The sequence below is a fragment of the uncultured Ferrimonas sp. genome, assembly GCF_947489035.1.
GTDB lineage: Bacteria > Pseudomonadota > Gammaproteobacteria > Enterobacterales > Shewanellaceae > Ferrimonas.
Genome location: NZ_CANLCI010000006.1, coordinates 1 through 113,831 on the forward strand (window position 1 = coordinate 1; position 113,831 = coordinate 113,831).

Below are 113,831 nucleotides of genomic sequence, written 5' to 3' on the forward strand. Positions count from 1 at the left end.
ATTGAGAAATGATGATTTCTCTATTCCACGTGAGTGCCCACACAGATTGTCTGATAAATTGTTAAAGAGCGGCTCTTGCGAGCGTTGCTTCGTTGCCGAAGCGAGGTGCGTATAATACGCTTTCCTCTTTTCCCGTCAACCCTTATTTTTAAAGGCTTTCCGAGCTGTCTGTTCGTTGCTCAGTGCCTTACTCAGTAAGCCGCTGTGCCCCGTCGACAGATGCGCATTATAGGGAGCGGTTTCGTTCTGACAAGCGCTAATTTGGGTTTTATTGACTGTCTGCTTAAAGACACAGCCAATACCTGCATTTCCACAAGGTTATCCACAGAATTACCCCAAATCAGCCTAAAACGATTGCTTGAGGTGGGATCTGATCCGTCATCAATCGTTGCTGACGTCGATAAAATGGGGCGCCTATTATCGCCGGTTCCCATGCCAATAGAGATTTTGATGTCGCCGGTGCTGCCGTTGATTGTGGCGCTGAACTTTATCTGGCAGTGCATGGTAGCTCTGTGGCCTCTATAGAGCTGTAAATCTGCCTCTGTAGTTGCACCCAAAAACGGGCAGCGCCTAAACGCAAAACGGGCCACCTATATAGGTGACCCGTTTTTGGTGGCGCTGGTTTACTCAGTCATTACAGCGACTGAGTGAAGGTACGAGTAATTACGTCCTTCTGCTGTTCCAGAGTCAACGCATTGAAGCGTACTGCGTAGCCGGATACACGGATGGTCAGCTGAGCGTTATCAGAGATCACTTCCAGATCGTCGTTGCTGGCGTCGCCAGCTTCTACGCGCTCACGCGCTTCCATGATGCGAACCAAGGTCTCGCGGTTCAGTACGTTTACGTTCAGGTGTTGGCCACCTTCACGTACAGGCTCTGCCCCTTGGATGTTAACGGTACGAGATTCGTACTCGCCAAGCTCAGCCAGAGCAACCACTTGATCGGCCTCGTAACCAGAAGCAGCAGCTAAGCAGCGTGCTTGGTTGTTCGCTTCATCGATCATCCAGATGGAGTTCAGCAGGTCAGCGTTAGTGGTTTTAGTGATTTGAATACCTTGAATCATAATTGCCTCGTTTCTTAGTTAAGTTAGTCTGCAGAAGAAATCGCCTGCATGTGATCTATGTCACTAACCCTACCTTTTGCAGGGTTATATGAACAGCGACAAAAAATAATGCTTTAAGCAATGTCGCTCATCCGAACTGCCCTTCGGCCGAATCGCGTCATGCTGCACTGCTTCATGCCGCAGCGACAAGATATTGTTTCAGCCAATCTCTGAGCACACTTTGATGCCAATCAAAACAGATGAAGGTTTTACTGAGTGCAGGGTGGGAGTGCCATGAAGCCATTACATGGCAAGCGCTGAACCAACAAAGCGAAAAGTAGAAAAAGATGACGGCGTGGCGCTTCGAGGAGCAGCTTAATGAGGTGGCGAATCGGATGCACAAAAAAGCCGCCTAAACAGACGGCTTTTTGATTACTTGATCACCTTCAGGCTTGGGCGCCCGCTTGGACGAGGCGGCGGCGCAGGCTCAACCTCCTCTTCCTCGATGATGTCGTAGGCTTCCTCTGGTGCAAAGGCAGTGCCTGCACCATTTTCACGAGCATAGATGGCATCAATTGCTGCTAGGGGTACCGACAACGCGTGCGGCTTACCACCAAAACGAGCATTGAATTGCACAACGTCATTACCTAGCTGTAGGTTGCCTACGGCGTGGGGGGCCAAGTTCAATACAATTTGTCCATCTTCGACAAATTGGGTTGGCACCTGCACTCCTGGCAAGTTGGCGTTAACCACCAAGTGCGGAGTTAATTCGTTGTCCAGCATCCACTCATAAAATCCCCGCAACAGGTACGGACGAGTTGGCGTTACGTTGGCACTCATGCGCCGATTCGCAGCTCACGTTCAGCTTCGGTTAACGAGGCTTTAAATGATTCGCGTTCGAAAATGCGAGTCATGTAAGCTTTAACTTCAGCAGAACCACGGCCATTCAACTCGATGTTCAACGACGGTAAACGCCAGAACAATGGAGCCAAGTAGCAATCAACCAGGGTGAACTCTTCACTCATGAAGTAGGCGGATTCAGCAAAGATTGGACCCAATGCCAAAATGCTTTCTGCCAACTCTTTACGAGCGGCATCGGCTTTTTCACCACGTTCGATACGGCCAACCAAGGTGTACCAGTCATTTTCGATGCGATGCATCATCAAACGACTTTGACCACGGGATACCGGGTAAACAGGCATCAATGGCGGATGAGGAAAACGCTCATCCAAGTACTCCATGATGATGCGCGCGTTGTACAACACCAATTCGCGATCAACCAGCGTTGGTACGCTGTTGTACGGATTCAGTTCCGCCAGATCTTGCGGCAACTGGTTTGGATCCACTTGCAGTACTTCAACACCAACACCTTTTTCCGCAAGAACAATGCGGACTTGGTGGCTATACAGATCGCTGGCACCGGAATACAGGGCCATGACAGAGCGTTTGTTGGCAGCGACAGCCATTGATACCCTCCGAGAAGAATTTTTTATCACTGAAATAGTAAGTGGGGGCATAAGCCCCCACTTACCCAAGCGACAGATTGTAACCTGTTATTGGCTATTAGTGTACATCTCGCCAATATTCACGCTTAAGCAGGTAGGCAATAACGAAGAAAACCGCTAAAAATGCCAGTACCCAGACCCCCATTGATTCACGGGTGGTGCGGATTGGCTCTGCTGAGTAAGTTAGGAAGTTGGTTAAGTCCAACGCCATCTGCTTATACTCGGCATCGCTCATGGTGCCGCCTGTAGCCACAATAGAACCGTCGTCCTGCAGCACCGGTTTGCCTTGGAAGCGCTCCAATACGTGCGGCATACCTACCGATGGGAACACCAAGTTATTTACGCCAAATGGGCGTGAATCATCTTGGTAGAACGAGGTGAGGTATGAATACAGCCAGTCACTGCCACGCACCCGTGCCACCAAAGTAAGATCCGGTGGGGCGGTACCAAACCATTTGGCCGCCTGCTTCGGTGGCATTGAGCTAACCATTAGCTCTCCCACCTTAGCGTCGGTTTTGATCATGGCGTTCATGTCATCGATGCTGATCCCAAGATCCGTCGCCACGCGCTCATAGCGTTGGTACTGAGTGGAGTGACACCCCATGCAATTTTCCATGAACGCTTTCGCGCCACTTTGCAGTGATGCTTGGTTATGCAGGTCGACATTCGCCGGCACCACATGCGGATTGTGACCGCCTGCAGCCAGCACTAAGGTAGGCAGGCAGGCCAACAGTGTAATAATTAACTTCTTCATTAGCCTGTCACCCGTTCTGGTAGCGGTTTAGTTGCTTCGTTTTTGCTGTAAATAAACAGCGCCAGGAAGAAACCGAAGTAACCGAGAGAGAAGATCCGTGCCAGCAGAGTTTCAAGTTCACCTGCAGGCAATGCACCCAACACACCCAAGGCCACAAAACACACCACAAATTGGGCAATGTTGAGCTTGTGGATCATGCTGCGGTAGCGTACTGATTTCACTTTGCAACGATCCAACCACGGTAAGAAGAACAGCACCACAATCGCTGCGCCCATACCAATTACGCCCAACAGTTTGTCTGGAACCGCACGTAAAATGGCGTAGAACGGAGTGAAGTACCATACCGGCGCAATGTGCTCTGGGGTCTTCATTGGGTTAGCGGCTTCAAAGTTTGGCGCTTCGAGGAAGTAACCACCGCCTTCTGGCATAAAGAAGATGACGTAGCAGAAGAAGATAAGGAAACCAGCCACACCGACAATGTCTTTCACGGTGTAGTAAGGGTGGAAAGGAATGGCGTCTTTCGGCCAACCGTTCTCATCTTTGTTCTTTTTAACTTCGATGCCGTCTGGGTTGTTTGAACCCACTTCGTGCAAAGCAACAATGTGCAGGAACACCAACACAACCAGCACCAATGGCAGGGCAATCACGTGCAGGGCAAAGAAGCGGTTCAGGGTAGCGCCTGATACCACGTAATCACCACGGATCCACAAGGTCAGGTCATCACCAATCACTGGGATGGCACCGAACAAGGAGATGATCACCTGCGCGCCCCAATAGGACATTTGGCCCCATGGCAGCAAGTAGCCCATAAAGGCTTCGGCCATCAACACCAAGAAGATCAGCATACCGAACAGCCACAGCAGTTCTCGCGGCTTTTGGTAAGAGCCGTAGATCATGCCACGGAACATGTGCATGTAGATCACCACGAAGAATGCCGAGGCACCCGTGGAGTGCATGTAACGCAGTAACCAACCGTATTCCACATCACGCATGATGTACTCGATCGAGGCGAATGCGCCTTCCGAGGTTGGTACGTAGTTCATGGTCAGCCAGATCCCGGTTAGGATCTGGTTTACTAGCACTAACATCGCTAGCGAGCCGAAGAAGTACCAGAAGTTAAAGTTTTTCGGCGCTGGGTATTCACCTACGTGCTTGTTGTAGGTGGCGGTCATTGGGATCCGTGCGTCGATCCAATCAATCAGCTTATTCATATTACGCCACTCCCTCATCGACACCGATCAGGACACTGTTATCGCTGGTGTACTGGTGCGGTGGCACCACTAGGTTCAGCGGCGCAGGTACGCCTTGGAATACGCGGCCAGCCATGTCGAACTTGGAACCGTGACATGGGCAGAAAAAGCCCGATTGTACGCCTTCAACTTGCTGCTCAAAGGAATCTGGCAGGTATGTTGGTGAACAACCTAAGTGAGTACATAAGCCAACGGCAATGAAGAACTCTTCTTTGATTGAACGGGTGGGGTTGGTGGCGTAGGCCGGTTGTTGCGGCTCTTCTGACTGCGGATCGCGCAGTTTGTCATCCAACTGAGTTAACTGTTGCAGCACTTCTGGGGTGCGGCGAACGATCCATACCGGTTTGCCACGCCATTCCACGCGCAACAGTTGACCGGGTTCAACTTTACCAATGTTTACTTCTACTGGTGCACCGGCAGCTTTTGCCTTAGCGCTTGGGTTCCATGACTTAACAAAAGGAACCGCAGCAGCGACCGCGCCGACTCCACCTACCACTGCGGTAGTTAAAGTCAGGAATCTGCGACGTCCAGTATCGACAGGCGCCTTGCTCATCTACATATTCTCCCAAAAGGGTTTGCTTTTCTTATGCCTCAGAAGCTGATTCGGCTCACATGCCCAATTCCGTTTGTTTCCGAGGGCGGGGGCGGGCTCATTATATATAAAAGGCGACTCAGTTCACACCTCGAACGTCATTACAGAGCTAAATCACAAGGGTTTTTTCGGGAATGTTAGCGGTAGGTAAGGAAAATGGCAGCAACATAAAAATGCGTAGTGATTTGGTTCCACCAAGGTCGAATTACAGACATAAAAAAACCCAGCCATTGGCTGGGTTTTTCTGAAGACCAAAGTCTCTTTGCGAATTAACGCTTGGAGAACTGTGGCTTACGACGTGCTTTACGCAGGCCGACTTTCTTACGTTCAACTTCACGTGCATCACGGGTAACAAAACCAGCTTCGCGCAGAGTAGGACGAAGTGATTCGTCGTACTGCATCAGAGCGCGAGTGATACCGTGACGGATAGCACCGGATTGACCAGTGATACCACCGCCAGAAACGGTTACGTAGATGTCTAACTTGCCCATCATCTCAACCAATTCCAGAGGCTGACGAACTACCATGCGGGCAGTTTCGCGGCCAAAGAATTGCTCCAGAGTGCGCTTGTTTACTGTGATCTCGCCAGAACCCTGCTTGATGAAAACACGAGCAGTGGAGGTCTTGCGGCGGCCAGTACCGTAGTATTGAGTCATTTGCATATCCCCTTAGATGTCCAGAACCTGTGGCTGCTGTGCAGCATGCTTGTGCTCAGCACCAGCGTACACTTTCAGCTTACGGAACATGGCGCGACCCAGAGGACCTTTTGGCAGCATGCCCTTTACGGCTTTTTCGATGATCATTTCAGGCTTGCGAGCCTGCAGATCAGCGAAGTTGATTTCTTTAATACCACCTGGGTAGCCAGAGTGGCTGTAGTACATCTTGTCGTTGGCTTTGTTACCGGTAACGGTAACTTTGTCAGCGTTGATGATCACAATGTAATCACCGGTATCAACGTGCGGAGTATACTCCGGCTTGTGCTTACCGCGCAGACGACGAGCTACTTCGGTAGCCATACGACCCAAGGTTTTACCCTCGGCATCAATGATAAACCAGTCGCGTTGTACGGACTCTGGCTTAGCAGTAAAAGTTTTCATTAGATTAAAAACCCAATTTATATGTTACAAATTTCGCTCAACTCGGGGGAGTCGAACAACCTTTAGTGGTCTTCCACCCACCCCTTCGAGCGGGACAAGACGCTGGTTTTGAACGCTAGGCGTTCTACCGTAACGTGGGCAGGGCGCGAATTATAAGGGAGTACGGTGTAAAAATCACCTGCTTTTTTACCCAATATATCCCTTAAGCGCGCATTAATTACGGCAGATGCGGCTTGGCGAGGTAATCGTGACTCTGCATCTCGGTTAGGCGGCTTTGGCAACGCTTAAACTCGAACGCCAACTGGCCACCACTATATAGGTCATCCAGCGCCACTTCGGCGGACACAATCAATTTCACGTTGCGTTCGTAGAATTCATCCACCATAGCAATAAACCGTCGCCCCACATCATCGCCACTGTGAGCCTGCCCCATGCAGCGCACATCACGCACAAGCACCGTATGGTACAGCCGCGCGAGCTCAATGTAGTCGGCTTGGCCACGTGGGCCATTGCAGAGAGCATTAAAGTCGACCATCAATACCCCTTCGCCTTCGCGAATGATGTCGATGTGCCGCCCTAAGATCTCGATGCTGCTTTCCGGCTGAGCCTCATCGTGGCCGAGCTGGGTAAAGTAGCGCTGTAAGTTGGCGTTGGCGGCAGCATCCAGTGGGTAATGGTAGATCTCAGCCTGCTCTAGGGTACGCAGTCGGTAGTCAACGCCACTGTCGAGTTCGAACACATCACAATGGGTTTCAATCAATTCAATCGCCGGCATAAACCGCTGCCGTTGCAGACCATTGCGATAAAGCAATTGCGGGGGAATATTCGAGGTTGCAACCAGCACCACCCCACGAGCAAAAAGATGCTCCAGTAAGCCCGCCAGCAGCATGGCGTCGGTAATGTCCGAAACAAAGAATTCATCAAAGCAGATGATCTCCGCTTCTGCCGCTAAGCGCTCCGCCACAATCACCAATGGATCCTGTTGGCCTTTTAGATCGTTCAACTCTTGGTGGACGCGCTGCATCATCCGGTGAAAATGCACCCGTAGCTTGCGTTCGGTGGGCAGGCACTGGAAAAAAGTATCAACTAGGTAGGTTTTACCGCGCCCCACCCCGCCCCAAAAATAGAGCCCCTGTGGTGCCGTGGCTTGTTCTGGCTGCTGCCACCACTTTTGCCACCAGCGGCGTTCAGCGCTAACGCTAGGCCGCTCAACAAACTGTTGATACAGCCGCTGCAATTGTTCTACGGCGGCGGCTTGGGCCGGATCGTGTTGAAACTCTGGCCGCGCCAGATCCTGCAAATATAATTCCTTGGGGGTCGCCATCATCCAATCCATCGGCCATGCAATTGACTCTAAGGTCAATATTGAAAGTTCTGATAAAGCGCAACTTTCAAGGGTTACAGATTCCCTATAATTGCGTTAAGCGAGTGTATCATGTCGCCCATTTGCACGATATATTGGCGCTAACGCCGCCTTTTACCGCGTTGATACAGCAGTGCTGTTGCAGATGGGTTTACGCAGAATTACAAAGGAGACGTTATGAATTGGGCATTAGCGATCGTATGTTTATTGGTTGGATTAGGCTTAGGCTACTTGGTCGGCAAGCGTAATCAGCACAAAGGCAACCAAGATAAGCTTGAGCAAGAGTTAGCTCAGGCGCGCTTTGAGCTAGAGCAACAGCATCAAGGCATCGCCGATTACTTCGAACGATCCAAAAGCCAAATGGCGGCCCTACGTGGCGAAATGGATAAGGCCCAGCGCCTATGGCAAGAGTCGGCCCAAGAGTTGACCAGTGAAGCCCCCGTTGAAGCGGAGCCGGAACAAGAAGAGATCAGCAACGTTACCTCGTTACCGCCAAACGACTACGTCCAGGGCTCACACGGCATCATCAATCAAACCAGCAAAGTGGCGAACCAATAACGGCGCAACCACTGCAAACCAAGAAGCAGCGCTACCCATTCGGGGCGCTGCTTTTTTGTGTCTTGGCAAAACGGTTCACTCGCACTGCAAAACAACTGACTAATATGATTGGGGAATCAAAGGAACTTTGGCGCGACTAAGAAGTCTGCTAATTAACGAAGACAATCCAGTTGTGTAAGTAGGAGATTGAATCCGCATGAACAAATCCACCCCATTACTCTCCGCTGCTATTTTGTGTGCCAGCTTAGCCGCCCTGCCTGCCCCCACACTGGCCGCATGGCCTGCCGCCGTTGATGGTGAAGCGCTGCCAAGCCTGGCTCCGATGGTGGAGCAGATCTCACCCGCGGTGGTGTCCGTGTCCGTTGAGGGCACCCAAACCGCTCGCAGCAGTCTGCCGGAACAGTTTCGCTACTTCTTTGGCCCCAATGGCCCCCGTGGTGGCGAGCGCAGCCGCCCTTTTCGCAGCTTAGGCTCTGGGGTCATTGTGGATGCGGCTAAAGGCCACATCATCACTAACCACCATGTGATTGAGAACGCCGACAAGATCTTAATCAATCTAAGCGATGGCCGTGAATTTGAAGCGGAACTGATTGGCTCGGATCCCGCCACCGACGTGGCTGTAATTAAAATCGATGCTAAGAAGCTGACGGCCGTCACCTTAGCCGATTCTGATCAACTGAAAGTGGGCGATTTCACCGTCGCCATTGGTAACCCGTTTGGCCTAGGGCAAACCGTTACCTCTGGGATCGTCAGCGCGCTCTCTCGTGGGTTAGATAACGAAGGCTACCAAGACTTTATTCAAACCGACGCCGCCATTAACTCCGGCAACTCCGGTGGTGCCTTAATCAACTTAAACGGCGAGCTTATCGGCATTAACACCGCCATCATTGCTCCCGGCGGCGGCAACGTCGGCATCGGTTTTGCGATACCCGTGAACATGGTGCAAAACCTCACCGATCAGATCTTAGAGTTTGGCGAAGTACGCCGCGGTGTGTTGGGGATCATTGGGGGCGAACTCACCAGCGAAACCGCCAAGCTGTTTGGGCTGAACACCAAACACGGCGCCTACATCAGCCAAGTGGTGAGCGATTCCGCCGCTGACGATGCCGGATTGCAAGCCGGTGACATTATTACTGCCTTAAACGGCAAGAAGATCCGTACCTTCCAAGAACTGCGCGCCAAAATTGCCACCATGGGTGCCGGCGCAAAAGTGAAACTGAAGTTGATCCGTGACGGCGACACTCGCACCGTGAAAGTGACCTTGAATGAAGCCCCAGGTGAAAATGTGCAAGCGGCGATCATCCACCCGGCACTCGAAGGCGCGAAATTGTCTTCGGTGAATGAAGACGGTGTTCGTGGCGTGAAGATCACGGAATTAGCTGAGCGTTCTCGTGCGGCGCAACAAGGGTTGCAAGAGGGCGATGTGGTGATCAGCGTGAGTTTAATGAACCGCCAGCGGGTGGCCATTAAGGATCTTGCCCAACTGCGTGAAGTGCTGAACAACTACGATGGTGCCTTTGCGGCTACCGTGCGTCGTGACGGTAACCAACTGATGGTGATCATGCGTTAATTGCCCCCATCGAAATTAGGCGGCCTAGTGCCGCCTTTTTACTGTTGTATCCACACCAACTCAGCCGTTAGGATCGCTAACGAAATCCACTGTGAGAATAATTGATGGCTTTTTTGCGATATCTGCTGAAACCGATTATGGCCGGTTTGTTGCTCGCGCTCTTTATTGTGGCGTTAAACCCCAATTTACGCAGCTACCTGCCCAAGCTGGATAACAGCATCAGTCAAGTTGAACGCAGCAGCTTTGCCCATGCGGTGCGCCGCGCAGCGCCCGCCGTGGTTAATGTCTACTCTCATCGCCAAGCAAAAAACAACTTCAGCCAGCTGCTGCCCCAAGGGCTCGGCAGCGGCATCATCATGCGCAACGACGGCTACATCCTCACCAACTACCACGTGGTGCGCGAAGCGGATCAGATCTTTATCGCACTGCAAGATGGTCGAGTGTCTGACGCCCAATTGATTGGTTCCGATCCCTACACCGATCTGGCGGTACTGAAAGTCAGCATCGCCCCACTGCCAGTGATCCCACTGGATCTCGAACGCCAATCCCGTGTCGGGGATGTGGTGCTGGCCATCGGCAACCCCTACAACTTGGGGCAAACCATTACCCAAGGGATCATCAGCGCTACCGGCCGGACAGGCTTAAGTTCAAATTTTCAGGATTTCATCCAAACCGATGCGGCCATTAACCAAGGCAATTCCGGCGGCGCCTTAGTGGACGCTGACGGCCGTCTGGTTGGGGTAAACACCGCCAACTATCAACAGTTAGGTGAAGCCGGGGTTGGCCTCAATTTCGCCATTCCAATTGAGCTGGCCTACACCATCATGGATAAGTTGATCCGCGATGGACGGGTGATCCGCGGCCACTTAGGCTTAACGGGTACGCCGGTGACTCAAACCATTGCCCGTCAGCTGCGCTTGCCGGAGCCAATGGGCATGGCGGTAACCGAAATTGACCCACAGGGCCCCGCAGGCAAAGCTGGCCTGCGCCCTTACGATGTGCTGCTGTCTATTAACGGCGAGTCCATCGTCGGCATCGACATGCTGATGGACACCATTGCCGAAACCCCGCCCGGCACCGAGGTGAACATCATCCTGATCCGCCAAGGCAATCGTTACAATGTGCCGGTCACCATCGAAGAGCGACCACCCATGCCAGAAGAGCGCCAATAAACGTTGGCGACACATCTTAAAAGTTACCCATAAAAAAGGAGAAGCCGAGGCTTCTCCTTTTTTGATTGCTTAGCCCTAAGGCCTGCGAATTATTTCAATCGAACCACGTTGCCGCCAAGCCCAGCCAGCTTGGTTTCAATCTGTTCGTAGCCGCGATCCAAGTGATAAATGCGATCCACCACGGTGGTGCCGCTGGCCACTAAACCAGCGATAACCAAACAGGCAGAAGCACGCAGATCCGTTGCCATCACTTGCGCGCCTTGCAGGCCATCGCGCCCTTCGATGATGCAGGTATGACCCTCTTGCTCCATCTTAGCGCCCATGCGCTGCAGTTCAGGCACGTGCATAAAGCGGTTTTCAAAGATGGTTTCCGTCACCGTAGCGCTGCCACTGGCCAAGGCGTTCATGGTGCAGAACTGCGCTTGCATGTCGGTTGGGAACGCCGGGTGGGGAGCGGTCTTAATCGACACTGGCTTTGGCTGCTGACCGTGCATGTCTAGGCTTACCCAGTCATCACCACGTTCAATCACCGCGCCAGCTTCTTCCAACTTCAACAATACCGGTTCGAGGGTCTTCGGTGCCGCATTCAAACAGCGCACTTTGCCGCGGGTGGCCGCAGCCGCAACCAAGTAGGTGCCGGTTTCAATGCGATCTGGCATCACGCTGTGTTCAGCACCTTGCAGGCGCTCTACGCCTTCAATGCGGATCACATCGGTGCCCGCACCGCTGATCTTGGCGCCCATGGCGTTCAAGCATTCAGCCAGATCGATCACCTCCGGTTCGCGGGCAGCGTTCTCGATTAAGGTCACCCCGTCAGCCAGCGCAGCCGCTGCCATCAAGTTTTCAGTACCCGTAACCGAAACCACATCCATCAGGATGGTGGCGCCCTTAAGGCGGCCGTTCACACGTGCCTTAATGTAGCCTTCTTCTACTACGACCTCAGCACCCATCGCCTGCAGGCCATGGATGTGCAGGTTTACTGGGCGTGCGCCAATGGCACAGCCACCGGGCAAAGACACGTCGGCGTGACCATACTTGGCCGCCAATGGCCCCAGCAACATGATCGAGGCCCGCATGGTTTTCACCAAGTCATAAGCGGCCACATAGTTGTTGATGGTGGCTGGGTTGATGGTCAGCATGCCATCCTTTAGATCGCTCACCTCTGCACCTAACTGGCGTAGCAGCTCGATGGTGGTGTTAACGTCACGCAGCGCCGGAACGTTGCGTAAGGTCATGGTGTCTTGCGCCAACACCGCCGCCATTAAGATCGGCAATGCGGCATTTTTGGCGCCGGAGATAGTCACATCACCGGCTAATGGGCCTGCGGCCCGAACTTGCAATTTATCCACTGGGACTCCGCCAACTGTTGTGGCTAGTTAAAGAGTTTCTCGCGCTGCCATTCTGCTGGCGTAAACGCCTTGATGGTGAGGGCGTGCAGCGTGCCGTCGGTGATCTTGTCCATTAACGGCGCATAGATCGCTTGCTGGCGTTTCATTTTCGACAAGCCATCAAAGCTGTCACCAATGGCAACGATTTTGTAGTGAGTCCCTTCTGCGCTGACTTTTAATTCAGCCAACTGCAATGCCTCATTGAGGCGTTGCTCGATTTCGTTGAGCTCCATCGCTAACTCCTAAGTTTTGCTTCTAAGCGTTATTTTTGGCTTCTAAGCGTTGTTGCTTCAAGCTCAAGTCGTACAACGTCATCAGTTGCTGTAGCCGTTCGGGGCAATGGTGCCACTCAAGCGTACCGTTAGCGCGACGTTGCAACGATTCCAATTCTAATAACCACGCTAAGCCCGCGCTGTCGATCTGCGCTAACTGGCTTAAATCCAGTGTCAGCACCGGTACGGTCAGCCATGCCTGCGGCACGGGCCAGTGACGGGTAACCTCATCGGTGGTGAGATCACCCTGCAACTGCAGCTGTGGGGGTTGCCAGTTTATGGTGAGGCTCATGATTGCTCTGGCTGCATCGCGATACGGTTTTTCTCAGCCAGCAGATCGCTCACTGCGTCTAACCCTTGTTGCCGGATCAGGCCACCAAATTCGCTCTCTTTGGCCGCTAAGATGCTGGCACCTTCGGCAATCAGATCGATCGCCTGCCACTTGCCTGATTTTTTGTTCAGGCGCATCTTAAACTTCACTTCTACCGGTGGCCGATTGCCATCGATGAAGGTCATACCAACGTTCACAATGCCACGCTTACCTACCGCTTTGGCGGGTTCGTAGCTGATGCGTTGATCGGTATAAACCGTGAAGGTTTGCGCGAAGGTGCTAATCATATACTGCCGAAACTGCTCCGTGAACCTTTGTCGCTGCGCCGGCGTCGCTTTCCGCACCGCTTTGCCCATCACTTTGTAGGCGGCGTAGGTGTGGTTTACGTAAGGCATCAGTTCGGTTTCCACTAACTGACGCAAGATCGTTGGGTCTTGTTCAATGGCACTGCGCTGCGCGGTGTAATCGGTCAGCAATTCGGTCGCCACTTGCTCAACCATGGCGTAGGGCTCGGTTTGATCGATGGTGGCCAGGGCCGGAGCCAACAACACGGCGGTTAATAATAACCCCTGTACTAACTGCTTTATCATGACGTTATTCTCCTTCGCCAGCGCTGTATAAGAACTGGCCAATTAATTCTTCAAGTACCATCGCGCTGCGGGTGTCTTCCACCACATCGCCATCGGCCAGATAGGCCGCCTCATCCATGATAAAACCGGGGGTTAGCCCGATGTATTGCTCGCCCAATAGCCCTGAGGTAAGAATAGAAAGGCTACTGGTGTCGGCAAATTGATCGTATTGGGCGTTAATGTTCATGGTGACTTTGGGCACTAACTCTACCTGATCCAATTCAACCGCAGCCACGCGGCCAATCACCACTCCGCCCACTTTCACCGGCGCGCGCACTTTCAGGCCGCCAATGTTGTCGAAGAACGCAGTGAGCTGATAATGCTGACCGTTTTGGCGCGGATCGATGTCCGCCACCTTAATAACCAATACGGCAAAGGCGATAAGCCCTGCCAAAATAAAGCCGCCAACGGCCAATTCTGTCTTTCTGGAGTTCATCCTAGTTCCCAAACATCCATGCGGTAAGCAAAAAATCCAATGCCAATACCGCTAATGAGCCGTGCACCACGGTTTCGGTGGTGGCTTTACTGATCCCTTCTGCAGTGGGGATGGCGCTATACCCTTTGAATAACGCTATCCACATCACCACAAAGGCAAATACCAACGCCTTGATGGCGCAATTAACCAGATCCTGTTGCCATTCAACACTGGCGTTCAAAATGGACCAAAACGCCCCCGCATCAATGCCTTTCCATTCCACCCCAACCAGGTGTCCACCCCAAATCCCAACGGCACAGAACATAAAGGTGAGCAATGGCATGGCGATGATCCCAGCCCAGAATCGGGGGGCGACGATCCGCCGCAACGGATCCACCGCCATCATCTCTAGCGACGCCAGCTGTTCGGTGGCTTTCATTAGGCCGATCTCCGCGGCCACGGCAGAGCCGGCTCGGCCAGCAAACAGCAGCGCCGTAACCACCGGCCCTAATTCCCGCAGCAACGATAAGGCCACCATCGGCCCCAAGCTGTCTTCGGTGCCAAAATCCACCAAGATGATGTAGCCCTGCAGCGCCAACACCATGCCGATGAACAGCCCCGACACCACAATGATCAGCAGCGATAACACCCCAACCTGATACAGCTGTTTTACCAGCAGTGGGGCCATTTGCCGTGGCTGCGGCTTAGCCACCAAGGCACCAAACAGCATCAACCCAGATTGGCCGAGTCGAGCCAACCAGTTCATGCCGCCGCGGCCCAGTTGCGCAATCGCTTCCATTAACTTAACAACGCCTCCATGTAGTGATTGGCGGGAAAATGAAAGCGCACCGGACCATCCGGTGCGCCATCCAAAAATTGTTGCAGCTGCGCGCTGTCAAGTTGGCGGATCTGATCCGGCGTACCCGCCCCAATCACTTTGCCTTCGGCGATCACGTAAACCTGATCCGCAATGCTCAGCACTTCGTCCACGTCGTGGGACACCACCACCGAGGTCAGCTTCAGCGCACTGCCAAGCTCGCGGATCAGCTTAACCACCACGCCCATAGAGATCGGATCTTGGCCGGCAAAGGGTTCGTCGTACATCACCAGATCCGGCTCCAAGGCGATGGCCCGCGCCAACGCCGCTCGGCGCTGCATGCCTCCGGAGAGTTCGCTGGGCATCAACGTCGCGGCGCCACGCAATCCCACCGCTTCCAATTTCATTAGGACTAAGCGGCGAATTAAAGGTTCCGCTAACTGAGTATGTTGGCGCAGTGGAAACGCCACGTTGTCGTACACCGACATGTCGGTGAACAGGGCACCGGATTGAAACAACATGCTCATCCGCCGGCGGAGCTGATACAACTGCGGCCGCGTTAATCCATGCACATCTTGGCCATCAAACAACACCTGACCTTGGCTGGGCTGCAATTGGCCGCCAATCAGCTTTAATAAAGTGGTTTTACCAATACCACTGGGGCCCATGATGGCGGTGGTCTTGCCTCGGGGAATGAGCAAATTCAGATCGGTAAAAATCTGTCGCTCACCGCGACTGAAATGCAACCCTTTCACTTCAATCAATCCGGGCAGTGTTTGCTGCTGATTTTCTGGCATACATTTTGGTGGTTAACCCACCAATCTCCATTGATTCCATTTAACCCCGCTAGTTTACGGCTGTACCCTAGGCTTAACAATGTCTCAACTCTTTCAATTTGTTTCTGATCGGGCGACAATGCGCGCCATTAATTTTTGCCCATGATCCCGATGATTTCACACCTATTATTCCTGCTCGTTGGCTTGGCACTGCTGGTTTGGAGCGCCGACCGATTTGTATTCGGTGCCGCCGCAGTGGCGCGCAATTTGGGTCTAGCACCGATGATCATCGGCCTGACCATTGTCTCTATGGGCTCCTCTGCCCCCGAAGCGATGGTCGCCGCCAGCGCAGCGATGGAAGGCAAACTCGACACCGCCGTTGGTAACGTCATTGGCTCTAACATCGCCAACATCACCCTCATTTTGGGGATCTCAGCGCTGCTCAAGCCGCTGCTGGTGGGTTCTTCAACCTTAGTCAAAGAGATGCCAATGATGGTGCTGGCCACCGTATTGGCCGGCTACTTGCTGCACGATCTCGAACTCTCCCGCACCGACGGCATGCTGTTGGCGCTGGGCTTTATCGCGGTAATGGGCTTTTTGATCTATAACGCCTTCCAAAATCGCGACGACCAATTGGCGCAAGCCAGTGAAGACGAAGTGCCCAGCAATGTGCCGATGCCGAAAGCCATTTTATGGTTGATGGTGGGCATGGTGGTGCTGCCGTTATCGGCCGATCTGATGGTGGATAACGCCGTTGGCATCGCCAAATTCTATGGCTTATCGGATCTGGTGATTGGCCTGACCATCATCGCCGTTGGCACCAGCTTGCCAGAGCTGGCCGCCTGCGTTGCAGGCTTGGCCAAAGGCGAAGACGACTTAGTGATTGGCAATGTGGTCGGCTCGAACTTATTCAACATTTTAGCGGTGTTGGCCATCCCAACCATGATCGCACCTGGCGCCATTGATCCGGCCGCCGCCGGTCGCGACTTCTTTATTATGTTGGCTACCAGCCTCGCACCGCTGCTGATACTCTTATTAAAGCGCAACAAAACCATCGGCCGAGTTGAAGGAGCACTGCTGCTGCTCTGTTTCGTGGCATACCAAATCATCCTGTTCCAACAAACGGCATAAGGCACTGACATGTCTGTATCGATGCAGTGGCGTCAATGGGGACGCCAAGTGGTAGAGATTGAAGCAAAGGCGATTGAACACGTGAATCGTTACATTGACGATCAGTTTGAAGCCGCCTGCGAAACCATTCTCGCCTGCAAAGGCAAAGTAATTGTGATGGGCATGGGGAAATCCGGCCACATCGGCAATAAGATTGCTGCGACTCTCGCCAGCACCGGCACCCCTGCGTTCTTTGTTCACCCCGGCGAAGCCAGCCACGGCGACTTAGGCATGCTGGGCAAACAAGACGTGGTTATTGTTATCTCGAATTCCGGCGAAGCCCACGAGATCCTAACCCTGATGCCGGTACTCAAGCGTTTGGGGCTGTCGATCATCGCCATGACCGGCAAGCCACAATCCAATCTGGCCACCTTAGCCCAGCACCACCTGTGCATCGCCATTGAAGAGGAAGCCTGCCCATTAGGGCTGGCACCCACCTCTTCCACCACGGCCACTTTGGTCATGGGCGACGCCCTTGCTGTTGCCCTGCTGCAAGCTCGGGATTTCACCGCCAACGACTTCGCATTATCGCACCCAGGCGGCGCCTTGGGCCGACGGTTGTTGTTGAAAGTGGCCGACTTAATGCATCAAGATGAACGTTTACCCATGGTTAACCAGCAGGTCACCATCAGCGAAGCGCTGCTGGAGATCTCGGCGAAAGGTCTGGGCATGACCGCCGTTGTGGATAACCGCGGCGCCTTGGTCGGCCTGTTTACCGATGGCGATCTGCGCCGAGTGCTGGACGCGCGGGTAGACATTCACAGCACCAGCATCGGCACCGTAATGACCAAAGATCCGATCACCGTCGATTGCAACTTATTAGCCGCACAGGCACTCAAACTGATGGAAGATAACAACATCAACGGTTTGGTCAGTGTCGACGCGCACCACCGCCCTACCGGCGCCCTCAACATGATGGATATGCTCAAAGCAGGAGTTCTATAAATGGAACCTATCGTTACCTTGTACGGCCCAGTCGCGGCGAACGTAATTGAGCGCGCCAGCGCCATCAAACTGCTGATCTGCGACGTTGATGGCGTGTTTTCCGATGGCCGGATCTACATGGGCAACAACGGCGAAGAGCTCAAAGCATTCCACACCCGCGATGGGTTCGGCGTTAAAGCGCTGCAGCACGCCGGCATTGATGTGGCGGTGATCACCGGTCGCAGCTCGGCCATTGTGCAGCAACGCATGAGCAACCTTGGGGTGAAGCACATCGTACAAGGCTGTGAAGATAAGCTCAGCGCCTATGAACGGATCCGCAGCGAACTGGGGCTAGAAGCGGAGCAATGCGCCTACATCGGCGATGATCTGGTGGATCTGCCGGTCATGCAGCAAGTGGCTCTGGCGGTCGCCGTACACGACGCCCACCCAGCCCTGCTGCCACAAGCCCACTACCGCACCAGCTTAAATGGCGGCTTTGGGGCCGTACGTGAACTGTGCGATCTACTGCTGCAAGCCCAAGGCAAACTGATGGACGCCAAAGGCTTATCAGTATGAAGCGAGAGTTACTGGCGGGATTACTGTTGTTGGCCATGGCTGGAGGGTTGTATCTGCGCAACCTGGCCATCGAAACCCCAACCACGGTCACCACCAGCGAGCTGGTACCTGACTTCGTCGCCCGCGCCATGAAGACTCGCTCTTATGATGCCAACGGCCGCTTAAATGCCGAGATCGCCGCAGACACCATGTTGCACTACCAGCAGCAGCAACTCACCGAATTTGAACAGCCGGTTTACTTGGTGTACCCCGACGATGGCAGCACCGTTTGGAAGGTGCAAGCCAACGCTGGGCAGCTGCGTGACAACCGCTATCTTAGCCTTAGCCACAACGTGGTGGTGGAGGCGATCGAACCCAACAAACCCATAAATACCATCCATACCGAGCAGCTTGAATTGGATCTCACTACCATGGTGATGACCACAGACAAAGCACTGCAAGCGTTTGGAGACAGTTTCGAGATGAGCGCCATCGGCCTGTATGCCGATCTCCATCTCAATCAAATCACACTGAAACAAAAGGTAAGTGCCTCTTATGAAGTTCAGTAACTCGCTTTTACTGGCCCTGGCGCTGTTCATGCCCCAGGCCCACGCCGTCGAAAACGATTTCCTGCAGCCGGTTACCGTGGCCGCCGATCGCTCTGAAGGCGATCTGCAAAGCCGCAGCCTCAGCTACATCAACAACGTAGTGGTGACCCAAGGCAGCCTGCGCATCAATGCCGATAAGCTCACCTTGATGGCCAGCGACGATCAAGCCAAACAAGTGTTTATCGCCACCGGCAATCCCGCAACCTATCAGCAGATGATGGATAATGGCCTGCTGGCACAAGCGCAGGCCAAAGAGATCCGCTATCAAGTCTCAAGCCGTGAATTGATCCTGATTGGCGACGCCCAAATGAGCCAAGAAGGCAGCTTAGTGAAAGGCGATCGCATCAGCTACAACGCCGAGCGACAGCAACTCAGTGCCCAAGGCAGCGAAGAAGAGCAGATCACCACCATTTTCCTGCCGGCCCCGAAAGAGCCCGAACCACAGCCAGAAAACAGCGAGCCAACCCCATGACCCCAACCGTGCTAGAAGCGCAACAGCTGGCCAAAAGCTACAACGGCCGCCAAGTGGTCAAGAACGTTGGCTTGAAAGTGGAAACCGGCCAGATTGTTGGCTTGCTTGGCCCCAATGGCGCCGGCAAAACCACCACCTTCTACATGGTGGTGGGCTTGGTGCAGAATGATCAAGGCCGTATTTTGATCAACAACGAAGAGATCACCTTGCTGCCAATGCACAGCCGCGCCCGCAAAGGGATCGGCTACCTGCCGCAAGAATCGTCTATCTTTCGAAAGCTGACCGTCTATGAAAATCTGATGGCCGTGCTGGAGATCCGTAAGGAACTCAGCAAAGAACAACGGATTGAAAAATTGGAACAGCTGTTGGAAGAGTTCAACATCACCCACATCCGTGACAGCCTCGGTATGGCGCTGTCCGGTGGCGAACGACGCCGAGTGGAAATTGCTCGCGCTCTGGCGGCTGAACCACAATTTATTCTGCTTGATGAGCCTTTTGCCGGGGTTGACCCCATTTCGGTTATCGACATCAAGAAGATCATCCAACATCTGAAGCAGCGTGGCCTTGGTGTCTTGATCACCGACCACAATGTGCGCGAAACTCTGGATGTGTGCGAATACGCCTACATCGTCAGCCATGGCGAAATGATCGCCCAAGGGGCACCGGAGGAGGTGCTGAACGACCAGCTCGTGCGGTCGGTTTACCTGGGTGATCAGTTCAAACTTTAATGCCCCCTTTTCTCGGGCAGTACTAAGGATTAGGGCATTAAATGAAAACCTCGCTTCAGCTCAAACTCGGACAGCAGCTCACCATGACGCCGCAGTTGCAGCAGGCCATTCGGTTGCTGCAACTCTCGACCTTAGATCTGCAGCAAGAGATCCAAGAAGCGTTGGATGCCAACCCCCTGCTGGAACAAGCAGAAGAGGAGTTTGGCAACAGCGACGGCGAGGTCCGCAGCGACAGCAATGATCACAGCAGCGATGTCGATGGCAATGAACCGCAAGAACAAGCCCAGATAGAAACCAGCGACGCGCTCACCCAAACCGACATGGGCGACGACTTGCCGCTGGACAGCACCTGGGATGACGTTTACAGCGCCGCCCCTGCCGCCCCAGCCGGCCCGATTGGTGGCGGTGACGACGACAGCCTCTACCAAGGCGAAACCAGTGACGATCTGCAAAGCCACCTGCTGTGGCAGATGGAGCTCACGCCGATGTCCGACACCGATCGCGCCATCGCCACCACCTTGATTGATGCCATCGACGAATACGGTTATCTCACCATTCAAGTGGAAGACGTCTTAACCGCCCTTGGCCGCGATGACGTCGAACTGGATGAAGTGGAAGCCGTACGGAAACGCGTACAGCAGTTTGACCCCGTTGGCTGCGTCAGTACCGATCTGCCGGAATGCCTGAAAATTCAGTTACTGCAACTGGATGACGACGAGCCTTGGCGCGACAACGCCATCGCCTTGTTGGCCGAACATATGGATCTGCTCGCCACTCGCGACTTTCGCACTTTGCTGCGGCGCACTAGACTCAGTGAAGATGAGTTGAAGGCGACTATGACCCTGATCCAGACCTTAAATCCAAGACCCGGCGGCCAAATCGCCGCAGCCCCGAACGAATACGTGGTACCCGACGTATCGGTCAGTAAAAAGCAGGGGCGCTGGATCGTTGAGCTGAACCCCAGCGCAATGCCCAAGATCCGCATTAACCAGCAGTACGCGGCGCTCAGCAATGGCAGCCGCAACAGCAGCGATGGCCAATTCATTCGAGGCCACCTGCAAGAAGCCAAATGGTTTATTAAAAGCCTAGAAAGCCGCAACGACACACTGATGAAAGTGACCAATTGCATTGTTCAGTTTCAACAGGGCTTTTTAGAGTATGGCGACGAAGCGATGAAGCCGATGGTGCTCAACGACGTCGCCGAGGTGGTCGAAATGCACGAATCCACCATCTCTCGGGTTACCACCCAAAAATACCTGCACACCCCAAGAGGGATCTTCGAACTGAAGTACTTCTTCTCCAGCCACGTTAACACCGACAGCGGCGGCGAGGCATCGTCCACCGCCATCCGGGCGTTGATCAAAAAGTTAGTGGCCGCAGAAAACCCGAAGAAACCTCTTAGCGACAGTAAGATGGCCCAGATCCTTGCGGAGCAAGGCATTCAGGTGGCACGACGTACCGTAGCCAAATACCGGGAAGCTTTGTCCATTCCACCCTCAAACCAGCGCAAGATGCTGTAACGCGCACCCACGGAGGTAAGCTATGCAGATCAATCTAACCGGACACCATGTCGACATTACTGACGCGTTAAAGGAGTATGTGCACGAAAAGTTCGAACGACTCGAACGCCATTTCGACCACATCAATAACGTGCATGTTATTTTGGAAGTGCAAAAATTACAGCAGATTGCCGAAGCAAAACTCAATCTGAACGGCGGTGAAGTGTTCGCCCAACATGAACACGACAACATGTACGCCGCCATCGATGGCCTAATCGACAAGCTCGATCGCCAAGTCATTAAACATAAAGAGAAAATTTCCAGGCACTGATGGAAATCACCGAATTACTAGCGCCCGAACGTACCCGTTGCGTCGAGCCGGAGTTAAGTAAAAAGCGGGCATTGGAAATGATCAGCGATCTGGCTGCCGAACAATGCCCGGAACTGCCCCGACACGAGCTATTTGAAAGTTTAATGGCGCGAGAAAAGATGGGCAGTACCGGGATCGGCAAAGGGATCGCGCTGCCTCACGGCCGCCTAAGCCGCATTAAAAAGCCGGTGGCCGTACTCCTTAAATGCGAAAAACCGATTGAATTTGACGCCATCGATCAGCAACCGGTGGATCTGTTGTTTGCCCTGTTTGTACCAGAAGAACAGCACCAAGAATTTCTCGCGGTCTTAGCCGGTGTGGCCGGTAAACTCAGCCAAAAAGAGCTGTGCCGCGCCATGCGCAAAGCCGCCGACAACCACCACCTCTACCAATTGGTGACTCAGTGAAGTTAGTGATCTTATCCGGCCGCTCCGGCGCCGGCAAAACCGTCGCGTTACGTGTGTTAGAAGATCTCGGCTACTACTGCGTTGATAACCTGCCGATGGCACTGCTGCTGCAACTGCTGCAAAGCCTCGAAGGCCAGCATGAAGCGGTCGCGGTCAGTCTCGACATCCGTAACCTGCCGCAGGAACAACTGGATCTGGGCGAGCTGCGTAAGCGCATCCCCGCGGGCATCGACGCACAGATCTACTTCCTCGACGCCAAAGACGACAGCCTGATGCGACGCTACAGCGAAACCCGCCGCTTGCACCCGTTGTCTCGGGGTGGCCTGCCGTTGGCCAACGCCATCAAGCAAGAACGGGAACTGCTGAGCCCACTGGCGCAGGATGCGGATCACCACATCATGACCGACAACTTGTCGGTGTACGATCTGGCCGACCAAGTGCGTAGCCGTCTGTTGGGGCAAACCCAAGACGAGATGATGGTGGTGTTTGAATCCTTTGGCTTTAAACACGGCATGCCCAAGCAAGCCGATTACATGTTTGATGTGCGGTTCTTACCGAACCCCCATTGGGAGCCAGAGCTGCGCGCCTACACCGGCCTAGAAAAGCCTGTGGCCGACTTTTTCTTGCAGCACGACAGCGTTACCCGCTTTATCGATGGCACCGAACGGTTCATTCTTAACTGGCTGCCGATGCTGGAACGCAACAACCGCGCTTACCTAACCGTGGCCATTGGCTGTACCGGCGGCAAACACCGCAGCGTCTACATTGCCGAGCAGCTGAGTGCCCGCTTTAGTCAGCACCGCGATGGGGTGTCGGTGCGCCACCGCGAGCTGCAGCAACATGGATAATGGCTTATGCCGCCAAGTCGCGGTGATCAACAAGCTGGGGCTGCACGCCCGTGCAGCCACCCGCTTAGCCCAACTGGCCACCACCTTTGATGCCAGCATCACATTGCATCTGAACGAGCAAAGCGCCAGTGCCGACAGCATTTTGGGGTTGCTGATGTTGCAAGGGTGCCAAGGCCGCGACATAACCGTGTGCAGCCAAGGGCCTGATGCTCAGGCGGCGTTAGACGCGATTTGCGAGCTGTTTGCTAGTCGTTTTGATGAGGCAGAATAAGCCCCGAAGTAATGAACTGGCCAAAGGACTCACACCAGATCACCGCCGCATGATAACGGCTTAAATCGATGTTGGGATCCAGTGGCAGATAGAAACCGTCAAACCCCCTTACCATCCCAATCGCCACCATCTGTGGCTTCAACTGATTGAACTGCTGCTCGGTTTCAACAAACTGCGGCGACAGATACAACCAGTAATCGGGCCCCGGCGCCAACTCCCCCTCAAAGCCAATGCCGTTGTTGCCTATCAGCAATTTGCCCTCGCCCCAATGCAGCCAGTCGCTGTCGCGCCGATCCCGGTCAAACTGCGCCTGCGCTAAGGGCTGCTGCAACGCTTGCATCACTGTCGCCGTAGGCGCGGGGGCAGCCGTCAACAAAGGCAGCAGGTAGATCCCAAGGCCGATGCCGAGCAACAGCGTCAGTCCATGGCTTAACCACAACAGCAGTGTTTTCATTGATGGGTTCCCTCTGGGGTCATTTGGGCATCGCTGCCAATGGTTGCTCGGGTGCAAGCTGGAATTGTTGTTCAACCCGCAACCGCGCGGGGGCAGCCATCGGCTGCTCGGGGCCACGGTGCCAATAGCTTAACTGCACCGCCCCTAAGGCGCCGTTGACGCTGTCAATCAGCTGTAACCGCTCAAAGCGAATGCGATCACCAAGAAACAGAGTACCGGCGCTGCGCCACTGATTGTGCTGCCAGCGGCTGGCCGCCACATAGTAAAAGTAACCGCTGCCGCCGCCGGTTAAGGTCAACACACCGATCCGTTCTGGCACACCGTCGCCATCCAGATCCGCCTGTTGCTGCTGCAACAGCTTAATGGTGTCGCTGCCAACGCGCTGCTGTTGCCCCACCACCAAGCGCACTGCGTGCCCTTCAAGCTGGTAGTGCGCCAAACTGGCGCTGGGTTTCGGATTGGCTAACTCACAGCCCGCTAAGGTTGTTGCCATCAACAGCAACAACGGCTTACTCAGTTTGCACCTGCTCACGTCGTTCGCCCCCTTAGCCCAAGCTTCAGCTTATGTGTCCCTATGGCCATTCACCGCGCTGTCGCCCTCGCGCATACAACAGCGGCGATAACAAAGCGCAGAGGCAACTTAGTTGCCTGCCACCATCATCGATTCCAGCAAAATGGGGCCGGCCGCTAGCGAGTGGCGTGGGTCCACATCGCTGCCCATCGCCACCATGTTGCGGTACATCTCTTTCAAATTACCGGCAATGGTGATCTCATGTACTGGGAATTGGATCTCGCCATTTTCAACCCAGAAACCTGCCGCCCCACGGGAATAATCACCGGTCACACCGTTAACCCCTTGGCCCATCATCTCGGTCACGTAGAGGCCAGTACCCAACTGTTTTAGCATCGCACTGAGATCGCCGCCATTGCGGCTCAGCTCCCAGTTGTAGATCCCCCCAGCGTGGCCGGTGTTGGCCATGCCTAAACGGCGGGCGGAATACGCGGTCAGCAGGTAGGTATCAAGCACTCCGTCGGTGATGATGTTACGCGCTTGGGTGGCCACCCCTTCGCCATCGAACATCGCCGAGGCCAACGCACCACGGCGGTGCGGATCTTCATGGATGTTCAACCATTGCGGGAACAGCTGTTGGCCGATGGCGTCTTTTAAGAAGCTGGCGTTGCGATACAAGCTGGCCCCACTGATGGCACCAATCAGGTGGCCAATCAGCCCCACCGATTGCGCCGCACTGAACAGCACCGGCACCTGACAGGTATCCACTTTACGGGCACCCAAACGGGCGGCGGTTTCCAAACCGGCTTGGCGGCCCACCACTTCAGGGCTAAGCAGATCGCTAAAGTTACGCGCCACACTGTAGTCGTAATCCCGTTCCATCCCCTGGGCATCTTGGCCAATGGCGACACAAGAGAGGCTATGGCGCGAACTGCAACCGCTGCCGATAAAGCCGTGGCTGTTGCCGTAAACTTTAACGCTTTCATGGCTGTTGATGGTGGCGCCATCGGAGTTAACAATGCGCGAGTCTGCCGCCATTGCGGCTTTTTCTGCGCGCGCCGCCAGCGCGACCGCTTGTTGGGGATCAATGTCGTGGGGGTGGTAGAGATCCAGATCCGCCAGATCCGTTGCCATTTGGCTCGCTTCCGCCAAGCCGTTGTATTGATCGGCGCTGGTTTGGCCCGCAATGGTGGCTGCTGCCTTTACCGCAGCGCGAATGGCGTCGTCGGACAGATCCGAGGTTGAGGCATTGCCTTTGCAGCCATCGCGGTATACCGAGATCCCTAAGGCGCCATCTTTATTAAATTCAACGGTTTCAACTTCGCCCAAGCGGGTTGAAACGGACAACCCCTGCTGTTTTTGTACCGCCACTTCGGCGCCATCAAGCCCCAAGCCAGCGGCCACTTCCAATGCACGACCTACGGCCTGCTCCAACTCTGCGCGTTGCAGCGCTAAACGCTCACTCATCAGGGGGTTGCTCTGAATAATTATCAAAACCACAGCATAGCAAAGTGGCTGTGCAGAACCCACAGCCAGCGGGCGATTGCGGCGGACTAATTGCGATGGCGGTGATCTGGGCAGTCACAATCAGCGGCACTTTTTGCTACACTCCCCGCTTTTAGCCTCGGAGCCGCCCAAGATGGCCAATAATCACGACACTGAAGACGATTGGATCAGTAAAACCCAGCTTAAGCGGGAAGCCGAGCACATCCAAAAACTGGGTGAAGAGTTACTGGATCTGAATCCCGGTCAGTTGGCGAAGGTGCCACTGGATGAAGACTTAGCCGCCGCCTTGGCGCTGGCGCACAAGATCCGCAACAAGAACGAAGCGTACCGTCGTCAACGTCAGTACATCGGCAAGTTGATGCGCAGCCGGGATATCGAACCGATTGAAGTGGCGCTGAACATCTTCCGCAACGAAAGTGCACTGGCGAACCAACGCTTTCAAAATTTGGAAGCGCTGCGCGATAAGCTGATCGCCGGGGGCAACGATGCCCTGCAACAGGCGCTGCAGGAACACCCCGAGCTTAGCGAAGAGATGCAGCGCCTGCGCCAGCTGATCCGCCAAGCCGCCAAAGAGCAAAGCCAAAACAAGCCACCGAAATCAAGCCGTGAGCTGTTTAAACTGCTGCGCGAGCTGCTGCTCGACTCCCGCAGCAGTTAAGCTTGCTTAGCGCGGCGTAATAAAAGCCACGCCAACAAGCCCCAGGCCACTGCCTGACCCCACAGGGTCAGGTGGTGCCATACCAAAGCCGATTCCGGCGCCCCCAATTGATTCAGCAAGATCATCCCCTGCATCATCGGTTGCGATGGCACCAGCCCCCACAGCAGCAACCACGGCCACGCCAAGCCACTGCTGGGCCAAATAAAGCCTGCACTGAACATCAACGGCATCGCACTTAACAACACCATCTGCGCCAAGCTCTCACGCCGTTGAAACAAACAGCCCAGCACAATCGCCAAACTGAAGGTGGCCAACCAGAAGGGGATCAACAGCCCCCAGACGCTCGCCGTTGTCGCCAGCAGATCCACCTGATACCAACGTAACAACGGCCCTAAGTACAGCGCGCCCGCCAGCACAAACGGCGGCAGCCACAACGCAGCCAACACCGTACCCAAGCGCCCGCCCCCTTGCGCCACTAACGCGGGTTGCTGACGTAACCGCACCGTCGTCAGGCCAACGCACAGCAGCAGTAACTGATGCAGGATTAACACAAACAACCCCGGCAACATGTAATCGAGGTAACCCATTTTAAGGTTGCTCGACGGCGCAACGTTCAGCTGTACCCCGCCAACAGCACTGGCTTGACCCGCCATTCGCTGCCGAGCCAGTTGCACTTCGCCACTGAGCACACGGCTGGCTTTCGAGACGGCTTCAGCCACCACCCCATAAGCCAAAAAGTAATGGGCATCGGCCGCCACCACCACCGTGGCGCTGCCGCCTTGGCGCAGATCCCGAGCAAAGCCCGCCGGCACCAGCACCAGCCCTTGTGCCGCACCGGCTTTCACTTGCGCTAAAGCCGACGCTTCCGATCCCAACTGCGCCACCAGCTGCACACCGGGGCTGGCTTGCAACGCTCGCACCAGCTGGCGGCTGCTGCTGCTGTTATCCAGATCCACCAACACCACCGCCTGCTCGGTGGCCACTTGGTTCATGTAGGGCAAGGGGTACAACACCGCATACAGCAGCAAGCCAACCACAAAGGTTAACCGCACCGCCTGATCCGCCAGCACCTGCTGCCCCAATTGGCGCCATAATGCGCCCCAACTCATTGCAGCTTGCGCCATAACATCACCAAAATAGGAAGCGGCAACAGCAGCGGCCATAACGACCACCACTCCAGTACCGCGCTGGCACGATAGTGCTGCAGCAACGGCAGATAATGGCTGGAGGGGATCAACTGCCCCCACCACTGGGCGCCCAATGGCATATCCGCCGTTGGCATGGTCACCCCCATATAGGCGAAGGCAGGGCTGAGCAACGCCGCCGCCGTGCTGGCTTGCTGAGTTGCCTCGCGGCCACTGCGGTGCAGTAACAGCGCCAACAGCAACAGCGGCAGCAACATCGGTAAGCTCGCCAACCACAATGGCCACCACGGAGCCCCTGTAGGCAGTGCCAACAGCGGCAACATCAGCGCCATGCCTACCGCCGCCAGCAACGCCTGCCACAGCAACAATCCGGTTAACTGCTGCTTAGTGCTGCCGCGCGGGGCGGGGCGCTGCAGCAGATTCAGCATCGACAACAGCGCACACAGCTGCCATGCCGCCAGCGCTAACGGCGGCAGCAAAAATTGGGCGTAATCCAAACCGCGATTAAACAGCGGCGTAAATTGCACCTGCACCGGATTAAGCTGATCGCCGGTGGCGGCCAGGGGAAGCCCTTTAGCCGCCAACGCCAATTGCGCGGGCTGTTGCAACGTGGCCGCCAGCGCTTGCTGTAACGGCGTTAATAACCGCCGTGCCATCAGCAGGTAGGTGCCGTTGTAACGCAGCTCAATCGTGGGGCGCAGGCCATGGCGCAGATCGGCGCTGAACCCAGCGGGGATCTGCACCAAGGCGTAGCTTTCGCCCCGGCGCAACGACTGCACCGCACTGGCGCGATCCGGATAACTGTGCAGCTGCGCCGCTGGGGTAGCCGCCAACGCCCGACCAATGCTGCGGCTTAGGCTGCTGTGATCTTCATCGACCAAGGCCACGGTCAGATCCGTGGGGCTGCGCGGTGAAAACACGCTGTACAGCAGCACCACCAACAGCACCGGCGCCAGCAGCAACACAAACCCTTGCCACGGCTCGCGCCGCAACCACAAGATCATGGTGTTGGCTCAATGATCGCGGTCATGCCCGCACGTAATCCAACAATCTGCCCCTGCGGTCGCAGTTCCACTTCGAAGGTGCGCAGATCAAAATCGGCGCCGCTTTCGGTGGCGCGCCACGTGGCAAAATCACCCTGCACCGCTTTGTAAGCCACGGTAAAAGGCAGCCGTTGCTGCAGCGCCGGCAGGTACACCTGCACCGTGGCACCATCGACAAACTGCTGCAACTTATCTTCCCGCACTTGGAACAGCGCCCACGCGTCGTTCATGTCGGTTAGGGTTAACACTGGGAAGCCCCGTGGCACCAATTCCCCTTGGTGCAGCATCACCGCACTGACTTCGCCACTGCGTGGCGCGCGGATCTGCATGTCGGCCAACACCGCTTTTACCTCGGCCAGTTGCGCCACCGCGGCATCCGCTTGCCCTTGTGCCGCTTGGCGGGTTTCTAAGCGCGCGCCCTCTTGCGCCATTTCATGCAACGCCTTGGCGGCACTGGCTTGGTGCAATGCCGCTTGCCAGCGGGCATAGGCTTCATCGCGTTTCTGCTGTGCCATCACCCCTTCATCAAACAACACCGTAATCCGTTGGTAGGTTGCCTGCGCCAATTGCTGCGCCGCTTGGGCGCGCTGCCAATCATCAAACGCCGCTTGGATCTGCTGCTTGCGGGCACCGCTGTCGGCTTCTTGCTTGATCGCAGTGGCGGCATTCACGCCCGCTTGCGCCTGTTGAAAGCGCGCCTCAAGTTCGGGGCTGTCTAAACGATACAGTTCGTCACCGGCCTGTACCTGATCGCCACGACGCACATGCAGCTGCGCTAAACGACCACCGGCTTTGGAGGATATTTGGTACTGCCGCGCTTCGATCTGCCCCTGCAGTAACGTTGGCGCCGGTTGGTAGGCGTGCTGAAAAGCCAAGCCACTGAGCCCGGCCAGCAGCGCAACCGCAATGGTGCCAATCACAATTTGTTGCCGCTTCATTGATGGATATCCTTAACTGCGCTGTCGGTTAACAACGGCTGAAAATCGCCGCCGAGGCTGAGCACTTGCGCGCGCGCCACGAGGTATTGGTATTGGGCCTTAGCTTGGCCAAGCTGGGCGGCGGTGAGGCTTTGATCCGCATCCACCAGTTGCAACGAGGTGGCCAGCCCTTGCTGAAACGCCAGTTGCCGCAAACGGCGGTTTTCAGTGGCCAAGGCGATGGTGCTGTTATAGGCCTGATATTCATAGCGCGCCTGTGCCATCGCTTGATGCTGCGATTGCAACAACAACAGCAGATCTTGCTTGGCTTGTTGACGACGGTAACGCGCTTCTAATTCCGCGCTTTTGGCTGCCTGCAGGCGACCGCTGCGGCCGTCGTTGGCAAACAACGGCATGCTAAAGCGAATGCCCACAAACCATTCGGGTTCCAGCTCGGCTAATACACTGCCGTCGTCCAGCAACGAGTAACTGCCAAACAGCCCCAAACTGGGCTGATAGCGACCTCGTTCGGCGTCGATCTGGCTGCGAGCTTGGCGTTGCTTGGCATCAAACAACAATAACGCCGGGTGCTGGTTGCCCACCTGCGCTTGCAGCGACGCCAAAGATGGCAACAGCAATGGCGCTTGATAGGGTTGCGGCTGCACCTGCGGCTGCTGCAGCAAGCTGTCGAGGGCGTAACTGGCAAGGGTTAACTGATGCTGCGCCGCTTGGCCATTCACCTTGGCCTGATCCAATGCCACTTGGGCATTCAATCGTTCCACTTCGGCGATCTGCCCCTGTTTAGCCAGCAGACTGGCGTGATGCAGATGGGTTTGACGCGCGTCGATCTGCTGTTGCCGTAGCTGGGTCAGTTGCTGCGCTAACACCACCGAATAGTAACGCTGTACCAACAGATTAAACTGCTCGCGGCGGCGGATCTGCAGCTGCTGTAAACTGGCCTCGTATTCCGCCTGTTTGATCCGCTGCGCGGCCTCGATGCGGCCGCCCGCGTACAGCGGAAAACTGCCGGTCAGTGAACTGCGGTAGATCTGCCGTTCGGTCAGATCAAAGGCCGGCAGCTCGATCGCCGGAAAGCCCGGGATGCCTAGGTCAATCGGCTGATCCAGCTCCAACCGCAGTGGCTTTTCCATCTGCATGTAGCTGCCGCTCAGCGCCACACTGGGCAAGCCCAGATCGGCAGCGGCATCGCGGCCACCCAGCGCCCGCTGATTCACCTGACGCTCCGCCGCCAGCAAGGCGCTGTGCTTGTCCAGCTGTTGCCACGCTTGGGCCAACGTCCAAGTTGCGGCCGTGGTTGGTGTGGCAAAAAGTAAGCTTGGCAGCAGCGTTAATAGCGCAGTGCCAATCCGTGTAGGCCATCTCATGGCTGCCCTCGGCAAGAAAATTGTAGAGTATAAACTCTAGCCATTGTATCAGCGTGACCGTTACTCAGCGAACAGCTGTTGCCCGTAAAGCGATCTGACTGAGTACCTAATAGAAAAAAAGCGAGCATATTGCTCGCTTTTATCGAAGAAGTGTTGCGTTAGGCGGTGCCGCCAACGGTAAGCTTATCCAACTTCAAGCTCGGCTGGCCTACCCCAACGGGGACGCTTTGGCCCTCTTTGCCGCACACCCCAACGCCGTTATCCAGCGCCAGATCGTTGCCCACCATCGAGATGGTTTGCATCGCATCAACGCCGTTGCCAATTAAGGTGGCGCCTTTGATTGGCTGCTTCAATTCGCCGTGTTCAATCAGGTAGGCTTCGCTGGCTGAGAACACAAACTTGCCGCTGGTGATGTCGACTTGGCCGCCGCCAAAGTTGGGGGCGTAAATGCCCCGTTCCACCGACGCGATGATGTCGCTTGGGCTGCTTTGGCCTGCCAGCATGTAGGTGTTGGTCATCCGTGGCATCGGCAGATGGGCGTATGATTCGCGACGGCCGTTGCCGGTGGCGGCCACGCCCATCAAGCGCGCATTCAGCTTATCCTGCATGTAGCCTTTTAAGATGCCGTTTTCAATCAGCACGGTGTTCTGGCTTGGGGTTCCCTCGTCATCCACCGTTAAGCTGCCACGGCGATCCGCCAAGGTGCCATCATCAACAATGGTGCACAGTTCGGAACACACTTGCTCGCCAACGCGGCCAGAGAACAGCGACGATCCCTTACGGTTAAAGTCGCCTTCCAAACCGTGGCCTACCGCTTCATGCAGCAGCACTCCTGGCCAACCTGGGCCCAACACCACCGGCATCTCACCCGCCGGGGCGTCGATCGCTTCGAGGTTAACGCTGGCCTGTCGTACCGCTTCACGACACAGCTCGAAGGCTTCCAGTTTGCCATCGCTGCCCAGTTGCAACAGCGACTCGTAACCGTAGCGGCCCCCCATGCCGGCCGAGCCGCGCTCACGCTCTTCCCCTTCGGTCATGATCACCGAACAGTTGAGGCGGATCAGCGGGCGAATGTCGGTGGCTAAGGTGCCATCGGAGCCCGCCACTAAGATCTGTTCATAGACACCGCTCAGGCTCACCACCACTTGGGTCACGCGCGGATCCAGTTCGCGCACATAAGCGTCCATCTCGCGCAGCAGATTGAGCTTCGCTTCGGCGGCCATCGCATCGATCGGATCCGTGGCTTGGTAACGGGATTGCATCTGCTGACGGGCCAAGGCATTCACCTTGCCGTTGGCGCCGGCCGCGGCAATGCCACGGGCGGCTTCGGCGGATTGCTTCAACGCCAGCGGGCTGATCTCATCCGCGTAGGCAAAGCCGGTTTTCTCACCGCTGATGGCGCGCACACCAAGCCCTTGCTCGATGTTAAAGCTGCCCTCTTTAACGATGCCATCTTCCAGCACCCAAGTTTCATGCTTACTGGATTGCAGGTAAACATCGGCATAATCCAGCTGGTGCTGGTGCATCTGTGCCAGCGCCAGCTCTAAGCTGTCGCAGTTCAGTTCGGCAGGCGTCAACAACGACGCGGCAACGGTATTAAAACTCATGATTCCTCTTGTATTCGCTCAACCGCCACAGTGCGGCGGTGCTGCAGAACCGGCATGTTTGCGCGGAGCTGCGGGATCCGTTCCAGCGCCAATTGGGCGCTGATCCAGCCCTCCCCAGTGGGGCGCTGGGCAATAATATCGCCCCAAGGATCAATCAGCATTGATTGCCCCCAGGTTTGTCGGCCATCGCCGTGGCTGCCCCATTGGTTGGCAGCCACCACGAAGCACTGATTTTCAATGGCACGCGCTTGCAGCAATGGCTGCCAATGCGCTTGACCGGTGCGGGCGGTAAACGCACTGGGCAGCACCAATACGTCCATCTCGGCGGCGGCCAATTGGCTTAACGCCGCTGCAAAGCGCACATCGTAGCACACCGCCATGCCGATGCGCCCAATGGCCGTTTCCACCACCACCAAGCGATCGCCTGGATGGGTGTGCTTACTCTCTTGGTAGTCGCTGCCATCCCCAACCTCGGCATCAAACAGATGCACCTTATCGTAGCGAGCCAAGCCCGTGCCATCCGGCCCAAACAACCAGCTGCTGGCGTATGCGCGGCCATCCGCCGCTTGCACCGGCACCGTGCCCGCCACTAAATAACAGTGGTGGGCTTTGGCCAACTGCGCCAGCCGCTGTTGCCAATAACCGCTGCCGCTGGGCTCGGCATCTTGATGCCATGGTTGGCCTTGGCCGAAGTGCAGACAGGCTTCTGGCAGCACCAGCAGCGCATTGTGGCTGGCAGCCCCCAGTTGCTGCACAAAGGCTTCAATGCGGCTGAAGTTATGGCTGGGGCTGTGCTGGCTGGTCAGTTGTAATAGGTGGCACTGCATCCGCTGGCTCCTTGTCGGCAATGTTCGCCGCATCCTGCGGCGCTAACGGTAATGGGGCAGGTTGTGATGGGCCGCTGCCCTGCGGCTGTGCCGATTGGGCGGCGCTGGATTGCGCCTGCGGCTCGGCGGCGGGCTGCGGCTCAGCGCTGGGCTCACTGGCAGGATCGTTGCTCGGCGCGGGGCGGATCTCAACGTTGCGTTTCAGGCGCTCCACCTCTTCCAGTTTAGGATCGTCCAAGGTGCCGCTCAGGTGATAACGCAGCTGGGTGATCACCTCAATCACGGGTTCAAGCAGCTTGGTCACCGCAAAGGCACCCAGCCCAACCGCCCAGGTGCCGGTGCTTAAGTACACCACCGCCGGTAAGCTCGACGCCACCGCCGGAGAGAAACTCAATTGGTAATCCAATTGGCGGCTGTGCAGATCGGTCCAACCGGCCACTTTCAACACCCCAGCGTTGCTGTCCATCCGCGCGTTGTCGGTGGTGGCAACGCCGTTGTTCAGGTGCAGATCGGCACTGAATTTTTCAAAGTGCATGCCACTGCCAAACACATCCGAGAAATCCAGCGCCAACTTGCGTACCAACGATTCCAAGCTGAACAGCGACAGTAATCGAGTGCCCCGATCCGACACCTGCTTTAAGCGGCCTTCGGTCATGGTAAAGCTGAACTCGCCATCAATGCGGCGCGGCACCAGCTGCCACGGGGCGCCATCCCAGCTCAGCTCAAAGTCCATGTTGGCTTTGGCGTCTTCGATCGACGCTTCCAGCCCTAAGCGACGCAGCATGTCGTCGCTTTTTTCACTGTTAAAGCTGCCGTTTAAGCGGGTGCGACTGGTTTGCCCTTGGGGCAACCACAGCCCTTGGGCGCGCAAACGATGCTGCGCTGGCCCCAACTCTAACGCCGCAATGCGGTAATGATTGCCTTCTACGGCGCCGCGAAAGCTCACCGGCCCCAGCTGCATGCCATCCACCTGCAGCGTATCCATGGCGATGGTCATGGCCGGTAACTGGCCGATGTCGCTGGCCAGCGCAGCCACAAAGGGCTCGGCTGCCGTGGTCGCAGCAGAGCTTACGGTGTCTGTGTCTGTGTCTGTGTCTGTGTCTGTGTCTGCAGGCTCAGCGCCGTAGCGGAAAAAGCCGGCGTCTATCGCCACCGCAACCTGCTGCTCTGCCGCCGTAATTTGCGCGCGGGCATCGGTGCGATCGGTATCCAGCTGCAGCAGCCAGCCGTCATCATTGGGCTGGGCAGTCAGCTGCCCTGCCCCTAGAGGCAATTGATACAGCTGCAGCTGCGGGGTGCTTAACGTCACCTGCGCCAGCGGCGCAAACCAACGGCGATTATTGGCTGCGGCATCCGCATCCGTTGTGCCGTGCTGCCGTTCTCGTTCGTCACTGAAAGCGCTGATCAGCGGCAACCACGGCTGCAAGCTGATTTGGTCGCTCTGCCAGCGTACTTGGCCGCCCTCGTTCGTTGGCAACACCAGCGATTTCGGCTGCAACGCCAGCAAGTACCGATTGAACAGCGTGGGCGTTTGGTAATCCATCGCGCCGATAAAGCCCAGCTGCCGTTCCAGCTCAAGCTCAACCTGCCCTTGCTGGTTGTCTCCCAACACCCGCAGCTGCAGCGCCGTTTCCGTGGCGCTGGCTTTGCCCAGCGGCGCAGGCAGATCGATGCCAAGGCCGAGCAGATCCGAACGTAATTCGCCGGTGTAGCTGAAGCCGTCGCGATCCACCAGCAGACCAATCTCGCCATTAAGGTTGGCGCCACCGCTTAAGAACGGCGTCAACGGAGTGTCCAGTTGCGCTGGCAATCGGGCCAACTGCCACTGGCTGGTTAAACCAATGTCGATGCCGTAGCCAGCCTCTTGCGCTTGCCCGGTTAACGACACCTGCGCGGGCTGGTTAAACAGGTTCACCATCAGGTTATCGGCCCAGATCCGGTTGCGATCAAAATGCAGTTCGCCGCGCACCTGTTCCAGCCCCAGTTTTAACGGCGCCAGCCAAAAGTCGTGGTTCCACAGGGTAACGGTGCCATTGATGGTGGGGGGCAGATCCCGCACCGCGGGGCCAAGGTTAAAGCCCAGGTCCAGTTTGAGCGGCAACGGCTGTTTCGGCTGCAACAGCGCCAAGGTGCCGCCAACGGAGCGGTCGAGGAACGTGTCGGCCAACACACTTTGGGCTTGGGCGGCAGTGGGGCTAACTTGGCCATTGATCCACAACTGGCTGCCCTGCCCCAACGCTGGGATCACCACGCTTATCTGTTCCAGCGGCAGTTGCGCCAACTGCCCCTGCTGCAGTTGCAGATCCATGATCGCGTTTTCAAATCGAGCCGCAACGGTCGCTTCGGTGACCGCCGGCCAGTCCGGTAAAAATTCAAATTGCAGCTGCTCCATGGTGAACCCCACCAAGAAGCGCCCTTGCTGTTCGGCGTAGGGAAACTGATCCAGCGCGCCATGCCACACCAGTTGGCCATCGCTAAACCGACCCGCTTGGATCGCACCGCCAAGGTAATCGGCCAGCTTGCTGCCCATCACCCGCGGCAAGTAGTTATTCACCTCGCGGCCATCGGCTACCTGCAGCTGCCCCGCCAGTTGCAACTGCGGGGATTGTTGTGCTGGCAGCTGCAGCGCGGCGTGCAGATCCACATTAACGTGGTTGTTGTGCAGTTGCAGCTGCTCCAATCGCAGTACCGAGCCCTGCGCTTGCGGCAACCATTGCCCCTGCAGTTGCAGCCGTTGCAGTTGCAGCGGTTGTGGCAGCTGTTGCGGCCAATCTAATCCGAACTGATTGCTGGCCAGGCTGACGCTGGCCCAATCGCCTTGCCACCGCAGTAAGCCACTGAGGCCACGCACTCCAGGCAGCTGGCCCTGCTGTTGCCACGCCAATTCACTGAAGGGCAGCTGCAGCTGCCATTGCTGCTGGTGTTGCTGTGCAGTCAGCGGGCCAATGAGGCCACTGGCGCTGCTGCGCAACAGATCCGCTCGCAGCGATTCGGTTAAGTTCGGCAATAAGCTGAGCAGCGGCTTGATCCCATCCAGTGGCACCGCATCCAGCTGCAACGACAGTTCATCTTCGCGCTGTTGCAACTGCAATGCGGTGACAGGCCACGGCTGGTTGTCGGTACTCAGTTGCAGTTGATTGCTGCCCAGTTGCCAGCCAGTACTGTTTGGCCGCCAAACAAAGCTGCCTTGGTCAATCTGCAGCTGATGTTGCTGTTGATCCTGCCAACGGAAGCGACTGCCATCGAGTTGCCACTGCGCTTGCAACAGCCCCCGCTCAGTGAAGCTCAGCCAGCTTTCAAGATTAAGAACCCCAGCGTAGTGGCTGCCGCTAGGCTGCAGGTGGCGCAGCATCCAGTCGCCCAGATCCAACTGCGCCGCTTGCAGGTACGCTCGGCCGTGGAAGCGCTCGGCGTCGCTTTGCTGCAGCTCTAATGACAGCTGCAGCTGTTCGTTATCTTGTCGCGACTGATCCAGATAGATGGTGCCTTGGCCGAGGTGACGTTGGCCGCGGTTGCGCCATTGCCACTGCGCCAGATGAATCGGGGGGTATTGGTGTTGGTTTAGCGTCAGATCAACGCGGATGTTGGCCAGCTCGAACTGGTCAATTTGTTGCAGCAGTAAGGTGCGCAGCGGCGTCAGTCGCGCAAGGTCGAAGTTGCTGTCGCCGCCACTGTCGAGGCGAAGCCCAAGGTGAACGCCATCGATGATCAGATCATCAAACTGCGGCTCGAGCGTCAGCAGCGAATTCCAAAAATCGAGCTTCAGTTCAACCAGCTCGATATCTAACGTTACCGGCAACGCCGTTTGCGCCGGTAACGATAACCCGCGCATCAACAGATGGGGGCCGCTGCGATGCCACTGCGCCCCTAACTCGTCAATCTTAAGCTCGATGCCGTAACGCTGATGCGCTACGTCCGCCAAGTAATCCCGGGCTCCGTCCAACTGCGGCAGCAGTGAACGCACCAGGCTTACCGTCAGTGCCAGTAGCACCAACGCAAGGGCGATGGCGTTCCAGCACAGCCGGCCAGCACGCTGGCCCAGCCGAGCTAAATTCACATCATCACCACATCGAACTTGTCTTGGCTGTACAGCGGCTCAGGTTTCAAGCGCACTCGCTTACCCAAGAACACTTCCAACTCAGCCAAGCTGTGGGCTTCATCGCCAGCCAGCAATTGCTCAACTTGCGGGGCCACGTACACCACAAACTCATCCACTTCGTAGGCTTTGTTGACCCGCATGATCTCGCGGAAGATCTCGTTGCAGACGGTTTCGGCGGTTTTCAACTGGCCGGTGCCACGGCAAGATGGGCACTCGCCACACAGGACGTGCTCAAGGCTTTCGCGGGTGCGTTTGCGGGTCATCTCAACCAAGCCCAGCTGCGACAAACCGCTGATGCTGGTTTTGACCCGATCTTGCGCCAACGCCAGCTCCAAACCGTGCAAGACTCGCTGTTTATGATCCTCTGACACCATGTCGATAAAATCGATGATGATGATCCCCCCCAAGTTCCGCAGCCGCAGCTGGCGCGCGATCGCTTGGGTCGCTTCTTGGTTGGTGTTGAAGATGGTCTCTTCCAGATTCCGGTGGCCAACAAAGGCGCCGGTGTTGATGTCGATGGTGGTCATCGCTTCGGTCTGATCGATGATCAGGTAACCGCCGGATTTCAGCTCCACTTTGCGCTGCAGCGCTCGCTGAATCTCGTTCTCAACATCAAACAGATCGAAGATCGGCGCCTTGCCACGGTACAGCTCAAGCCCCGCGCTCAGCTCTGGGGTAAACTCGGCCACAAACTCTTTCAGTTCGTTGAATTCGGTTTCCGAGTCGACCTGCACCCGATCCAAGGTGCACACCGCCAGATCGCGCACAATCCGCAGCGGCAGCGACGGCTCTTCGTACAACAGCGACACGGGGTTTTTCTTGCTGGTTGCTGGGCGCTTGCTGCGCTCCTGCACCTTGCGCCAAATGCGGCGTAAAAAGGCGGCGTCGTGGGCCAGCTCGATTTCCGAGGCGCTGTCAGCAGCGGTACGAATAATAAAGCCGCCATCGCTATCCACAAACTGACCCACGATCGACTTCAATCGATCCCGCTCGCGCGAGTCTTCCACCCGCTGCGACACGCCCACGTGGGCGGAATCCGGCATAAACACCAGATAGCGAGATGGCAGGGTAATGTCGGTGGTTAACCGAGCGCCTTTGGTGCCCAGAGGATCCTTGACCACCTGCACCACAATGTCTTGGCCTTGGCGCACCAAGCTGGCGATGTCTTCGCCGCGAAACTGCTTGGCTTCGGCCACATCAACGCATTCGGTGTGCGGCACGATGTCCGAGGCGTGCAGGAAGGCCGCGCGCTCTTGGCCGATATCCACAAATGCGGCTTGCATCCCTGGTAAGACGCGGGTGACCTTGCCACGGTATATGTTACCGACGATGCCACGCCGCGAACGGCGCTCAATGTGCACCTCTTGCAGCATGCCGTGTTCCACCAGCGCCACTCGGGTTTCCGTTGGCGTGGTGTTGATCAGCAGCTCGGTGCTGATGCCATTACTGATTCTGTTGACCATTGCTTGCGTCATCTACTACTGCTCCGTGGCTGCTGATGCGTTAAGCAACTGTTTGGTTTCCACTAAAGGTAACCCGACTACTGCGGAATAGCTGCCGTTAATTGCCACCACAAAATTTCCGCCCAGCCCCTGAATGCCGTAACTGCCTGCTTTGTCAGCGGGTTCGCCGCTGTGCCAATAAGCGTCAATGTCGGCTTCGGTTAACGGGCAAAATTCCACTTCGGTGTGGATCAATTGGCGTTGGCAGCCGCTGCGTGTGGCCACGGCAATGGCGGTCATCACTTGGTGACGGCGGCCGCTTAAGCCGCGCAACATCGCCTTGGCATCGGCTTCGTCCCGCGGCTTACCGAGGATCTGCCCATCCAACACCACAATGGTGTCCGAGCCTAGCACCTGCACCGGCGCATCGCCCGCCAGCAACGCCAAGCCCGCCTGCGCCTTGCCTTGGGCCAGCCGCAGCACTAAATCCGCCGCGGCTTCACCGGGCAATGGGGTTTCATCCAGCTGCGGAGACAGCAAGTCAAACTGGTAGCCCAGCTGCGCCAACAGCTGTTGCCGCCGTGGCGAGGTCGACGCCAAGTAGAGAGAGTTCATCATTAACGGATCTTAAATCGACGGCGAATTCGGCCCAACAGCCAAAATGCCCAAGGCCATAACGCCGCAGTAAGCAGCGCCGGTTGCAGGTAGGCAAGGCTGATGCTGATGCTGGCGTTACTGAGGTACTCAACCAGGTAGATCACCAACTGAGTGAGCATGGCAAACAGCCCGACTAACAGCAGCTGCTGCACCATGGTGAAGTGGCGCAAGCGCTGGTATTGCACTGCCACCAAAAACGCCACCAGCGACAGCCCTAAGCCGCGCACCCCGAGGGTGCCGCCTAGCAGCACATCCAGCACCACCCCCACCACACAGGCAGAGAGAATATTGAAACGATGGGGCAGAGTCAGTACCCAGTACACCACCGTCAGCAGCACCCAGTCTGGGCGCCAACCTTGCAGCACTTGGGGTAATGGCATCACTTGCAGCAGCACCGCCACCAACAAGGTAAGCCACAGGATCCCGCGGCCAGAGGCGCGTTCGTTATTCACTTTGAGCCTCCTCGTTATGCCACAGCAGCAGCAGGTAGCGGATCCGCTCTAGCTGTGCCGTGGGCTCCGCTTTGATTTGCGCAAACGTCGCCCCTTCGGCCCGCACCACCGAGGTGATCCGTGCCACCGGATAGCCTTCAGGAAAGCGCCCACCCAAGCCGGATGAGGTCAGTAAGTCGCCTTGGCGCAGATCGGTGTTCATCGCCACATTGGGGATGTCCAACAGATTGGTGTGGCCATCGCCGTGGGCAATCGCCCGCACGTCATTGCGGCTGTTCCGCACCGGAATAGCGTGGGTTAAATCGCTGATCAGCAGCACCCGTGCCGTGGCTTGGCTGACTTCAATTACTTGGCCAACCACCCCAAGGCTGTCTAACACCGGCTGGCCTAGATAGACGCTGTCGCCGCTGCCTTTGTTGATCAGCACTTGGTGTTTAAAGGGGTCGTGATCAACCGCCATCACTTCAGCCACCACCCGGCGCGAGTCCACTTTGGTGGGCGAGTCGAGCAGCGCCCGCAGCCGCTGGTTTTCTTGTTCTAAGTGGCTTAACCGCTGCAACCGCTCAGAATTCAGCAACTGTTGCTGCTGCAGCTTGCGGTTGTCTGCCAAGATGCTAGCGCGGCTGGCGACCCGATCGCTCACGCCATCGAACAACGCCGATGGCATCGAAGCAAGGTATTGAATGGGACTGACTACAGTCGCGAGGGTGGAGCGCAGCGGCGCCAGTTGCTGATTAAAAAAAATCAGCCCCAGACAGAACAGCACCGCCATAGTTAGGCGGTACTGCAGTGCGATGCCTCGCAGGAAAAATGGCTTCATCGCCGCGACAATCCTTACTCGTCAGCGAACACATCGCCGCCGTGCATGTCGATCATCTCCAGCGCCTTGCCGCCACCACGGGCCACACAAGTCAGTGGGTCATCGGCCACGACCACCGGAATGCCGGTCTCTTCTTGCAGCAGGCGATCCAGTTCTTTGACAAGGGCACCACCGCCGGTCAACACCATGCCGCGCTCGGAAATGTCCGAAGCCAGTTCTGGTGGCGACTGCTCAAGGGCGGTCATCACCGCAGACACAATGCCGGATAATGGCTCTTGCAGGGCTTCTAGGATTTCGTTGGAGTTCAAGGTGAAGCTGCGTGGCACGCCTTCAGCCAAGTTACGACCGCGCACTTCAATTTCACGCACTTCATCGCCAGGGTAAGCCGATCCGATCTCGTGCTTGATCCGCTCTGCGGTTGCTTCACCAATCAGGCTGCCGTAGTTACGACGCACGTAACTGATGATCGCTTCATCGAACTTGTCGCCACCAATGCGAACCGAGGATGAGTACACCACGCCGTTCAAAGAGATGATCGCCACTTCGGTGGTACCGCCACCAATATCAACCACCATCGAACCGGTGGCTTCAGAAACTGGCAAGCCCGCGCCGATGGCTGCGGCCATGGGTTCGTCAATCAGGTACACCTCGCGGGCGCCTGCGCCCATGGCCGACTCTTTAATGGCACGGCGTTCAACTTGGGTTGAACCGCAAGGAATGCACACCAAGACCCGTGGGCTTGGGCGGAACACGCTGTTGTCGTGTACCTGCTTGATAAAATGCTGCAGCATTTTTTCAGTCACGTAGAAATCGGCGATCACGCCGTCTTTCATTGGTCGAATGGCGCTGATGTTGCCCGGTGTACGGCCCAACATCTGTTTCGCGTCATGACCTACAGCGGCAACGCTTTTAGGACCAGAAGAACGCTCTTGGCGGATGGCCACAACCGAGGGTTCATTCAGGACGATCCCCTGCTCTTTTACGTAGATCAGAGTGTTTGCTGTGCCCAAATCGATGGATAGGTCATTGGAAAACAGACCACGAATTTTCTTAAACATGTACCGTGCCCGTGAGTAAAAACTGAGGGAGAGGGGAAGATAGCTAACTTTACCAACCCCCCCAAGAGGGCACAAGGCGCATATTGTTACCATGAGCCTTGAAACCACTTAGTTGTGGCGGTTTTTTCTGTTAGCGCAGTTCGCGTCGGTAGATCACCCGATCATTACCGCGAAAGCGGCCAAAACTGAGTTGGGCTTTGGGGTTGCATTCGCTGGCCGTCGCGCCAATAAAACAGTGGCGACCCACTGCATCCTCGCTGATATCACGACGCCACCACCACTGCAGATGATCGGTGCTGCCATCCAACCGCTGCTCTGCGGTTAACACTCGCACCGTGTTGTTCGCGGGCACCGTAACCGCACCAGCCCCTTGGCTTAACAACGCGCCCGTGCTGGCAATGGTGCTGCCATCGGACAGTTCGATGTCGTTGATCACCGTGCAGCTGTCATCGAGGTTGGTTTGGTAGCGGCCACTGCTGTTAAAAAACTGCGCTTGCAGCGGCAAACGCAGTGGCTGGGTTTCGCTGCCAAACACCGAGCGCAGCTCGATGCGGCCATCGCGCCACTGGTTGCCGCTAATGGCAGCAAAGGTCACCGTTTCACAGCTGCCGGTGGCCGATGCACGCACACAAATGCCATCCGCATCGGTCACACTGGCTGCGGTTACGGTCAGATCGGTCAAGCCATCGTAGGGAACATGGGGGCTGTCGGCGCGAGAATAGCTGACCAGAGCGTTATTCAGCAGCAGCGTTTGCGCGTCGTTATCGCGCAAGTTGTTGAGCGGCGATGGCGCCGACACCAACACCCCTGCGGGGGCTCCGGCATCGGCGGCGGTAAGCGCAGAGGTTGCACCGAAGTCCCAATACTCACCCCGGTAGTTTTGGGTTTCACTGCCACCAATGGCATACCCTTTGATGGTGAGCATCGGCGCTAACCCCGGCTTAAAGCCGATCTGCTGGCCGAAGTAGCTCATGTCATTACAGAACCCCTGCAGCTGCGGGCTGTTTTGCTCGGCCTGCAAATAAGCCGGCGTAAAGCGGCCAATGGCGTCGCTGGAATAACGATCTTTGCTGATGCTGCCCCCCAGATAACCGATATCCAGTTGCGGCTGCCAACGGAACGCGCCAACTTCATCGCTTTGCGTCACGATGGTTGCCCGGCCTTGAGCCGCAGCGGCAAACACCGCATTGGTCATCACGCTGTTGTTTTGGCCCCCCGCGGGGGACAACAACTGGGTTTGCAGCGAAAAGCCACTGTGGATGAAGTTTTGCGCCACGGGGTTGTCGCTAAAATCCGTATCGCCCTCTTGCTGATAACAGGCGGCGGTGACGTTCAGATCGAAATCCTGCCCCGCCGCGGCGGCGATGGCGCAGCTGGCATCGGCACTGCTGCAGGCTTTGGCTGAGCTGATGTGAAAGCCCACCGGCAGCAGATCCAGATTGGTGTTGCCCGCCAGTTCAATGGGCTGGCCATTCGGGCTTTGTTGGTAGGACGCCGACAGTTGCAAACGGCCAACATCGCTGTATTGATAGGGAATTGTGGCGGCGCCAAATTCATCAAAGGTTAACTGCCGAACTTGGCTGCTGCCGAGCGGCAGCGCACTGCCGTTAAGCGTGAACTCGGGCGATCCCACCGGCGCCGCGGGGCTGACCGCCGCCAACGCGAAGGTCAGATCTTGCTCACCGGTAAACAGAGGATCACACTGCAGGGGATCGGTTGCACTGGCGATCACCGCTTGGATCCCTATGCTGTGCTGTTTGCAGCCCAGCGCCGGTGGTGCCGTAAGCTGCAGCGCCGCATTTTGATAAGCGATGGCGCACTCACTGCTTTCAAGCCCAGCGACAAAACAGCGGCTGCTGCCGTTGTCATTAACGTTGAGGCCAATCTGCAGTGGCGCGCTGAGATCGCTCGGATCCGGGTGCCAAACGTTAACGCTGGTTTCCCCAGTAAAGGTGAGTGTTTGCGTTCCAAGGGTGCCGTCATTGAAGGTCAAACCGACGCTGACGGCATCATCCAATAAGGTATTACAATCCCGATCTAAGCACGCTTTGATGGTGATGGTTTCCGGCAGACACGTCACCCCAGCGCCATCGTGGCTGATGTGATAGAAGTGCAACTCATCCGTCGGTGCCTCAATGGCCACAATGCCGTATTGCTCACTGACGTGACTTTGATCGCTATCGTGGGCCAAGTCCTCTTCCAAGATGACGTTAATGACGTTTTCGGTCACTTTACAGAATCGGGTCCAACCGCCATCACCACCAGAGCGGGTGCGCTTGTTACCAAAGGTCAGTGGTGGGCTTGGGAACGGTTGATTCCAAGCCACATCGTATTGGGTTTCACACTGCTGTTGCGGGCTGCGGACCTTATCAAAGGTGTGGTTGGTCACGTCGGTACGGGTCTCAAGACGACGCACTTCGCCATTCAGCATCACTTCGCCACTGCCTGCGACGGCCAGCCACGCAATCTGTTCTTCGGTATCAACCGTGGGGCTAAGCTCGTTCGAATCAAGCCCAATATCAACCCGATTGCTGTTGAGATTGACGGCACGGGCGGTCAGAAAGTCATCTCGGCCGTTGCCGTTGGCCTGCCCTTGGATCTGCACCAAAAAGCCCGGCGCTTGGGCAAAGTTGGTTTCAAAATTGACTCTGGCCCCATCGGCATTGGCACAACCATTTTGTCGATTGGTGTACTTGCCCCGTACCGCACAGGTGGCAACAACGCCAGCTTCCACTTCGGCCACCACATCACCACTGGCGCTGATTAACTGCTGCTTGCCTGGGCTAACCACGAGCACATCGATGTACTCGATCTCAACGGTACGAAAACCCCCTTTATTCTGGGTGGGTGTCCACACCACAATCGAGACTTCGTCTTTGCTCACTGCGGTTACCGCCACATCCGCGGGCAGCTGGCTACCGGCCGCATTGGCTTTGGTTGGTGACGACAAGAACACCAACGGCGGCTCTGGGTGATCGTAATCTTTGATCTCAATGGTGGCGCTGTCGTCCACCCCAAGGCCTACTCGAAAAGCGCGGAAATAATCCGGGTAATCGGGCTCACACAGATCGCGGATCTCATCAGGCACAACCGCGTCATCGCGCACCGCTTGCGCGTTATTGTTTAAGATCACGCTGGTGGCCGCCGCGGCCCCCGTCACCTTGGCCTGATTGCTCATGGTTAACTGGCCACTGGCGTACAGCAAGCCCGTGAATTGAGCCTGCTGGGTTAAGGTCACGTCGCCGTTCACAAACAACTGCCAATGGGCACTGCCATCGGTTGGGGTAAAGTGCTGACCATCTTGCAACGTTAAACCGCTATTGATGACCCACTTGGCATCGCCGTGAACAATAAAATCATCACCAAAGTAGCCAGCGCCACTGTTGCCCACACTGGCAAAGGTGTAATCGCCACCCGCCCAATGAATCGCCCCCGCGTTCGCGCCAACCGTGAAGTTGCGGTAGTAATGCGGCTGGAATTCAATTTGGCTGTTATTTTGATTCAACAGCTGCACATCGCCATAACCGGTAATGCGGATACGTTCAGAACCGCTACTCAAAATTTCTGCGGTGTTGGTTAGGCTTAATGCTTCTACCGCAACGGCCCCGCCGTCATTAATCCGCACATCCGCTTGATTACGTAACTGCACCGTTTCTGCGGTTAATTGCGATAACTCAACCTTGGCGTTGTTTTCAACACGCAGCAGTTGCAACGGCTCATCCAGCAGCTGCCCTTGAAGCTGGCTGTTATCACTTAATAGCCAATCACCAAACCCCTTTAAGGTTAAGGTGCCGCTGGAGGCAGAAATGCGGCTTTGCCCCAACATGGTTAAGTCAACAATTTCGATGGTGCGGTTGCCGCTGCTGGCGATCCCCCCGCTGTTATTCGTGGTGTTGATCGTCGCGGTTTCGATCTGCAATCTGCTGCCTTCATCGACCAGCAAACGGCCTTGGGCACTGATATTAAGCGTTTCGATGTAGTTCGTATTATTGATGCGAGCTTGGCAGTTACCGCTGATGGTAACGGTCCGATAGCGAAGCTTATTATTGATGTTTACCGAGCCGCTGCTACAGCTGAAATTGCCACCGGGGTTACGATTAAAGGCGTTTGTCCCAGCGGGGAAATCGTTAGGATCGGTCACCGTGGGCAGAACCAGTGGCACCGAACTGGTGCCACTGATCTGGCATTCTTGGTTATCGCAATGATCATTACTGCCATTGTTGGCGAACTGCTGGCTGGTGAATTCCAGCAAGCGATCCGTTTCACCAATAATGTCGCTGTTTGCCGCCAGCGTTAACTTGCCGCCACTGTGGCTTTGCAACACACTGGGAAACGCCGCATCACACTGTGGCAAGGCCATCACGCTGCCACTCACCAAGGCTAAACTCACGGCCAGCAACTTAATCATACGCCAGTACCTCTATCACTTGCTCTGCTTTGGCGGCACCGCGACCGCACGAGGCGGTGGCGGTTAATAAAAATCGATCGCTAACATCATCGCCGGGGGCGGCGGTTTGCGTAACGCAGTTAAGCGCCACTTGGCAGTGGCTAAAACCGCTGCCGCTGGTTAGGCCACTGCTGGGGGTGAGACTCGTACTGCTGACGCCGGTGCAGGCGCTCACGGCGGTTTCAGCGCCGCGATTCAGCACCCGCGCCAGCGCCCAATCGGCACCGCTTTGGGCGGCGGCCCAAGCTCGGGTTTGGTTCACATCAAGGCTTAGGTTGCTGTCTTCTTGGCGCAGATTATTGGTGAGCACCATCGCCAGCGACGACATCACCACAATCACGAAAATGGCGATCACCAAGGCGGAACCGCTTTGCTGGCTGCGGCGCGATTGCTGCCTTTGATGCTGTTGATTCCGCGTAATTCTAAGGCACATTGGCAAGTTGCACCTCCTGCGCCCAACGTTGCTGCTGGTTATCCACCGAGAACCACCACTGCAGCCGCACCAAGTTGTTGCGGCCTAAGCTCGGTGGCGCCATCACAAACGGGCACTGGCTGTCGTTGGCACCGTTGTTGATGCAATCGGTTAGGTTGTTGGTTAACCCTTCGCCCATCAATACGCCATTACGCTGGATCTGTTCCCCCACCACACACCACTGCACCGCCTCTTCGGCAAAGAAAAAACGGCCACTGCTGGCGTAAGTGGCGGGATCAATCGCTTGGCTGAACTGCAACTGCGCTTGGCTGCAACTGCCACCGCAGCTGCTTACCGTTGTGCTTTGCAGATCGTAAAAATGCGGTTGGTAACCGTTTAACAGCACAGCTGTTAAGCCGTTGCAGGGGCTGCAATCGCTGCCGCTGCAGCAGCTGGGGGTATAGGCCAAGATGGTATCGGTGGTGCCAATCTGAGGGTTAGCAAAAAAACGCTCTGCCGACGCCAGGGGGCGAAAACTGATGCAGCTGCTACCAACGCTCACGGTGCCCGGCACCGCTTGGCTGACTTCACGGCTAAAGCGCTGAGACGCTAACCGCAGTTGGCTCATCTGCTGTTGCCAATCGCTGCTGCTTTGGTAGATGCGCGCGCCGTAGTTAATGAACGAGGTAACGCCTAAGGCTAATACGCTGATCACCACCACGGTGACCACCAGCTCAATCAGGGTAAAACCACGATTTCGCATCAGTAGTTGCCTCGCAGTTGGCTAAATTGCATCACTTCACCGCTGGGGCTGGTTACTGCTACGGTCAGCAGCTTGGCACCGCCGCTCCAACCCAAGCCGGTTTCACAGCTGACGCCGATCGCCACTTGGAAATTTTGGTAGTGGCCACTGCCCAGCAGGGCTTCGGCATTGCCGCTGTAGCCATCAAAGTTATCCAGCAGTTGCCACTGGCGTGGATCGCCGCCGCTGCCGGGGCATAAGCCGCCATCGTCGCTGCAGCAAGTGATCGGGCTGACTTGGCCGCCGCCGTCTGGGGTGGCCCGATCAAACCGGCGGCCGCTTAATTCAGCCAGCACCGCTTGGCTGACTTGGGCCGATTTTGCTCGCAAGAAAGCATCAGCCGAACGCTCTGCTAATGGAAACAACAGGGTACTTAATAGGGTTAATGCGATGGCTAATACCGTCATCCCCACGACCGCTTCCAACAAGGTAAACCCCTGTTGCCGCGATCGGCGCGATACGGTGACTGAGGCAGGCATCGCATTGGGCAGCGGCTTAACAATCATGGGCGTAGCCTTCGGCTTCGATGCACAACTCGGCGCTGTCACCGGCAATAATCTCGATGCGACACCCGCTGGCGCTGCACTGGCCATTGGGGCTGCCGTCACGATCGAAACTGAATGAAAAACTGCTGAGATCCCCGCCGCTGCGGCGCAGGATCACTTGGGTATTATCCAGGGGGTAGGCCTCGGCGGCGCAATCGCCACTGAGTATAAATTGACTGCCATTGACCTGCACTTGGCACATCTGCCCGGCCATTCGCGCTTGTTGGGCAGCGCGAACTTGGGTTATCAGGGCATCACGAGTAATGCTGGCTTGGAAGGCGTTAGATCCAAAAAAGCGCGGTGCCACCGTAACCGCTAAGATAGACACCAACATCAGGGTGACCACCAATTCGATTAGGGTGAAACCGCGCTGTCTGTACTGCAACATGCGCTTAGGCTTGGGGGTTAGCAGCCATCGCCAACTACTGTGTAAGTTGGTTTAGTCGTTGCGGTTGCTTCTTGATATTCCAAGTAACACTGAGAGGTCGCTGGCACGGATGCGGTAGCCGCAACACTAGTGGTAATGCCTTCAGGGAATACTCGCGCAAAACCAGTAGCAGCAACGGCCGTCCAGTCGGAATTGTCGTCTAACAAAAATTCAACACCGGCAACGGTCTCAGGTACGTAACCAAACTCCAGAGTTACAGCAGCGGTGCCGCCTGAAGCGACAGCATTGCCATCGGCGTCAACATCATAGGTCGCTGCACTCTCTTGACCAGCAATGATCGCTTTGGAGTACACCAAATCGTTGCCAGACTTCATTGCACCTTTCACACCTTCCAAAGTCGCTTCACGTGCATCAGAAGAAATGTCGATAAATTTCGGTGCCGCTACTGCAGCCAGAATGCCCAGAATCACGATCACCACGACCAGTTCAATCAGGGTAAAACCTTTTTGTGCTTTCATTGTTACTGCTCCCAAAGAGAATTAAAGCAATCAGTCAGCAGCAGTGCATCGCCCCTGCTGACTAACTTATTGAAACGAATTAGTTGTTAAAGCTGATTACTTGGCCCGTGCCCAGATTGTAATCGAAACCGATGGCGCCCGCTGTTGCCTGAGTCACTGCGGGGTCAACCAGACGACCGGTATCGTTCAAAGCCAACGAGTCGAGCAAGAAGTACACACACTTATCAACGTTGTTGACGGTGTTTCCGTTCATGTCGATCACGCTACCGGCACCGGCATTTTCTACCGAAACAAAGTAACGGAAATCACGCAGATCAACGTTGGTTGCGCTGCTGTGAGTTGGGGTGCTTTGCAGGATGTCATCAAACACCCCTTCACAACGTGCGGCCGTCAGATTGGTGCCACTGTCGTTGCTGTCGCTGCTTGGGTAACCAAAGCGGTTCACACCCACATTGATGCCGTTGATCAGCACACCCGTAGTTGGGCGACCGTCCACTTCCCACTGGGCACGCACTAGGCCAACCGCAGCGGCAAAGCCACCGCCAACGCCTTCGGCGGCAGCAATTTCAGCTTCGTCAGTCAGGTTGATAAAGCGCGGTAGGGCAACAGCGGCCAATAAGCCAAGGATCACCACTACAATCACCAGCTCTACAAAAGTAAAACCACGTTGCATCTGTTTTTTCATCGTATTCCCTACTCTAAACCTGAGTGAATGAAATTTAAGTCAATCGTGTCAGTAGATTGACACATTTACGGTGTTTTTTCTACCGCAGCCAAGGCACTTTTACGTTTCCAAATCAATCATATAACAACACGCTGCCCGTACTAGGATAGTAGTGCAATTCGGCCAAGTCATTGAGCACAAAGCGGCAATGGCCTTGATCAAACTGCTGCACCTGCAATAACGCGTCGGCTTCCGACCCCATTAGCTGGTGCCACAATAAGCCACAATTTTGTTGCGGATCTGGCCAGCCGCGCTCTTGCAGCATCGGCAATTGATACGCTTGGCCATCCGGCGCTTGCCACGGCAACAGCTGGGGCTGATTGTTAAGCAACCATTGCCCGCGCACCGCATACAGCGATTCTAAAAAGCGCTGCTGCACCAAGTTGGCGGGCACACTGCGCTGGGCATCGCCGATCGGTAACTGCCACAACACCAGCAGCGCCAACAGCAGCGACAGCAACCACAGCAACAGCCGTTCCATGTGGCTTTCAGAGCGCTGCTGCTTATCCATTAGTGGCCCTGCACTGCGCTGAACATATCCCACATCGGCAGGTAGATCCCCAGTGCCAGCACCAACAGCATCCCAGCCACAATCACCAGCAGGATCGGTTCAAGCTTAGCGGTTAAGCCTTTGAGCTCGTGATCCACTTCGCGATCGTAAAATTCGGCGGCGTCGTCCAGCAGCTCATCCAAGCGGCCGGTTTCTTCGCCCACGGCGATCATCTGCATCACCAGCGACGTAAAGAAGCCGCTTTGGCCAGCCACTCGCTGCAAACTTTCGCCGCCTTCGATGCCACGCCGCATCGACACGATATGCTGCTGCATATAGGTGTTATCCACCGCATCAGACACCAGCTGCAGCGATTGGTTAATCGGCACCCCGCCGCGCAGCATCATCGATAAACTGCTGCAAAAACGGCTCAGGGTCGCGCGCTGAATCAAGGTGCCCAACAGCGGCTGTTTTAATTTATAGCGATCCCAGCGCAGCTTACCCGCGTCGGTTAACAGGTAACTGCGGATCCCGAAGATCCCGCCCACAATCCCCAGCAGCAGCAGCCACCAGTAATTGATAAAGAAGTTCGAGGTACCGATTAAGATCCGCGTTGGCAGCGGCAGCTCGGCACCAAACTTAGCGAACATGCCCGCAAACTGTGGGATCACAAAGATGTTCAACACCACCAAGGCCACCGCAATCACCGCGATCACCGTCATCGGGTATCGCATCGCCGCTTTTACCCGGCGCTTGGTTTCGGTTTCCTGCTCGATATGGCGATACAAGCGGGCAAAGGCTTCATCCAAGTTACCGGTGTTTTCACCCACGTGCACCATCGCCACATACATCGAGCTAAACACCCGTGGATGCTGGTTCATCGCGGCCGAAAGAGTGTGGCCTTGCACCAGTTGTTCGCGCAGATCCAGCAAGGTGGTCTGCATCAATTCGTTGTCTTGCCCTTCCGCTAACCCCGCCAACGCTTGCAGCAGCGGAATGCCGGATTTGGCCAACGACTGCATCTGTCGAGTAAACAGCAGCAAGGCGGTGGTCGGCACCTTCGCCTGAAACAGCGATTTGAACTCCAGCAACTTGCGATCGCTGTGGGGTTCAAGCTGCAGCGGAATGATGGCGCGACGCATCAGTTGCTCCATCGCCGCCGCTTCGCTGTTGGCGTCGAGTAACCCTTCCACTTTAGCGCCGCTGGCATCGCGGCCTTGGTAGCGAAATTGGCTCATATCAAGACTCGTTCATGCGCTGCGCCAAGCTTTGGTTCAGCTCGCTAACGTCTTCGGCCAAGCGCATCGCTTCGTTCAAGGTGGTTAACCCTTGCTTGGCGTATTGCAGCGCCGCCAGCGCCAGCGGTTGGAAACTTGGGTTGCTGCGCGCCGCCTTAGCAAAAGCCAGAGGATCGCTGTCGCGCAGGGCGTCAATCATCGGTTCATCCAGTTCCAGCAATTCGTACACACCAATCCGACCACGGAAGCCGGTTTGGTTACAACGCTGACAGCCATTACCGCGCTTAAAGGTTTGCGCCGCCATGTTGGGATCGGCCACGTGTTGCAGCCAGGCTTTTTCTGCCGGTTCCAGCTCGACATCGGCGGCGCAGTGGGTGCAGATCCGGCGCACCAAACGCTGGGCCAAAATCGCCCGCAGTGCCGACGACACCAAGTACGGTGCCGCCCCCATGTCAATCAAACGCAGGGTGGAACTGATGGAATCGTTGGTGTGCAAGGTGGACAACACCAAGTGGCCGGTTAATGCCGCCCGCAGGCCGATCTCAACGGTTTCTTGGTCGCGCATCTCGCCCACCATGATCACATCAGGATCCTGACGCAAAGTGGTGCGCAGCACCTGCGAGAAGCTCAGGCCGATCTTCTGGTTGATCTGCACTTGGTTGATCCGTTCCAGTCGGTATTCCACCGGATCTTCAACGGTAATGATTTTCCGCGCGGGCTGGTTCAGTTCGTTCAATAGCCCATACAAGGTGGTGGTTTTACCGGAGCCCGTAGGGCCGGTCACCAACAACATGCCGTGAGGACGGTTGATCTGAGTTCGCAGCCGCTGCTGAATGTCTGCTGGCATCCCCGTTTGGGCGATGTCTAACAAGCCCGCCGATTGATCCAGCAAACGCATCACCACCGCTTCGCCGTTTTGCACCGGCATGGTGGATACCCGCACGTCCACTTCGTGGTTGGCCACGCTGAACTGGAAACGGCCATCTTGCGGCAACCGTTTTTCCGAAATATCCAAACCCGACATCAGCTTGATCCGCAGCACCAAGGCGTTGGCGATCCGAAACTCTGACAGGGTGTTTTCCATCAACTGGCCATCAACCCGATAGCGAATACGCAGCACTTTTTCGTCTGGTTCGATGTGGATATCCGACGCCCGCACCTGCATCGCATCTTCAAAGATCGATTGCAGCAAGCGCACCACGGTGGCATCGCCGCCATCGTCGTCGCTGATCAGACCGGTAAGGGTGAAATCCTGTTCGTCGCCGTACTCTTCTTGCAGTTCGCCGGCAATCGAAGCAATTTTTTCGGTGTGGCGATACAGGTTATCAAACGCATCCAGCAGCTGCCCTTCGGTGGCTACCGCCAAGCGGATCTGCCGCGGTGACACCAAGGCTTCCAGCGTATCCAGTGCCGCCAGATCGGCGGGATCACTCATCGCCAGCAACACGCTGTCTTCGTCGGCTTCCACCACCAAGGCGCGGTAGCGGCGAGCGTGCACTTCTGGCAGCAACTGCACCAGCGCCGGTGGGATACGGCGGCGGCTGATGTCTAAGAACGGGATCGCCATCTGCTGCGACAAAATGGTCAGCAGCTGCTCTTCAGGCAGCGCGCCCATGTCGATCAGGGTACGACCCAGTTTACGGCCACTGGTTTTTTGCGCTTTGAGCGCCGCCATCAACTGCTCTTCGCTGATCGCCCCTTCGGCCACCAACAGATCGCCTAAGCGTTGTTTCAGTTTGTTTTTCATTTAGCGCCTCCCAACTGCTGCACTCGTTGCTGCGCGTATGCGCTGGCGGCGGCATCCAGCCCCGGCAACAGCAATGCTTGTTTGTAGGCATTGCTGGCGTGTTCGCCACGTTCTAAAAATTCAAGGTTATAGGCCAAGCTCAACCACCAATTGGGGTTACTGGGCTCGGCTTGCACCAGCTGCTGCCAATCTTGGGCAGCCAGTGGGTATTGCTGTAACTGTTGCGCCAACAGCGCCCGTGCGGGCAGATCGGCGGTTTCGGTATGCAGTGACTGACTGAACTGCAACCACTGGATCGCCAACTGCGGATCGCCACTGGCGTGCGCCCGTTCGGCGCTGACAATGGCGTAACCGGCGTATTGCGGAAACTGCGCTAACCCTTGCTGCAACAGCCGTTCAGCAGCGGCAGCGGGCAACAGCGGCAACAGCGCCAAACGCGCTTGATGCAGGCTGGGATCCAGCGTTAAGGCTTGCTCTAAGCTGGCACGAGGATCGGTTTGCTGCTGCGCTTGCTGCCACAGTTGCTGCGCTAACTCTTGCGGCGACAGCGCCGAGGGTTTGACCTGCAAGTTCGGTTGCGCGCGAACTGGTGTTGGGAGCGCCACCGCCGTGGCGGGAACGGCAACCGCAGCGGGTTGGGATGCCGCCGCAGGCTTTGGCTGTGCTTCACTCGCTACCGAAACACCGGCACCGGCACCGGCATCGACATCGGCATCAACCTCAGCCTGAGTCTTGAGCTTGGTATTGGTCTTGGTATTGGCCACCGTGTTAACCGCGGCTTTCAGCTCGGTTTGAGGTTCAGCGTTAACGGCGGTTTGAGACACGGGCTCAGCCGCAACTGCAATCTGTGTTGGTGTTGGTTCTGGTGCTGTCTCTGCCGCCGTGACCGTCTCGACCGTTTGTGCCGCTGGCACGGCTTGTTCTGCCGCCGCCGGAGCCACGCTGTTGGCGCGCGGTTGCAGCAGTTGTAGTTGGGCGCTGATGGTTGGCCACCACAGCCACAGCAACAGCGGCAGCAACAATAAGCCCCACCACACTTTTCGGCGCGGTGGCGACGGCGGTTGCACCACTTGATCGGCACCGAAACTGGCCGGCATGGCACCTTGGCCACCACGACGTTCTAACTGTTTTAAGGTGTCGTTAATCACACTCATAGCGCCACCTCTGGTACGAATCGCAACCATAATCCCGCCGCCAGCAGCAACGCCGCCAGCAACCACAATGGGGCGGTTTTAGGAATATTGCGCCACGGCGACAAGGGTTTGGCGGCTTCGGTATCGGCAATGGCGCGCTCTACGATCTGTCGATCCAGCTGGCCTTTACCGGCACCAAAACCCAGCATCAAACATTTATGCGCCAATACGTTTACGATCCGTGGAATGCCACCACTGGCTTGCCATAACAGCTTCGAAAGTGGTGGGGCAAATAGATTCTGCTGGCGACAACCGGCCACCTGCAGTCGATGTTGCAGATAGCCTTGGCATTCGGCCAACGACAACCCGCGTAATTGATAAGAGAAAGTGATCCGCTGCCGCAGCTGTCGCAGCTCTGGCCGCGCTAGGCGTTGATCCAGCTCAGGCTGCCCCAGTAACACCACCTGCAGCAGCTTAAAGCTTTCGGTTTCTAAGTTGGTGAACAGCCGCAGTGCTTCCAAACTGTCGTCGGGCAGCGCCTGTGCCTCATCCACTACCACCACCACCGGCCGATTGTTCATGGCACAGCGCATCAACTTATTGCCAATCGCTTGGGTCAGCAGCAGCGCGTCATGTTGGGCTGGTAGCCCCAGCTCGGCCGCTAAGGCGCGGCGTAATTCGTCGCCGCTTAAGTAGGGGTTTGGCAACCACGCAAACTGGTATTTGTCGGCCAGTTCGTTGATCAGCTTACGGCAGATCATGGTTTTGCCTGTGCCCACCTCGCCGGTCACCTTGATAAAGCCTTCCCCTGCCGCCAAGGCGGTATGCAACACCTGCAGTGCCTCTTGGTGTGGCGGCAGTTGGCAATAAAACTGCGTATTGGGCGTCAGCGTATACGGCAGTTGGGTTAGGCCATAGTGGTACAGGTACATGGGCGCGTTAGTACCAACCGGTTACGGTACTGCGGCTTTGCCGCAGTTGCTCGCTCCAGGTGCCTTTTTCCACCACGGTTGGGCGCAACAGGATCACCAGTTCGGTCTTCACGCTTTGCTGAGCGCGGTTGGTAAACAGCTCACCTAAGCCGGGAATGTCGCCCAGCAGCGGGATTTTGGATTCCATCTGCGTGTTGCTGGTTTGCATCAGGCCACCGATCACCACCACATCGCCACTGCGAGCGCGCACCAAGGTGTCGGATTCACGAATGTCGCTTTGCGCTAACGGCAGCGACAACTCGGAATCGTTGGTTTCAATCACCTTGGTTTGCTCGGTGATCTCCGTCACCGATGGGTGCACGTGCAGCAACACATCGCCTTCGGCGCTGATCTGCGGTGTGACGTCTAAGGCGATGCCAGAGAAAAACGGCGTCAGCTCCACTTCGGGGTTGGTAACCGGGGTGGTTGAGGCCACGGTGGTGGTGCTAAAGCCGGTCACGAAGTACTCGTCTTTACCCACTTTAATCACCGCTTTTTGGTTGTTGATGGCGGTAACGCGGGGGCTCGACAGGGTATCAACGTCGCCTTGGGTATCCAGCAGGCTAACGACCGCTTCGAAGTCGGCGCCACTGAAGGTTAAGCTGGTTACGCCACCCAGTGTGCCGCTGATCATGTCGCCAAACACGCCACCGCTGGTGCCACCCACAATGCCAACGTTACCGGCGTTGCCCATGCTGGCTTCAACGTTGCTCCAGTTGATCCCTTGCTGGTAGCCGTCGTTCAAACGCACTTCCAGAATGCGCGCTTCCAGCACCACTTGGCGGGTTAGGTTGCTGCCCGCCTGTTCCAGAAAATCTTTGACTTGGCGCAGCTCGCTTGGGGCGGCTTTCACCGTTACCAAACCCGCTTGCGGCAACACAATCACTTTACGGCCAGGGCCGTTGCCCACCATTTGCTGCAGCACCAGCTCAAGCTGGGTCCAGAAGTCGGTGTCGGTGCGGGTGCTGATGAAGGTGCCGTTGCTGGAATCCGAGCCGTTGTCGCTGTTGGAGTCGGCGCTGTCACTCGAGGAATCGGAATCGCTGGAGCTGGAGCCCGAATCGTCTTCGTCGCTGATCCGGCCGGAGTTCACCGAAGTTAGGCTTAAGCCGTTACGCTGCATCAGCAGGTAGTTCACCGGAATGGTTTCGCTGCGTAAACCCGCAGGGAACACTTGGATCACGTTGTCGCTGATGCGCACATCGTAGCCGTATAAGTCCTGCACGGTTTGCATTACTTGGCGCAGGCTCACTCGGCGCAGGTTCATCGAGATGGTGCCGTTCACCGCAGGGTGCACCGCCACGTTGTAGCGGCTGTTGGCGGTTAAGCTGGCGAAGAACGCCTTGGCGTCCACCCCATTCGCGGCCACGTCGATCAGCGGCTCTTTTACCGCCACTGGGGCTAAGCTGTTGCGCTGGATCTGCTGTTGCACCGACAACGGCAGTGGCGGCGGCGCCACTTTGGTTTGCTGGCTGCTGTCTACCGCTTGATCCAAAGCCGTTAGCGAGTGAGTAGGCTCAACATGATCTGCTGGCAAGTTCTGACAACCGGACAGGCCGAGGATCACCGCCGCCGACAGGCATCCCTTAATTAAACGTTCCATCAATGCTCCTGACTTAACTCACTAACTTGAGGAAACAGACGCAAGCTGCGGCCATTGCTCAACATAACTTGATCGCGGGTAATAGTGCGGATCCGGTGTTGTCCCCACACTTCCCCTTCACGAAAGACTTTGCCACCAATGATCGCCTGCTTATGGCGACCTTGGATCATGATCGATTCTAAGGCTCCGGTGGCCTGAGTTTGTTTCACCACTGGCGCGCTCCAACTGGGCGGCGCGGTGGGATCGATGCCGTTAGCGACCGCTGGTGTTGCCAGCAGTATCAGCACCATCATTTTGATGATATCCAACACGGATCGGCTCCTGTTCTGTGCCTAAGGTATCCAACTGCAGTTGCAGTCGCGCCAAGGGGTATTTGGTTACGCGGTAGCTCAGCTGACGCCAGTAGAAGCGACGTTCCATCTGTTCCATCCGCCCCAGTGCTGCTTGCAGCGCAAAAAAGCTGCCTTCCAGTTCCAGCATCACCCCGTGGCGGAACAAACCGCCCTGCTCGGTTAACGCTTCGCTGTCTTGGATCTCTAACTTAATTAAGCTAACCCCTTCCGCGCGGGCTAATAGCATCGCTAACGAGGCCGCCATCTGTTCTGGCACCACCAGATCCACCAACTGCTGTTCGAGCTGCAGCTGGCTGGCGCTGATTTCCGTGTTCAGTTGCTGCAGCTGTTGTTGCAGTTGCTGGTTGGGATCTTGCTGTAACTGCAGTTGCAGCAGCTCTAGCTGTTGCCCCAGCTGCCGTTTGTCTTGGGTTAACTGCTGCAGTTGCTTATCCACTTTCAGGTATTGATTGAGCGCCGGTTCCACCACAAAGGTGTACCCCAACAGCAGCAGACCAATCCAGATGGCGCTGCCAATCAGTACTCGCTCGCGGCGGCTTAGCTCAACAAAGCGTTTGGCGTATTGTTGCCACTTTTCGTTCATGGCGCCTCCTGTGCGTCGGCTGCGGTGGCACCGTGGCTGGCTTCAAACGTTACCGGGCCTCCGGCTTCACCATCAATTCGCAGCTGGCTTAATGCCCGCCCCTGCAGCGATTCTTGGCTGCCGAGTTTGTCGATCCAAGCCGGTACTGCGGCGGCGGTTTTGGCCGCACCCGATAACCGCAACTGGCCGCTGGCCACATCAAATTGCTGCAACCACACCTGTTGATCGGCCGCCACGGACAGATCCCGCATCAAATTAGAGAAGCCCGGTTCAATCAAGAATTTATCTTGCGCCAGCAGTTCGCCGATCTGTTCTAACCCCGTCAGCGTGGCTTGCGCTTGCGCCACCTGCGCTTGCAGCTGCGGCGATGGCTTCAGCTTGGCCAGCTCAACACTGAGGTTGCTGACCTGATCGGTTAACTGCTGTTGCTGCTGCAACGCTTGGTCCCGTTCGCTGGTTAACTTACCCAGTTGCCACTGTTGCAGCAGGGTTACCAACAGCAACAGCAACACAATGGCTACGCTGCCCCCCACCAACAGCGGCAACGTAAGCCGCGGCTTAGGCGGCAACATGGTGTCGCTATAAAGGTTAATTCGTGTCTTCATCGTGCCCCCGTGCCATGGCAGCCGCGTGGGCCATCAGTTGTTGTGGCGTTTGTTCGGCGCTGCCCAGCAGCTGCACCGGCAAGCCAAAGCTTTGCTCCAGCTTTTGCTGCAAGAGAGCGTGGTGTTGCGGTGGCACCAACAGAGCAAAGCCATCAGCAGGGGGTTGCCGCAACTGTCGTTCGAGGTAATCCATCGAGCGCTGCAGCTCTAGCTGCAAGGCATCAAACAGCCCCATTTCGATCTCTAATTCGGTGAGATTATCCAGCTGATTAAAACCACGAATGGCACGCGAAAACAGCAACTTGCCATCACAAGCAATCAGCAGTTTTAACGGTTGATCGGTTTGGTGCCACAACATGATTTGTGGCCGAGGGTTGCTGGGCAGCAGCTCTAACAGCACCAGTTCTTCAATGCTGATTAGGCCAATGCTGATGCCAACGGCGTCGGCTTTCACCGCCAGCTTGGCTAACACGTCTTTGTCGCTTACCACCACTTGCAGCGCATCGCGATCCGCCGGATTGGCGGCCAGTTGGAAATAATCCACCTGCATCCGTGGCAGCGGCACCGTAGCCAGTTCGCGCACTGCAAAGGGCAGCGCTTGTTGCAGTTCATCATCGGGTACCGACGGGCGGTCGATGGCAATGATCTGATAGTGACTGGCGGTCAACACCAGTTGCAGTCGACAGGGGCCAAGACGCTTCGCAGCATCTTGCCAACCGGCAGCATTGCCGCTGTCGAAACTGAAGCCGCCTTGCTCGTCCATTACCCACAGCGTGTTATCTGCGAGCAAGCAAGCACCAGCGACCCGATTCGAGGTTTTTTTCCGAGTCAATCCGAACACTAAGGCATCCCCAAGGGCAAAAACGGTCAGCAAATAACGCGCTCAACTGTGAGCAAACGTTATTTTTCTTACACTTACCATCGATTATGACGGCATTCGCCCCAGTTTGACCAGCGCTAGTTCATGAGCTTTTGAGCGGCCTAACTATTTTAGAAAAAAGCGCCCCTGCCCAACTTCGACCCCAAGTTGCAACAAGCAATCCCATTCGCCCTGATCTTCTACCCCTTCAGCGATGATCCGCAGCTTTTGGTGGGCGGCGGCTTGGATCAGGCTGGTGACCACCAACTGGCTTTCTGGACGCCGTTGAATGTGGCGCACTAAGCTCGGGTGCAGCTTCAGCCAATCAACGGAAAAGTCTTCGATGTAGCGCGTGTGTTCAACGGTGTAGCCCACCCCATCCACCGCCAATTGCACCCCGATTTTACGCAGCTCACGCAGCACATTGGCCATCTTTTCGCCGTGGCACACCAGTTCGCGTTCGTTAATTTCAACCACCAACTGGGTGCGCCGCACCTGATAGTTGGCCAATAACATCGCCACCGATTTCCCAAAGCGAGGGTGCATCACCGATTCGGCCGACAGGTTAACCACCAGTGGCTTGGTCCAACCGTGGCTTTGCATCTGATGCAACGCCTTGGCCAGCAGATCCCGTTCAATCCGTGGCAATAAGCCACAGCGTTGCGCCATCGGTAAGTACAACGACGCCGGTAACACCTTGTCTTGGTTGTCCAACAACTGGCTAAACTGCTCACGTTTCACCACCTTGCCGCTGCCGTCGTACAGGGTTTGGTAATGAGTTTGCAGGCGGCCATTGGCTAAGGCGGATTCAATGATGCTGCGCCAGCGCACGGTGCCTTGGGCCAGTTCGCGATCCACCACGCCTTTGTCGTACATAAACCAGTTGCTTTGCCCCTGCAGCTGCGCGGCACGCAGCGCCAGTTCGGCTTCGTCTAAGGCTTGTTCGCTGGGTTCATCGCGGCAAAAATAGGTAACGCCGATGTCGAGGAAGTTTTCCCGATCGACGCTGGCTGGCAGTTGCAGCCGCTCACCCAAGCGATGCAGCCGTTCCGCTAAGCTTTCCGCCTCTTTTAAGGGCAAACCAGGGATCACCAGCCCCAATTGCAGCCAATGTAAGCGCGCAAACACCGCTTTATTGTGCTCCACCAATAGCGGCTTCGTCAGTTCGATGAATTGCTGCAACAACGGCAACCGGGTTTCCACCGGCAGCTCTTCCAAGCCAACAAATTGCAGCAAGCAGATAACGCCGTTGGTTTGCAGTGCCCCGGCTTCCGACATCGCCAGCAGGTGGCGATCGAAATAGAGGCGGTTGCCCAGCCCCGATTCTTTGTCTAAAAAGGCGTTGGTTCGCACCTGTCGATCCAGCTCTAACTTGGCTTGGCGTTCATCCCGCCACAGTTGATGCAAGGTGCGATAGGCGCGGGCGGCAGAGAGCGGACGCATCCCTTTGCTGTGGTCGATGGCGGCGTGGTAATCGCCTTGGTTGATGCGCGCCCCTTGTTGCGCCAACAGTTCGATCCCTTGCAGCTCTTGCGCTAACCAGTGGCGGCCATAGCCCACCATCGCTAACGCAGCGCCCAGGCCAATCAGCACCGACAGCCATTCTTGCCACGAGTAATAATCAAATAGGTTGGGGGTGGGGATCACCATCACCACCTCATAGCCGCCAGCCAGCGGTCGATTGAAGGTAACGGTGGAGCCAAGGTGAACGTTATTGTTGAACCACCCCAGCAGCAGTTCGTCGTCTTTAACCAAACGGAAGCGTTGCGCTTCAACGCTGGCAAGGGTGTTTGGCAACCAAGCGGAGATGTTGTCGGCGTGGGGATCTTGTTCCAGCTGAACTTCCACCAGACTCAGCAGTGATTCCACGCCGGAATAGCGGGCATTGGCCACGCCGGCAAAGCTGGCGCTCAGCACGCTGATCATAATACTGATGGCAATGAACAACAGCGAGACTCCCCAAAATAGGATCAGTCGCTGACTCTGTTCACGGTTGCGTTTCATTGCTGGCTCCTGCCATTTGATTCCCTACCGCCACCTTGCCTTAGCCGCAAAGATTGTCAATCAATGCCGCATTGAACGTGATTCCTGTCCGTTTTATCGGCCATTGCGTTAATAAAATCGCGAACGGATCACTTTTGTCATCGAATTGAAATATATCGCCAGCGAATGCAATTCAGGTGTAATGGTGAGCGTTCAATCAACGTGCGTCTTGCTGCACAAGTGAGCGCGACCGCCCACTTGTTGCGGCAAAACCACGCTATGATGCTTGCCCCTGTTGCTTCGCCACTGAGCGCCCACCCCATGCCCTTCCATACTCGGTTCAACAAAATGATGCCGTTAGCAGCCAATGGCCGCGGGGCCTTGTTTGCTTTGGTTTCAACGGGGCTTTACGTGGCCGTAGGCATCATCGTGCGTCTGCTCAGCGGTCAGATCGATCTGTTTGAGATCCTACTCTTTCGGCAATCGGTGCTGCTGTTGGTGCTGCTGCCTGCCCTATGGTTGGGTGGCCACACCTTATTTCAACCCAAGCGCATCGATCTGCACGCACTGCGAGTGCTGGGGGCCTTTGCGGCGCTCAGCCTAAGTTACCTGACCGTCAGCAACCTGCCCTTGGCCGATGCCACCGCGCTGGGGTTTACCCAAGTGCTGTTTGTGGCGCTGATCTCGCGCATCACCTTAAAAGAGCCCGTTACGCGGCAACGTTGGCTTGTGATCGCCGTAGGGTTTATCGGGGTAGCGCTGATCGTTCAGCCGCAGTTTGATCACGGCGCCAATCTATATCTGGCCACTGGCCTGATCGCCGCCCTGTGCACCGCCGTTGCGGTGCTGTGCGTAAAGCGGCTGACTCTGGAGGCTGAATCGGGCACCAACATCTTGGCCTACCAAGCGATTTTTGTGGCAGTGCTGGCCGCACCGCTGGCCCTGCTTAACTGGCAGTGGCCCACTAACCAACAGCTGCCGCTGTTATTAGCGGTGGGTGGCTTGTCTGCCATCGCCCAATGGTTTGCCCTGCAAGCCTACAAACGCGGCGAGGCCAATGTGGTGGCGAACGTCGAATACGCGCGGATCCTCTACGCCATCGGCTTTGGCTATCTGCTGTTTGCCGAAGTGCCCAATCTGCTGGCCCAGGTTGGGGTAGCCATCTTGATAGGCAGCGCGTTATTGCCGTGGTGGTGGCAGCGGCAATAAAGTCGAAGCGGCGTTGCTCTCAGCGCGCATGGCTTGCTGCACCTGATCACGCAAAGTCGGTTCAATCGTTAATTGCTGCAAAGCCAACAAAAAGCCCCGCACTGGGCGGGGCTTTTGAGCATAACTTGCGACTAAACCACAGGGTTTAAAAGGGTAGTTTCTGGGTATTCCAACTAAGGTACACCACCAACCGACCCACAAAGCAGTGGCCGTGGAGCCTTTTACCACATCTAAAAAGCAAACGAATCGTCACTCTCTCCAAACCTTGTCAAAAAAGAGCCAGCAAGGCCCATTTTGTGGCAGCTAATTTTACACTTTTGTGGTGCGGGCTGACAGCACGACTTTGTACTATATTTCATCCATTTCACGCATAGCGCCTAGAATGAGTGGACGAATCATTGCCGGAATCCGTTTGTGGGTGTATTCCACACCACACTTCTTCATCCCTTCTGACACATAATTTTGCTGCTCGTCAGAGTACATGGCTAAATCCCCGTACAACGTATACATCAGCCAACAGAACATCAGCTCTTCTTTGCTTAATGGCCCAACATCATCTGGGGCTATTCGTGAAAGGGTACCTTGTGTTCCATCAGCAAACCTCGTTGAATATGCATCCATTGCGGTACCCATGACACTACCGTGAACCATCTGATATGTGATACTTCTCGCAACCAAATACAAAGCAACATGCTCTGGTAGCTCAACGTCGGCTCCAGAAACGACCTTAACAAGTAATGGGTAAAAGTAGCGCTCTATAGGCTCAAACTCCATTCGCAAGTGGCTTGGTGTAGCTGGTACGCAAATTGCGAACCGCAAGTTGCGTACTGAGGTTTTTCCACGATATTGTTCGGTACGCCTTACCCTAGGGGGTAAGCGTTGATGTGAGCATTAAGATATGAATCAGATTATTGAATCTCGTTTCCAGCGAGCGCTGGACCGTCTGCTTGTTGGGCAGTCTCAATTCGTGGTGACGACGGGTAGCAGGCTCACTATGGACATGGTAATCCGTGAAGCCGGAATGGGTAGCGTCATCCACAAAGCTGAGTTCGCTCGGTGTCGTGAACGCCTCCAATCCGAGATCGATGCGCACAACCTTAATGCCACCTGAGATGTTGCCTGTTACCCAACATTCGGTTTTGTCACCTGCTACTCAGGACTAATCTGAAGTTGACTGGCTTGAGCGTACGCTCAGAGATTCATCAGGCCCCATCAGTTGCGCTACACAAGTCACCATCAGTTGCGCTACGCCAGTTTCGAAAATCGGGCTGCGTAATGGGTTTCAGACTCGGTATGGTTCGGTACGGTAATGAACGTACCGAACCATACTTGGCCTTTCCAATACGGCATCTGGCAGCTCAATCAAGCCATTTAGTAAAAATGACCTTTCTACTAAAATCTTTAGTAAAACATAGTGAAGCACGGGGTAACAGCGTTTGGGGAATTCTTACCCAGCCCCAAACCTCACAACAGCGAGCCTTCTACTAGTGGGTCTGCGTCCTTCAGTGCCTTGTAAAGCGTAGAGCGGGCAACACCAAAATGTCCCGCAACGCTTGTTACAGTTACCGTCTCGTCGAGCAGCATATGTTGTGCTTGCCTGATTTGCGTCTTGGTAAGGGCTGGCTTGCGTCCGCCCACCCGACCTCGCGCACGTGCAGAAGCGAGTCCGCGTATAGTACGTTCTCGGTTCATCTTATTGTGGAACTGGGCCACTGCACCAAACATGTGAAAAGCCAGCTCCCCTGCTGGAGTTGTTGTATCGATGGCCTCAGACAGGGAAACAAACTGAACGCCGCACTCACGGAACTGCTCCATAAGCAGAATAAGGTCTTTGAGGGAGCGACCAAGACGATCTAGGGCTGTCACCACAACCACATCCCCATCCCTGATGGCATCCATCATTCTGTGGAGTTCTGGCCGTTCCTTGGCGCTATTACCAGAACGCTTCTCCTGATAAATGCGCTCGCATCCGGCAACCATTAGCTGATCAACCTGCGATGCAAGTTCTTGGTCGTCTGTGCTGACCCTGATGTATCCAATCTTCATTGTTATTTTTTCCATAAAACATTGCGAAACGCTACATAGATAAATAGACAAGTTTTCGGACACCTTTTCAACCTTCGAACGATGTTTTATTGCGATTTCTCAAGCGTGTGACAAACGGTCGTTTGATGGACGGCTTTTGGTCACAGTGAGACAAGCGTCCCTTGTGCAGAGTACATCGTGATGTACGCCCAACGGCTACTGTGTACAATACCCACAAAACAACAAGGTTTTAGCGATTATTTTGTCAGGAGAGACAACGTGCTTAATGCTAATGTAGATATTGACTCAAAGTCGATTGAAGATCTTTTTGACTGGTACAACAAAGAAATTCTAATTGTAAATCGACGCTATCAGAGAAAGTTGGTCTGGTCTCTTGAAGAGAAGCAGGCTCTGATTTCCTCGATTATTTCAAACTATCCAATCCCACTAATATTATTTGTCAGAATAAAGGACAAACGTGAGATCTTGGATGGTATGCAAAGACTTGAGGCCGTAATGAGCTTCATAAGCCAAAAATTCGAGATTGATGGGCAATATTTTGACTTGGACTCAACTGCATTAACTAAAGACCTTAAAGATAAAGGCCTAATTGAGCAAAAAACACCCATCTTGCCTCGTGATACATCAACAGCACTTGCCCGATACAAATTCGCCGTATCTGAATATTCCGCCGAAAATGCAGATATTGACGAAGTTTTTAGAAGAATTAACTCAAACGGCAAGACTTTGTCAAAGCAAGAGTTAAGGAGTGCGGGTAGTTTAAGTAATTTCTCTGAACTAGTTAGATCGATTGCTACAGTTATTCGTGGTGATACATCCCACAGTGATTTGCTAAAGCTCAACTCAATGAGCACTATCTCCATTGGTAATGACAACCTAAATTATGGAGTCTGCATAAATAATCACTTCTATGTGACAAGCGGAGTTCTGACCCGCTCATGCATCCGAGCTTCAGATGATGAGGAACTCATTGCCAATATTCTAGCCTATATATCGTTAACAGATAAACCAACTTCGGGCTCAACCTCCCTCGATTCTTTTTATGGACTTAAAGACACCGAGCATAGCAAAGAACAACAAGAAAGACTTGAAACATACATTCAGACCAATGGTTTTGATAGCATAAAGAGTAGTTTCATCTATGTTTACGAGACCATTAAAAACATATTTGAATCGAAAGAAACCACTTTCAAAAATCATATTTTAGGTGACAACAACACCTCTAATAAATCACCAAGATACTTTCAGGCAGTTTTTATTGCTATGTATGAATCAATGATAAGTGGAAAAAATGAGATTAAAGACATTGATGGTCTTTTCGAACAGTTAAGAAATGTCGGAATAACCACAATCAATGTTACCGATGGAGGTCGATGGGCAGCTAGCTCAAGAGAGAAAAGTGTTGAAGATCTAAAAGCTCTAATTGCTAGATATTTTCAACCTAGTCAGGAGCAAGTTGAAAATCATGCTTGGATAACTGAAATCGATAACATCCTCACCAGTTCAAAGACAGAACAACCAAATTATGACTTTAAGCAAGGCTTCATTGGGCTTGATGGTAATCATCGCTTTAGCGAAGCATGCTTAGATCAAGTAGTCGCTACATGCGTAGGCATCAACAATATCGGTAAAGATGCGAATGGCTTCTTACTTATAGGCGTCTCAGATACAGAAGCGTGCTCAAACCGAGTACAAGACTTATATGGGACAGACAACATTGAGAAAAACGGATTTTTCATCAATGGTATCGATCACGAAGCTGAACGTCTTTACGGTGACCTAGATACCTACTTCGGTGCAATAAAAGACAAAATTCAAGCAAAGAACTTTAACGAAGCATTGAAGCAACAAATACTAAAAGATATTAAGATGTGCCCGTACAGTGGACGCCACCTCATTAAGATAGAAGTCAAAAGTGTTGGTGAGGTTTGTAACTTTGATGGCAGCGCTTATCTCAGACAAGGGACGAGCACAGACAAAATAGATGACGTCCAGAGGATTATTGAACTAACCACAAACTACAACAATGGAATATAAGCGCCACTCTGCACAGTCTTAATTCTAGGTCTCTAAAGACTAATTCAACATGTCTATAGAGACCTAGTTAGTTTACTACAAATAAACGAGTAAAAACTTGAGTTTCAGCTTTTGTTGCCTCTCCTATCCGGTGTAGTCATAGGTTTATTAAGAACATCAACGACATCATCAAGCCTATCAACCCGTACTCCATTCAGGTAAGCATTATGCTGCCAGAGCACAAAACGCTGCTTGTATCGCTCATTTAGCTCATTGACCCTTTTAACTTCCGCCTCTAGTTCCACCACACGTTTATGAAGGTACTCTGCCGTTGAGTCGTTGAAAACAACAGCTGGCTCTTTCGGAGCCTCTCTCAGTGCTATTTTTCGCTGGCTATAAGCGTCCTGAATAGCTTGGTAGGAAGCAAGCGTTTGCCGCTCAACGTTATCAATATCAAGGACCTCTGCGACCTTGCCACATAAGGCTTTCCAAGTGAGCTTGCCATCCCATGTATCGATTAGCCTTACAACGGTTTTGACGGATTCTGGGGTAATTACAATCTTTGGCATCGTTACATCATCAGTTCGTAGAGATCATCGTCCATTTCAATGGACTCCTGTGAATGGACCTGCTTATCCATCCCTTTTTCCACCAAAACTTGCTTCATTGGTGACGGGTCATATTCGTCAGGAATGCGCACAGGGGTGCCATCTGGAACGTTCTCATCTTCCAGCATGCGGATTTTGGTGCGTAAGTGTGCCAATCGCCATCCATGGGCCGTTACCCAGCGGTCAGCGCCAAAGGTGCTCATCTTATGCTCGCTCATTGCTCGTTCAAGTTGCGCTGAAACTTCCTTTTCCCTGCGTTTAAGCAGCTCCAGAGAGTCGCTAAATCCCTTAATGCACACCAACTCCTTACAGGTTTCGCAGTCTCCATTGCGCTGACACGGCATCATGGCAAAATCATGCTCGCAGACCCCCAACTCTGTGACGATTGCGGTTCCCACTAAATCCTTTCCGATCTCTTCATAGGTCACAGGCAGTTTGAGTTTGATCTTGTCCAGAACCGATGCATCTTCCGGGATCATGACATCGGCTGTGGCTTCGGACTTTTCCTGTTCGCTTCGGTTGTCGTACTTTTTGTTGTCGGAGACCTTGGCTCTGCCTGCCCAGTTGGCCAAAGTAAGCTCATCCATTCCCCCACGCTCAGACATCGTACTCAGCCAATGGCGCGCCATGTGGGACGTCAGATGCCATTCTGCTCGCTCCTTAGAAGCTACCAAGTCATGCTTGAGCCACAGTGAGCGTGCCCAATCATCCTCTGTGTTTGCGCCGAAGCGATTGTTTAGCTCATTTACATTCAAGAGTTTGAATGAAAGTGGGTTGGGTGTGAACTTCGCATGAAACTCGTTATCACGATGAAGAAGCAAGCAGTCCGCGACCTTTACCTTGCGGTCTTTATCAGCAAACGGCCAATGCCGGAATGATTTCGTGCACTTTTTGAAGTAGTACTCTCCAAGTGCTGCATAGGTAAATGTCTGGCCATTATCCTCAAACAACTTGGTTAACCACTTCGTTGTATTGATCGTGCTAGCTGTATACTTCTTGTCGATCGCAGCGTTCAATTGCTCAATTGACAAAGCATCCTGTTCACCAAAGCCCTTGGGTGTAATGCATTTTTCATGACGGAAGAAAGTATTAGGGTTCTTCTCAGCAAACAGGGCAACCTCGCGAGCGGGCTTACTAATCGTCTGAAGACGCTTGACCGCCTCCCTAACCACAGGCTCCATAACACTTGGAACCCACTTAACTCCGGGCTTCCCGCCTTTTGCTGGTACCCACTGAATACCCAGCTGCATTACTCCCGCTTCGTCCGGTTCATGAACCAAACAGTTCGTAGACAATATGAAAGTCTCTGAGGCTCGGGACGGGGCAACCATCAGTAGCGACATTACTGCGGTGTAATACTCGGTCTCCAAACCCAGTGAGGGCGCACGATGAAACAGCTCAGCAACTGCCATCATGACCTTGTCATCAGGCAGTTTCTCAGCGTTATGCTCTTTCCCCTTCTCATCCAGCGCAATGGTTAAATCTTTCACTTTGGTATAGGGGTTAGTCCACTCTGGCAAGTTCGGGATTAGCAGCCTTTCACGACAGAACTTCAGAAGCAGTTCCATCTGATATCCGGCTTTGTTGCGACCTTCAGCGTTGTTCAGCCGACGTTGAAAGACTGAGTCGAGTGAAGAGAGAACGCTGCCATCAAGAAGCAGCACATCTGCCTTCCCTTTGACCCCCACCAATGTCTCCTCAAGAATCCTCAATGCCTCAAAATGCCGCTGCAAGTTACTGACCGGGTTGTGCGAGAAGATGTACCGGATATAGCCCTTGGCAAAATCCAAGTACGGTTGGTCAAACGGGGTAAACCGATGATTTGTAGATGGAAACCGGTTGCTGGCAAACCGGGCGTTCACTGTCCGGTCTCCCTTTGTCGTTCTCCAGTTATTATCGGGCCAAACCTGTGTACCAAACGCTGTCAGTTCGCTTCTACAGCGCTCAATGAACTCACTCAGATTCTTTTGAGCGGTCAGCTGCGCCTTAGGCGTAAAATGGAAGATCTCAGCCATTCTGGGTCTCCTCTTGGCTTGCCTTCATCTCCTTGCACTTGGCGACGACCCACTCCACGGCCAGAATCAGTCGGTCTTTGGTGCTGGCAAACTCCTTGCTCCTACTGTTACGAAGGCGTTCTTCCTTTTCTCGATACAGGTTCTCCAAGAACTTCTCATGAGGCCCGTCAAGTAACGGTCGGAACTTTTCACACAGATAGCACGCTTCATAGCCTTTGACGCAAAAGTCATTGGTGCCGCAGGCTCCCACGGTCTCATTCTCAGTATTCGGGATCTTCGCGGTGAGATCATCCCCACGCTCTCCGTCGTCCAAATTCTCAATGATCCGCCCCATGAAGGCGTTCGCGAACGGAGCCAACGCCTTACCAACAACCTTGTCGATATACTGCACCGTATTGGCGGTGTTCTCGGTGTATACCTTCACATTCTGCGTATCGGAATGATCCAACGCCTCTGCAATGATTGCCGCCCCATAGCCTTTACGACCCAAGTTTGTCCCTCGGGTACGTCGAAAACGCCGAGCGGTGATCACTATAATGTCACCTGTACGCTCAGACACGGCCCGCTGCCTACGATTGAATGTCATGACATATTGCTCACGAAGGGAAACCGAACTCATATGCAGAATGTCAGAGTCCAGCAGGTCGCCAAGAGCACCTTGGCCAATCATTTGACTGGCCATGTTTCTGTCCAAGTACATGGGGACAAGCTGCTTTTGCTCTTCGTTGAGCTTCTGGTTGTAGAGCTCTTCCAAAACAGCAACCTGCTGCTCAACAAGGTTTAGGTGCGTGACATAGAGTTCTTCGGTAATAGAGAGAGTCTTAAACTCGCTGCGAAACCCACCACCATTGCGCACTTTCGCCCGTGGAATATTGAGCTTGTAGGTCGTCGCCCCGTTCTTACGTGTGACCATGAGATCCATCGCTTTGAGCTGACGAAGGTTCACGGAACGGCGAGCGGTGGCCTGTAATAGATTGATGTAGGCGTAACAGGTCACATCAATCTCATCCTCACGCCAAAGGCGGATTAGCTCTTGGTTGATGGCAAGCACTTCATTCTGAGTAAATGCGCCGGTATACGGGCAACGGTTAGCGACAGCAACGCCTTTACTGTTGCCTTTCAGGCGAAGGCCTTCAAGATAACTAACGACCTCTTTGCCCACTCCGTGATAGCCATTATCGTACCAGTCGACCAAAAAGCCTCTTAGTGCCCCCAAGTGCCATTCTCGCTCATCGCCAAGTAGAACCCTCCAGTTCATCAAGGAATCAACTGTGATGCGTTTAGAGCCTGTATCTCGGATGAAGCGCTGGAGACGCAGATACATATTACTTGTGTGATCTGCTGATAACTCCTGTGCGCAGCGCGCCAACTGAGAGCGAAATCCCTCTAGTACCTTCGGATCGATACCCAAAACTTCGGATTGAAAAGCGATTGTTCGGTCTTTGTTCAGAACCCATCGGTCAGCTTCACGCTCAAAGCTATACCCGTCTTTAGAAACGAGTTGCTGTCTTTGCTTACGTGCTAACCCACGCTCGATAGTCGCAACTGCTGTCATTCCTGTCCCCCCTGCGGCTGGCGTCTCGCCTGTTCTAATTCTTCTTGCTCACGCAGAGAGAGCTCCTCTGCCTGTTCGACAATATGCCGCATATTGTATGGGTCCCCCGAACGCACGTTACTGTGCCCCATCTGGTGCATACGGCTCTGGGCCGCACTTTCTGGCGTAATTGGCGGCTTGGTTTCCTTTCCTTGGTTCTTGGCCTGCTCACGCTGCGCATTGATGGTATCCACTTTGTTGGAAAAGCGCGTATTCCAATCATGCCTGAACAAATGGGGATGAATGATCTTGAAGCGCTCATCGACCTTCTTCATCGCTTGAACGATATCGTTGTCGAAGGTACTTGTGCTGACTGGTTGTCCTTGAGTGCTCCCTTTTTGGTGCACGACAAACAGGTAGGGATGCTTCTTGGCGTTTGGCGTTTTAGCACGCTCAATCAAGATATAACTATCAATCAAACGAGCCGTTTCAGGCTGAATGACCAGCCGCCGCTCCAGTGTTTTAGTGACCGGTTGAACTGTGCGGCTATCATAGGGATCATCATGCTTTCGCATCACCTTGATTGCAGGCCTTCCCGACCCGCTCAGCTCCATGTAAGTGATATCAAGGGACAATAGTTCACCACGACGCATACCCGTTTCCTTCAAGATGCGAAACATCAGATAGTTACGCTTCTGCACCGCAGGGTTCTTGAAAGGATTCTTGGCATGTTCAGGGTGAGCCACCTCCAAAAACTCATTAATCAGTCCGTCCTCAACCTTGAGGGCACTGGCCAATGGGGAGGATTTTCTGCGTTTTGGCCGCCCCTTCTTCAGCCTCTTTTGCATGTTGTCGATGGCGCAAGTTGTGTCAATGCAGTTGCGATGCTGATTCGCCACTTTGGCTACAAAATGCAGATAGTCAGCCACTGCCGTCATCTGGTTGTAGTGATGGTTCGAGCTAACAGATGCTGCCGCCATCTGCATCTTGGGTTGGTCATCGATACTGAAGACCTTTTTCGTCATCAGCGCTTTGCCATCTTGCTGTTTCTTGTGTTCACGCACATCCAGTTTCATGTGCTCACGGATACTTTCCAGATCGCCATCTTTGAGGAACTGGCCTTGCTGAAACTCGGCATGAAGGTTTCTGCCATTTTGCCATTCCCACTCGAAGAACCAGCGCAGTGCCTTGAGACGATTCTTGATGGTGTTGACTGCGAGATGTGGGCGCAGCTCTGAAGTGACATGCAGCGTGGCATGGAAGTGTGGCATTCCCTCTTCATCAATCAGGATGGGATAACGCTCCCCTCCCTCAAAGACCAACATATCCAATCTGTACTTCATCTCATTCTTTCTTCTTGTTTTCATGACACTTTTGCTTTTCCATAAGCCTACAAGCTTAACTTACAGAAAGTCAAGAAAAGTGACGAAAACAAAAAACCCAGCACTAATGCTGGGTTTAGAGTGATTTTGACATCTAGATTGACAGTTTCTAGATATCCAGAATCTAGAACGGGATGTCGTCATCCCAACCTTCATCCATCTCTGGCGTGAAGCTTTTCGCTGGCTGCTGAGCCGGAGCCTGTTGTTGGGCTGACGCAGGGCGCGACTGCTGCTGTACCGGCGCTTGCTGTTGCGCTGGCGCAGGAGCTTGCTGCTGGAAGCCGCCTTGTTGCTGCTGTGGCTGCTGGCCTTGGAAGCCACCGCCCTGCTGCTGACCTTGGAAGCCGCCGCCTTGCTGCTGGCCTTGGAAGCCACCGCCTTGCTGCTGGCCTTGGAAACCGCCGCCTTGTTGTTGGCCTTGGAAACCACCGCCTTGCTGACCCTGACCACCTTGGCCACGACCATCCAGCATCTCCATGGTGCCGCGCATATCAACAATCACTTCAGTGGTGTAACGGTCGTTGCCGTTTTGATCTTGCCACTTACGGGTTTGCAGTTTGCCTTCCAAGTAAACCTTGGAACCCTTCTTCAGATATTGACCAGCTACTTCCGCCAAGCCGCCAAACATCGATACGTTGTGCCACTCGGTGCGCTCTTGGCGCTGGCCCTGCTGGTCTTTCCAAGACTCAGAGGTGGCTACGGTTAGGTTTGCTACCGCTTTGCCATTAGGCATGTAACGTACTTCAGGATCTTTGCCTAGGTTACCTACCAAGATAACTTTATTGATGCCGCCGGCCATCATTCTCTCCACGGGTCTATTTTGATCCGCTCAATTTACCACATGCTTTGGCATTACACACTCATTGGCGGGTGCTCAATTTAAACTGTTGCTTGGCTTTGGCTTCATCTTGCCAGCGGGCAATTATCTGGCTGGATGGGCAACGCAATTGATCGCTGCGCATGATCTGTGGGCTGCCATTAAATACGCTGGGATTGGCATCGTACAGCGCCCAGATCATGCCATAGCGCCCCACCGCAAACGCCGGTGCCAAACGCTCTGCCGCACGCCACAAACTTTCGCCGCGGTGCAAGCTGCATTGGATCCCCGTTGGCGTTTGCAGCGCGGGCGAAGGTTGCTTCACCGCCTTGAGCTTAGGCGCGGGCGTCACCGTGGCCAGAGCGGGCTCAGCCCCCTCGCCAAGCTGGGCGTGTTGCTCTGGTCGCGTGCTTGGCGCGGGGTGGTTTAACTTGCTGGTGGCCACCGCCACCACCGCGTTGTGATCTTGCGGGTTGGCGTTGCCCACCGACACCAACTGAAAGCGCCCCAAGGCATCATCAGTTACGTGCAACCACGTGCTGGCCAACAGCTGAGCGTTACTGGACAGCGGCGTGCTGCTGGTGATCTGCAATTGAAAATCGTTGACTTCTCGGTAGCGCAGCGGGATCCGTTGGCCGTTTTGCTCTAGGTAAAAGCGCAGCTGCTGCTTGCTGCTGGGATCGGCAACGATATTGATGAACAACTGCGTTGGCTGGTTTTTTATCACTTCCACCCGATTCACGCTTAAGTGATCCACCAGTGCATTTGCACCGCAGCTAAACAGCAACAACCAAAACCCAAACCACCGCATATTGCCTCTCCCTAAATAACAACGCCCAGCACGATGCTGGGCGTTGTAGGCTGTATCGCTACTATCAATTTAGCGCAGCTTTTAATGCTGGTAAAACGGATAGTTAACCGTTAATTGCAGAACGTGCACTGGCCACATCAAAGTCGTCGGCCACCTTCAGGAACGCCGCTTGTTGTTGTGGGATTAGGATCACCTCAACCACCCCTGGCAACGCCGATAAACGCGCCGCCAACGCCGAAGCCTGCTCCGGCTCGCACTTGGCTTCAAGGGTAAGGCTTTTCACCTCTTGTGGGTTTTCCATGTTCCACATCAGCAGCAGCCAGATCACAATCACCCCAGCGCACAGCAAGAACACGCCCATGGCGCCGAGCGTTTGGAACAGCACCCCACCCAAAATGCCGCCAGCAAAGGCGCCACCAAATTGCGCGGTAGAGTAAATGCCCATGGCCGAACCTTTATCGCCCGGAGGGCTAAGGCGCGAGATCAAGCTTGGCAGTGCCGCTTCAAGGTAGTTCAGGCCGGTGAAGAACATCACCGTGCCGATCCCCAGCGCCCACACCGATTGATAGCCACAGGCCATCACCACCGTTGCCGCCAGCTGCAAAGCGATGGCAAACAGCATCGGCCCACGGCTGGTTTTCTTCTTCACCCCGTAGATGATGATGGGCACCATCAGCACAAAGGCCGACAGCATCGCTGGCAGGTACATCTGCCAGTGCAACTCTTTGCTTAATCCCGCATCCAGCAACGCCAGCGGCAGCGCCACAAACAGCGCGGTGATCAGCATATGCAACACCATAATGCTTAAATCCAACCGCAGCAGCTGCTTGTTTTTCAGCATCAGCAGCAGTCGCTTGGGGGTAGCCACCAGATCACCAGAAGGGGCGCGTTGCACCGCGCTGGGCACCAGCAGGTGCACCAAGGCTAAGGCCGCTAACGCCAGCACCGCAGTTAAAGCAAACAGGCCGTTAACCCCAAGGCTTTCCGCCAATAACGGCCCCGCCGCCAAGGCAACGGTAAAGGCCAAACCGATAAAGGAACCGATCACCGCCATCACTTTGGGCCGTTGCTCGTCGCGGGTCAGATCCGACGCCAACGCCAGCACCGCAGAGGCCACCGCGCCCGCGCCTTGCAGCGCCCGACCCACCGCCACCATGTAGATGGAATCGGCCATCGCCGCCACCACCGAACCAAAGGCAAACATCAGCAAGCCAAGGGTGATCACCGGTTTGCGGCCCCATTTGTCTGAGGCGATCCCCGCCGGGATCTGCAGCAGTGCTTGGGTAAGGCCGTAAGCGCCAATGGCGATGCCCACCCACAGTGGCGAGAAGCCCGTTAAATCTTGGCCATAGGTGGCCAGCACCGGCATGATCAAAAACAGGCCAAACATACGCAGTCCGTATACTCCCGCAAGGGAGAACGCGGCTTTTTTCTCAATCGGATTTAGACCCTGACTCACCCAACACTCCTAACTGGTGGCATTCGTATAAACGAGCGGCAGTGTAGCAAAACCGCTTTAACAACTGCGCCAAAAATTAACGGCTTATACCTTACTTACTTGGTCAGGTATTGGTTGCGATCCAGATCAGAATTCTGAGAGTGGCGGCGATCCAAACCCACGCCAGCCCCCGTCAGCGCCGCCATTATTTGGCACCAACGCTTTAATGGGCTTGCGCTAAACAGTTGTGCGATACTGGTAAAACTTTGATCTGGATAACATGGCTCGATGGACAACATAGAAGTTCGCGGTGCACGCACCCACAACCTAAAAAACGTTAACCTCACCATTCCACGCGACAAGATGATTGTGATCACCGGCCTTTCCGGCTCCGGTAAGTCGTCGCTGGCGTTCGATACCCTCTATGCCGAGGGGCAACGTCGCTACGTGGAATCGCTGTCGGCTTACGCCCGCCAATTTTTATCGTTGATGGAAAAGCCCGATGTAGACCACATCGAAGGGTTATCACCGGCGATCTCCATCGAGCAAAAGTCCACCAGCCACAACCCCCGCTCCACCGTGGGCACCATCACCGAGATCTACGATTACCTGCGCTTGCTGTACGCCCGCGTGGGTGAGCCACGCTGCCCAACCCACGCCGAGCCGTTAGCGGCGCAAACCGTCAGCCAGATGGTGGATAAAGTGTTAAGCCTGCCCGCGGGTAGCAAACAGATGCTGCTGGCACCGGTAATTAATGACCGCAAAGGCGAGCACCAAAAGCTGCTGGAAAACTTGGCGGCGCAGGGCTACATTCGCGCCCGCATCGACGGCGAGGTGTGTGATTTATCGGATCCACCCACCCTCGAGCTGCACGTAAAGCACACCATCGAAGTGGTGGTGGATCGCTTTAAGGTGCGCGACGACTTAAGCCAACGCTTGGCGGAATCCTTCGACACCGCGCTGGAGCTGTCCGGCGGCGTTGCCACCGTGGCCAGCATGGACGACGACGGCAGCGAACCGCTGTTGTTCTCTGCCAACTTTGCCTGCCCTAAGTGTGGCTACTCGATGACCGAGCTGGAGCCACGGATCTTCTCCTTCAACAACCCCGCTGGCGCCTGTAACACCTGTGACGGTCTGGGGGTGCAGCAGTTCTTCGACGAAGAGCGGGTGGTCACCAACTCTGATTTGTCCTTGGCCGGTGGCTGCATTCGCGGCTGGGATCGACGCAACTTCTACTACTACCAGATGCTGCTGAGCTTGGCCGATCACTTCGATTTCGATCTGGAAACCCCATGGCACGCGCTGCCGAAGAAGATCAAAAAACTGGTGCTGGATGGCTCTGGCCGCGAAAGCATCAGCTTTAAGTACAACAACGATCGCGGCGATACCGTGGTGCGCAAACACCCGTTCGAAGGCATTCTCAACAACCTTAACCGCCGCTACAAAGAGACCGAATCCAACACCGTGCGCGAAGAACTGGCCAAGTACATCTCGACCAGTTCCTGCCGCAGTTGTGGCGGTTCGCGCCTGCGGGAAGAAGCCCGCAACGTGTTTGTCGGCGAAACGCCGTTGCCGCAACTGACCGAATGGTCGATTGGTGCCGCGTCTGAATGGTTTGACGCGCTGCAGTTTGATGGCCAACGCGCACAAATTGCCTCCAAGATCCTTAAAGAGATCCAAGACCGACTGGGCTTCTTGGTGAACGTGGGGCTGAACTACCTCAGCCTGTCGCGCTCGGCCGACACCCTCTCAGGGGGCGAAGCCCAGCGCATTCGCCTTGCCAGCCAAATTGGCGCGGGCTTGGTGGGGGTCATGTACGTGCTGGATGAACCGTCCATCGGCTTGCACCAGCGCGACAACGAACGGCTGCTGGGCACCTTGGAGCACCTGCGCGACTTGGGCAACACCGTGCTGGTGGTCGAGCACGACGAAGACGCCATTCGCGCCGCCGATCACATCATCGACATCGGCCCCGGCGCTGGGGTGCACGGCGGTGAAGTGGTGGCCGAAGGCAGCCTCGACGACATCCTCAACAATGAACACTCCCTAACCGGCGATTACCTCTCTGGCCGCAAGCAAATTGCCGTACCAGCGCAGCGCACCGCCAACGATCCCGAACAGCAAATTAAGCTGTTTGGTGCCAGCGGCAACAACCTTAAAAACGTTGATCTCAGCATTCCTGTGGGGCTGATGACCTGCGTCACCGGCGTGTCGGGCTCCGGCAAATCCACCCTGATCAACGACACCTTCTACAAGATCGCCCACATCGAACTGAACGGCGCCACCGTGACCGAGCCCGCGCCGTACAGCAAAATTGAAGGCATGGATCTGTGCGACAAGGTGGTGGATATCGACCAAAGCCCAATTGGCCGTACTCCGCGCTCTAACCCCGCCACCTACACCGGCATCTTCACCCCCATTCGCGAACTGTTTGCCGCCACCCACGAATCCCGCTCGCGCGGTTACAAGCCGGGGCGGTTCTCGTTCAACGTTAAGGGCGGTCGCTGTGAAGCCTGCCAAGGCGATGGCGTAATTAAAGTAGAGATGCACTTTCTGCCAGACGTGTACGTGCCGTGCGACCAATGTAAGGGCAAGCGTTACAACCGCGAAACCCTAGAGGTGTTGTACAAAGGCAAGTCGATCCACCAAGTACTAGAGATGACGGTAGAGGAAGCCAGCGAGTTCTTTCAACCGGTGCCCGCCATCGCCCGCAAGCTGAATACCTTGATGGACGTGGGCCTGTCTTACATCAGCTTGGGGCAAGCGGCCACAACCCTGTCTGGCGGGGAAGCGCAGCGGGTAAAACTGGCCAAAGAGCTGTCGAAGCGCGACACCGGCAAAACCCTGTACATCTTGGACGAACCCACCACCGGCTTGCACTTTAAAGACATTCAGATGCTGCTGGACGTACTGTACCGCTTGCGGGATCACGGCAACACCGTGGTGGTGATTGAACACAACCTTGATGTGATCAAAACCGCCGATTGGATTGTTGATCTGGGCCCAGAAGGCGGCGCAGGCGGCGGCCAGATCTTAGTAGCAGGCACCCCAGAACAGGTGGCAGAGCACAAAGAATCCCACACCGCCCGCTTCTTGAAGCCGCTGTTGAGCTAAACCACCGTTGAGCTAAACCGCTGCCGAGCTTCGCCACCGTGGGCGCAAGGTAAGATAACAACGAAGCAAAACGGCGCCGATGGGCGCCGTTTTTTGATCCTCGCACAGCCTCAAGTCAGCATCGGCCACAGCGACAACACCAGTAACAGCGCCATCGACACATTAAACAGCCGCAGCCGCTTGGGGCTGCCCAACCAGCGTTGCAGCTGCTGCCCCAAAACCGCCCACAGGCTTACCGACGGCAGATTAACCAAGCCAAACACCAGCGCCACCAACAACACCGCCCCAACGCTGCGCTCTGGCGCATAAACGCTGATGGCGGTTAGCGCCATCGTCCACGCCTTGGGGTTAACCCACTGAAACAGCACCGCTTGGATAAAGGTCATCGGTTTGCTGCCACCGCGGCTGGCCTCTGGCGCCCCAGTAGCACTGCCGATGCAATAAGCCAAATACAGCAGATACAACACCGCCACCGTTTGCAGCAGGGTGTAACTCCACGGGAAGAGATCGAACAGTTGAATGATCCCCAACCCCACCAAGGCCACCATCAACGAAAACCCCAGCGTCACCCCCAGCATGTGCGGCAAGGTACGCAGCAGGCCATAGTTCGCGCCCGACGCCAGCAACATCATGTTGTTTGGCCCCGGCGTAATCGACGACACCAGCGCAAACAGGCTTAAGGCGGTTAACAGTTCGATGCTCATGGCGACCCCAACAACACTCTCTGATGAATGAAACATCAGTTTACGGCGATTGCGACGACAGATAATTGCCTTTATTGTTCAATAAAGCCCCATAAGCGCAATAATCAATGAAGAACGACCGCTATACCGATCAAATCTTGCAGATCCTAAAAATCGACGGCCGCATCAGCAATGCCGAACTGGCGGATCGGGTGGGCTTATCCCCCTCCGCCTGCTTACGCCGAGTGCAAGAGTTAGAACGAGTTGGGGTGATTAAAGGCTATCGCGCCATCTTGGATGCCCAGCAACTCGGCCACGGCTTTACCGCCTACGTGGCCGTGGGGCTATCCGAGCACACCAAAGAAGCGCAAAAAGGCTTCGAGCTGGCGATCACCCAATCCAGCGAAGTGCTGGAATGCCACAACGTCACCGGCCCCTACGAATACCTGCTGCGAGTCGAAACCGCCGATCTTCGCAGCTACAAAGCGTTCCACACCGACGTATTAGGGATGCTGCCGCAAGTGGCCACCATCAGCACCCATGTATTGATGGAATCGTCGAAAGATGAACGGGGGTAAATGTGGCTGAATGGTATTTTTTAATTGGATCTGAAATCGCCAACATTATTGGTTTGAAGCACAGTTTTGACACTTGGCACTTTGTTTACAGGCTAAGGGATCCTATGCCGCACGGCTTTGTCTTCTAATTTGTTTCATGTCCGCGTAAAATATTGAAAAGGTTGAGTTTTGATATTGGCAGGCGCTTACAGCTCTGGGCAAAAGATACCAGCACAGAATGTAAACAAAGTGCCAGTTGGCATCATAACAAGCTGTTATATTTACAGGGAGTTTAAGCTTTGAATTGGGAAGATGTGTTTAAAATTATAACCGCTGTAATTACTTCTGTTGGTGCAGCAGGTGTTATCATCTTTGGTTTATCTAATTGGTTAGGTAAAGTTTGGGCTAGCAGGATTTTGGAGAGGGAGAAAAACGTTCTAAATAAGGAACTTGAAGCGACCAAAAGAGAACTTGATGTATACAAAGAAACCTACATGCGTAGTCATAATGATAAAATCGTTATTTATCGCGCAGTTGTAGATGTAGTATCTAAAATTTTATCTACCTTTGATTCTTTACAATCTGGCAGAACGCCTATTGAGCAAGCAGCTCAAGCTTTTGATTCATTTAATGAGCAACGAATGCAAACCTATGGTTATTTAGCTATGTTAGCTCCGCAATCAGCTATGGATGCTCATGATAATTTTATAGATCATTTAATTAAAATATCAGGCAACGAAGTCAGCTATGAATGGGCTGAAGTAAGGGGACTAGCAATCAAGTTTATTAATGAAGTTCGAATTGACATTGGTATTGATAAAACACCTATTTCATACAACGGTGATATGTAAATATAACAAGCCATTATAGTAACGGGACTGCTAACAGCTTGCTCGGTTCCGCTTCGCTACACAATTTTAGCAAGCAATTATCAGCCCCTGAATAGGGCGTTAAGCAATAGGGAGATTTATGATCGATATTGCAAAGAATATTGGGATTGTTTGCGGTGGTTTACTCGCATTTATTTCTACGGTCTATGCGCTTAGAAAATTTATTAGAGCCCTTCGCCCGATTATAATATCCCCATCAGTGAATGTGAGTTTCACAGACCAAAAATCCGATTCAATTAAGGCGCTGGTTGTAAACCGTTCTGAGGAAACTGTATATATTACACAGTGCGATGCGAAGGAGTGTAAGCCACTACTCAGAGCCTTGTTTACTCATTTGAAAAACCCTTTTATTAAGCCATCTCTTTACCCATGTGTTTGGTGGGGGGCAAAGGTATATGGTTTGTTGGGTACGCGACAATACAAGCTGGAAGCTGGTGAAACTGTCGAGCTAGAGCATAGATTGGACTTTTCGCACCCTATAGCTGGTTTTTGCGAGCATGAGTTCAAGATAGTGTTAGAGCTCTCAAGTGGAAAAAAAGTAGTCAGCAACCGAGTTGGTATTCCTGCAAGGTGGCATATTAGCTACTAATTAGCGATGCTTAACAGGCCCATGAACCATCAGCCCACTGCGTGGGCTTGGACCTATAACAAATTAACTACCAAATTAACTAGACACCCACCTTGCTGGCATGCGTTTTCTGGTTTGATTAACTACCAAATTAACTAGACACCCACCTTACTGGCATGCGTTTTCTTACCAAATTAACTAGACACCCACCTTACTGGCATGCGTTTTCTGGTTTGATCACCAACACCAAAAGAGAGTACCAGTAGATACTCTCTCGGTTTGCTCTTACCTCTCTGACTGACGCTTAAATAGACACCCATCTTAACTGGCATTGGTATCAGTGCGTCTGCCCGATGGGTTTGATCAACAACGCCCCTCATCATTACAATGGCGGTTGAACAGCCAATGAGTCAGAGCGAAGATACTGGAAAACTGGCGAAACCGTAGACAAATTTAGTTGACCACACCGTTACACTCAGTGACTACTGCGTAATGAAAAATTGGTTTGTTTAAATAGAAACAATAGGCACAACGATCTAAATTCGGAGCTTCAATGGCACTCACTCAAATGCAAATCATCCAATCCCTTGGTGAAGCAATGTCTTGGTTTGAACGAGAACTGCACTGGGGCGTGCCCCCCACAGAGCTAAGGCACTTGAGTGGCCGTATTGGTGAGCTGTACACAGCACTGATTGTGAACGGCCAAATGGCGACTGAAGTAAACCAAAAAGGTTACGATGTGGTTAGTGCAAATGGTGAACGTATCTCGGTAAAAACCACAGCCGTAATGGGAAGTTCTGGCAATGTGTCGTTTAACCCGAATACTCTGAATCAAGTCGATCGAGTCGTTATTCTTTGGATCAACACGGAAGATATGCAAATTGAAGTGTTGCTAAACGAGCCTACAGCCAAGGCCAGAGAATTGATGGGGAATACCGGCTCCAATGGTAAGGTCGCGATCTCATTATCAAAGCTAAAAACATCAACCGTTACCAAAGTTGACATACCTGCGATTAAATCTGCTAAGCATGAAGAGTTTGAAATAGAAGAACTAGAGAATGGAACCATTATCGTTAAAGCTAATGGGAACATTATCACGCCATCAAAACCAGCGTTAAGAGAGCTCTGTTTAAAGTTTAACTTGAACCTATTAAACAGTAATGGCAACCCATATAACACTCGGCAACTGGGCAGTTCATTAATCAGGATAATAAACAGTAAAACTTAGCAGGTATAATTAAAAACATACTGCTAGATACTATTTTAGCAACCCGTTTTTACCCCGTATGGTTCTCGATTCAATCCAGTGAGCGTTCCCAGATCTCGAATAAAAATAAGGCCGCCGATTGGCGACCTTGTTGTTTACCCTAACGCGTTAATCAACGCCGCCACATCGTCGCTGTCGTTATAGATGTGCGGTGACACCCGCACCCCAAGGGGGCGCAGATCCGCAAACACCCCCGCCGCTTTCAGCTTGGTTAAATCGGCATTGATGATAATGGTGCCGCTGCGTTTGCCGGGATCTTGCGGTGATAGCACCCGTTCGCCCAAGCCTTGCCATAACTGCTGCTGCAACGACAGGTTGTGGGCGCGGATGTTGTCGATGCCGAAGGCGCTAAGGCGTTCGATGCTGTGGGCGGCAAACACAAACGGTGCCACCGTGGGGGTGCCGCCCCAAAAACGCAGCGCTTGGTCGTGGTAGCGGAACTGGTGAATGTTCATCTCGAACGGATCTTGATGAGAAAACCAGCCCACGTCTTTCGGCTGGCACTGGCTTAGCATCGGTGCCGATGCCCACAGATAGCCCGCGCCAGCGCCGCCACACAGCCATTTAAGCGATGATCCAAAGGCAAAATCCGGCTGCAACGCGGCCAAATCCAGCGGTAACACCCCAGCGGATTGCGCCAAGTCGATGGCACTGAGGATCCCACGTTGCCGCGCCAAAGGCAGGATCTGCGCCAGCGGTGCCGCTGCGCCAAGGTTAGAGAAGCCGTGGGTGATCCACACCAGCGCCACGTCTGCGGTTAGGTGTTTGTCCCACACATTGGCGTCGGTCAGATCGGCACCTTTGGGGATAAACCGCAGCTGTGCCGCGCCGTTTGGCAACGCTTGTTGCAGGGCAAAGCCGATGCTGGGGAAGTCGTGCTCGCTCAGCAGCACGGTGCCGCCGGATTGCAGTTGCGGCAGTGCCATCGCCACTTTCACCAATCCCGACGACACATTGCTTTGCGGGCAAAAACCGCTGGCGTCAACATTAAACAGCGCCGCCAACGCCGCGCGAAAGCGCTCGATCTGCCCCAGCCACTCGCCCCAAGGATCGCAGCAGTCGCCGCCCCACGGCTGGAAATAATCTTGCTGAAACTGCGCCATGGTGTCGGCAAAGGGCCGACCGGCGCTGTGGCTGCCAAAGTAGTGGCCACTGGGCATTAAGAAATCGTGCTTATCCATTACCAATTACGCCCTTGGGGTTAGGTGTTAAGACTGGCGCGCAGCTGCTGCAGCGCGGTGTAGCTGGTGACGATGTCGTGCCGTTGCAGCCCAGCGCGGCGATCGCGCAGATCCGTTAGAGATTTCATCAACCCCGCCAGCTGCGGCCCCGATGCAGTTAACTGCCCCATGTGCTTTTGATCCATCGCCTGCGCTTGCTTAACGATGTACTTATCCACCAGCTGCTCGTGGTGCTGATTGGCAATGTCGCCGTGCAGTTCGCACAGGCGCAAGAAGGCGGTGAGGTGCTGTTGATACCAGCTGCTGCGATGCTGGGTGGCGGCCACATCCAAAAACTGATCCAGCAAGCTGCGCTGGCGCATGCATTCGCGCAAAATTTGCTGATCTTGCGGCATCATGTAGAGGAATTTTTCCACCAACATGCGGCCATAGGCGGGTTCGTTGGCTTGGCACAAACCCAACAGCATGTCGATCACGTTGATGCCAGCAAAATCACCGGCGTTGGCACCACGATACACTTGGCTGCCGACATGATGCGGCTTGTAGTAGGGGCGCACGCCGTAGAAGAACTGATCCGGATCCAGCTGGGCAAACAGCTGTTGATTGCTGTGGTGCACTTCCAGCAGCGCCTGTTCAGCAGCTTTAAACAGATCCAGCGCAATCGGGTGGGAGATCCCCAGCGGCAGCACCTTCATCAACGCTTCGCTGGCGCGCTTAAACGCCAAGATCCCTTTGCTGTTGTAATCAATAAAGCACTGTTCGGCGCTCAGATCGGTAAAGCGTTTGTAGTGGCCATTGATCGCGCGGTTATGGGTACACAGGTGGGCGGTAGCAAAGCGCGGCACCACGCCGATGCTGGCGGCGATGTGCAGCGCCAGTGCCGAGGCTTCCGGCTGGGGCGAGGTGCGATCGTTGTCGGGATCAGACAAGCCATGACGACGACAAGCGGCCAAATAGAGGCCAACGTTGCCGAGCAGATCGAACGCTTGGTCGAAGCCTTCGTCGGTGTTGCCTTGGGCCAGCAACTCGATGCAGTGCTCGCGCCCCACCGCTTGCAGCTGCTGCTTTAAGTCGTCGCCCACGCCAACCACATTGGCGGGATCGGCTTGGTCGAAATAGCGCTGCTCTAGCTCGCTGTTGATGGCGATAAAATCGGAACGGATCCAGCCGTCAAACGCGGCTACCTTGTTGTTCATTGCTGCTACTCCCTGTACACAGATCAAATTCCAGCATTGCAGCTTGGCGCCAAGTTAGGCAAACCTGCGGCCAAGATAGCCACAGCGCCATCGGCAACGGCAAGCAACGGCCTGTGCAATCAAGTTGCCACTGCTGCTGGTGCCGCCGCTGTTAAACGCTACCGCGGACTGGCAAACACCTGCGTCCAATATTGATGGTAGCGGCTGCTGCTGTTGCTGACGCAGGCCAGCCCCAGCTGCTGATAATTGGCCGACATGATGTTGCGGCAGTGGCCGGGGCTCGCCAACCAACCGGCCATCACCGCATCCACACTGCCATAGCCCGCAGCGATGTTCTCGCCCACGGCGCGCCATTGGTAGCCTTGGGCGTTGACCCTATCCGCCACGCTGTGGCCATCCAAATCGGTGTGATCAAAAAAGTCGTAGTTGGCCATGTTGGCCGAATGCCCCAGCGCCGCTTGTTGCAGCTGGGCATGCGCGCTTAGGGCGGGCACCGCTGGATACCAATCGCTGCCACAATGCTGGCCTGCGGCACGGGCGGCATTAACCGCCTGCAGCAGCGGCGTTAGTTCGTCGTTACAGCCCACCACGGGTGCGGGCGGTGTTGGTGTTGGTGCTGGTGTTGGCGGAGTCTCCGGCAGCGGCGCAGCCGGGCCGTCGCCACCACTGCTGCCACAGGCGCTCAATCCCACTACCATCAGGGCGATGGCCATTGGCTTCATTCACTTACTCACTTGCTTGAACTGAATTCGAGCGCCTAGGCTAACGGCCTTAGCCGCCACTGTCGTTTCGATTTTTTGCAACCGTTCGCCCCCAAGGGCTGGGTGGTTGGCGCTTAAGCCCCCCGCTGGATCGCGTTTATCTTGCGCCGCTGGCTTGCCCAGTGCCAACAGAGGCGCTAAGGTGCGCCCCCTTCTTGTTTCGTGGTGCCCATTGGCGCCACGCCGCTGCCGTTCATTAGGAGTAACTATGACCCACATCGCCGGTTTTGATTTTGGCACCTCCAACTGCGCCGTTGGCGTAATGCAGGATGGGCAACCACAGCTGGTGCAGTTACCCGATCACGGCAACTACATGGCCTCTACCCTGTACGCGCCACAGCCAGAGATGATCTGCGGTTGGCTGCACCAACAGCTAGAACACGCTGGCCTTGGCCACGATTACAAACAAGCGCGCATGGCCGCCGTTGGCCCAAGCCTGTTTGCCTTAAAAGAAGCCAAGCTGGATGGCTACGGCGATCAGCTGGAGTTTGGCCAAGCGGCGCTGCAGCACTACTTGGAAGATCCCGCCGACTGTTACTACGTGCGTTCGCCAAAGTCGTTCTTAGGCGCCAGCGGCCTGCCCGCCCGCCAGCAGATCCAGTTTGAAGACATTGCCGCGTCGATGATGTGGCACATCGCCCAGCAAGTACGGAACAGCGGCGCTGGCAGCATGGAAAAGGTGGTGATTGGCCGCCCGGTGAACTTCCAGGGGGTTAATGCCGAGCTCAGCAACCAGCAAGCGATCAGCATCTTAACCAACGCCGCCCAGTTTGTTGGTTTTAAGCAGGTGGCGTTTTTGTATGAACCAATGGCCGCGGGCTTGGCCTATCAGCAGCAGTTGCAGCAAGAGCAACAGATCCTAGTGATCGACATCGGCGGCGGCACCTCTGATGTGTCGATGCTGACCATGGGCCCCGGCTACTTGGACAGCCGCGATCACCAAAGTTTGGTGCAGGGCTTCAGTGGCGAACGCATTGGCGGCAACGACTTTGATATCGCCTTGAACTACCGTGGACTGATGCCCGCACTGGGGCTGGGTAAGCTGTTGCCGGGCAATCGCTCGATGCCGATCAAACCGTTTTTGAACGCCGCCAGCATCAACCTGTTGCCCGCGCAAACCGAGTTCTACAGCATGGACACCATGCAGCTGTTAACCCGCTGTGCCCGCGAGCCGGGGCTAGCGATGCTGAACGGTTTGATCACGCTAAGCAAAGAACGGATGACCTACCGCTTAAGTGCCGACGCCGAACGCGCCAAAATTGCCTTAAGCAGCAGCGACAGCACCCAGGTGGAACTGAATTATCTGCTGGATAATTTGGATGTGCAGCTCAGCGCCCAGCAGTTTGCTGACGCGTCTGAGCGGTTGCTGAAACGCATTGCCGAACTAACCGATGACGTGATCCGCCAAGCGGGGCATCAGCCCGATGGGATCTTCTTAACCGGCGGCAGCGCCAACTCGCCCCTACTGAAGCACTTCTTAAGCAGCCGTTACCAAGCGCCGCTGATCAGCGGCGATAACTTCGGCAGTGTTACCACCGGCTTAACCCTGTGGGCCAATAAGATCTTTAGCTAACCCTGCGGCCACAGCTGGCCGCTATAAACGGAGGTTGCCGTGCCCCTTTAACGGGGTTGTTACCCCATCGGCCAGCACTAGGCCGATGGTGTCTTCCGCCGCCAGCAGCCGCTGCAACAGGCTCAGCCGCATCGACCGCAACTGCTCGCGCCCCTGCAGCGGTTGCAGGCTCAGCTCTTGCTTAAACTCCCGCAATAACGTGGTCACCTGCGCTTCGCTCACCAGAGAAAAATCCAGATACAACATCTGCGCTTGCGGCTGCGCGGGCTGCAAACTTAATGGCTGCAGCACCGTCACTAAATAGGGGCCGGGGTTGTGGAATAAATGGGGATTATGCAGCTGCAACACCGCCATAAAGCGGCCGTTGTCGTCTACCGGCAGGGCAAAACGGTTGGTCATGTAGCGGGGCAAGCGGCGTTGATCCCCTTGCAGTTCGTCGTTCACCGCCTGCACGGCCGCCACCAGCGCCTGATACTTGCGCCACGCCAGCGGATGCTGCGGCCCAGCTTGGTACAGCAGGTAGCTGTAACTGCCGTAGTCTCTGGGTTCATTGCCGTAACGGGTGGTTTCTTGCCACAACAGCAGCGGCGTTGGCAGGGGCGGCGGCGCCGCCGTGCAGCCCAGCAACAGCCCCCACAGCAACAGTAGCAATAACGCTTTCATCGTTTCATCCTTGAAGACAACAAGCTGAAACTAGGAGAGAGACACCGCAGCGTCAACGACCGCCACGCAATTTGTGCTGCCCCAAACGGCGGCGGCAATTGGCCGCAGCCCCAAGGCTACAGCTGCGGCGCCACCTGCACATAGTGGCCACCATCCAGCAGCGGCGCGTACCACTGCCCGGCCACCACCACAAAAGCCACGCCATCAATGATCACCTGCTGCCCTTGGCCGGGCAGCTGCGTCAGGATCTTAGCCCCGCCAGCGCTGCTGGTTTTATCGGTGCTGGCAATCGTGGTGCGACTTTTGCCGTTGCTGATGTGGATCTTATTCGCCAGTGACGGCGCCGCCACTTGCTGATAGCGGCCTTGGCGCAGTTGGTAGTAAAGATCGTCCACAATGGCGTAACTGACGCCGCTGATCACCGCATGGCGCACCATGTCGGGCAGTTGATCGGGGCGATAGTGGTTGGCGCCGGCGCCGTGGGCGGTGGCGCTCAACACCAGCAGCAACGCCGCCGCGCTGGCGTAACGGCCAAGCGCGGCGAAAGGACAAGAAAAAGTACCAGAGAAGATGGGGCTGTGGCTGCGAGTCATTGCCTGTTCCTGTGCTGTTATTACGTTGCCAGTGTAACCGCTAACCGCAGCCGCCGCTTATTCGTTGCCGCGAGCAACGCCCAGCTGCCAAAACTGCTGCGACAGCTCTGCCTGCTTGATGGTCAGTCGCGCCATCGCCCCGCCTTGTTCTACGGTTTTGCTGGATTGCTGATAGCTGTCTTGCGCCAGATCGGTAATGTTGCTGATGGCGCGCGAGATGTCTTCGGTTACGGTGTGCTGCTGCGACATCGCCGCCGCAATCTCGCCGCTCATGCCGTTGATGTGGGTAACCGCTTGCTGTAACGACGCAAAGGCTTGATCGGCGGCGCGGGTTAACGCCACCGTATCTTGCGCCGACTGCTGCCCTTGGTTCATGGCGCTGCTGGCGGCGCGGCTGGAGCTTTGGAACTGACTGACGATCTGTTCAATCTGCACCGTTGATTCCGCCGTGCGCTGGGCAAGGTTGCGTACTTCATCGGCCACCACCGCAAAACCACGGCCGCTTTCGCCCGCCCGTGCCGCTTCAATGGCCGCGTTTAACGCCAGCAGGTTGGTTTGATCGGCAATGCCGCGGATCACGTTCAGCACTTCAGAGATGGCCGAGCTGTCGCGCTCAATCGCGGCCACTTCGTTGGTGATCCGCCCCACTTCACCGCTCAGGTTATCAATCGATTCGGTCACTTGGCGCAGCACTTCGCTGCCCTCGGCCGCCACCGTTAAGCTTTGATCTAAGGCGCTGGCCATGGCGCTGCTGTTATCCGCCACTTCGCTGAAACTGACGCTCATCTGTTCAACGGCGGTGGCCGCTGCGGCGGTTTGGTCGCTTTGCTGGGCGGCGCGCTGCTGGGTGTGCTGAACGGTGTCGAGCATGGTGCTGCCCATGGTTTGCAGCGATCCCGCCGAATCGGCAATGCGCCCCACCACGCCTCCCAGCTCGGTGCCTAAGAAGGCCATTGCCAGCTCGATCTGCCCCAGTTCATCCTGACGGCCGCTAAACACCGCTTGCGCCAGCGGATCGTCGATAATCTGTTTGGATTTGTTCACCAGCGGCTGCAACGGTCGCAACAACCACGCCAACAGCGCCACGGTGATGCCGCTGCCCAGCAACGCCAAATAGGGCGACACCAGCGCCAATGCCGCAGTGCCCACGCTGCCTAAGCCTGCTGCTACCAGCAGCCGCTGCTGAAACGACAGCCACGGACGGCGCATCGCTTTAGGGGTTTTGTTGGCATTAAGATCGGCGTAAATGCGCTCGGCCCGTGCCACCAGATGCGGCTTAGGACGACGCCGTACCGATTGCAGTTCGTGTATCTGGTTGCCTTCCATCACTGGGGTAACGTAAGCGTTTACCCAGTAATGATCGCCATTGGCACAGCGGTTTTTCACAATGCCAAACCACGGTTTGCCCTGCTTCATGTTGCCCCACAACGAGGCAAAGGCCGCCGCGGGCATGTCTGGATGGCGGATCATGTTGTGGTTCTGCCCTTGCAGTTGCGACAGGCTATAACCGCTTACCTCGACAAAATCTTGGTTGGCGTATTTGATCACCCCTTGGGGATCGGTGGTCGACAGCAAGATCCGATCATCGGCATAGTTTTGCTGCTGTTGCGTAACGGGCTGGTTGTTTCGCACAACAAGGTACTCGGTTCAGTAATGACGGCGCTATGATGCGCCAACATGGCTTAAAAACCGACGTTGACGCATTAAAATTACACAACTGTTTAACAAAAATTTGATGTTGGTCAGATTTATCCGCCGCAGCCACTAACCCCAGCCGACGATTTGGGCTAGGGCGACGCTAGGTTGGGGTTGCCACGGTGGGGCGCACCCCGAGCGCATGGCAGATGGCGTACGACAATTCGGCGCGATTCAAGGTGTAGAAATGAAACTCCGACACCCCCTCTTTCGCCAACACTTTGCTCATCTCAATCGCCACGTTGGCGCCCACTAATTTGCGGGTTTGTGGATCGTCGTCCAGCCCATCAAACATATGATGCAGCCAATTGGGCACCCGCACGTTGGCAAACTGCGAGAACTTCAGCAGTTGCTGGTAGTTGGTGACCGGCAGGATCCCCGGCACGATTTCCGCGTCGATCCCCGCCGCCGCGCACCGATCGCGAAAACGCAGATAGGCTTCGATATCAAAAAAGAACTGGGTGATGGCGCGGGTGGCTCCGGCGTCCACTTTGCGCTTCAGGTTGATCAGATCCGATTGGGCGCTGCTGGCATCGGGGTGCACTTCGGGGTAAGCGGCCACTGAGATCTCAAAGTCGTGTTCCTGCTTCAGCAACCGCACCAGATCCGCGGCGTAGCGATTGGGGTTGGCGTGGCCAGCCGGTACGTCACCGCGCAGCGCCACAATGTGCCGCACCCCTTGCTGCCAGTATTGTCGCGCCAATTGCCGCAGCTCGTCGTCGTTGGCATCAATCAGGGTAAGGTGTGGCGCCGCCTGCAGATCCGTGTGCTGATGGATCTTTTCAATCACGTTGTGGGTACGATCCCGCACCCCCGAATTGGCGCCATAGGTTACCGACACAAACCGTGGTTTCAGCGGCGCCAGATGCTCAATCGATTGCCACAGGGTTTGCTCCATCGCTGCGGAATTGGGAGGAAAAAACTCAAACGACACGTCGATGTCGCGCAGGCTGCTTAATCGTTCGTTTAACGCTTCTATCTGCTGGGCATGATGAAATGACATGGTTCCCTCCCGCGGGGTAAAAAATGTGGCCGCCTGCGCGGCCTAGATAAGATCCCGCTTCAGTGCAGGAGACGCCGACAAATGGCCACCAGATCCGATTGCACCGCCGCGGCGGTAACTTCCCGCCCCGCCCCTGGGCCTTGGATCACCAAGCCGTTGGGGTAGTTGCCGCTGCGCAGCAAAAATTGGTTATCCCCCGGCGGCAAGGTGGCTAAGGGGTGATCAATCGCCACCGCCGCCACGCTGATTTTGGCGCGCACTCGCCCCGCCTCTTGGCTAAAGCTGGCCACATACCGCAACGCTTTGCCTTCGGCCTGTGCCGCCTGCAGTGCCGCCGCCAATGGCGCATCTAAGCCGCTGATCTGCTGTTCAAACTGCGGCAGCGATAGTTCGGCCAGGGCCGCGGGCACCAGCGATTCCAGCTCGATGTCGGCCAGTTCCAGCGCCAACCCCAATTCCCGCGCCAAAATCAGCAGCTTGCGCTGCATATCCACCCCCGACAGATCGTCGCGGGGATCCGGCTCGGTCAGCCCCTGTTGCTGCGCCGCTAACACCAGTTGCGAGAACGGCTGGCTGCCGTCGTAGTGATGAAACAACCAGCTTAAGGTGCCGCTGAACACCCCATCAATGTGGCTGATGGCATCGCCGCTGCGGCGCAGATCGTCGATGGCGTAAAACAGCGGCAAGCCCGCGCCAACGGTGGCGTTATAACGCCAGTACAGGTGGCGCTGCGCCAAGCTGTGTTGCAGCTGTTGGTAGAACGCGAACGGGCCACTGCCCGCTTGCTTGTTGGCACTGATCAGGTGAATGCCGCTGCGTAACAGCAGTGGGTAGTTCAGGGCTAAATCGGCACTGGCGGTCAGATCGAGCAGGATCAACTCATCAAACGGCAGCGCTCGCGCCGCGTCAATCAACTGCGGCAGTTGGTAGGGTTGGCCATGTTGCTCAAACCCTTGTTGCCACTGAGCCGGATCGATCCCCTGTGGCGCTAACCAGCCCTGTTGCTGCCCCACAATCGCCACCACCGTCAGCTGTGCCTCCAGCTGTTGGTTCAGTTGCGGTTGCAGCTGGGCAAACTGCGCCAGCCACGCGGCGCCAATGTTGCCTTTGCCCGCCACCAGCACGCCGATGGTTTTCAGCGGCCCGGCACAGCGGCGGTGCACTTCGGCGGTAAGCGACTGCACCTGTTCGCAGGGCACCAACGTGAACAGCGCCAACTCATCTTGCTGCAATGGCCACGCGTGGCGGTTCAACAAGCGGGCAAACGCCCCAGCCAAGCGGCCCACTTGGTTGCCCACCAGCGCCACCAAGCCCAGCCCAAATTGCGGCGTCAGCGGTTGCAAGAAGTGACGCTCTAACGCTTCGGCCGCTTCGAGGGCGTGTTCTTGAGTCACCACCAGCGCCGATTGTTGTGGGTAACACGCCAGCACCGCCAACCCTTGCTCGGTCAGGATCTCTTGCGCTAACACGGTGGCATCCGCCGCGCCGGGGCAGTGCAGCACCACCACTTTGTCGACACTGGTTACCACCGGTTCGGCGCTGACGCTGCCGGTGCGGATCTCGGTGCAGGGGCGCTCTGGGGTAAAGCTAGAACGCACCTGCAACACCAGCGGCTGGCGCTGCAGCGGCTCCAACGTGCGGCTGTGCAATACCGGCGATCCCAACTGCGCGAGGCGGTTGGCCTGCGCCAGCGACAACTGCCGCTGCAATCGCGCCCCTTTCAGACGATTTGGATCGCCGTTAAACACCCCTTCCACGTCGGTCCAGATGGTGCAGCGCGGTGCGTTAACCATCGCCGCAATGGCGGTGGCGGAGTAATCGGAACCATTGCGCCCCAGCAGCTGAGTGTCGCCGCGCTCATTGCGCGCCACGTAACCGGTGATCACCAAGCGGCTGTCGCACTGCTGTTGGCACAGCTGCGCCAATCGGGCAGCACTGGCGGCGTAATGGGGCTGGTTTTGGCCGTTCACGCTGAAGAAGTCGCGGGCATCCACCGCCGCCGCGCTGACCCCTTGCTGTTGCAACACCGCCGCCAGCAACCGTGCCGACCATTGTTCCCCCAGCGCTTGCACGTCGGCTTCGTGCGTTTGCGGCTGTTGCAGCCACTGCGTCAACGCCTCGATGTCTTGTTGCAGCTGCGCCACTAACGGCTGTTGGTTGTGGCCCAGCAGCCGCTGCAGTAGCGCCCGTTGTTGTTGCTGCAAGGCGCTTATCCCTGCGCCAACCGCTTGCTGGGCGCGCGCCTGCTGCAACAGCGCAATCAATTGGTTGGTGGTGTCACCCGCGGCCGACACCACCACCAAATCGTCGCTCTGGCCGTGGGTAAGTAGGATGTGCGCCACGCGGCGGTAGCAGTCGGCATCGGCCAAACTGGAGCCACCAAATTTATGAACCTGTCGTGATGGCATCGGTTTACTCCGCTAAGGCTTGGCGCAGATCCGCCAGCAGATCGTCACGGTCTTCAATGCCCACCGATAAGCGGATCAGGCTGTCGCTGATCCCGGCGGTGGCGCGTGCTTCGGCGCTCATGGCGGCGTGGGTCATGGTGGCGGGATGGGCCACTAACGATTCCACCCCCCCTAAACTTTCGGCCAGCGAGAACAGCTGCAGCTTCGACAAAAACGCCCGCACCGCGGCTTCGCCGCCATGCAGTTCCAGGCTGAGCATGGCGCCAAAACCCGTTTGTTGGGTTTGCGCGAGTTGATGCTGTGGGTGGCTGCTAAGCCCGGGGTAATGCACCTTGGCTACCGCGGGGTGGTCGTTCAACCACTGGGCGACGGCTTCGGCGTTGCGTTGGTGCTGGGCGATCCGCAGTGGCAGAGTCCGCAGCCCCCGCAGGGTTAAGAAGGCGTCGAACGGCGCGCCGGTGATCCCCAAGCAGTTGCCCCACCACGCCAGTTGTTCTGCCAGCGCATTGCTGTTGGCGATCACCGCGCCGCCCACCACATCGGAATGGCCATTGATGTACTTGGTGGTGGAGTGGATCACCATGTCGGCCCCAAGGCGCAGCGGCTGCTGCAGTATCGGCGATAAGAAGGTGTTGTCTGCCACCACAAGGGCCCCCACTTCGTGGGCTGCAGCGGCGATTTTAGCCACGTCGACTAGGCGCAACAGCGGGTTGGATGGGGTTTCCAGCCACACCATGGCAGGGCGCTGCGCCAACGCCTGCGCCAAAGCGGCTTGATCATTAAAATCCACCACCAGCAAACGCAAGCGGCCTTGTTCGGCCAAGGCGTTGAACAAGCGATAGCTGCCGCCATAACAGTCGTGGGGCACCAGCAGCAGTTGTTCGGATCGCAACAACGCGGTGCACAGGGTAATGGCCGCCATTCCTGTTGCCGTAACCACCGCCCCAGCGCCCGCTTCCAATTTGGCCAACGCCTCGGCCAGCGCCGTGCGCGTTGGGTTGCCACTGCGGGCGTAATCGTATTGGCGCGGCTGGCCAAAACCCGCAAAGGTGTAGTTGCTGGATAAATAGATGGGCGCAACAACGGCACCATGTTGTGTATCGGTATCGATCCCTTCACGGGCGGCGATGGTGGCGTGATGTGGCTGGCTCATTGGCGGCATCCTCCAACTTGATGCGGCTGGTTAATAACTGAGCTTTTACATTACGGCTACAAATATAGGCCGTCAAGATGTTTAGCCGTCTAAACGTATAACTGTAGAGATGGCAATTATTTGACTCTTTTATTCACGCCGTTAGAATTTGCAACGGAATCCGAATTTATAGGTGCTTCGATGACTATCGAGTGGAACGGCGACTACATCAGCCCATACGCCGAACACGGCAAGAAAAACGAACAGGTGAAGAAGATCACCGTTTCTATCCCATTGAAGGTGTTAAAGATTTTGACCGATGAGCGCACGCGCCGTCAGGTTAACAATCTGCGCCACGCCACCAACAGTGAGCTGCTGTGCGAAGCCTTCTTGCACGCCTACACTGGCCAACCGCTGCCGGTGGATGATGATCTTCGCAAAGACAAAGGCGACAGCATCCCTGCCAGCGCCCGCGAGATGATGACCGAACTGGGCATCGACTGGGAAAACTTAGACGACTAACTGTCTGTGTAAGTTGACAAAAATCCACCTTCGGGTGGATTTTTTGGTTATGAGGGCAGAAACAACAACGCCGCCTCGATTGAGGCGGCGTTGTTTTCGCGGCTGGCGTTTGCGTCAGCCCGTCATGGGGGCCAGCCCCTTATTCGCTCAGGTAACCCGCTGGCAGGCTATCCAGCGCGGCAACGCCAGAATCGATGGCGGCTTGGGCAACGGCGCTGGCGATCCGTGGCAGCAACCGGCTGTCGGTTGGCTTTGGCAGCACGTAATCGGCACCAAACTCCAAACGCTCTAGGCCGTAGCTCTCCAATACGCTTTGGGTTACTGGCTCTTTGGCCAAACCGCGCAGGGCGTGTACCGCCGCGACTTTCATCTCGTCGTTGATGGCGCTGGCGCGCACGTCCAAGGCACCACGGAAGATGAATGGGAAACACAGCACGTTGTTCACCTGATTCGGGAAATCGCTGCGGCCAGTGCCCATGATGATGTCCGGACGCGCCGCTTTGGCGATGTCGGGGTGGATCTCCGGATCCGGGTTCGAACAGGCGAAGATCACCGGCTTGTCGGCCATCAGCTTCACGTCGTCGGCGCTGAGCAGATCCGGGCCAGATACCCCCACAAACACATCGGCATCCACTATCACGTCCTGCAGGGTGCGCTTGTCGGTGTTGTTGGCAAACAGTTGTTTGTACTCGTTCAGATCGTCACGGCGGGTGTGGATCACGCCTTTGCGATCCAACATGTAGATCTTTTCACGCATGGCGCCGCACTTAATCAGCAGTTCCATGCAGGCAATGGCCGCGGCACCTGCCCCCAAGCACACGATGGTGCTGTCGGCCAAGTTCTTGCCTTGGATCTCCAGCGCGTTAAGCATGCCCGCTGCCGTCACAATGGCGGTGCCGTGTTGATCGTCGTGGAATACCGGCACCTTACAGCGTTCAATCAACGCCTTTTCAATCTCAAAACACTCCGGCGCTTTGATGTCTTCTAGGTTGATGCCACCGAAGGTGTCGGCAATGTTGGCCACGGTGTCGATAAACTCTTGCGGCTGACGATGGGTTACTTCGATGTCGATGGAGTCGATATTCGCGAATCGCTTAAACAGCAACGCTTTGCCTTCCATCACTGGCTTCGAGGCCAGCGGCCCTAAGTTGCCCAACCCCAAAATGGCGCTGCCGTTGGTGATCACCGCCACCAAGTTGCCTTTATTGGTGTAGCGGTAAGCGTTGTCTGGCGCTGCCGCGATTTCTCGTACCGGCTCAGCCACGCCAGGACTGTATGCCAACGCCAAATCGTGTTGGGTTTCAGCCGGTTTAGTTAGGGTAATGCTGATCTTTCCTGGAATAGGTTCAGCATGGTAATCAAGTGCTTGTTGGCGTAGGTCGGACATTTGTTGTTATCTCTTCGCAGCAGGATTAGGTAGGGGGAATCGCGGCAAACATACTCCCATAAAGTCGAATTGCAAACACCAAAAAGCAGAACTATTGCTTTTGCTTATTGTAGCTCAACATTTACAGCTAAGTGCCTGTTATTTTTGGTAAAAGGTATTACCAATTGGCCTTTGCGTTGGTGATAAAAGTGACCCTAAAATAGCCTTGAGCGCGATACTAATGGCAACGATGCTTGCTCGCTTTGAGCCTAAGCTACTGAATAACAACTATTCTTTAGTTAAGAACGAACATTTAGACCCTAAAAACTTATGTACAAGGAGATGTACGATGTTTAAAACCGCTGTTGCTTCCGCCTTACTTTTGGCTGCCCCGGCGCTGGCCAACGAGGTCGCCAACCCTTGGTATGCTGGCCTTGGTTTAGGCCACGCTAACTGGCAGGGGATCTGCCCCGACAATGGCCAAGCCCCAACCGACTGTGACGACAAAGATTTCGCTGTGGATCTGTTTGGCGGCTACCGCTTTAGCGACAACATCGGGGTCGAGCTGGGTTTTACCGATTTAGGTGAAAGCAGCTGGGAAGATCTCAGCAATCGCCGCCAAGCTGAGGCCACGGGCGTGCGCTTAGCGATGGTGGCCACCCTGCCCCTAAGCGATGCGTTTGCGGTGAATGCCGAACTGGGTGGGTTCAGCTACGACGCCGAGATCAACACCAACACTGCGGACGCCAGCGACAATGGCATTCAGCCTTACGTTGGCGCCGGCGTTAACTATGTGGTGAATAAGCAGATGGAGCTGGGTCTGCGCTGGCGTCATTTCCGCGAACTGGAAACCAACGACGATCTGTTTAACCGCCACAGCGTTAACTATTGGGGCGTACAGTTAAGCTACCACTTCGGTGGCAAGACCAAAGCCGCACCGGCCCCCGCCCCTGCGCCAGCACCGGTTGTGGCCCCCGCCCCGGCACCTAAACCGATCGCCCCACCGCCACCACCGAAGCCAGAAGTGGTTGAGGTTGCGCCCTCGACCGTGCTCTATTTCGACTTTAACTCTGCCGACGTGAGCGGCGCTGAGCTGCAAAAGCTCACCGACATTGGCCGCTACATGAAAGCCTACCCGAAAGTGCGGGCAGAGCTGATCGGCCACACCGATAAGATCGGTAACCCCGATTACAATCGCGCCTTGGGCTTACGCCGGGCCACCTCGGTGCAGCAGCAGTTGTTGCAGCAGCATGGGATCAGCCCAGATCGAGTGCAGATCCTGTCGAAAGGGGAAAGCAACGCCGTCGCCAATCAAAGCCGCAGCGAACGCAAGGTAACCGTTAACCTGTTTGGCATGGACAGCGGCAACTAAAATCCTGCCGCGCAGCCATTAAAAAAGGCACCCCATGGGGTGCCTTTTTTCCGTTCGGTACTTAAGCCAATTACTTGGACTTGAGTGCGCCGAAACGGTTCTTGAACTTTTCAACGCGGCCGCCAGTATCAGCAACTTTCTGCTTACCGGTGTAGAAAGGGTGACACTCTGAACATACGTCCAAGTGCAGGTCCTTACCTACGGTAGAGCGGGTTTTGATCACGTTACCGCAAGAGCAGTTAGCAGTGATTTCAGCGTATTTTGGGTGGATACCGTCTTTCATGGGAAAAACCTCAATTAGGGCCGTGTCGCTATCCGATTCTAAGCCGGACACCACACGTAGTTTACAAATAGGTTCAGGGCGCGAGAGTTTATAGTAAAGCCCCTAACAGAGCAACGATCGCTGCACATTTTCTGCACCGACTTGCCAAGCTGAGCGCCTAAGGAAGCAGATCCCGCTGTAGAAGCCCCTCGCCTTTGGTAGGGTATAGGCCAATTTACTGTGTTGTGAGTCGCCGTGTTTATCCAAGTTGCCCTGCCCGTGCCGTTACCAAGGCTGTTCAGTTACCTGCCCATCGAGGGGGCAGCACTGCCGGTGAAAGGGGCACGGGTGCTGGTGCCCTTTGGCCAAGGCCAACAGGTGGGCGTGGTGGTGGCCACCAGCGCCGAGTGCGACGTGCCCGCGGCCAAACTGAAACCACTCTTAACGGTGCTGGATCAGCAATCGCTGTTAAGCCCAGCGCTGTGGCAACTGGCGAACACCGCCGCCCGTTACTATTTTTCGCCGCTGGGAATGGTGCTGCCGCAACTGCTGCCCGTAAAACTGCGCAAGGGCGAATCCGCCAGCCCGATGCCGCAAAAGTATTGGCAATTCAGCGACCGCGGCCAAGACTGCGATCCCAACGACTTTAAACGGGCGGTGCAGCAGGCGCGCATTGTGGCGCAGCTGCAGCGCACGCCGTTGTTGGCCGACAGCGACATCTCGCTGCTGGAATTAAGCCGTCCGGCCCTAAAAGCCCTTACCGACAAAGGGCTGATCGAAGCCATTGAGCAGCAGCCGCAACTGACGCAAAGCTGGCCGCAACAGTGGGAGAGCACCGATCACATCCCCACCCTCAATAAAGAGCAGGCGGTGGCCGTAAGCGCCATCAACAACGCCGAAGGCTTTAACTGCTTCTTGTTAGATGGGGTTACCGGATCCGGTAAAACCGAAGTGTACCTAACGGTGATGGACAAACTGCTGCGCCAAGGGCAAAGCATCTTGGTGTTGGTGCCGGAAATTGGCTTAACCCCGCAAACCATCAGCCGTTTTCGCGCTCGCTTTCCACTGGCGATGGAAGTACTGCACAGCGGCGTCAATGACAACCAGCGCCTCGCCAGCTGGCAACACGCCCGCGCCGGAGGGGCCGCCATTGTGCTGGGCACCCGCTCGGCGCTGTTTACCGACATGCCCAAGCTGGGGATGATCATCATCGATGAAGAGCACGATGCCAGCTTTAAACAGCAAGAGGGTTTTCGCTACCACGGCCGCGATTTGGCCGTGATGCGCGCCCAGCTGCAATCGATCCCCATCGTGCTGGGCAGCGCCACCCCCAGCTTAGAAACCCTCGCCAACGTTAAGCGAGGCCGTTATCGGCACCTTAAGCTCAGCCAACGGGCCGGCAAAGGCCGCCCAGTAAAGCAGCTGCTGCAAGACATTCGCACCTGCCATCTGGATGCGGGCATGTCGCCGGCGATGATTGAACGGCTGAAGCACCACCTTCACGCCGGTAATCAGGTGATGCTGTTTTTGAATCGACGCGGTTTTGCCCCGGCGCTGCTATGCCACGAATGCGGCCACCTGCACGAGTGCAACAACTGCGATGCGTTTTACACCATCCACCAAGGCGCCAACATGGTGCAGTGCCACCACTGCGGCAGCATGCGCGGCATTCCTCGCCAGTGCCCGGATTGCGGCTCAACCCAGCTGTTTACGCGTGGGGTGGGCACCGAACAGTTAGAGCAAGCCTTAGCGCGGCTGTTTCCCGACTACAAAGCGGTGCGAATTGACCGCGACAGCACCAGCCGCAAAGGCAGCTTAGATGCCAAGCTGGAGCAGATCCGCAGCGGCGAAGTGCAGATCTTAGTGGGCACCCAGATGCTGGCCAAAGGCCACCACTTCCCCGACGTAACTTTTGTCGGCTTGCTTGACGTGGATTCCGCCCTGTTCAGTGCCGATTTTCGTGCCGCCGAACGCTTAGCCCAGCTGTACATTCAGGTGGCCGGTCGCGCTGGCCGAGCCAGCAAGGCGGGAGAAGTGATGTTGCAAACTCACCAACCAGAGCACCCGCTATTGCACCAACTGATGGCCTCGGGCTACGCCGGTTTTGCCGAAGACGCCTTAACTGAGCGCGGCTTGGCGCAGTTGCCGCCGTTTTGGCAGTTGGCGCTGCTGCGCGCCGAAGCCACCTACCCCGAACAAGCTAAGGGCTTTATTCAGCAAGCGAAGGGGCTGTTGCCCGAAGGCGAGCTGCAGATGATTGGGCCGATGCCATCGCCGCTGGAGCGCAAAGCCGGTAAGTACCGCTTTCAAGCGCTGCTGTTGGCGCCCACTCGGCCTGCGCTGCAGCGCAGTATTGAGCCGTGGCTAGAGCAGATAACGAAGTTAGAAAGTGGCCGCAAGTGCCGTTGGCAGCTGGAGCGCGATCCGCAAGATTTGCTCTAACGCGGCGCCACGCGAAACCGGGGCTGGCACCAAACATTGGAGGATCAACGTCGCTGATGCTCCCCCCTCCCCCCAGTCCGTGCCCCAAACCGCCGTTCACCACAGCGGCGGCTTTCTGGCCCCAATGCTAAGTCGCTGCAATTTCAATCCGCTATCTGCGCCGATATGGATTGGTATTCTTATCCTGCGCGGTTAAAATGCAAGGTTCGAACATCGACCACGAACGGTCAATACACTCCCCCTATTTTTGGTGTCGCGATGAAAGATCATATTCAACAGTTACTTGAACAAACAATTAGCCGCTTAAAAGAGCAGGCAGTGATCCCAGCAGAGCTGGAACCACGAGTTCAGGTTGACCGTACTCGCGACAAGAGCCACGGCGATCTTGCCACTAACTTGGCAATGATGCTGGCCAAACCGGCCAAGAAGAACCCGCGCGAACTGGCGCAACTGCTGATCGACAACCTGCCAGAGTCTGAATTGGTGGCCAAAGCCGAGATCGCCGGTCCTGGTTTTATCAACTTCTTCTTAGACAGCGCCTGGTTGGGCAAGCAGATTGAAGCGATCGCCAGCTGTGAACGTGCCAACGTAGCCACCATTGCTGCCCCGCAAACCATCGTTACCGATTACTCGGCGCCCAACGTGGCCAAAGAGATGGCGGTACACCACATCCGTTCTACCGTGATCGGTGACGCGGTAACCCGCACCCTTGAATTCTTGGGTCACAAGGTGGTGCGCGCCAACCACATCGGCGACTGGGGCACCCAGTTCGGCATGCTGATCGCCTATCTGGAAAAGATGGAAAACGAAAGCGCCACCGACATGGATCTGTCCGACTTAGAAGCCTTCTACCGCGAAGCGAAGAAGTGCTACGACGAAGACGAAGCCTTTGCCCTGCAAGCCCGTAACTACGTAGTGAAACTGCAAGGTGGCGACGAATACTGCCGCACCATGTGGAAGAAGCTGGTGGACATCACCATGGCGCAGAACCAAGCGATCTATAACCGCTTGAACGTGTCGCTGACCGAAGCCAACGTAATGGGTGAATCCCTTTATAACGCCATGCTGCCAGAAGTGGTTGCCGACTTAACCGAGCAAGGCTTGGCGGTAGAAGACGACGGCGCCACCGTGGTATTCCTTGAAGAATACAAAGGCAAAGATGGCAACCCAATGGGCGTTATCATCCGTAAGCGCGACGGCGGCTTCCTGTACACCACCACCGACATCGCCGCGGCCAAGTACCGCAAAGACACCTTCGATGCCGATCGCATTTTGTACTTCATCGATTCCCGCCAAGCGCAGCACCTGCAGCAGGCGTGGTTGATCGCCCGCAAAGCCGGTTACCTCACCGACGCCACCACCACCGAGCACTGTGCCTTTGGCATGATGCTGGGCAAAGACGGCAAGCCATTTAAGACCCGTTCTGGTGGCACCGTGAAACTGGCGGATCTGCTGGAAGAAGCACATCAACGTGCGGTTAAGCTGATTGGCGAGAAAAACCCAGATCTGCAAGGCAACGAACTGGATAACATCGCCACCACCGTGGCAATGGCGGCCGTGAAGTACTCGGATCTGTCCAAGAACCGCACCACCGACTACGTCTTCGATTGGGACAACATGTTGACCTTCGAAGGCAACACCGCCCCTTACATGCTGTACGCCTACAGCCGCATTCAGTCGATCTTCCGCAAAGCCGGCGTAAGCCCACAACAGCTGAGCGGCAACATCGTACTGGAACACGATAAAGAGGAGGCGTTGGCACAGAAACTGGTGCAGTTGAACGACGCCATTCAAGGCGTAGCCAACAAAGGCATGCCGCACCTGATGTGCACCTACCTGTTTGAATTGGCCGGTGCCTTCATGAGCTTCTACGAAGCCTGCCCAATCAACAAAGAGGGCGTCAGCGCCGAAGCCAAAGCCAGCCGCCTGCGCTTGTGTTTGGCCACCGCCAACACCTTACAGGTGGGCTTGAACCTGCTGGGGATCAACACCCTAGAGCGGATGTAAGTTATGGCTCGCGATTACGCAGGTAAACGCAGCCCCGGCCGCGGGCGCAGCAATGGGCGTCGCGGCAAGGCTAAGGCGAAAAAGCCTTTTCCGTGGGTGTTGTTGTTGTCAGTCATGGCCTTAATTGGCCTCGGTGGCTTTGGTTTGCTCACCATTCGTGGTGCCAGCGATAACCCTGCCCCCAGCACGGAAGTGGTGGCGCCGAAACCACAACCCAAGCCGCAAAAGCCGCTGCCTAAAGCACCGGAAAAAAACAGCTGGGAATATGAAAAGGCCCTGCCCAACAAAACCGTGGAAGTGGACGTTGAGCAGCAACAAAGCCAAGGCCCCTACCAGCTGCAGTGTGGTTCGTTCCGCACCCAGTCCCAGGCCGACTCCATGAAGGCCACCATCGCTTTCCAAGGGCTGGAATCGCAGGTGCGCCGCACTGAAGGGAAAAACGGCGTTTGGTATCGCGTGGTGTTAGGGCCATTGGACACCAAGCGTCACGGTGAAGCCGCCCGACACAAACTGCAAAAGGCGGGCATCAACACCTGCCAAATGTGGAAATGGACCAACTGATCCAGCCACCATCAACAAGGCGCCCACGGGGCGCCTTGTTTGTTACTGCCATACACTAGGAAACCATGAGCACACGCCAACACTGTAGCCGTTGCCAGCGCCCACAAAAAGTGTGCCTGTGCAGCGCCATTACCCCCGTTCGTCACCACACACCGGTGCACGTACTGATGCACCCCTCAGAGCACGGCAACGCCAAAGGCACCGCCGTGGTGCTGTGCTTAGCCTTAGAGCGCGGCACCCTGTGGTTGGGGGAAAGCGCCGCCGACTTTGCCGAACTGCAGCAGCAGTTGGCGCAGGGGCCACAACCGGTGATGTTGCTGTACCCAGACGACAACGCGGTTATGGTTGAGCACAGCAACGCCAGCGAAGTAGGCCAGCTGCTGGTGCTGGACGGCACCTGGCGTAAAACCCACAAGATGCTGCAACTGAACCCGTGGTTGGCGCAGCTGCCGCGCTTAGGCTTTGCCCATGCGCCCCAAGGCGATTACCAGATCCGTAAAGCGCACCGCGACGACAGCCTCTCTACCCTTGAAGCCGTGGCCTATTCGCTGGAGCAATTAGAGCAGTGCGATCCCGCCCCACTGGCGCGCGCCTTTGACGCCATCAAACAAAGCCAACTGGCGTTCATGCCCGCCGAAGTGCAGGCGCGATACCAACGCCAGCGCACAAAAACCGATTGATTGCCCCGGCCAGCACTGGCGTATTATGGCCGCAGCCATTACCATTAAATGATACTTATTATCATTTGAGCCATTTAATGGAGTCCCCTTTATGTCTGCCATCAACATCAGCCTCGATCATCAACTGCTGGCCAAACTGATCGGCGATGGCCACCTGTGCGTCGCCCAGCTGAACGCGTTAGACCAACACAGCAAAGCCGCCCTGTGGCGGCTTTGCTTAGAGTGCAGCTGCGACATGCGCTTCGACAGCAACGGCGAGCCGCTGCAGTTTAAGCCATATACTGACCGCCGTTTATCGACAGATTCGAACCAGTAATGTAGCCCGCTTGCTGATCCGCTAAGAACAGCACCGTACGGGCGATCTCCTCCGGCTGACCAAAACGCCGTACCGGAATTTGCGCCTTAATTGCTTCTTGGATCTCCGGTTTGATGGCGCGGATCATGTCGGTTTCGATGTAACCCGGCGAAATGGTGTTCACGGTAATGCCCTTGCTGGCCACTTCCAGCGCCAACGACTTGCTAAAGCCATACATCCCCGCCTTCGCTGCCGCATAGTTGCACTGGCCAAACTGGCCTTTCTCGCCATTCACCGACGAGATGCTGATCACTCGGCCATAGTTGCGCGACAACATGGGCACCAGCGCCGCCCGCGTTAAATTAAACACACTGTCGAGGTTGGTACTCAGCACCTGCTGCCACTGTTCCAACGCCATCTTCTTCAGCTGACCATCCATGGTGATCCCCGCATTATTCACCAACACCTTGATCGGCCCGATGCTCTCTTCAATGTCTAACACCACCCGTTGGCACTCATGAAAATCACCAACATTAAACGGCAGCACGGTAATGTTGGGGTGTGTCTGCGCCAATTCACCGGCGTATTTTTCGGCATTGCTGCTGTTAGGTCGGCACCCAGCAACAACGTAAAAACCTTGTTCTGCCAAAGCCTTACTGATTACTAAACCAATACCACCTAAACCACCGGTTACCACTGCGACACTGCGTTCCATGTGAAAACTCCTATGCGTTTAAAATGCACAACCAAGTATGTTGATCGGGAATGACAGTTAAATGAATGGAACAGTAAGCCCAGTTTTACCAGTAGCCGATGGCTATGGCGCCATAACCAGTTGCTTGGCCTTAAAACGGTTAAATAAAAGCCTTTCATTAACAATTGTTTAGCTTATAACCACTGGGAATGTCCGGACCATAAGCAAGGTTTATTGTGGGATTCCTCAGAGCCAAAACCGCCACAATGTAACGATTTGATAAGAATGTCGGCTCAACGCCACGGCGGCCTCAAAGCCCAGCCGCTGGCAGCGAGGCTTCGATAACGCTGTCGCCATCAGCCCGCCAATCGCGGCAGCAGTAACCGCGATCAGAGGCCAGAGACGGTAAGTGATCACTTACGCTGGCCGTTGCCCGCCCCCAAGCTAAAGCGTGCCCCAGTTCACTCCTTTATCGGGTAAATCCACTGGTTTTACCTGCCAAGGGTTGAAGCGCGCCAACTTATCCCCACATCTACCACAATGAGAACACACGTCCGCACTGGACGTTGCTAGAGAAGGGTTCGAGATGACCACCATTGTGTCTGTTCGCCGCGGCGACAAAGTTGTTGTTGCCGGAGATGGCCAAGTTTCCCTTGGTAACACCGTAATGAAGGGCAATGCCCGCAAAGTGCGGCTGCTGTCTGGCGGCAAAGTGATCGCCGGTTTCGCAGGCGCCACCGCCGATGCTTTCACCCTATTTGAACTGCTTGAATCCAAGCTGAACGCACACCAGGGTCACTTAACCCGTGCTGCCGTTGAGCTCGCCAAGGCATGGCGTACCGAACGCAGCTTGCAGAAGCTGGAAGCGATGCTGATTGTGGCCGACGCGGAAACCAGCCTGGTGATCTCTGGCAACGGCGACGTGGTTGAACCAGAACACGATCTGGTTGCCATTGGCTCTGGGGGCAACTACGCCCAAGCCGCCGCGATGGCGCTGCTGAAGCACACCGAAATGGACGCCCGCGCCATCTGTGAGCAAGCGCTTACTATTGCCGGAGACATCTGTGTGTTCACCAACCACTCTCACACCATCGAAGAACTGGCCACTGCCGCCGCTGTAAAGGAATCCAACTGATGTCTGCCATGACCCCACGGGAAATCGTATCCGAGCTGGACAGCCACATCATCGGTCAATCCGGTGCTAAAAAAGCCGTTGCTATCGCTTTGCGTAACCGCTGGCGCCGGATGCAGTTGGCCCCAGAGCTGCGCCAAGAAGTCACCCCAAAGAACATCTTAATGATCGGCCCAACCGGTGTCGGTAAAACCGAGATCGCCCGTCGTTTAGCCAAGCTGGCGCAGGCGCCGTTCATCAAGGTGGAAGCCACTAAATTCACCGAAGTGGGTTACGTCGGTAAAGAGGTTGAGCAGATCATCCGCGATCTGACCGACTCGGCCATTAAGATGACCCGCGACCGCGAAGTGGAACGCAACAAGTTCCGCGCCGAAGAAGCCGCCGAAGAGCGCATCCTCGACGCTTTGCTGCCAAAACCAAAAGATCAGTGGGGCAACGACGAAGAGGCCAGTAACACCTCAACCCGTCAGGTGTTCCGCAAAAAGCTACGGGAAGGCAAGCTGGACGACAAAGAGATTGAGATCGATCTGTCGCAGGCGCAAATGGGCGTTGAGATCATGACCCCACCGGGCATGGAAGAGATGACCAACCAGCTGCAAAGCCTGTTCCAGAACATGGGCGGCCAGCAGAAAGATCGCAAAAAAATGAAGGTAAAAGACGCCTTCAAAGCGCTGATCGAAGAGGAAGCGGCGAAGCTGGTCAACCAAGAAGAACTGAAAGAGAAAGCGATTGAATCCGTTGAACAAAACGGCATCGTGTTCTTGGACGAGATCGACAAGGTGTGTAAGCGCGGCGACACCTCTGGCCCCGACGTATCCCGTGAAGGGGTACAACGCGATCTGCTGCCCTTAGTGGAAGGTTGCACCGTTAACACCAAGCACGGCATGGTCAAAACCGACCACATCCTGTTTATCGCGTCCGGCGCCTTCCAGCTGGCGAAGCCGTCGGATCTGATCCCAGAGCTGCAAGGCCGTTTGCCGATCCGCGTTGAACTGGACGCGCTGTCGGCCAACGATTTCGTGCGAATTCTGACTGAGCCCAACGCCAGCCTGACCGAGCAGCAAATTGCCCTGATGCAGACCGAAGGGGTCAGCATTGAATTCAGCCAAGACGGCATCGAACGCATCGCAGAAGCCGCTTGGCAGGTGAACGAACGCACCGAGAACATCGGCGCTCGCCGCTTGCACACCGTGATGGAACGCTTGATGGAAGAGATCTCGTTTGACGCCTCAGAAAAATCAGGCCAAACCTACACCATCGACGCCGACTACGTGAACAACCACTTAGACGTACTGGTTGAGAACGAAGATCTGTCGCGCTTTATCCTGTAAGGAATTGTCATCATGGGCCCAACCGTTACCGCGCTGAAACTGAAGCGCACCTCGCGCTTATTAGAGGTGACCTTCTCTAATAAGAACCAGTTCAGCATCAGCTGTGAACTGCTGCGGGTGTGCTCACCCTCGGCCGAAGTGCATGGCCACGGCAACCCGCAATTGGTTACCAACAAGCGCATGGTTAACATCGATAAGATTGAACCGGTAGGCAACTACGCGGTGAAGCTGCACTTCGATGATGGCCACAACACCGGTTTATTCAGCTGGGATGTGCTGCACGATTTGGGGCGCAACCAAGCCAGCCACTTTGAAGAGTATCTGACTCGGTTAAAAGCCGCCAAAGCCAGCCGCGAACCGCTGATCCCACTGAACGTGCAGTTCCACGACGCCAGTAAAGATTAAGCCGCGCCACCTTGGCTGAATCGAGTTAGCCCGCGCTGGTGCGTTCCGGTAACCCCATAAAAACCACGCCTTGGCGTGGTTTTTTGCTGCCCTGCTGGCGCGCCACTGGGCGTGCACAAAGCCAGCCTGTTAGCTTAATTTCGCCCGATGACTGAGGCCGTGGCACCTCGGCCATCACCTTACTGCTGGCGCCGTCAGGCGGGGCACTTGCCCTAAGCCAGAAGCAACCACTTACCAACGAAAAAACAGATATTTATCCAACCAAAATCCCATCGGGATCCGCTAAACTGGAACGCCCAATCGCAGCAAAACACGGCGGCCATGTTCCAATTTTCCCTGAGTGCCAATCACCATCTGCACATTGATACCGGCAGCTGCCAAGGGCTGCACTGTCAGCTGATCCTCTCCGGTTGGGCCGACGGCTTGATCTGGTGGGTGGTGGATCAACACGGCAACCGCCAACGTCAGCAAGGCCATGATTTGGGCATCGATCTGATCCCTATCTTGGAAGAAAAACCGCAGCTGCAGCCGTTTTTGGCCAGCTTTCCTCACGGCTGTTTAGAGCACGCCCGCCTGTTTGGCCACAACGCCTTTGCCATCCTGCAACTGGCCAGCCGCCATCGCAGTGTGTGCGAACTGCTGCAGCTGCGCCCCACTTTGCTGGCGATGCTGTATTTCCTTATCAGCGATCGCAGCCAGTTGGTGCAGGCCGCTAACCAAGGGCAGCGCCAAGCCTTGGCAGTGCTGGATCTGCCCGCCAGTAAACGCAGCCTAGCTCTGCTGGATAGGTACCAAACCGAACGCTACAAAATGCGCGGGATCCAACTGCTGCAACGGCTGTTGGCGGACGCGGCCTGCATGGATCGATGTCGTCATCAGCCCGTGTTGAACGATTGGGTGCTGGCGCTGGCTCAAGGGCAGGATCCACAACGGCGCCATCCGTGGCTGCTGGGTACGCCGCTATTGCAGGTGCTGTGTCAGCCGCAACACCGCTATCAGCGTGAGCGATTGCTTACGACCATCGGCGACTGTGATCGCTTGGGGCACGCCTTGGGCAACCCGCAGCGGCAGCGCCAGATCGCTGCCTTAACCAACGTAACGGCGCTGTTTGCCCTGCACGACCGCTGGACCGATCGCTTGAATGCCCAGCGACCCGTGCTGCCCCCACAGGTGGATCTGGATGAGGAGCTGATCTTCACCGATCAGGAGCCAACCAATGAGCCGGAAGGGGACTACCGCTACCCACTTGCGCCGTTCGCTGGCGACGAACGGCTGAGCCCCATCACCACCTTTACCGAGCTGTGCGATGAAGGCGCCAGCATGCGCCATTGTGTTCGCAGCTATCATCAGCAACTGGTGGGGGGCAATTACTTTATCTACCGTGTGCTGCAGCCCGAGCGAGCGACCTTAGGCTTGCAGCTGAAAAAGCGCCTTGGCCGACCGCAATTGCAGATCAGTCAACTGCAAGGGCCCAGCAATCGCGCCATTAGCCCAAGCACTCGCGATGCGGTGATCCAGTGGCTGCAACAGCAACCTTCGCAGCTCTAATGGCCAAAGCGAATACGGTTCCCTTCCCCTAGTTGGCGGCTTCGGCGTCTTGACGCTTTAACCGTTTGTGGCCGTCTTCCGACACCCCTTGCTTCCAGTAACTGCTGATGTAGATGCGTTCACGCGCCACCGCTTGGTCATTGCGAAAGTAGTGCCGCAGGGCGCGCATTTGCTCGAATTCACAGGCGCTCCAGACCGCAGCGCGACCCGCTAACCACGGCAGTGCCCGCACGGTGGTTGCAAGCGACTCGGCCCCACTGATCCAGATCAGTTGCAGGTTTTCAGGCACCGTCAGCGGCTGCTTATCTGCCAGCTCTGGCACTTGGATCACCGCGTAACCCGTTGCGTTGGCCGGTAACCGCTCAAACTGGGTAATCAATGCAGGCAGCGAGGTCAGATCCGCCACCATAAAAAACCAATCCGCTTCAAGGTTGATCGGGCTTGCCGAGCCGATCCCGGCAATGGAAATGGTGTCACCCAGCTTGGCATTCATCGCCCAACGAGCGGCAAAGCCCCAGTCGGTGGCGGTGGTCGTATGGCGCACAAAGTCCACTTCCATGCTGTGTGGCTGGGGCGGCACCCGGCGGATGGTGTAGGTGCGAAGCGTTGGCCGTTGCCCCTCGGCTAAGCCACCAAGATCGGTATCGCCACGGTCGGTAAACATCAATTTGATGTATCCCCCGGCGCACTCCTGCGGCAGCTCAGTCTGATCATCCCCTTGCAGGACGAGACGCTGAACATTGGGGCTGATTTGGCGCGAGTCAATTACGGTGAGTTGTTGCGGGGTTGGCTTTTTCTTCATGCTAATAGTTCTCATTTTCAATTAAAGAACTTTACCACAGAAGTATAGGCTTTTTCACAACCACTTTTGCGGCTACTTTTTCGGCCACTTTGGCGCCATAGGCCAATCCCGCCGCACGTGGTGGCGGTGCGGAGTCGAACGCTTATATTCACAAAACAACACTTTGCCAAGCTTATATTTCGCAAGGAATACCGGCGAATTATTTTTCCCCCGCAACAGTAACGTTTTATTTAACTGGAATTAAATGAAAACCAACCGTTTCTTTCACTCCGCAAGTAACGATGAATCCGAATGACATTAATTTAATCATTCGGAAAAAACCATAAAATCGCGTACAATAACCGATTGAATTTGAGTTGTTGTGATGTATGAATATTGAAGTTAACGAGTTGCATACCCCAGAAGTAACTTGCGCTAATTGTCAGGCCTGTTGTTGCAGCTTAGAAGTGATGATCATCTCCGATACTGGGGTGCCTGAACGCCATATTCACGTTGATCGCTATGGCAGCGAAACCATGCTGCGCCTAGACGATGGCCGGTGCTCGGCACTGGATCGAGAAACCCTCATGTGCACCATCTATGAAAATCGACCTTGGGTGTGCCGCGAATTTGAGATGGCCTCGTACGAGTGCATTAACGAACGTAATGAAAAAATGGGCAACGCTCAAACTAATTAACCACACGGCCCTCCTTTTCCTGCGGCCTATGCTTGCATTCACAGCGACATAAAATATGCTCGGCCTTATTTAAGGAGAGAATGTTATTTATATATACAACCCATTAGTTTATATAAATTAAAACGTCGCCCGCTCCGCTTATGAGCCCTGCTGTTGCCACCACAGCATTCGTGCCCAGATGTAGAAACTGCGGTGCCAGGTTGGTTCGCCATAATGGCGTAACTGGTGCTGGGTTAACGGCAGGATCCGCCGATCCCACGGCTGCAGTTCCAGCCAATCGTACCCCAACGCCAACTGTTCAAAGCGATTGCTGACGCCGCTGCCATCCACCCCAAAACTGAGCATCGCCGGCGGTTGCGCCACCTGCTGCATCAGGGTGTTGGCCATGCACTGCAACTGCGGGCTGAGATCGCCATACCCCAATTGATGCGCCATCAGCACAAAGCCCACCTCTAGGTGGCCGTGATTCAGATCTTCGATTTTTTCATGGGCTCGGCCTTTCGGGTCAAAAGCGTAGCTCCAATGGCAGTAACCGCCGGATTTCAGTTCCATATTGGCCAGCAAAAAACGCAGCAGCTGCGCCGCCTTTTGCTGCAGATCCTCGCTGTCATCATGCCAGCGGTGCGCCAACATCATTGCCGTGGCCATCGACACGCTGTGATTGAACGGCAGTGGTTTGGTAAATAAACCGCGATCGCCAATCACCCTGTTTTTGAAATTAACGTAGTGGTAAGAGCCGCTGATCTGCGGATTTTTGCTGGTGCTGTAGGAGCTGTCATGGCTGCGAATTATCGCCACGCTTTGCGCTAAATAGCGATCGGCGGCGGCCAAATAATCGTGCTTCTGCGCCGTTTTAATGTGATCCACTAAGCGCAAAATGCCACTGAGGATCACCCCATCGGTCAGCACTTCCGAGCGCCAGCCTCGAAATGGTCGCCGCCAACCGGGCACCGGCAAGGAACCATGATTTAGGTAGGGCTTGGGGGCAACATTGTAGGGCTGGGCGTGCAGGTTCAGCTCGCCACGGCTCACCCGCATCGCGTCGGTATTGGCCATGATGTGATCCGCCAGCTCAACCGCGTAATCCAGATAGCGGTCGTCGTTATAGGTTTGCGCCATGGTGACGTAAGCGCGCAGCCAATAATGGCCTTCCCACGTAAAACGCTCGCCGTCGTTGCCATCGGTTACCCCCAATAGCGGCCGCTGATTGGGGTAGTTATGGGCAAACCACCGATCCCACTGCTGTTGATTCGCGATGTGAGCCGCAGGCACCGCCACATTGCCGTTCAGCGGCAACCAGTCGCTGCTGCTGACGTGGTGCAACGTCACCCGGGCCTGTGGATCGGCGCTGCGCTGCAACACCTTGCCGTTAGCAAAAGCGATGTTGCGGCTGTTGCGGTGGTTGCGGCCATCAATCAACGCCAGCCCTTGCAGCGCCCCCGTGGATGGGGTTTGACCATTAAAATAGAGGTACTGCCACGATAGGGCGGTGGGATCGAATAAGCCCAACCCTAACTCGGCATGATTGGCCCCATCAGAAACGCGGATCTGCCCAGCACTGATGGTTATCTCAAGATAACGCCGCTGAGGTAACTGCAGCTGCCCCAAGCGAAACTCGTGCCCCAACCAGCGGCCATGCACTTGCTGATGACTGAAACCCAGGTAATCGCCATTGTCGTTGGCCAGTAAGGTGGTGATTGTCTCAGCCGAGTTTGGCAAACGCTGCAACCACGCCACCAGCTTGATGCTGCCTTCACTTTGCCACGGCGAGAGTTCGGCATAGCCACTGCCGCTGAAATGCAGCGCTTGGCCATCTGCCCCCAGCAGCGGCGAACGAGATGCCGAGAGCGGCGGCATCGATTGCAGCGGCTGTGGCGCTGGATTTAACGTTGCAGTTGATGCGCTGAGGGTTGGCCTTGATGCTGGTATTGCTTTCGGCCTTAGTGCTTGCTCGCCTGCCGCTATCGATGTTGAGGCTGAAGCCAGTGCTGACTCCGCGCCGTCGGTCGTACCAAACAACCGTTGCCAGTCAGCCGCGGCAAACACCGCCGGGGCGGGGTTGGGTAACCGCCGTTGGCTGCGCTGCCAATCGGTGGCGGCCACGCCGATAAGGCGGCCAACAGCATTGCCAACGGCGCTGTCCTCGGTGCTGTCCTCTATGTCGCCATTAATGCCGCCATTGATGCCGATCATGCCGTGGCCACGCACAAAGCCATAGGCGCGGGAATTGTCGCTGTTGTTGAGATCCAGCAGCACCAATGCCTGCAAGCCACCTTGAGAAAAATCCTGATCGCCACGGCGATAGATCCAATCGTAACTGACGCTGGCTGGGCGAATGGCGGGATCGCTTTTGCTGTGCTGCTGACGACCATCGCTGACACTCAATCGGCCTTGCGCCACCGTCAGCTCAATAAAGCCACTGCGCTGAAATTCAAATTTGCCGAAGATCCCTGGGTAGCGCCCGCCCCAGCGCCCCTGCACGCTGTGGTGGCTGAACGCCAAAAACTCGTGGCTGCTGGCGGAAGACAACAACACCGTGCGAGCATCTGCATCGGCATTGAGGTTGCGAAACCACGCCAACACTTTGAAGTTGCCGCTGGGTTGCCACGGCTCGATTTGGCCGTAGCTGTTGTGGCCATTAAAACCCACCACATCGCGGGCCAAGCCCGCCTGTGCCAAGACGGCGGGCGCCAACAGCACAATGGCCAGCAGACACCAGCAACGGCTTACAAACTTCACCATCTGATCGTTCTATTTCTCAATGTGTCGGGCCCAAACCACCAGAATGCGTGCTGCTGTGACCACCGATGCGATAACGGATCTCAAGTGTAGCCAATCTTGGCTAAAGCCTGTGGCCCCGGCCCCACTTGCCAATCGCCCCTACAAGGCGCTCACTTAGCGATTAACATTTGATTTGTAATGAGTTTTAGAAACGGCGCTGGGGATCAGTAAAGCTAACATTTATGCTGTGATTGCGCCTTGTTATCCGCCCCAGCCAGATTGTGTTCAGCAGCAGCCAAGGGTTTGATCTATAACAATATGCCCGTGGCCAAGGCAGAGGATAGTAATCAGCCAAGTGGATCAATTCGAGGTGGTTATGGAGCGGCTACAACAGCAGTTTGAACGGGCGGTAATGCAGATGCGGCAGCTGCCTTATCAGGTAGACAGTGCCACCAAATTGCGGCTGTATGGCTTGCACCAACAGGCGCG

110 protein-coding genes (1 of these 110 running past the window's edge) are annotated in these 113,831 nt (G+C 55.6%); 36 read left to right on the top strand and 74 right to left on the bottom strand.

What is annotated here, in order from left to right; all coding sequences use genetic code 11:
• Window positions 1–634: 634 nt before the first annotated feature.
• The 9 genes from Q0796_RS05305 to zapE form a co-directional block, all read right to left on the bottom strand.
• The gene (locus Q0796_RS05305; protein ID WP_298440882.1) at window positions 635–1,063 is read right to left on the bottom strand and encodes an autonomous glycyl radical cofactor GrcA; all 429 of its coding nucleotides are present in this window, start codon (window positions 1,061–1,063) and stop codon (window positions 635–637) included.
• Between the two features lie 411 nt (window positions 1,064–1,474).
• Window positions 1,475–1,882, bottom strand: a complete 408-nt coding sequence (locus Q0796_RS05310) for a ClpXP protease specificity-enhancing factor (protein ID WP_298440884.1) — start codon at window positions 1,880–1,882, stop codon at window positions 1,475–1,477.
• Window positions 1,879–2,508 (bottom strand): stringent starvation protein SspA, encoded by a 630-nt coding sequence (sspA, locus tag Q0796_RS05315; RefSeq protein WP_298440886.1) that lies wholly within the window; start codon window positions 2,506–2,508, stop codon window positions 1,879–1,881. The genes Q0796_RS05310 and sspA overlap by 4 nt, the downstream gene beginning before the upstream one ends.
• Before the next feature lie 97 nt (window positions 2,509–2,605).
• On the bottom strand, window positions 2,606–3,301 hold the full coding sequence (locus tag Q0796_RS05320; protein WP_298440888.1) for a cytochrome c1: 696 nt from the start codon (window positions 3,299–3,301) through the stop codon (window positions 2,606–2,608).
• Complete coding sequence (locus tag Q0796_RS05325) at window positions 3,301–4,512, bottom strand: cytochrome bc complex cytochrome b subunit (RefSeq protein ID WP_298440889.1); 1,212 nt, start codon at window positions 4,510–4,512, stop codon at window positions 3,301–3,303. Before Q0796_RS05325 ends, Q0796_RS05320 begins: the two co-directional genes overlap by 1 nt.
• 1 nt (window position 4,513) lies before the next feature.
• Window positions 4,514–5,104: a ubiquinol-cytochrome c reductase iron-sulfur subunit gene (gene petA, locus Q0796_RS05330; protein WP_298440891.1), complete on the bottom strand. Its 591-nt coding sequence runs from the start codon at window positions 5,102–5,104 to the stop codon at window positions 4,514–4,516.
• 308 nt (window positions 5,105–5,412) lie between these two features.
• On the bottom strand, window positions 5,413–5,805 hold the full coding sequence (rpsI, locus tag Q0796_RS05335) for a 30S ribosomal protein S9 (RefSeq protein ID WP_298440893.1): 393 nt from the start codon (window positions 5,803–5,805) through the stop codon (window positions 5,413–5,415).
• A gap of 6 nt (window positions 5,806–5,811) precedes the next feature.
• Window positions 5,812–6,240 carry a 50S ribosomal protein L13 gene (rplM, locus tag Q0796_RS05340; protein WP_298440896.1) on the bottom strand — a complete coding sequence of 143 codons (429 nt, stop codon included), beginning with the start codon at window positions 6,238–6,240 and terminating at the stop codon, window positions 5,812–5,814.
• A gap of 217 nt (window positions 6,241–6,457) precedes the next feature.
• Window positions 6,458–7,564, bottom strand: a complete 1,107-nt coding sequence (gene zapE / locus Q0796_RS05345; RefSeq protein ID WP_298440898.1) for a cell division protein ZapE — start codon at window positions 7,562–7,564, stop codon at window positions 6,458–6,460.
• Between the two features lie 216 nt (window positions 7,565–7,780).
• Here zapE and Q0796_RS05350 point away from each other — a divergent pair, with 216 nt between their 5' ends.
• The 3 genes from Q0796_RS05350 to degS all read left to right on the top strand — a co-directional run bounded on the left by Q0796_RS05350 (window position 7,781) and on the right by degS (window position 10,903).
• Complete coding sequence (locus tag Q0796_RS05350) at window positions 7,781–8,161, top strand: DUF1043 family protein (protein WP_298440900.1); 381 nt, start codon at window positions 7,781–7,783, stop codon at window positions 8,159–8,161.
• Window positions 8,162–8,357: 196 nt separating this feature from the next.
• On the top strand, window positions 8,358–9,731 hold the full coding sequence (locus Q0796_RS05355; protein ID WP_298440902.1) for a DegQ family serine endoprotease: 1,374 nt from the start codon (window positions 8,358–8,360) through the stop codon (window positions 9,729–9,731).
• A gap of 104 nt (window positions 9,732–9,835) precedes the next feature.
• Entirely contained in the window at window positions 9,836–10,903 is a 1,068-nt protein-coding gene (gene degS, locus Q0796_RS05360) for an outer membrane-stress sensor serine endopeptidase DegS (protein ID WP_298440904.1), read from the top strand.
• Window positions 10,904–10,992: 89 nt separating this feature from the next.
• On the opposite strand, the gene murA is transcribed toward degS, so the two are convergent.
• From murA to Q0796_RS05395, 7 genes are read right to left on the bottom strand one after another with little or no spacing between them, the layout of a single operon-like run.
• Window positions 10,993–12,252, bottom strand: a complete 1,260-nt coding sequence (murA, locus tag Q0796_RS05365) for a UDP-N-acetylglucosamine 1-carboxyvinyltransferase (RefSeq protein WP_298440905.1) — start codon at window positions 12,250–12,252, stop codon at window positions 10,993–10,995.
• Between the two features lie 23 nt (window positions 12,253–12,275).
• Complete coding sequence (locus Q0796_RS05370) at window positions 12,276–12,524, bottom strand: BolA family protein (protein ID WP_298440907.1); 249 nt, start codon at window positions 12,522–12,524, stop codon at window positions 12,276–12,278.
• A gap of 22 nt (window positions 12,525–12,546) precedes the next feature.
• Entirely contained in the window at window positions 12,547–12,855 is a 309-nt protein-coding gene (locus Q0796_RS05375; protein WP_298440909.1) for an STAS domain-containing protein, read from the bottom strand.
• Window positions 12,852–13,484 carry an ABC transporter substrate-binding protein gene (locus Q0796_RS05380; RefSeq protein WP_298440911.1) on the bottom strand — a complete coding sequence of 211 codons (633 nt, stop codon included), beginning with the start codon at window positions 13,482–13,484 and terminating at the stop codon, window positions 12,852–12,854. The genes Q0796_RS05375 and Q0796_RS05380 overlap by 4 nt, the downstream gene beginning before the upstream one ends.
• A gap of 4 nt (window positions 13,485–13,488) precedes the next feature.
• Window positions 13,489–13,959: an outer membrane lipid asymmetry maintenance protein MlaD gene (mlaD, locus tag Q0796_RS05385; RefSeq protein WP_298440913.1), complete on the bottom strand. Its 471-nt coding sequence runs from the start codon at window positions 13,957–13,959 to the stop codon at window positions 13,489–13,491.
• Window position 13,960: 1 nt separating this feature from the next.
• Window positions 13,961–14,737, bottom strand: a complete 777-nt coding sequence (mlaE, locus tag Q0796_RS05390; protein ID WP_298440914.1) for a lipid asymmetry maintenance ABC transporter permease subunit MlaE — start codon at window positions 14,735–14,737, stop codon at window positions 13,961–13,963.
• Window positions 14,737–15,552, bottom strand: coding sequence for an ATP-binding cassette domain-containing protein (locus Q0796_RS05395; RefSeq protein ID WP_298440916.1), 816 nt, complete (start codon window positions 15,550–15,552; stop codon window positions 14,737–14,739). Before Q0796_RS05395 ends, mlaE begins: the two co-directional genes overlap by 1 nt.
• Before the next feature lie 150 nt (window positions 15,553–15,702).
• On the opposite strand from Q0796_RS05395, the gene Q0796_RS05400 reads away from it, so the two are divergent.
• Genes Q0796_RS05400 through Q0796_RS05450 form a run of 11 tightly spaced genes read left to right on the top strand, consistent with a single transcriptional unit; the run spans window position 15,703 to window position 23,383 of the window.
• The gene (locus Q0796_RS05400) at window positions 15,703–16,662 is read left to right on the top strand and encodes a calcium/sodium antiporter (protein ID WP_298440918.1); all 960 of its coding nucleotides are present in this window, start codon (window positions 15,703–15,705) and stop codon (window positions 16,660–16,662) included.
• A 9-nt stretch (window positions 16,663–16,671) separates the two neighbouring features.
• On the top strand, window positions 16,672–17,646 hold the full coding sequence (locus Q0796_RS05405) for a KpsF/GutQ family sugar-phosphate isomerase (protein ID WP_298440920.1): 975 nt from the start codon (window positions 16,672–16,674) through the stop codon (window positions 17,644–17,646).
• Window positions 17,647–18,201 (top strand): 3-deoxy-manno-octulosonate-8-phosphatase KdsC, encoded by a 555-nt coding sequence (gene kdsC / locus Q0796_RS05410; RefSeq protein WP_298440922.1) that lies wholly within the window; start codon window positions 17,647–17,649, stop codon window positions 18,199–18,201.
• A complete protein-coding gene (gene lptC, locus Q0796_RS05415; RefSeq protein WP_298440924.1) occupies window positions 18,198–18,749 on the top strand; it encodes an LPS export ABC transporter periplasmic protein LptC in 552 nt (183 codons plus the stop codon). The genes kdsC and lptC overlap by 4 nt, the downstream gene beginning before the upstream one ends.
• Window positions 18,736–19,260 carry a lipopolysaccharide transport periplasmic protein LptA gene (lptA, locus tag Q0796_RS05420; protein WP_298440926.1) on the top strand — a complete coding sequence of 175 codons (525 nt, stop codon included), beginning with the start codon at window positions 18,736–18,738 and terminating at the stop codon, window positions 19,258–19,260. Before lptC ends, lptA begins: the two co-directional genes overlap by 14 nt.
• A complete protein-coding gene (gene lptB / locus Q0796_RS05425) occupies window positions 19,257–19,988 on the top strand; it encodes an LPS export ABC transporter ATP-binding protein (RefSeq protein WP_298440928.1) in 732 nt (243 codons plus the stop codon). Before lptA ends, lptB begins: the two co-directional genes overlap by 4 nt.
• A 41-nt stretch (window positions 19,989–20,029) precedes the next feature.
• Window positions 20,030–21,508: an RNA polymerase factor sigma-54 gene (locus Q0796_RS05430; RefSeq protein WP_298440930.1), complete on the top strand. Its 1,479-nt coding sequence runs from the start codon at window positions 20,030–20,032 to the stop codon at window positions 21,506–21,508.
• 22 nt (window positions 21,509–21,530) lie between these two features.
• Window positions 21,531–21,818 (top strand): ribosome hibernation promoting factor, encoded by a 288-nt coding sequence (gene hpf, locus Q0796_RS05435; protein WP_298440932.1) that lies wholly within the window; start codon window positions 21,531–21,533, stop codon window positions 21,816–21,818.
• Entirely contained in the window at window positions 21,818–22,264 is a 447-nt protein-coding gene (gene ptsN / locus Q0796_RS05440) for a PTS IIA-like nitrogen regulatory protein PtsN (RefSeq protein ID WP_298440934.1), read from the top strand. Before hpf ends, ptsN begins: the two co-directional genes overlap by 1 nt.
• A complete protein-coding gene (gene rapZ / locus Q0796_RS05445) occupies window positions 22,261–23,112 on the top strand; it encodes an RNase adapter RapZ (RefSeq protein ID WP_298440935.1) in 852 nt (283 codons plus the stop codon). Before ptsN ends, rapZ begins: the two co-directional genes overlap by 4 nt.
• Entirely contained in the window at window positions 23,105–23,383 is a 279-nt protein-coding gene (locus Q0796_RS05450) for an HPr family phosphocarrier protein (protein WP_298440936.1), read from the top strand. Before rapZ ends, Q0796_RS05450 begins: the two co-directional genes overlap by 8 nt.
• On the opposite strand, the gene Q0796_RS05455 is transcribed toward Q0796_RS05450, so the two are convergent.
• The 3 genes from Q0796_RS05455 to pmbA form a co-directional block, all read right to left on the bottom strand.
• On the bottom strand, window positions 23,358–23,837 hold the full coding sequence (locus Q0796_RS05455; RefSeq protein ID WP_298440938.1) for a DM13 domain-containing protein: 480 nt from the start codon (window positions 23,835–23,837) through the stop codon (window positions 23,358–23,360). The two genes, Q0796_RS05450 and Q0796_RS05455, sit on opposite strands and share 26 nt — an antisense overlap.
• Window positions 23,838–23,856: 19 nt before the next feature.
• Entirely contained in the window at window positions 23,857–24,369 is a 513-nt protein-coding gene (locus tag Q0796_RS05460) for a hypothetical protein (protein WP_298440939.1), read from the bottom strand.
• Window positions 24,370–24,477: 108 nt separating this feature from the next.
• Window positions 24,478–25,815: a metalloprotease PmbA gene (gene pmbA, locus Q0796_RS05465; protein ID WP_298440940.1), complete on the bottom strand. Its 1,338-nt coding sequence runs from the start codon at window positions 25,813–25,815 to the stop codon at window positions 24,478–24,480.
• A gap of 172 nt (window positions 25,816–25,987) precedes the next feature.
• Between pmbA and yjgA the strand changes: the two genes are divergently transcribed.
• The gene (yjgA, locus tag Q0796_RS05470; protein WP_298440941.1) at window positions 25,988–26,512 is read left to right on the top strand and encodes a ribosome biogenesis factor YjgA; all 525 of its coding nucleotides are present in this window, start codon (window positions 25,988–25,990) and stop codon (window positions 26,510–26,512) included.
• Here yjgA and Q0796_RS05475 read toward each other — a convergent pair.
• The 30 genes from Q0796_RS05475 to Q0796_RS05620 form a co-directional block, all read right to left on the bottom strand.
• Window positions 26,509–27,636, bottom strand: coding sequence for an ABC transporter permease (locus Q0796_RS05475; protein ID WP_298440943.1), 1,128 nt, complete (start codon window positions 27,634–27,636; stop codon window positions 26,509–26,511). The two genes, yjgA and Q0796_RS05475, sit on opposite strands and share 4 nt — an antisense overlap.
• Complete coding sequence (locus tag Q0796_RS05480) at window positions 27,618–28,661, bottom strand: ABC transporter permease (protein WP_298440945.1); 1,044 nt, start codon at window positions 28,659–28,661, stop codon at window positions 27,618–27,620. Before Q0796_RS05480 ends, Q0796_RS05475 begins: the two co-directional genes overlap by 19 nt.
• Entirely contained in the window at window positions 28,658–29,638 is a 981-nt protein-coding gene (locus Q0796_RS05485; RefSeq protein ID WP_298440947.1) for an efflux RND transporter periplasmic adaptor subunit, read from the bottom strand. The genes Q0796_RS05480 and Q0796_RS05485 overlap by 4 nt, the downstream gene beginning before the upstream one ends.
• Window positions 29,635–31,002, bottom strand: a complete 1,368-nt coding sequence (locus tag Q0796_RS05490) for a TolC family protein (protein WP_298440949.1) — start codon at window positions 31,000–31,002, stop codon at window positions 29,635–29,637. Before Q0796_RS05490 ends, Q0796_RS05485 begins: the two co-directional genes overlap by 4 nt.
• A 158-nt stretch (window positions 31,003–31,160) precedes the next feature.
• Window positions 31,161–32,609, bottom strand: a complete 1,449-nt coding sequence (tldD, locus tag Q0796_RS05495) for a metalloprotease TldD (RefSeq protein WP_298440951.1) — start codon at window positions 32,607–32,609, stop codon at window positions 31,161–31,163.
• A complete protein-coding gene (locus tag Q0796_RS05500) occupies window positions 32,606–33,436 on the bottom strand; it encodes a carbon-nitrogen hydrolase family protein (protein WP_298440953.1) in 831 nt (276 codons plus the stop codon). The genes tldD and Q0796_RS05500 overlap by 4 nt, the downstream gene beginning before the upstream one ends.
• Window positions 33,387–37,493, bottom strand: a complete 4,107-nt coding sequence (locus Q0796_RS05505; RefSeq protein ID WP_298440954.1) for a YhdP family protein — start codon at window positions 37,491–37,493, stop codon at window positions 33,387–33,389. Before Q0796_RS05505 ends, Q0796_RS05500 begins: the two co-directional genes overlap by 50 nt.
• The gene (gene rng, locus Q0796_RS05510) at window positions 37,490–39,010 is read right to left on the bottom strand and encodes a ribonuclease G (RefSeq protein ID WP_298440956.1); all 1,521 of its coding nucleotides are present in this window, start codon (window positions 39,008–39,010) and stop codon (window positions 37,490–37,492) included. The genes Q0796_RS05505 and rng overlap by 4 nt, the downstream gene beginning before the upstream one ends.
• Before the next feature lie 3 nt (window positions 39,011–39,013).
• Window positions 39,014–39,592, bottom strand: coding sequence for a Maf family protein (locus Q0796_RS05515; RefSeq protein ID WP_298441144.1), 579 nt, complete (start codon window positions 39,590–39,592; stop codon window positions 39,014–39,016).
• Between the two features lie 2 nt (window positions 39,593–39,594).
• Window positions 39,595–40,086 (bottom strand): rod shape-determining protein MreD, encoded by a 492-nt coding sequence (mreD, locus tag Q0796_RS05520; protein ID WP_298440958.1) that lies wholly within the window; start codon window positions 40,084–40,086, stop codon window positions 39,595–39,597.
• On the bottom strand, window positions 40,079–40,906 hold the full coding sequence (gene mreC / locus Q0796_RS05525) for a rod shape-determining protein MreC (protein WP_298440960.1): 828 nt from the start codon (window positions 40,904–40,906) through the stop codon (window positions 40,079–40,081). Before mreC ends, mreD begins: the two co-directional genes overlap by 8 nt.
• 14 nt (window positions 40,907–40,920) lie before the next feature.
• Window positions 40,921–41,964, bottom strand: coding sequence for a rod shape-determining protein (locus tag Q0796_RS05530; protein WP_298440962.1), 1,044 nt, complete (start codon window positions 41,962–41,964; stop codon window positions 40,921–40,923).
• Window positions 41,965–42,094: 130 nt separating this feature from the next.
• The gene (locus Q0796_RS05535) at window positions 42,095–46,372 is read right to left on the bottom strand and encodes a DUF6701 domain-containing protein (protein ID WP_298440963.1); all 4,278 of its coding nucleotides are present in this window, start codon (window positions 46,370–46,372) and stop codon (window positions 42,095–42,097) included.
• On the bottom strand, window positions 46,365–46,844 hold the full coding sequence (locus tag Q0796_RS05540) for an MSHA biogenesis protein MshP (protein WP_298440965.1): 480 nt from the start codon (window positions 46,842–46,844) through the stop codon (window positions 46,365–46,367). Before Q0796_RS05540 ends, Q0796_RS05535 begins: the two co-directional genes overlap by 8 nt.
• The gene (locus tag Q0796_RS05545; protein WP_298440967.1) at window positions 46,834–47,586 is read right to left on the bottom strand and encodes a prepilin-type N-terminal cleavage/methylation domain-containing protein; all 753 of its coding nucleotides are present in this window, start codon (window positions 47,584–47,586) and stop codon (window positions 46,834–46,836) included. The genes Q0796_RS05540 and Q0796_RS05545 overlap by 11 nt, the downstream gene beginning before the upstream one ends.
• Window positions 47,586–48,131: a type II secretion system protein gene (locus Q0796_RS05550; RefSeq protein ID WP_298440969.1), complete on the bottom strand. Its 546-nt coding sequence runs from the start codon at window positions 48,129–48,131 to the stop codon at window positions 47,586–47,588. The genes Q0796_RS05545 and Q0796_RS05550 overlap by 1 nt, the downstream gene beginning before the upstream one ends.
• A complete protein-coding gene (locus Q0796_RS05555) occupies window positions 48,121–48,558 on the bottom strand; it encodes a type II secretion system protein (protein ID WP_298440970.1) in 438 nt (145 codons plus the stop codon). The genes Q0796_RS05550 and Q0796_RS05555 overlap by 11 nt, the downstream gene beginning before the upstream one ends.
• Window positions 48,559–48,575: 17 nt before the next feature.
• On the bottom strand, window positions 48,576–49,076 hold the full coding sequence (locus Q0796_RS05560; RefSeq protein ID WP_298440971.1) for a type II secretion system protein: 501 nt from the start codon (window positions 49,074–49,076) through the stop codon (window positions 48,576–48,578).
• A 79-nt stretch (window positions 49,077–49,155) separates the two neighbouring features.
• Window positions 49,156–49,761, bottom strand: coding sequence for a prepilin-type N-terminal cleavage/methylation domain-containing protein (locus tag Q0796_RS05565; RefSeq protein WP_298440973.1), 606 nt, complete (start codon window positions 49,759–49,761; stop codon window positions 49,156–49,158).
• A 112-nt stretch (window positions 49,762–49,873) separates the two neighbouring features.
• Window positions 49,874–50,311 (bottom strand): hypothetical protein, encoded by a 438-nt coding sequence (locus Q0796_RS05570; RefSeq protein ID WP_298440974.1) that lies wholly within the window; start codon window positions 50,309–50,311, stop codon window positions 49,874–49,876.
• Window positions 50,311–51,528 carry a type II secretion system F family protein gene (locus Q0796_RS05575; RefSeq protein ID WP_298440975.1) on the bottom strand — a complete coding sequence of 406 codons (1,218 nt, stop codon included), beginning with the start codon at window positions 51,526–51,528 and terminating at the stop codon, window positions 50,311–50,313. The genes Q0796_RS05570 and Q0796_RS05575 overlap by 1 nt, the downstream gene beginning before the upstream one ends.
• A gap of 1 nt (window position 51,529) precedes the next feature.
• Window positions 51,530–53,275 carry a type II/IV secretion system protein gene (locus Q0796_RS05580; protein ID WP_298440977.1) on the bottom strand — a complete coding sequence of 582 codons (1,746 nt, stop codon included), beginning with the start codon at window positions 53,273–53,275 and terminating at the stop codon, window positions 51,530–51,532.
• Window positions 53,272–54,429: a hypothetical protein gene (locus tag Q0796_RS05585; RefSeq protein WP_298440978.1), complete on the bottom strand. Its 1,158-nt coding sequence runs from the start codon at window positions 54,427–54,429 to the stop codon at window positions 53,272–53,274. The genes Q0796_RS05580 and Q0796_RS05585 overlap by 4 nt, the downstream gene beginning before the upstream one ends.
• Entirely contained in the window at window positions 54,426–55,340 is a 915-nt protein-coding gene (locus Q0796_RS05590; protein ID WP_298440980.1) for an AAA family ATPase, read from the bottom strand. The genes Q0796_RS05585 and Q0796_RS05590 overlap by 4 nt, the downstream gene beginning before the upstream one ends.
• 7 nt (window positions 55,341–55,347) lie before the next feature.
• Window positions 55,348–56,982: a pilus (MSHA type) biogenesis protein MshL gene (mshL, locus tag Q0796_RS05595; RefSeq protein WP_298440982.1), complete on the bottom strand. Its 1,635-nt coding sequence runs from the start codon at window positions 56,980–56,982 to the stop codon at window positions 55,348–55,350.
• Window positions 56,982–57,275 (bottom strand): hypothetical protein, encoded by a 294-nt coding sequence (locus Q0796_RS05600; protein ID WP_298440984.1) that lies wholly within the window; start codon window positions 57,273–57,275, stop codon window positions 56,982–56,984. Before Q0796_RS05600 ends, mshL begins: the two co-directional genes overlap by 1 nt.
• On the bottom strand, window positions 57,235–57,918 hold the full coding sequence (locus Q0796_RS05605) for a hypothetical protein (protein WP_298440986.1): 684 nt from the start codon (window positions 57,916–57,918) through the stop codon (window positions 57,235–57,237). Before Q0796_RS05605 ends, Q0796_RS05600 begins: the two co-directional genes overlap by 41 nt.
• On the bottom strand, window positions 57,915–58,523 hold the full coding sequence (locus tag Q0796_RS05610; RefSeq protein WP_298440988.1) for a PilN domain-containing protein: 609 nt from the start codon (window positions 58,521–58,523) through the stop codon (window positions 57,915–57,917). Before Q0796_RS05610 ends, Q0796_RS05605 begins: the two co-directional genes overlap by 4 nt.
• Complete coding sequence (locus Q0796_RS05615; RefSeq protein WP_298440989.1) at window positions 58,507–59,286, bottom strand: hypothetical protein; 780 nt, start codon at window positions 59,284–59,286, stop codon at window positions 58,507–58,509. The genes Q0796_RS05610 and Q0796_RS05615 overlap by 17 nt, the downstream gene beginning before the upstream one ends.
• 222 nt (window positions 59,287–59,508) lie before the next feature.
• On the bottom strand, window positions 59,509–61,386 hold the full coding sequence (locus Q0796_RS05620; RefSeq protein WP_298440991.1) for an EAL domain-containing protein: 1,878 nt from the start codon (window positions 61,384–61,386) through the stop codon (window positions 59,509–59,511).
• A gap of 327 nt (window positions 61,387–61,713) precedes the next feature.
• On the opposite strand from Q0796_RS05620, the gene Q0796_RS05625 reads away from it, so the two are divergent.
• Window positions 61,714–62,574 carry a DMT family transporter gene (locus Q0796_RS05625; RefSeq protein ID WP_298440993.1) on the top strand — a complete coding sequence of 287 codons (861 nt, stop codon included), beginning with the start codon at window positions 61,714–61,716 and terminating at the stop codon, window positions 62,572–62,574.
• Between the two features lie 348 nt (window positions 62,575–62,922).
• On the opposite strand, the gene Q0796_RS05630 is transcribed toward Q0796_RS05625, so the two are convergent.
• Together Q0796_RS05630 and Q0796_RS05635 are read right to left on the bottom strand one after the other, a co-directional pair.
• Window positions 62,923–63,348, bottom strand: a complete 426-nt coding sequence (locus tag Q0796_RS05630; protein WP_298440994.1) for a hypothetical protein — start codon at window positions 63,346–63,348, stop codon at window positions 62,923–62,925.
• 690 nt (window positions 63,349–64,038) lie between these two features.
• Complete coding sequence (locus Q0796_RS05635) at window positions 64,039–64,683, bottom strand: recombinase family protein (protein WP_363322304.1); 645 nt, start codon at window positions 64,681–64,683, stop codon at window positions 64,039–64,041.
• A 195-nt stretch (window positions 64,684–64,878) separates the two neighbouring features.
• On the opposite strand from Q0796_RS05635, the gene Q0796_RS05640 reads away from it, so the two are divergent.
• Window positions 64,879–66,657, top strand: coding sequence for a DUF262 domain-containing protein (locus Q0796_RS05640; RefSeq protein WP_298440996.1), 1,779 nt, complete (start codon window positions 64,879–64,881; stop codon window positions 66,655–66,657).
• 104 nt (window positions 66,658–66,761) lie between these two features.
• Here the strand turns inward: Q0796_RS05640 and Q0796_RS05645 are convergent, their stop codons facing one another.
• The 7 genes from Q0796_RS05645 to Q0796_RS05675 form a co-directional block, all read right to left on the bottom strand.
• A complete protein-coding gene (locus Q0796_RS05645) occupies window positions 66,762–67,205 on the bottom strand; it encodes a hypothetical protein (protein ID WP_298440998.1) in 444 nt (147 codons plus the stop codon).
• A gap of 2 nt (window positions 67,206–67,207) precedes the next feature.
• Window positions 67,208–69,259: an integrase gene (locus Q0796_RS05650; RefSeq protein ID WP_298441000.1), complete on the bottom strand. Its 2,052-nt coding sequence runs from the start codon at window positions 69,257–69,259 to the stop codon at window positions 67,208–67,210.
• Window positions 69,252–70,814 (bottom strand): site-specific integrase, encoded by a 1,563-nt coding sequence (locus tag Q0796_RS05655; protein ID WP_298441001.1) that lies wholly within the window; start codon window positions 70,812–70,814, stop codon window positions 69,252–69,254. The genes Q0796_RS05650 and Q0796_RS05655 overlap by 8 nt, the downstream gene beginning before the upstream one ends.
• Complete coding sequence (locus tag Q0796_RS05660) at window positions 70,811–72,160, bottom strand: site-specific integrase (RefSeq protein ID WP_298441003.1); 1,350 nt, start codon at window positions 72,158–72,160, stop codon at window positions 70,811–70,813. The genes Q0796_RS05655 and Q0796_RS05660 overlap by 4 nt, the downstream gene beginning before the upstream one ends.
• Before the next feature lie 139 nt (window positions 72,161–72,299).
• Window positions 72,300–72,977 (bottom strand): single-stranded DNA-binding protein, encoded by a 678-nt coding sequence (gene ssb / locus Q0796_RS05665; RefSeq protein WP_298441147.1) that lies wholly within the window; start codon window positions 72,975–72,977, stop codon window positions 72,300–72,302.
• Between the two features lie 58 nt (window positions 72,978–73,035).
• On the bottom strand, window positions 73,036–73,803 hold the full coding sequence (locus Q0796_RS05670) for a hypothetical protein (RefSeq protein ID WP_298441004.1): 768 nt from the start codon (window positions 73,801–73,803) through the stop codon (window positions 73,036–73,038).
• 103 nt (window positions 73,804–73,906) lie between these two features.
• Window positions 73,907–75,262: an MFS transporter gene (locus Q0796_RS05675; protein ID WP_298441006.1), complete on the bottom strand. Its 1,356-nt coding sequence runs from the start codon at window positions 75,260–75,262 to the stop codon at window positions 73,907–73,909.
• Between the two features lie 267 nt (window positions 75,263–75,529).
• On the opposite strand from Q0796_RS05675, the gene uvrA reads away from it, so the two are divergent.
• Window positions 75,530–78,355 carry an excinuclease ABC subunit UvrA gene (uvrA, locus tag Q0796_RS05680; RefSeq protein WP_298441008.1) on the top strand — a complete coding sequence of 942 codons (2,826 nt, stop codon included), beginning with the start codon at window positions 75,530–75,532 and terminating at the stop codon, window positions 78,353–78,355.
• A gap of 110 nt (window positions 78,356–78,465) precedes the next feature.
• On the opposite strand, the gene Q0796_RS05685 is transcribed toward uvrA, so the two are convergent.
• Complete coding sequence (locus Q0796_RS05685) at window positions 78,466–79,059, bottom strand: LysE family translocator (protein WP_298441010.1); 594 nt, start codon at window positions 79,057–79,059, stop codon at window positions 78,466–78,468.
• 107 nt (window positions 79,060–79,166) lie between these two features.
• On the opposite strand from Q0796_RS05685, the gene Q0796_RS05690 reads away from it, so the two are divergent.
• From Q0796_RS05690 to Q0796_RS05705, 4 genes are all read left to right on the top strand, one after another.
• Entirely contained in the window at window positions 79,167–79,616 is a 450-nt protein-coding gene (locus Q0796_RS05690; protein ID WP_298441011.1) for an Lrp/AsnC family transcriptional regulator, read from the top strand.
• A gap of 278 nt (window positions 79,617–79,894) precedes the next feature.
• A complete protein-coding gene (locus Q0796_RS05695; protein WP_298441012.1) occupies window positions 79,895–80,446 on the top strand; it encodes a hypothetical protein in 552 nt (183 codons plus the stop codon).
• A gap of 118 nt (window positions 80,447–80,564) precedes the next feature.
• Window positions 80,565–81,074, top strand: coding sequence for a hypothetical protein (locus tag Q0796_RS05700; RefSeq protein WP_298441013.1), 510 nt, complete (start codon window positions 80,565–80,567; stop codon window positions 81,072–81,074).
• A gap of 532 nt (window positions 81,075–81,606) precedes the next feature.
• On the top strand, window positions 81,607–82,281 hold the full coding sequence (locus tag Q0796_RS05705; protein ID WP_298441015.1) for a hypothetical protein: 675 nt from the start codon (window positions 81,607–81,609) through the stop codon (window positions 82,279–82,281).
• A gap of 134 nt (window positions 82,282–82,415) precedes the next feature.
• On the opposite strand, the gene Q0796_RS05710 is transcribed toward Q0796_RS05705, so the two are convergent.
• The 4 genes from Q0796_RS05710 to Q0796_RS05725 form a co-directional block, all read right to left on the bottom strand.
• On the bottom strand, window positions 82,416–83,501 hold the full coding sequence (locus Q0796_RS05710) for an aminotransferase class V-fold PLP-dependent enzyme (protein ID WP_298441017.1): 1,086 nt from the start codon (window positions 83,499–83,501) through the stop codon (window positions 82,416–82,418).
• 20 nt (window positions 83,502–83,521) lie between these two features.
• A complete protein-coding gene (locus tag Q0796_RS05715; protein ID WP_298441018.1) occupies window positions 83,522–84,697 on the bottom strand; it encodes a monodechloroaminopyrrolnitrin synthase PrnB family protein in 1,176 nt (391 codons plus the stop codon).
• A gap of 158 nt (window positions 84,698–84,855) precedes the next feature.
• Window positions 84,856–85,419 carry a CAP domain-containing protein gene (locus Q0796_RS05720; RefSeq protein WP_298441020.1) on the bottom strand — a complete coding sequence of 188 codons (564 nt, stop codon included), beginning with the start codon at window positions 85,417–85,419 and terminating at the stop codon, window positions 84,856–84,858.
• Entirely contained in the window at window positions 85,420–85,677 is a 258-nt protein-coding gene (locus Q0796_RS05725; RefSeq protein WP_298441022.1) for a hypothetical protein, read from the bottom strand. It lies immediately after the preceding gene.
• On the opposite strand from Q0796_RS05725, the gene yegD reads away from it, so the two are divergent.
• Window positions 85,667–87,031, top strand: a complete 1,365-nt coding sequence (gene yegD, locus Q0796_RS05730; protein ID WP_298441023.1) for a molecular chaperone — start codon at window positions 85,667–85,669, stop codon at window positions 87,029–87,031. The genes Q0796_RS05725 and yegD overlap by 11 nt on opposite strands.
• Before the next feature lie 21 nt (window positions 87,032–87,052).
• Here yegD and Q0796_RS05735 read toward each other — a convergent pair whose 3' ends face one another.
• From Q0796_RS05735 to metB, 6 genes are all read right to left on the bottom strand, one after another.
• Window positions 87,053–87,694, bottom strand: coding sequence for a hypothetical protein (locus tag Q0796_RS05735; RefSeq protein ID WP_298441025.1), 642 nt, complete (start codon window positions 87,692–87,694; stop codon window positions 87,053–87,055).
• Window positions 87,695–87,810: 116 nt separating this feature from the next.
• The gene (locus Q0796_RS05740; RefSeq protein ID WP_298441027.1) at window positions 87,811–88,287 is read right to left on the bottom strand and encodes a hypothetical protein; all 477 of its coding nucleotides are present in this window, start codon (window positions 88,285–88,287) and stop codon (window positions 87,811–87,813) included.
• A gap of 57 nt (window positions 88,288–88,344) precedes the next feature.
• The gene (locus Q0796_RS05745) at window positions 88,345–89,919 is read right to left on the bottom strand and encodes a PAS domain-containing methyl-accepting chemotaxis protein (protein ID WP_298441029.1); all 1,575 of its coding nucleotides are present in this window, start codon (window positions 89,917–89,919) and stop codon (window positions 88,345–88,347) included.
• Between the two features lie 166 nt (window positions 89,920–90,085).
• Window positions 90,086–90,985 carry a methylenetetrahydrofolate reductase gene (gene metF / locus Q0796_RS05750; RefSeq protein WP_298441030.1) on the bottom strand — a complete coding sequence of 300 codons (900 nt, stop codon included), beginning with the start codon at window positions 90,983–90,985 and terminating at the stop codon, window positions 90,086–90,088.
• A 59-nt stretch (window positions 90,986–91,044) separates the two neighbouring features.
• Window positions 91,045–93,393 (bottom strand): bifunctional aspartate kinase/homoserine dehydrogenase II, encoded by a 2,349-nt coding sequence (gene metL / locus Q0796_RS05755; RefSeq protein ID WP_298441031.1) that lies wholly within the window; start codon window positions 93,391–93,393, stop codon window positions 91,045–91,047.
• A gap of 4 nt (window positions 93,394–93,397) precedes the next feature.
• Entirely contained in the window at window positions 93,398–94,546 is a 1,149-nt protein-coding gene (metB, locus tag Q0796_RS05760) for a cystathionine gamma-synthase (RefSeq protein WP_298441033.1), read from the bottom strand.
• 180 nt (window positions 94,547–94,726) lie between these two features.
• On the opposite strand from metB, the gene metJ reads away from it, so the two are divergent.
• Window positions 94,727–95,047 (top strand): met regulon transcriptional regulator MetJ, encoded by a 321-nt coding sequence (gene metJ, locus Q0796_RS05765; RefSeq protein WP_298441035.1) that lies wholly within the window; start codon window positions 94,727–94,729, stop codon window positions 95,045–95,047.
• A gap of 139 nt (window positions 95,048–95,186) precedes the next feature.
• Here the strand turns inward: metJ and Q0796_RS05770 are convergent, their stop codons facing one another.
• On the bottom strand, window positions 95,187–96,434 hold the full coding sequence (locus Q0796_RS05770; protein ID WP_298441037.1) for a malic enzyme-like NAD(P)-binding protein: 1,248 nt from the start codon (window positions 96,432–96,434) through the stop codon (window positions 95,187–95,189).
• 328 nt (window positions 96,435–96,762) lie between these two features.
• On the opposite strand from Q0796_RS05770, the gene Q0796_RS05775 reads away from it, so the two are divergent.
• On the top strand, window positions 96,763–97,785 hold the full coding sequence (locus Q0796_RS05775) for an OmpA family protein (RefSeq protein WP_298441039.1): 1,023 nt from the start codon (window positions 96,763–96,765) through the stop codon (window positions 97,783–97,785).
• A gap of 70 nt (window positions 97,786–97,855) precedes the next feature.
• On the opposite strand, the gene rpmE is transcribed toward Q0796_RS05775, so the two are convergent.
• The gene (rpmE, locus tag Q0796_RS05780) at window positions 97,856–98,068 is read right to left on the bottom strand and encodes a 50S ribosomal protein L31 (RefSeq protein WP_298441041.1); all 213 of its coding nucleotides are present in this window, start codon (window positions 98,066–98,068) and stop codon (window positions 97,856–97,858) included.
• Window positions 98,069–98,302: 234 nt separating this feature from the next.
• On the opposite strand from rpmE, the gene priA reads away from it, so the two are divergent.
• The 5 genes from priA to Q0796_RS05805 all read left to right on the top strand — a co-directional run bounded on the left by priA (window position 98,303) and on the right by Q0796_RS05805 (window position 104,053).
• Window positions 98,303–100,489 (top strand): primosomal protein N', encoded by a 2,187-nt coding sequence (priA, locus tag Q0796_RS05785; protein ID WP_298441042.1) that lies wholly within the window; start codon window positions 98,303–98,305, stop codon window positions 100,487–100,489.
• A gap of 258 nt (window positions 100,490–100,747) precedes the next feature.
• Complete coding sequence (gene argS / locus Q0796_RS05790; protein ID WP_298441043.1) at window positions 100,748–102,496, top strand: arginine--tRNA ligase; 1,749 nt, start codon at window positions 100,748–100,750, stop codon at window positions 102,494–102,496.
• A gap of 3 nt (window positions 102,497–102,499) precedes the next feature.
• On the top strand, window positions 102,500–103,057 hold the full coding sequence (locus Q0796_RS05795) for an SPOR domain-containing protein (protein ID WP_298441045.1): 558 nt from the start codon (window positions 102,500–102,502) through the stop codon (window positions 103,055–103,057).
• A gap of 65 nt (window positions 103,058–103,122) precedes the next feature.
• Window positions 103,123–103,737 carry a tRNA-uridine aminocarboxypropyltransferase gene (locus Q0796_RS05800; protein ID WP_298441047.1) on the top strand — a complete coding sequence of 205 codons (615 nt, stop codon included), beginning with the start codon at window positions 103,123–103,125 and terminating at the stop codon, window positions 103,735–103,737.
• A gap of 91 nt (window positions 103,738–103,828) precedes the next feature.
• A complete protein-coding gene (locus Q0796_RS05805) occupies window positions 103,829–104,053 on the top strand; it encodes a hypothetical protein (RefSeq protein ID WP_298441048.1) in 225 nt (74 codons plus the stop codon).
• Here the strand turns inward: Q0796_RS05805 and phbB are convergent.
• Window positions 104,007–104,747, bottom strand: a complete 741-nt coding sequence (gene phbB / locus Q0796_RS05810) for an acetoacetyl-CoA reductase (RefSeq protein WP_298441050.1) — start codon at window positions 104,745–104,747, stop codon at window positions 104,007–104,009. The genes Q0796_RS05805 and phbB overlap by 47 nt on opposite strands.
• A gap of 565 nt (window positions 104,748–105,312) precedes the next feature.
• Here phbB and hslV point away from each other — a divergent pair.
• The 4 genes from hslV (at window position 105,313) to Q0796_RS05830 (ending at window position 109,142) form a co-directional block, all read left to right on the top strand.
• Entirely contained in the window at window positions 105,313–105,861 is a 549-nt protein-coding gene (gene hslV, locus Q0796_RS05815) for an ATP-dependent protease subunit HslV (RefSeq protein WP_298441052.1), read from the top strand.
• Entirely contained in the window at window positions 105,861–107,189 is a 1,329-nt protein-coding gene (hslU, locus tag Q0796_RS05820; protein ID WP_298441054.1) for an HslU--HslV peptidase ATPase subunit, read from the top strand. Before hslV ends, hslU begins: the two co-directional genes overlap by 1 nt.
• Window positions 107,190–107,201: 12 nt before the next feature.
• The gene (locus Q0796_RS05825; RefSeq protein ID WP_298441055.1) at window positions 107,202–107,594 is read left to right on the top strand and encodes a gamma-butyrobetaine hydroxylase-like domain-containing protein; all 393 of its coding nucleotides are present in this window, start codon (window positions 107,202–107,204) and stop codon (window positions 107,592–107,594) included.
• A 321-nt stretch (window positions 107,595–107,915) separates the two neighbouring features.
• Entirely contained in the window at window positions 107,916–109,142 is a 1,227-nt protein-coding gene (locus tag Q0796_RS05830) for a PcfJ domain-containing protein (protein ID WP_298441056.1), read from the top strand.
• Between the two features lie 28 nt (window positions 109,143–109,170).
• Here the strand turns inward: Q0796_RS05830 and Q0796_RS05835 are convergent, their stop codons facing one another.
• A complete protein-coding gene (locus Q0796_RS05835; RefSeq protein WP_298441058.1) occupies window positions 109,171–109,944 on the bottom strand; it encodes a siderophore-interacting protein in 774 nt (257 codons plus the stop codon).
• A 368-nt stretch (window positions 109,945–110,312) separates the two neighbouring features.
• On the opposite strand from Q0796_RS05835, the gene Q0796_RS05840 reads away from it, so the two are divergent.
• Window positions 110,313–110,621 carry a YkgJ family cysteine cluster protein gene (locus tag Q0796_RS05840; protein WP_298441060.1) on the top strand — a complete coding sequence of 103 codons (309 nt, stop codon included), beginning with the start codon at window positions 110,313–110,315 and terminating at the stop codon, window positions 110,619–110,621.
• A 138-nt stretch (window positions 110,622–110,759) separates the two neighbouring features.
• Here Q0796_RS05840 and Q0796_RS05845 read toward each other — a convergent pair whose 3' ends face one another.
• Window positions 110,760–113,363, bottom strand: coding sequence for a hypothetical protein (locus Q0796_RS05845; RefSeq protein ID WP_298441062.1), 2,604 nt, complete (start codon window positions 113,361–113,363; stop codon window positions 110,760–110,762).
• 334 nt (window positions 113,364–113,697) lie between these two features.
• On the opposite strand from Q0796_RS05845, the gene Q0796_RS05850 reads away from it, so the two are divergent.
• Window positions 113,698–113,831, top strand: the start of a protein-coding gene (locus tag Q0796_RS05850) for an acyl-CoA-binding protein (RefSeq protein WP_298441064.1). Its footprint extends 160 nt past the window's final position; only the first 134 of its 294 coding nucleotides appear in the window; its start codon is at window positions 113,698–113,700; the stop codon falls past the right edge of the window.

What these genes read in the sequence shown, in the direction of transcription:
- Q0796_RS05305 (WP_298440882.1), bottom strand. Translation starts at nt 1,063, where the DNA reads ATGATTCAAGGTATTCAAATCACTAAAACCACTAACGCTGACCTGCTG.
- Q0796_RS05310 (WP_298440884.1), bottom strand. Translation starts at nt 1,882, where the DNA reads ATGAGTGCCAACGTAACGCCAACTCGTCCGTACCTGTTGCGGGGATTT.
- sspA (WP_298440886.1), bottom strand. Translation starts at nt 2,508, where the DNA reads ATGGCTGTCGCTGCCAACAAACGCTCTGTCATGGCCCTGTATTCCGGT.
- Q0796_RS05320 (WP_298440888.1), bottom strand. Translation starts at nt 3,301, where the DNA reads ATGAAGAAGTTAATTATTACACTGTTGGCCTGCCTGCCTACCTTAGTG.
- Q0796_RS05325 (WP_298440889.1), bottom strand. Translation starts at nt 4,512, where the DNA reads ATGAATAAGCTGATTGATTGGATCGACGCACGGATCCCAATGACCGCC.
- petA (WP_298440891.1), bottom strand. Translation starts at nt 5,104, where the DNA reads ATGAGCAAGGCGCCTGTCGATACTGGACGTCGCAGATTCCTGACTTTA.
- rpsI (WP_298440893.1), bottom strand. Translation starts at nt 5,805, where the DNA reads ATGCAAATGACTCAATACTACGGTACTGGCCGCCGCAAGACCTCCACT.
- rplM (WP_298440896.1), bottom strand. Translation starts at nt 6,240, where the DNA reads ATGAAAACTTTTACTGCTAAGCCAGAGTCCGTACAACGCGACTGGTTT.
- zapE (WP_298440898.1), bottom strand. Translation starts at nt 7,564, where the DNA reads ATGGCGACCCCCAAGGAATTATATTTGCAGGATCTGGCGCGGCCAGAG.
- Q0796_RS05350 (WP_298440900.1), top strand. Translation starts at nt 7,781, where the DNA reads ATGAATTGGGCATTAGCGATCGTATGTTTATTGGTTGGATTAGGCTTA.
- Q0796_RS05355 (WP_298440902.1), top strand. Translation starts at nt 8,358, where the DNA reads ATGAACAAATCCACCCCATTACTCTCCGCTGCTATTTTGTGTGCCAGC.
- degS (WP_298440904.1), top strand. Translation starts at nt 9,836, where the DNA reads ATGGCTTTTTTGCGATATCTGCTGAAACCGATTATGGCCGGTTTGTTG.
- Q0796_RS05370 (WP_298440907.1), bottom strand. Translation starts at nt 12,524, where the DNA reads ATGGAGCTCAACGAAATCGAGCAACGCCTCAATGAGGCATTGCAGTTG.
- Q0796_RS05375 (WP_298440909.1), bottom strand. Translation starts at nt 12,855, where the DNA reads ATGAGCCTCACCATAAACTGGCAACCCCCACAGCTGCAGTTGCAGGGT.
- Q0796_RS05380 (WP_298440911.1), bottom strand. Translation starts at nt 13,484, where the DNA reads ATGATAAAGCAGTTAGTACAGGGGTTATTATTAACCGCCGTGTTGTTG.
- mlaD (WP_298440913.1), bottom strand. Translation starts at nt 13,959, where the DNA reads ATGAACTCCAGAAAGACAGAATTGGCCGTTGGCGGCTTTATTTTGGCA.
- mlaE (WP_298440914.1), bottom strand. Translation starts at nt 14,737, where the DNA reads ATGGAAGCGATTGCGCAACTGGGCCGCGGCGGCATGAACTGGTTGGCT.
- Q0796_RS05395 (WP_298440916.1), bottom strand. Translation starts at nt 15,552, where the DNA reads ATGCCAGAAAATCAGCAGCAAACACTGCCCGGATTGATTGAAGTGAAA.
- Q0796_RS05400 (WP_298440918.1), top strand. Translation starts at nt 15,703, where the DNA reads ATGATTTCACACCTATTATTCCTGCTCGTTGGCTTGGCACTGCTGGTT.
- Q0796_RS05405 (WP_298440920.1), top strand. Translation starts at nt 16,672, where the DNA reads ATGTCTGTATCGATGCAGTGGCGTCAATGGGGACGCCAAGTGGTAGAG.
- kdsC (WP_298440922.1), top strand. Translation starts at nt 17,647, where the DNA reads ATGGAACCTATCGTTACCTTGTACGGCCCAGTCGCGGCGAACGTAATT.
- lptC (WP_298440924.1), top strand. Translation starts at nt 18,198, where the DNA reads ATGAAGCGAGAGTTACTGGCGGGATTACTGTTGTTGGCCATGGCTGGA.
- lptA (WP_298440926.1), top strand. Translation starts at nt 18,736, where the DNA reads ATGAAGTTCAGTAACTCGCTTTTACTGGCCCTGGCGCTGTTCATGCCC.
- lptB (WP_298440928.1), top strand. Translation starts at nt 19,257, where the DNA reads ATGACCCCAACCGTGCTAGAAGCGCAACAGCTGGCCAAAAGCTACAAC.
- Q0796_RS05430 (WP_298440930.1), top strand. Translation starts at nt 20,030, where the DNA reads ATGAAAACCTCGCTTCAGCTCAAACTCGGACAGCAGCTCACCATGACG.
- hpf (WP_298440932.1), top strand. Translation starts at nt 21,531, where the DNA reads ATGCAGATCAATCTAACCGGACACCATGTCGACATTACTGACGCGTTA.
- ptsN (WP_298440934.1), top strand. Translation starts at nt 21,818, where the DNA reads ATGGAAATCACCGAATTACTAGCGCCCGAACGTACCCGTTGCGTCGAG.
- Q0796_RS05450 (WP_298440936.1), top strand. Translation starts at nt 23,105, where the DNA reads ATGGATAATGGCTTATGCCGCCAAGTCGCGGTGATCAACAAGCTGGGG.
- Q0796_RS05455 (WP_298440938.1), bottom strand. Translation starts at nt 23,837, where the DNA reads ATGAAAACACTGCTGTTGTGGTTAAGCCATGGACTGACGCTGTTGCTC.
- pmbA (WP_298440940.1), bottom strand. Translation starts at nt 25,815, where the DNA reads ATGAGTGAGCGTTTAGCGCTGCAACGCGCAGAGTTGGAGCAGGCCGTA.
- yjgA (WP_298440941.1), top strand. Translation starts at nt 25,988, where the DNA reads ATGGCCAATAATCACGACACTGAAGACGATTGGATCAGTAAAACCCAG.
- Q0796_RS05475 (WP_298440943.1), bottom strand. Translation starts at nt 27,636, where the DNA reads ATGGCGCAAGCTGCAATGAGTTGGGGCGCATTATGGCGCCAATTGGGG.
- Q0796_RS05480 (WP_298440945.1), bottom strand. Translation starts at nt 28,661, where the DNA reads ATGATCTTGTGGTTGCGGCGCGAGCCGTGGCAAGGGTTTGTGTTGCTG.
- Q0796_RS05485 (WP_298440947.1), bottom strand. Translation starts at nt 29,638, where the DNA reads ATGAAGCGGCAACAAATTGTGATTGGCACCATTGCGGTTGCGCTGCTG.
- Q0796_RS05490 (WP_298440949.1), bottom strand. Translation starts at nt 31,002, where the DNA reads ATGAGATGGCCTACACGGATTGGCACTGCGCTATTAACGCTGCTGCCA.
- tldD (WP_298440951.1), bottom strand. Translation starts at nt 32,609, where the DNA reads ATGAGTTTTAATACCGTTGCCGCGTCGTTGTTGACGCCTGCCGAACTG.
- Q0796_RS05500 (WP_298440953.1), bottom strand. Translation starts at nt 33,436, where the DNA reads ATGCAGTGCCACCTATTACAACTGACCAGCCAGCACAGCCCCAGCCAT.
- rng (WP_298440956.1), bottom strand. Translation starts at nt 39,010, where the DNA reads ATGACGCAAGCAATGGTCAACAGAATCAGTAATGGCATCAGCACCGAG.
- Q0796_RS05515 (WP_298441144.1), bottom strand. Translation starts at nt 39,592, where the DNA reads ATGAACTCTCTCTACTTGGCGTCGACCTCGCCACGGCGGCAACAGCTG.
- mreC (WP_298440960.1), bottom strand. Translation starts at nt 40,906, where the DNA reads ATGAAGCCATTTTTCCTGCGAGGCATCGCACTGCAGTACCGCCTAACT.
- Q0796_RS05530 (WP_298440962.1), bottom strand. Translation starts at nt 41,964, where the DNA reads ATGTTTAAGAAAATTCGTGGTCTGTTTTCCAATGACCTATCCATCGAT.
- Q0796_RS05535 (WP_298440963.1), bottom strand. Translation starts at nt 46,372, where the DNA reads ATGATTAAGTTGCTGGCCGTGAGTTTAGCCTTGGTGAGTGGCAGCGTG.
- Q0796_RS05540 (WP_298440965.1), bottom strand. Translation starts at nt 46,844, where the DNA reads ATGTGCCTTAGAATTACGCGGAATCAACAGCATCAAAGGCAGCAATCG.
- Q0796_RS05545 (WP_298440967.1), bottom strand. Translation starts at nt 47,586, where the DNA reads ATGCGAAATCGTGGTTTTACCCTGATTGAGCTGGTGGTCACCGTGGTG.
- Q0796_RS05550 (WP_298440969.1), bottom strand. Translation starts at nt 48,131, where the DNA reads ATGATTGTTAAGCCGCTGCCCAATGCGATGCCTGCCTCAGTCACCGTA.
- Q0796_RS05555 (WP_298440970.1), bottom strand. Translation starts at nt 48,558, where the DNA reads ATGTTGCAGTACAGACAGCGCGGTTTCACCCTAATCGAATTGGTGGTC.
- Q0796_RS05560 (WP_298440971.1), bottom strand. Translation starts at nt 49,076, where the DNA reads ATGAAAGCACAAAAAGGTTTTACCCTGATTGAACTGGTCGTGGTGATC.
- Q0796_RS05565 (WP_298440973.1), bottom strand. Translation starts at nt 49,761, where the DNA reads ATGAAAAAACAGATGCAACGTGGTTTTACTTTTGTAGAGCTGGTGATT.
- Q0796_RS05570 (WP_298440974.1), bottom strand. Translation starts at nt 50,311, where the DNA reads ATGGATAAGCAGCAGCGCTCTGAAAGCCACATGGAACGGCTGTTGCTG.
- Q0796_RS05575 (WP_298440975.1), bottom strand. Translation starts at nt 51,528, where the DNA reads ATGAGCCAATTTCGCTACCAAGGCCGCGATGCCAGCGGCGCTAAAGTG.
- Q0796_RS05580 (WP_298440977.1), bottom strand. Translation starts at nt 53,275, where the DNA reads ATGAAAAACAAACTGAAACAACGCTTAGGCGATCTGTTGGTGGCCGAA.
- Q0796_RS05585 (WP_298440978.1), bottom strand. Translation starts at nt 54,429, where the DNA reads ATGAGTGTGATTAACGACACCTTAAAACAGTTAGAACGTCGTGGTGGC.
- Q0796_RS05590 (WP_298440980.1), bottom strand. Translation starts at nt 55,340, where the DNA reads ATGTACCTGTACCACTATGGCCTAACCCAACTGCCGTATACGCTGACG.
- mshL (WP_298440982.1), bottom strand. Translation starts at nt 56,982, where the DNA reads ATGGAACGTTTAATTAAGGGATGCCTGTCGGCGGCGGTGATCCTCGGC.
- Q0796_RS05600 (WP_298440984.1), bottom strand. Translation starts at nt 57,275, where the DNA reads ATGATGGTGCTGATACTGCTGGCAACACCAGCGGTCGCTAACGGCATC.
- Q0796_RS05605 (WP_298440986.1), bottom strand. Translation starts at nt 57,918, where the DNA reads ATGAACGAAAAGTGGCAACAATACGCCAAACGCTTTGTTGAGCTAAGC.
- Q0796_RS05610 (WP_298440988.1), bottom strand. Translation starts at nt 58,523, where the DNA reads ATGAAGACACGAATTAACCTTTATAGCGACACCATGTTGCCGCCTAAG.
- Q0796_RS05615 (WP_298440989.1), bottom strand. Translation starts at nt 59,286, where the DNA reads ATGGACGAGCAAGGCGGCTTCAGTTTCGACAGCGGCAATGCTGCCGGT.
- Q0796_RS05620 (WP_298440991.1), bottom strand. Translation starts at nt 61,386, where the DNA reads ATGAAACGCAACCGTGAACAGAGTCAGCGACTGATCCTATTTTGGGGA.
- Q0796_RS05625 (WP_298440993.1), top strand. Translation starts at nt 61,714, where the DNA reads ATGATGCCGTTAGCAGCCAATGGCCGCGGGGCCTTGTTTGCTTTGGTT.
- Q0796_RS05630 (WP_298440994.1), bottom strand. Translation starts at nt 63,348, where the DNA reads ATGGAGTTTGAGCCTATAGAGCGCTACTTTTACCCATTACTTGTTAAG.
- Q0796_RS05645 (WP_298440998.1), bottom strand. Translation starts at nt 67,205, where the DNA reads ATGCCAAAGATTGTAATTACCCCAGAATCCGTCAAAACCGTTGTAAGG.
- Q0796_RS05650 (WP_298441000.1), bottom strand. Translation starts at nt 69,259, where the DNA reads ATGGCTGAGATCTTCCATTTTACGCCTAAGGCGCAGCTGACCGCTCAA.
- Q0796_RS05655 (WP_298441001.1), bottom strand. Translation starts at nt 70,814, where the DNA reads ATGACAGCAGTTGCGACTATCGAGCGTGGGTTAGCACGTAAGCAAAGA.
- Q0796_RS05660 (WP_298441003.1), bottom strand. Translation starts at nt 72,160, where the DNA reads ATGAAAACAAGAAGAAAGAATGAGATGAAGTACAGATTGGATATGTTG.
- ssb (WP_298441147.1), bottom strand. Translation starts at nt 72,977, where the DNA reads ATGATGGCCGGCGGCATCAATAAAGTTATCTTGGTAGGTAACCTAGGC.
- Q0796_RS05670 (WP_298441004.1), bottom strand. Translation starts at nt 73,803, where the DNA reads ATGCGGTGGTTTGGGTTTTGGTTGTTGCTGTTTAGCTGCGGTGCAAAT.
- uvrA (WP_298441008.1), top strand. Translation starts at nt 75,530, where the DNA reads ATGGACAACATAGAAGTTCGCGGTGCACGCACCCACAACCTAAAAAAC.
- Q0796_RS05685 (WP_298441010.1), bottom strand. Translation starts at nt 79,059, where the DNA reads ATGAGCATCGAACTGTTAACCGCCTTAAGCCTGTTTGCGCTGGTGTCG.
- Q0796_RS05690 (WP_298441011.1), top strand. Translation starts at nt 79,167, where the DNA reads ATGAAGAACGACCGCTATACCGATCAAATCTTGCAGATCCTAAAAATC.
- Q0796_RS05700 (WP_298441013.1), top strand. Translation starts at nt 80,565, where the DNA reads ATGATCGATATTGCAAAGAATATTGGGATTGTTTGCGGTGGTTTACTC.
- Q0796_RS05705 (WP_298441015.1), top strand. Translation starts at nt 81,607, where the DNA reads ATGGCACTCACTCAAATGCAAATCATCCAATCCCTTGGTGAAGCAATG.
- Q0796_RS05710 (WP_298441017.1), bottom strand. Translation starts at nt 83,501, where the DNA reads ATGGATAAGCACGATTTCTTAATGCCCAGTGGCCACTACTTTGGCAGC.
- Q0796_RS05715 (WP_298441018.1), bottom strand. Translation starts at nt 84,697, where the DNA reads ATGAACAACAAGGTAGCCGCGTTTGACGGCTGGATCCGTTCCGATTTT.
- Q0796_RS05720 (WP_298441020.1), bottom strand. Translation starts at nt 85,419, where the DNA reads ATGAAGCCAATGGCCATCGCCCTGATGGTAGTGGGATTGAGCGCCTGT.
- yegD (WP_298441023.1), top strand. Translation starts at nt 85,667, where the DNA reads ATGACCCACATCGCCGGTTTTGATTTTGGCACCTCCAACTGCGCCGTT.
- Q0796_RS05725 (WP_298441022.1), bottom strand. Translation starts at nt 85,677, where the DNA reads ATGTGGGTCATAGTTACTCCTAATGAACGGCAGCGGCGTGGCGCCAAT.
- Q0796_RS05735 (WP_298441025.1), bottom strand. Translation starts at nt 87,694, where the DNA reads ATGAAAGCGTTATTGCTACTGTTGCTGTGGGGGCTGTTGCTGGGCTGC.
- Q0796_RS05740 (WP_298441027.1), bottom strand. Translation starts at nt 88,287, where the DNA reads ATGACTCGCAGCCACAGCCCCATCTTCTCTGGTACTTTTTCTTGTCCT.
- metF (WP_298441030.1), bottom strand. Translation starts at nt 90,985, where the DNA reads ATGTCATTTCATCATGCCCAGCAGATAGAAGCGTTAAACGAACGATTA.
- metL (WP_298441031.1), bottom strand. Translation starts at nt 93,393, where the DNA reads ATGCCATCACGACAGGTTCATAAATTTGGTGGCTCCAGTTTGGCCGAT.
- metB (WP_298441033.1), bottom strand. Translation starts at nt 94,546, where the DNA reads ATGAGCCAGCCACATCACGCCACCATCGCCGCCCGTGAAGGGATCGAT.
- metJ (WP_298441035.1), top strand. Translation starts at nt 94,727, where the DNA reads ATGACTATCGAGTGGAACGGCGACTACATCAGCCCATACGCCGAACAC.
- Q0796_RS05770 (WP_298441037.1), bottom strand. Translation starts at nt 96,434, where the DNA reads ATGTCCGACCTACGCCAACAAGCACTTGATTACCATGCTGAACCTATT.
- Q0796_RS05775 (WP_298441039.1), top strand. Translation starts at nt 96,763, where the DNA reads ATGTTTAAAACCGCTGTTGCTTCCGCCTTACTTTTGGCTGCCCCGGCG.
- rpmE (WP_298441041.1), bottom strand. Translation starts at nt 98,068, where the DNA reads ATGAAAGACGGTATCCACCCAAAATACGCTGAAATCACTGCTAACTGC.
- argS (WP_298441043.1), top strand. Translation starts at nt 100,748, where the DNA reads ATGAAAGATCATATTCAACAGTTACTTGAACAAACAATTAGCCGCTTA.
- Q0796_RS05795 (WP_298441045.1), top strand. Translation starts at nt 102,500, where the DNA reads ATGGCTCGCGATTACGCAGGTAAACGCAGCCCCGGCCGCGGGCGCAGC.
- Q0796_RS05800 (WP_298441047.1), top strand. Translation starts at nt 103,123, where the DNA reads ATGAGCACACGCCAACACTGTAGCCGTTGCCAGCGCCCACAAAAAGTG.
- Q0796_RS05805 (WP_298441048.1), top strand. Translation starts at nt 103,829, where the DNA reads ATGTCTGCCATCAACATCAGCCTCGATCATCAACTGCTGGCCAAACTG.
- phbB (WP_298441050.1), bottom strand. Translation starts at nt 104,747, where the DNA reads ATGGAACGCAGTGTCGCAGTGGTAACCGGTGGTTTAGGTGGTATTGGT.
- hslV (WP_298441052.1), top strand. Translation starts at nt 105,313, where the DNA reads ATGACCACCATTGTGTCTGTTCGCCGCGGCGACAAAGTTGTTGTTGCC.
- hslU (WP_298441054.1), top strand. Translation starts at nt 105,861, where the DNA reads ATGTCTGCCATGACCCCACGGGAAATCGTATCCGAGCTGGACAGCCAC.
- Q0796_RS05825 (WP_298441055.1), top strand. Translation starts at nt 107,202, where the DNA reads ATGGGCCCAACCGTTACCGCGCTGAAACTGAAGCGCACCTCGCGCTTA.
- Q0796_RS05830 (WP_298441056.1), top strand. Translation starts at nt 107,916, where the DNA reads ATGTTCCAATTTTCCCTGAGTGCCAATCACCATCTGCACATTGATACC.
- Q0796_RS05835 (WP_298441058.1), bottom strand. Translation starts at nt 109,944, where the DNA reads ATGAAGAAAAAGCCAACCCCGCAACAACTCACCGTAATTGACTCGCGC.
- Q0796_RS05840 (WP_298441060.1), top strand. Translation starts at nt 110,313, where the DNA reads ATGAATATTGAAGTTAACGAGTTGCATACCCCAGAAGTAACTTGCGCT.
- Q0796_RS05845 (WP_298441062.1), bottom strand. Translation starts at nt 113,363, where the DNA reads ATGGTGAAGTTTGTAAGCCGTTGCTGGTGTCTGCTGGCCATTGTGCTG.